Genomic DNA, 85,672 nt, shown 5'->3' on the forward strand with positions numbered 1-85,672 from the left:
GCTCCGGGGTGCCGGGGCCACTGGGTGTTTCTGTTGGGGTATTGCCGGTGGAACGGACCGCGAGCGGTGCGGTTTTTCGTAACCCGGACCCCCACAGACTCTCCGGGCGGTGTGACACCTGGAACGTCACACTTCCCATCGCACCGCCCGGAGCAAGAAGTCCGGATTACGAAAAACCGCACCGCTCGCGGTCCGTTCCACCGGCAATACCCCAACAGAAACACCCAGTGGCCCCGGCACCCCGGAGCCGCCGTCAGTACCGCAGAACCCCCGCAGTACCCGCAGTACACGCAGTGCACCTTCGCGTCGCCTCGGGCCGTCACCCCGGGTCGTGCAGCCAAACGGCGTTTCCCAAATCCCGCGTCTCCAATCTTTATGCGGGTGCCCCTTTGAACCTTGGGAGTTAGGCACCATGACCCAGTCGTCTGTGGAGCCCAAGACCACCGCGGAAGAGGCCGGCGACGGCTCTCGTACCCCCGCCGGGCGTTCTTGGCTCGACCGGTACTTTCACATCACCCACAGAGGATCCAGCGTCGGCAATGAAATTCGTGGCGGAGTCACGACCTTCATGGCCATGGCGTACATCCTCCTGCTCAACCCGCTGATCCTCTCCGGCAAGGACGTCGCCGGAGACACCATGAGCCAGAAGGCTCTCATCACCGCCACCGCGTTCGCCGCGGCCCTGACCACGCTGCTCATGGGCTTCGTCGGCAAGGTCCCGCTGGCGCTGGCCGCAGGCCTTTCCGTCTCCGGCGTGCTCTCGTCGCAGGTCGCCCCGCAGATGACCTGGCCGCAGGCCATGGGCATGTGCGTGATGTACGGCGTCGTGATCTGTCTCCTGGTCGTCACCGGCCTCCGCGAGATGATCATGAACGCGATCCCGCTCGCGCTGAAGCACGCGATCACCATGGGCATCGGCATGTTCGTCGCCCTGATCGGCCTCGTGAAGGCGGGCTTCGTCGGCAAGGGCTCCGAGTTCGGTCCCCCGGTCCAGCTCGGTTCGGTCGGCGAGCTCGCCGGCTGGCCCGTCCTGATCTTCTGCGTCACCCTGCTCACCATCTTCATGCTGCAGGCCCGCAAGGTGCCCGGCGCGATCCTGATCGGCATCGTCGGCGGCACCGTGCTCGCCGCGATCCTCAACGCCGTCGCGGACATCGACCCCAAGGCCTGGCGCAACGGTCCGCCGACCCTGGACGGCTCCGCGGTCTCGATGCCCGACTTCTCGCTCTTCGGCAAGGTCGAGTTCGGCGGCTGGGGCGACGTCGGCGTCATGACGGTCGGCATGATCGTCTTCACCCTGGTCCTGGCCGGCTTCTTCGACGCGATGGCCACCATCATCGGCGTCGGCACCGAGGCCAAGCTCGCCGACGACAAGGGCCGCATGCCGGGTCTGTCCAAGGCGCTGTTCATCGACGGTGCCGGCGGCGCCATCGGCGGCCTCACCGGCGGCTCCGGCCAGACCGTGTTCGTCGAGTCCGCGACCGGCGTCGGCGAGGGCGCCCGCACGGGCCTCGCCTCCGTCGTCACGGGCCTGTTCTTCGCCGCCTGCCTCTTCTTCACCCCGATCACGCAGATCGTCCCGGGTGAGGTCGCCTCCGCGGCCCTGGTCGTCATCGGCGCGATGATGATGCAGAACGCCCGACACGTGGACTGGGCCGACACCGCGACCGCCATCCCGGTCTTCCTGACCGTGGTGGTCATGCCCTTCACGTACTCGATCACCCCGGGTGTCGCCGCCGGTGTCATCTCCTACGTGGCCATCAAGATCGCGCAGGGCAAGGCCCGCGAGATCGGTGCCTTCATGTGGGTCCTGACCGGTGTCTTCCTGGTCTTCTTCGCCCTCCACCCGATCGAGGCGTGGCTCGGCGTGAAGTAAGGCCGGGCCACTGATCCGGCCCCGACCCTCCACGCATCCGATACTGGAACCGAACCCCTCCGAGGAGGCCGCAATGCTGGACATCGCCGACGAACTGAACCGGTGGGTCGAGCAGGGACGTGACTTCGCCGTGGCCACCGTGGTGGCGGTCGGCGGGAGCGCGCCCCGGCAGCCCGGAGCCGCGCTCGCCGTCGACAGCGAGGGCACGGCCATCGGATCGGTTTCCGGCGGATGTGTGGAGGGCGCGGTGTACGAGCTGTGCCGGCAGGCGCTGGAGGACGGCCAGACCGTCCTCGAGCGCTTCGGCTACAGCGACGACGATGCCTTCGCCGTGGGCCTGACCTGCGGCGGGATCATCGACATCCTCGTCACCCCGGTCCCCGTGGGATCCCCGGCGCGGGAGGTGTTCGCGGCCGCGCTGGCCGCGGCCGCCCGCGGGGAGGCCGCGGCGGTCGCCCGGATCGCGGAGGGGCCGGCCGGGCTGAGGGGCCGCGCCGTACTCGTCCGGGGCGAGGGCGGCCACGAGGGCGGTTTCGGGGGGCACCCCGAGCTGGACCGCACCGTCGCCGAGGAGGCCCGCGCCATGCTGGACGCGGGCCGGACCGGCGTGCTGGAGATCGGCGCCGACGGCCGGCTCTGCGGCGAGCCGCTCAAGGTGCTCGTCGAGTCCAGCGTCCCGCCGCCGCGGATGATCGTCTTCGGTGCGATCGACTTCGCGTCCGCCCTGGTGCGGATCGGCAAATTCCTCGGCTACCACGTGACCCTGTGCGACGCGCGGCCCGTATTCGCGACGAAGAACCGTTTCCCCGAGGCGGACGAGATCGTCGTCGAATGGCCGCACCGCTACCTCGAGGCCCAGTCCTCGGCGGGCTCGGTGGACGGCCGGACCGTCCTGTGCGTGCTCACCCACGATGCCAAGTTCGACGTTCCGCTCCTCGAGCTGGCCCTCAGGCTCCCCGTCGCGTACGTCGGCGCCATGGGCTCCCGCCGCACCCACGAGGACCGCAACAAGCGGCTCCGCGAGGTCGGCGTGACCGAGCTCGAGCTGGCCCGGCTGCGCTCCCCGATCGGCCTGGACCTCGGCGCCCGCTCCCCGGAGGAGACCGCGCTGTCCATCGCCGCCGAGATCGTCGCGAACCGCCGCGGCGGCTCCGGCGCGGCCCTCACCGGAGCGCACATACCGATCCACCCGGACACCTCGAACACGGTGATCGGCAGGATCGGCTCCGTCGCTTGAAGAACGTGAAGAAGAGCGCGTGAAGAAAAGGGCGTGACCCGAGGGTTGCGCCCTTTTGCCGTTCCGCCTATTTTACCGGCCGGTAACAGCGCCTTCCCGCAACGGAGTTGAGCGGATGTCCCGGACCGCACGCACCACCCGCAGCGCCCGTCCGCCCGTACGCATGCTCCTCGCCGGCTGTGTGCTGGCCGTGGCCTCGCTCGCGGCGGCCCCGGCATCGGCCTCAGCCCCGGCCGCCGGCCCGGTCTCGGGCCCGGCCTCCGCCCCGGCCGCCTCCGGCCCCGGCGTGCGAGAGGTGCTGTTCGTCGGCAACAACTGGGAGGGGACCGCCGATGTGCTCGCCTCCACCGGCGACCTCGCCAAGATCGGCCGGATCAACATGATCCCCGACAAGGAGGAGCGGCTCCGGGAGATCTACCTCAATCCCGTCAAGCTCGGCTTCTTCCTCGGCATCCGCAACACCGCGGGCGAGGGCCACGACCAGTTCGTGGACGACATGTACACCACCCCGGACGGCTCCGCCGTGGTCGCCTCCCGCCCCAGCTTCGCGGACGTCGTCTCGATCGACGTGCGGACGGGCCGGGTCAACTGGCGCTTCCCCGTCGCCGGCTACCGCTCCGACCACATGGCGGTCTCGCCGGACGGCACCCGGGTCGCCGTATCCGCCTCCACCGCCAACACCGTGCACGTCCTGGACATCGCCACCGGGCGGCAGGTCGGCTCCTTCTCCACCGGCGACAAGCCGCACGAGAACACCTTCACCCGTGACGGCCGCTACCTGTGGAACAGCTCCATCGGAGACGTGACCTCCGCCCTCGATGCGCCGTGGCTGGACTGGACGAAGGGCGACCGGAAGATCACCGTCGTCGACGCGCAGACCTTCCGCACCGTCCGCGTGATCGACATGCGCGAGCGGCTGGACGCCTTCGGCCGCCGGGACCTGTCCGACGCCGTCCGGCCGATGTCGTTCAGCCCCGACGAGTCCAAGCTCTACTTCCAGGTGTCCTTCTTCAACGGGATCGTCGAGTACGACGTGGCCGCCGACCGGATCACCCGGATCAAGGAGCTCCCCCGCAACCCCGCGACCAACCCGGACCGCACGACCTGGGTCAACGACTCCCGCCACCACGGCCTGTCCATGAGCCCGGACGGGGCCAAGCTCTGCATCGCGGGCACCATGGACGACTACGCCACCGTCGTGGACCGTGTCACCCTCACCGAAGGGCCGCTGGTGCAGGCCGACAAGCCGTACTGGGCCACCGTCGACGGGGACGGCACGGCCTGCGTGATCTCCGAGAGCGGCGCCGACCGGGTCACCGCCATCGACTTCGCCACCGGGGCCAAGCGGGTCTCCGTCCCCGTCGGCGACCACCCCCAGCGCGTCCGCCTCGGCCACGTCCCGACCGGCTGGACGGGCCCGCAGCCGCAGTAGGCGCAGACCCTGCCGAGGCGCTGCGGGTTTCCGGGGCGGCGGGGCGGGCGGACCGTCCCGCCGCCGGGCGGAAGAGGGGGTCAGGCGGGTAGCGAGATGCGGGCCGCCGACATGCCGAAGGAGGGGCTCCAGGGCCCGGGGGCCCGCCCGGCCGGCTTCGGGTACAGGTCCTCGTCGCGGTAACGGCGCACGCTCTGGTGCCAGTTGAGGACGGCGGCCATCCAGTCCTCCAGTTCCCGCACGTACGCGTCGAGCGAGGCGCGCGCCTGCCGGTCCAGGCCGTGGTCCTCGTACAGCACCGGCAGCTGGTTGTCCCGGATGTGCTCGAACTCCCGGGTGCGCTGCACCATCAGGTCGGCGACGATCGCGAACGCCTGCGGGTAGCCGATGTCGAAGAAGTTCTGGGTGACGAGGACATGGTTGTGGACCTCGCCCTCGACCTCGATCTCCTTCTGGTACGAGTGAAGGTCGTTGATGATGCATCCGACGTCCGCCGCCGCGGTCTCGAGCGAGCGCAGCACACCGTCCCGGTAGACCTCGGGCGGGACGCCGTCGTCCTCGTGGCCGAACTTGGCCAGGAACATCGTCAGGTACGTGCCGAACGTGAAGCGGCGCATCTCGGCGTAGTCGACCGGGTCGGGAATCCGGTTCACGGCGGCGTTGCCGATCTCCCAGACCCAGCTGTCCAGCATCCCGGTCACGTGCCCGCGGAACTCCGTGCGCATCGGGGCGCTCATCCCGGCGACGGTCCGGGCCCACAGCTCCTTCAGGCTCCGCTCCATCGCGGTGACGGGCTCCGGGGCCTCCGCCGGGTCGACCGGGATCATGGAGATCAGCCGGTCGGTCGCCGCCCGGGCCGCGCCGGGGGACTTCGACCCGGCGAAGACCTTGGGGTAGTAGTCGTCCGCGTAGGTGCCCCAGGCCAGCCACTGCGCGTTCAGGCTCAGCGCCTCGGGCGTGGCGTCGGGGTCGATGCCCGCCGAACACAGGGCGAAGTCCATGCCGACCAGCTTGGCCTCGTCCCAGATGTCGGATCCGGGGTCGCCGGGCCGCGGATGCAGCAGGCCCATCTTCCGGCACCAGACCACCAGTTCCCGGCGCGCCCGGTCCAGGTGCGGACTGAGGGTGAGCGTGAACGGCATGCGGAACTCGGGCAGCAGCGAAGGGCCCACCTTCTGGAACGGCACGTGCGTGAAGCTGCGCCGGCGCAGGTCCATGGAGCGGGGGGTGAACAGCGAGCGCAGGTCGAGGGCGGCGGTGCCCGGTCCGCTGGGCATGAAGGGCAGGGTGAGCGGGGCCGCCGTCCCCTTGGCCTCCTCGTTCATGTAGCGGCTGGAGACCATGTGCCATTCGTGGCCGCCGGACTGCCAGTCCTGCAGGCCCTTCGCGTACGCGAGGACGGACGCCAGCTCGACGGGGTCGAGGCCGTGCTGGGCGGCGAGCGCGGGGACCTCGGCGAGGGCGGTGTACTCGAACTGCTGGAGCCGAGAGGTCAGCAGGTCGTTCGACAGGTCGGCGGCCTCCTGGGTGGTGCACTTCAGGAAGGTCTCCAGGACCAGGACGGCGTTGGAGAGTTCGCCCTCCTGCTCCACCTCGCGCTGGTAGGAGAAGATGTCGTTGCGGATGTGCACCGCGTCGGAGAAGGCGTCGCGGAGCACCTCGAGCGGGCGCGCGTGCGCGACCCTTGCCGGCACCTCGGCGGACACGTACTCGATCAGCCCGGCGGACCAGGGCGCGCCGCCGACCTTGCGGCGCATCTCGATGTACTCGAGCGGATTGGCCACCCGGCCGATGTTGATGTTGTGGAGCTCCCACATCGACTCGTTGAGGAGGTTCCTCGTCGACTCGGAGAATCGTTCCCGCCAGTCCATCGACATCGCGGGCACGGTCCGCGACCACAGGTTTCTGAGGCCCGCCTCGACCGGGTTGGCCGGCTCGGGGAACCCGTCGGCGAGGTCCATCGGCATGAAGGCGGCCAGCCCGTCGAGGTACTTCTTCGCGCCCTCGCGGTCCTGGGTGCGCTTGTAGACCTCCAGGAAGTGGTCGTCGAAGAAGAACACCCACACGTACCAGTCGGTGACGAGGTTCAGCGCGTCGCCGTCGCAGTCGGGGTGGGTGTACGAGCACAGCAGCGCGTAGTCGTGCGAGTCGAGGTCCTTCTGCTCCCAGACGCCGGACCCCTCCAGCATCCCGAAGTCGCGGGCCCACCTTCTGGTGTGCGTTCTCGCGGCCTCCAGATGGGGGTTCAGTCGCGCCGGATACGGCACATAGAAATCCGGCAGTTGAAACGGCTGTGTCACGGCGGGATGGGCCTTTCCGTCCGAGGGTGCGGAGGCCTTTGGCTGCGGCCCCCCGCACGAGATCAGCAGGGCCTTACCCCTGTGGCCGTGGGGATATGGGGGAGTTCACTGCTTCAGGTGACGGCGGTGTCGTTCCGTGGCGGCGAGGCCCGGTGACGGCTAGAGGAGCCGTACGGGGCCGCGCGGGCGGGGTCTGGTGCGCGCGGTCGCAGGGCGTGGACGGGTCGGCGATCGAACGCCATATGACCGTTCCGCGTTCGCGGAACTCCGCCGGGGGTGGGCCGCTGCCGGGCGCGGTACGGGTGACGGGTCAATTCCAAGGGCGCCCGGTATAGCCGCCGTCACACGGCGTTCGAATTTATTCGAAGGGTGTGGAGGGGGTCCTTCCGAAGGTATTGCGCCGAAAACGGACGGCGTATGTATCCGGCCAGTGGTGGCCGGATGTGGCCAGAGTGAAAGCGAAACCATTGACTCTTTCCGTCACCTGCGTGTCTACTCGGTGCACCGGTCGGGCAATACGGCGGATGCACCTCCCGTGCATATCAACCGCCGTGACCGGTCGACCCATTGATGTGCGCAAGCACGCGAAAAGAGGGGGAATTACATGAACAAGATTCTTGCCGTCCTGCGCAGCGCCCCGATCTGCCGGGATCTCTCGTTCGTCAAGAAGAGCGAGCCGAGCCTGAAGCAGAGCGCCTGGTACTTCTGGTACTAAGCCGGAAAATCCAGCACCGGGCCCGTACCCGGCAGAGCCGGCCCCGACTCTCCGGTTCTGCCGTGTACGGGCCTTCCGCATTCCCCGGAGCCCTCATATGCCAGCCATGCCCCACACGGATTCGCGTACGCGCCGTGCCACCGTATTCGCCCCGCGACTCCAGGCGCTCATCGACGACCACCTCGGCAAGGACCTCGTCCGGCTGGAGCCCGACACCATCGGAATTGCGGGAGCGGAACTCTCCGACAGGATTCTCGCCGCGCGAAAGGCCACCGAGACCGAGCGGCCGACATTCAAGCCCCTGCACGGACGGTCCATTTCCAAGACCGAGGCCTCTTCGGTGATGCGCACCATCGGAAAAGACGTGCGCAAAGCCCTGGAAGGCCCGATACCAGCGGATACGGACCTGTCGGGACCGTGGCCCCTCACCGGTCACAAGTTCCTGCGCGATCTGATCCTGCGCGACGATCCCCGCCGGCTGCGGATCCTGATGTCCCGGACGCTGGAGATCGACCCGAAGCTGACCTGGTCCACCATCGTCGCCGGAGCCGCGCTCCCGCGCCGGCCCCGGCCAGGCCCGCACCTGACGCACATCGCCGGCCTGTTCGCCGAGGCCGAGGGCTACCACGACCGCCGGTACGCCATGGGCATGTACCGGCGCGCGGCCGCCCCGGTCTGCTTCACCGTCTCCACCCTCGTCGCCAACGCCCTGTGGCTCGGCGCCCCCTTCGACGACGGCGACTCGAACCGCAACATCCTTTACGAGGCGATGCGGCTGCTGCCGCCCTCCTGGAACCTGCTGCGCAACCGCAGCCCCGAGTACCCCGCCCTCGACTCCCGCATCGGGCCTGGCGACGACGTACTCGTACTGCCGCTGCTCACCCACCGCGACCCCGCCCTGTGGGACGCCCCGCTGGAGTTCCGGCCCGCCCGCTGGGACACCCTCGACCCGGACGCCACCCCCGGGTACATGCCGTTCGGCCACGCGAGCGAGCGCTGCTGGGGGCGCCACATGGTGATGCCGCTGGCGGAACTCCTGCTCGACCACATCCGCCGGACCGGACTCGTCGTCGCCCCCGGCCAGCGCACCGCCGATGTGCCGCTCGTCGGCCTCCTCGGGGTGAAGACCGTCCACATCGGCCACAAGAACCGGGTGCAGCATGCGTGACCGCAAGGCCCAACACCCCGAGATCGTGGAAGTCCTGGACGCCGACTGGCATGACCACGCGCACGAGATCTACGGGAACTGGCGGCGCGACGGAGGCATCCGGTACGCCCGCTACCCCGGCCCCGGGGCGGTCGAGGGCTGGGTCGTCACCGGACACGCGGAGGCCAAGGCCCTGCTGGCCGACCCCCGGCTGTCGAAGAACCGGGCCGCCCAGCGGTTCGGCCGGCGCATCGGGCTCACCGAGGGGCCGGGCGCGGCGATGTTCTCGCACATGCTCAACGCCGACCCGCCCGACCACACCCGGCTGCGCCGGCTCGTACAGAAGGCGTTCACCGCCCGCCGCACCGCGGGCCTGCGCCCCATGATCGAGCAGCTCGTCACGCAACTGCTCGACGCCCTCGAAGGCAAGGCCGAGGCGGAGCTGATCTGCGAGTTCGCCCTCCCGCTGCCGGTCGCCGTCGCCTTCGAGCTGTTCGGCGCCTCCGACGCGGACCACGAGATCCTCCAGGTCCGGGGCAACAGCCTCGGCGGCGGCCAGGGCGACGGCGAGGTCTCCGTCTTCACAGCGGAGAGCATGGTGGCCTACCTCCGCGCCCTCATCGCCCTCAAACGCGAGAACCCGGACGACGACGGGCTGCTGTCCGCCCTGCTCACCGCCCGCGACGAGGACGGCGACGCCCTCACCGAGGACGAGATCACCTCCATGTCCTTCCTCCTCGTCGTCGCCGGCCACCAGACCACGGTCAACCTCGTCGCGAACGGCATCCACGCCCTGCTCACCCACCCCGACCAGCTGGCCGCGCTGCGCGCCGACCCGGTACGGGTGCAGGGCGCGGTCGAGGAGGTCCTGCGCTACGAGTCCCCGTCCGGCCTCGCGTCCCTGCGCTACGCCACCGAACGCATCACCGTGGGCGGAGTGACCATCCAAAAGGGTGACTTCGTACAGATCTCGCTGCTCGGCGCCGACCGCGACCCGGCCGTCTTCACCGACCCCGACCGGTTCGACATCGGTCGGCCCGACGCGGGCCGGCACCTGGCCTTCGGACACGGCATCCACCACTGCCTCGGGGCGCCGCTCGCCCGCCTCCAGGGCGAGATCGCCCTCACCAGGATCATCGAACGCTTCCCCCGCCTGCGCCTCCACGAGGAGCACGAGGCGCGGTGGCAGTCCAACCCCCGCCACCGGGGCCTGCTCAGCCTGCCCGTACGGCTGGGCTGAGGGGGGCCGACAGCCGAGAAGCCGCCCTCCGCGCCCCGGCAGGGGACGGCGAGGAGGGCGGCTTCTTCGCTGCGGATGACGTGCCCGCGGACTACTCCGCCTCGCCCTCCAGATTGCCCTCCGTGTCCAGGTACACCTGGCGCAGGGACTCCAGGATCTGCGGGTCCGGCTTCTCCCACATGCCGCGGGACTCGGCCTCCAGCAGGCGCTCCGCGATGCCGTGCAGGGCCCAGGGGTTGGCCTCCTCCAGGAACGCGCGGTTCTCCGGGTCCAGGACGTACGTCTCGGTCAGCTTGTCGTACATCCAGTCCGCGACCACGCCCGTGGTGGCGTCGTAGCCGAAGAGGTAGTCCACCGTCGCCGCCAGCTCGAAGGCGCCCTTGTAGCCGTGGCGGCGCATCGCCTCGATCCACTTGGGGTTGACCACGCGGGCGCGGAAGACACGGGACGTCTCCTCGACCAGGGTGCGGGTCTTGACCGTCTCCGGGCGGGTGGAGTCGCCGATGTACGCCTCCGGGGCCGTGCCGCGCAGCGCGCGCACCGTGGCCACCATGCCGCCGTGGTACTGGAAGTAGTCGTCCGAGTCGGCGATGTCGTGCTCGCGGGTGTCCGTGTTCTTCGCGGCCACCGTGATCCGCTTGTAGGCGGTCTCCATCTCCGCGCGCGCCGCCCGGCCCTCCAGGCCGCGGCCGTACGCGTACCCGCCCCACACCGTGTAGACCTCCGCGAGGTCGGCGTCCGTACGCCAGTCGCGGGAGTCGATCAGCTGGAGGATGCCGGCGCCGTACGTGCCCGGGCGCGAACCGAAGATACGGGTCGTCGCGCGGCGCTCGTCACCGTGCTCGGCCAGGTCCGCCTGGGCGTGGGCCCGGATGAAGTTCTGGTCCGCCGGCTCGTCGAGCGAGGCCGCCAGCCGGACGGCGTCGTCCAGCAGGCCGATGACGTGCGGGAACGCGTCCCGGAAGAAGCCCGAGATGCGCAGCGTCACGTCGATGCGCGGGCGGCCCAGCTCGTCGAGCGGGATCGGCTCCAGGCCGGTGACACGGCGCGAGGCCTCGTCCCAGACCGGGCGGATGCCGAGCAGGGACAGCGCCTCGGCGACGTCGTCGCCCGAGGTGCGCATCGCGCTGGTGCCCCACAGGGACAGGCCGACGGAGGCGGGCCACTCGCCGTTGTCCGTGCGGTAGCGGTTCAGCAGGGACTCGGCCAGGGCCTGGCCGGTCTCCCACGCGAGGCGGGAGGGGACGGCCTTCGGGTCCACCGAGTAGAAGTTCCGGCCGGTCGGCAGCACGTTGACCAGGCCGCGCAGCGGCGAGCCGGACGGACCCGCCGGGACGAAGGAGCCGTCCAGGGCGCTGACCACGTGCGCGATCTCGTCGGTGGTGCCGGCCAGGCGCGGGACGACCTCCCGCGCCGCGAAGTCCAGTACGGCCGCCACGTCCGCCGAGTGTTCAGCCGCGACCGAAGCCACCGCCTCCGGGGCCCAGTTCGCGTCCTCCATCGCCTGCACCAGCGCGCGGGCCGCCTCCTCCGCCTCGTCGGCGGTGGTACGGGTGGCCGCGGACTCGTCCAGGCCGAGCGCCTCGCGCAGACCGGGCAGGGCCGTGGTACCGCCCCAGATCTGACGGGCGCGCAGGATCGCCAGGACCAGGTTGACCCGGGCCGCACCGGTCGGCGCACCGCCCAGGACGTGCAGGCCGTCGCGGATCTGGGCGTCCTTGACCTCGCACAGCCAGCCGTCGACGTGCAGCAGGAAGTCGTCGAAGCCGTCGTCGTCCGGGCGCTCCTCCAGACCCAGGTCGTGGTCGAGCTTCGCGGCCTGGATCAGCGTCCAGATCTGGGCGCGGATGGCCGGCAGCTTGGCCGGGTCCATCGCCGAGATCTGCGCGTACTCGTCCAGGTGCTGCTCCAGGCGCGCGATGTCCCCGTACGACTCCGCGCGCGCCATCGGCGGCACCAGGTGGTCGACCAGGGTGGCGTGCACGCGGCGCTTGGCCTGGGTGCCCTCGCCCGGGTCGTTGACCAGGAACGGGTAGATGAGGGGCAGGTCGCCCAGCGCGGCATCGGGCGCGCAGGCCGCGGACAGGCCGGCGTTCTTGCCCGGCAGCCACTCCAGGTTGCCGTGCTTGCCCAGGTGGATCATCGCGTCGGCGCCGAAGCCGCCGTCCTGCGCGCGCGCCTGGATCCAGCGGTACGCGGCCAGGTAGTGGTGCGAGGGCGGCAGGTCCGGGTCGTGGTAGATCGCGATCGGGTTCTCGCCGAAGCCGCGCGGCGGCTGGATGAGGACGAGGAGATTGCCGCGGCGCAGGGCCGCGAGGACGATGTCGCCCTGCGGGTTGGCCGAGCGGTCCACGAACATGTTGCCCGGGGCCTCGCCCCAGTGCTCCTCGACGCTTTCGCGCAGCTCGGCCGGGAGCTCGGCGAACCACCGCTTGTAGTCGGCGGCCGGGATCCGGACCGGGTTGCGGGCCAGCTGCTCCTCGGTCAGCCAGTCCTGGTCGTGGCCGCCGGCCTCGATCAGGGCGCGGATCAGCTCGTCGCCGTCGCCGGAGACCAGGCCGGGGATGTCCTCGACGGGGCCGAAGTCGTAGCCGCCCGCGATGAGGGTGCGCAGCAGCTCCACGGCGCTGGCCGGGGTGTCGAGGCCGACCGCGTTGCCGATGCGGGAGTGCTTGGTGGGGTACGCGGAGAGGACCAGCGCGATCTTCTTGTCGCGGCGCTCGATGTGCCGCAGCCGGGCGTGGCGGACGGCGATGCCGGCGACGCGGGCGGCGCGCTCGGGGTCGGCCACGTACGCGGGCAGGCCGTCCTCGTCGAGCTCCTTGAAGGAGAAGGGGACGGTGATCAGACGGCCGTCGAACTCGGGCACGGCGACCTGCGTCGCGGCGTCGAGCGGGGACAGGCCCTCGTCGCTCTCCTCCCAGGCGCTGCGCGAGCCGGTCAGGCAGAGGGCCTGGAGGATCGGGACGCCGAGCGCGGCCAGCGCGCCCGCGTCCCAGGACTCGTCGTCGCCGCCGGCGGAGGCGGTGGCGGGCTTGGTGCCGCCGGCGGCGAGGACGGTGGTGACGATCGCGTCCGCCGACTCGAGCGCGGCGATCAGCTCCGGCTCCGGGGCGCGCAGGGAGGACACGTACAGGGGTACGGGCGTGCCGCCGGTCTCCACGATCGCGTCGCACAGGGCGTGCACGAAGGCGGTGTTGCCGCTCATCTGGTGGGCGCGGTAGTACAGCACGGCGATGCGCGGACCGTACGGGCGTACCGGCGTGCGCTCCAGCGGGCCCCAGGTGGGCGCGGCGGCGGGCGGCTCGAAGCCGTGGCCGGTGAGCAGCACGGTGTCGGAGAGGAACCGGGCCAGCTGGTCCAGGTTGCCGGGGCCGCCGTGGGCGAGGTAGCCGTGCGCCTCGGCCGCGATGCCGATCGGGACCGTGGAGGCCTCCATCAGCTGGGCGTCCGGAGCCTGTTCGCCGGTGAGGACGACCACGGGGCGGGTCTGCTCGGGGGCCAGGAGCAGGTCGAGGCCGTCCTGCCAGGCGCGCAGGCCGCCGAGGAGGCGTACGACGACCAGGTCGATGCCGTCGAGCAGCCCGGGGAGGTCGTCGAGGGGAAGGCGGGAGGGGTTCGCGAACCGGTACGGCACGGGGCCGTCCGCGGCGCGGGCGCTGAGCAGATCGGTGTCGGACGTCGACAGCAGCAGGATCATGCGGCGGCAGGCCTTCCTCGGGGTTTCCGCGCCCCGGGCAGTGAGGACAGCGGGAGTTCCTGACTTACCCGGCGGATTGCTCCGCAGGGTTCACAGTGGCGGGACCGCGCCGGAATCGCACCGGGCTTCCTCCCATGTCGCCGTCCTCGGCGATGGCGGGGCCATCTGGCTCCGCCGGTGGTCATCTTAGGCGGCGTTCTCCCTGGCCGGGAGTGGGGGTGGCGGTGGGCCGGGCGCACGGCCGGCGCACTGCGCCCGCGTCGCGCGGGCGCGCGCCGACCCGCTGCACGGCGCGCGGATGCCCGCCCTGCGCCGCCGCCGGACCGGCCGCTGCGCGGGTGATACCCGGGCCTTGGGCCGCCTCGTCGCGCGGGGCGCCGGGCTGCTGTGATGCGGGCGTGGTCCCGAGGCTTGGGCCGCCTCGTCGCGCGGGTGATGCCCGGGCCTGGGCCGCCTCGTTGGGCGGGGTGCGACTTTACGCCCCGCGTCGTTTCGCTGCGCCGGCGCGTCGGCGCGTCGCCGAGGCTTGGGGCACCGGCAGGGCGTACTCGGCGGCGGGTGGTCAACTCACCGGCCGTGGCAGCCGGAGCAGGCGCGCGGGCCCCGTGCTGCCCCTGGGGCGGTGTCCGGCCAGGTCGGGCCCGAAGCGGCGGGGTGGTGACGGCCACAGGTCGGGGCGGGGCAATCGTGGGTATGCTCGCCGCCATGCCGCCCCAGCCCCCCTCCGCCGCATCGCGGGACGAACCCGTCATACGCGATCGCGGTGACGCCTGCCCCGGTGCGCTGCGGCTGCACGCTGCGGACGACGGGTTCCTGGCCCGGGTCCGGATACCCGGCGGGATGCTCGACGAGGGCGCGGCCCGGCTGCTGGCGGATGCCGCGGACCGGCTCGGCGACGGGCACATCGACCTCACCTCGCGCGGCAACGCGCAACTGCGCGGGCTCGGTGCGAGCTGCGGCGGCGAACTGCAGACCGTGCTCGTCCGCGCCGGACTGCTGCCCGCGCCCGCCCACGAGCGGGTCCGCAACATCGTCGCCTCGCCGCTGACCGGTCTGGACCGGCGCGGTCTGCCCGACGTGGCGCCCTGGGTCGCGGAGCTGGACCGGCTGCTGTGCGCGAGCGCGCCCGCGACCGGGCTGTCCGGACGCTTCCTGTTCGCCCTCGACGACGGCCGCGGCGACGTGACCTCGCTCGCCGCGGACGTGAACCTTGGCGCCCGGGACGCCGACCGGGCCGTGCTCTGGACGGCCGACCCGGCGGACGCCGTGCTCGTGGCCGCGGCCGACGCGCCCCGGGCCGCCCTCGAAGCCGCCGTGTACTTCCTCGACGCGGTACGGGAAGCCGGAACCCGGGCCTGGCGGGTTGCCGAGCTCCCCGCCGAACAGGCCCTGAACTCCGCCGAGTTGGCCGCACGGCTGGCCGCCGCCGGCATCGAGGCCTCCGTCGTACGGGAGAACGCCCCCCACTGCCCGGCCCCCGAGCCCGGCGTGGTCGAGGGCCCCGACGGCACCGCCGCGCTCAGCGTGCTCGCGCCGCTGGGCCGCCTGACCACCGCCCAGTGGCGCCGGCTCGCCGGCCTCACGGGCCGCATCCGCCTGACCCCCTGGCGCGGGATCGTCGTCCCCGGCCTGCCCGCGCTCGCCGCCGACGGCGCCCTCGCCGGCCTCGCGGACGCCGGACTGGTCACCGCCCCCGACGACCCGTGGCGGTCCGTCACCGCCTGCACCGGGCGCCCCGGTTGTGCCAAATCCCTCGCGGACGTACGCGCCGACGCGCGGGCCGTCGTCACGCAGGCGCCGACCGGCCCCTCCCCGAGCCCTTCGAGCAGGGGATGCCCCGTGCCCGTGCACTGGTCCGGGTGCGAACGCCGGTGCGGACACCCCCGCGGCACCGCGTGGGTGGACGTGGTCGCCACCCCGGCGGGGTACGACCTCTCCGTGGCGGGCCGTACCCCGCGCCGCGGTCTGCGGACCTCCGAACTTCCCGCGTCCCTCGCGGACGCACGCCGCACCACCTCCCACGACGCAGCGAAGAAATGAGCGAGTACACAGTGTTCGAGTACGAGAAGGACGGCGCGGCGATCTACCGCCAGTCCTTTGCCACGATCCGCGCCGAGGCGGACCTTTCCGGGCTGCCCGCCTCCGTCGCCCAGGTCGCGGTGCGCATGATTCACGCCTGCGGAATGACCGACCTGCCCCAGGACCTCGGCTACACCCCGGACGTCGTGCTGCGCGCGCGTGCCGCCCTGACCGCGGGCGCGCCGATCCTCTGCGACGTGCAGATGGTCGCCAGCGGCGTCACCCGCAAGCGGCTGCCCGCCGACAACGAGGTGATCTGCACGCTCTCCGACCCGGCCGTGCCGGCCCTCGCCGCGAAGATGGGCACCACGCGCAGCGCCGCCGCCCTCGAAGTCTGGCGCGACCGCGGCCTGCTGGAGGGCTCCGTGATCGCCGTCGGCAACGCGCCGACCGCGCTGTTCCGGCTGCTGGAGATGATCGAGGAGGGCGCCCCGCGCCCGGCCGCCGTCATCGGAGTCCCGGTCGGCTTCATCGGCGCCGCCGAGTCCAAGGACGCGCTCGCCGCCCACGCCTGCGGGCTCGACCACCTGATCGTGCGCGGCCGGCGCGGCGGCAGCGCCATCGCGGCCGCCGCCGTCAACGCGATCGCGAGCGAGGAAGAATGAGCACCGGAAAGCTGTACGGCGTCGGGCTCGGACCCGGCGACCCCTCCCTGATGACCCTGCGGGCCGTCGAGGTGATCGCCGAGGCGCACGTCGTCGCGTACCACAGCGCCCGCCACGGCCGCTCCATCGCCCGCTCGATCGCCGCCGGGCACCTGCGCGCGGACCACATCGAGGAGCCGCTGGTCTACCCGGTCACCACCGAGACCACCGACCACCCCGGCGGCTACCAGGGGGCGATGGAGGAGTTCTACGAGGCCTCCGCCGCCCGGCTGGCCGCGCACCTGGACGCCGGCCGGACCGTCGCCGTGCTCGCCGAGGGAGACCCGCTCTTCTACGGCTCGTACATGCACATGCACAAGCGGCTCGCCGACCGGTACGAGGCGGAGGTGATCCCCGGTGTGACCTCGGTGAGCGCCGCCGCCGCCCGGCTCGGCACCCCGCTCGTCGAGGGCGAGGAGGTGCTGACGATCCTGCCCGGCACCCTGCCGGAGGAGGAGCTCACCGCCCGCCTCGCCGCCACCGACTCGGCGGTCGTGATGAAGCTCGGCCGTACCTTCCCCGCCGTGCGGCGGGCGATGGAGGGCAGCGGCCGCCTCGCAGAGGCGCGTTACGTCGAGCGCGCGACGATGGAGGGCGAACGGACCGGCGTCCTGGCGGACACCGACCCCGAGAGCGTCCCGTACTTCGCCGTCGCCGTCGTGCCCAGCCGCATCGGCAACCCGGGCAGCGTGCCGTCCGGGCCCGGCGAGGTCGCCGTGGTCGGCACCGGGCCGGCCGGGCCGCTCTGGCTCACGCCCGAGACCCGGCGGGCGCTGGCCGACGCCGAGGTGCTCGTCGGGTACACCACGTACCTGGACCGCGTACCCGTGAAGCCGGGCCAGATCCGGCACGGCTCCGACAACAAGGTCGAGTCGGAGCGCGCCGAGTTCGCGCTCGACCTCGCCCGCCGCGGCAAGCGGGTGGCCGTGGTCTCCGGCGGCGACCCGGGCGTCTTCGCCATGGCCACCGCCGTCCTGGAGGTCGCCGGGCAGCCGGAGTACAAGGACGTGCCGGTACGGGTCCTGCCGGGGGTGACCGCCGCCAACGCGGCAGCCGCCGCGGCCGGGGCCCCGCTCGGCCACGACTACGCCACGATCTCCCTGTCGGACCGGCTCAAGCCCTGGGAGGTCATCGCGGAGCGGCTGCGTGCCGCCGCCGCGGCGGACCTGGTGCTCGCCCTGTACAACCCGGGCTCGCGCAGCCGGACCTGGCAGGTCGCCCAGGCCAAGGAACTGCTGCTGGAGCTGCGTTCACCGCAGACCCCGGTGGTCGTCGCGCGGGACGTGGGCGGTCCGGAGCAGTCGGTGCGCATCCTCCCGCTCGGCGAACTGGAGCCGTCCGAGGTGGACATGCGTACGATCCTGCTGATCGGGTCATCGCAGACCCAGGTCACGGAGCGGCCGGACGGCTCCCGGGTCACCTGGACCCCGCGCCGCTACGCGTGAGCACCGGCTGAGCGCGCGAACGCCGGGGTCCGGGACGGTCGTTGACCGTTCCGGGCCCCGGCGTCGTCATGCGCGTCCCGGCCGTGCGCCGGACGGGTCAGTCCGCGGCGCGGAGCCGGTCGAGGGCGGCCCGCACCGAACCCGCCTCCGGGACGCCTGCCGGGACCGGGGGCCGGCGGACGACCAGGACCGGGATGCCGGCCTCGCGGGCCGCGGTGAGTTTGGGGGCGGTGGCGGAGCCGCCGCTGTCCTTGGTCACCAGGACGTCGACCCGGTGCCGCGCGAGCAGCTCCCGCTCGTCGTCCAGGGTGAACGGGCCGCGGGCGAGCAGGACTTCGAGGCGCGGCGGCACCGGTGCGGCCGGAGGGTCCACCGAGCGCACCAGGAACCAGGTGTCGGCCAGGTGCGCGAACGCGTGCAGGCCCATCCGGCCGGTGGTCAGGAAGGCCCGGCCGCCGAGATCCGGCAGCAGCGCGGCCGCCTCGGCGAGGGAGCCGGCGAAACGCCAGTCGTCCCCGGGGCCGGGGCTCCACCCCGGGCGGCGCAGCGCGACCAGCGGGACGCCCGTCAGCGCGGCCGCCTCGGCCGCGTTGAAGCTCATCCGCTCCGCGAACGGGTGGGTGGCGTCGGCCAGGTGCGTGACCCGGTGGGCGGTGATCCAGGCCGCGAGGCCTTCGGGGCCGCCGAAGCCGCCGATCCGGGTCTCGCCCGGCGGGAGCACGGGCGCCGCGACCCGGCCGGCGAGGGACGTCGTCACCCGGTACGCGGGATCCCCGGCCAGCGCCTCCGCGAGGCGGCGGGCCTCCGTCGTGCCGCCCAGGATCAGGACATGGGGCCGAGCCCCGTCAGCAGACATGCCGGTCGCGCTCGGGCGAGTACAGGTGGCTGTCGCGGAACTGCTCGGCGCCGAGCGTACGGCCCACCACGATGACCGCGGTGCGGACCAGGCCCGCCCCCTTCACCTGGGCGGCGATGTCCGCCAGCGTGCCGCGCAGGATCAGCTCGTCGGGGCGGCTGGCCATCGCCACCACCGCCACCGGGCACTCGGCCCCGTAGTGCGGCAGCAGTTCACCGACGACCCGGTCCACGTAACGCGTGGCCAGGTGCAGGACCAGCAGCGCGCCGCTGCGGCCGAGCGTGGCCAGGTCCTCGCCGGGCGGCATCGGGGTGGCCTGCTGGGCGATCCGGGTCAGGATCACGGTCTGGCCGACGGTGGGGACCGTCAGCTCCCGCTTCAGCGCGGCCGCCGCCGCCGCGAACGCCGGGACGCCGGGCACCACCTCGTACGGGATGCCGGCCGCGTCGAGCCGGCGCATCTGCTCCGCGACCGCGCTGAAGATCGACGGGTCGCCAGAGTGGAGCCGCGCCACGTCCTCGCCCGCCGCGTGGGCCCGTACGCACTCGGCGATGATCTCGTCGAGGTTCAACTGCGAGGTGTCGACCAGGCGGGCGTCCGGCGGGCACTCGGCCAGCAGTTCGCGCGGGACCAGGCTGCCCGCGTACAGGCAGACCGGGGCGGCGGCCAGCGTCCGGGCACCGCGCACCGTGATCAGGTCGGCGGCGCCGGGGCCCGCACCGATGAAGTACACGGTCATGTCGTCTGATCCTTTTCGTTCTCTGCGGTCGCTTCGGTGAAGTCCTGTGTCCGCGGCCAGGGCTTGGTCACGGACCACTGGGTGACCGGCATCGCCTGCCGCCAGCCAGTGAAACCGCCGACCGGCACCGCGTGCGCGACGGCGAGCTTGACCAGGTCGCCGCCGTGGCGCCGGTAGCGCTCGGTGAGGACCGCCTCCGACTCCAGGGTCACGGTGTTGACCACCAGCCGGCCGCCCGGGGCCAGGGCCGCCCAGGCCGCGTCCAGCAGGCCCGGCGCGGTCAGCCCGCCGCCGATGAACACCGCGTCGGGGGCGGGGAGTCCGGCGAGGGCCTCGGGAGCGGCGCCGGTGACCACGCGCAGCCCCGGGACGCCGAGCGCCGCCGCGTTGCGGGTGATGCGGGCCGCCCGCTCGGGGATGCGCTCCACGGCCACCGCCCGGCACGAGGGGTGCGTCCGCATCCACTCGATGCCGATGGAGCCGGATCCGCCGCCGATGTCCCACAGCAGCTCGCCGGGGGCGGGGGCGAGGGCGCACAGGGTCGCGGCCCGGACGTGGCGCTTGGTGAGCTGGCCGTCGTGCTCGTACGCGGCGTCGGGCAGGCCGGGGGTCGCGCCGAGCCGCGGGACCTCGCTCTCCGCGTCCCGACGGCAGTCCACGGCCACCACGTTGAGGGGGTCGCCGGGCGCGTGGTCCCAGCCGTCGGCCCGTCCCTCGTACGTGTCCTCGCGCTCGGAGCCGAGCTGCTCCAGCACCCGCATCCGGCTCGGGCCGAAGCCCCGCTCTCGAAGCAGAGCGGCGATCTCGTCCGGGGTCTCCGCTCCGGCGCTGAGCACCAGCACCCGCCGCCCCTCGTACAGCGCGGCCGCGAGCCGGGCCACCGGGCGGCCGACCACCGTGACCACCTCGGTGTCCTCCACCGGCCAGCCCAGGCGGGCGCAGGCGTACGACACCGAGGAGGGGTGCGGGTGGACCCGCAGGGCCTCCGGCCCGAGCTCCTGCGCCAGGGCCCGGCCGATCCCGTAGAACATGGGGTCGCCGCTGGCGAGCACCGCGATCCGGCGGCCCGCGTGCTCGGCCATCAGCTTCGGCACGGCAGGCCGCAGCGGGCTCGGCCAGGCCACCCGCTCGCCGGCGCACTCACCGGACGGCAGCAGGTCCAGCTGCCGCGGTCCGCCGATCAGCACCTCGGCCCCGGTCAGCGCGGTGCGCGCGGCGGCGGTGAGCCCGGCCCAGCCGTCGGCGCCGAGGCCGACGACCGACACAGGTACGGGGGGCGGTGCGGAGCTCACGGCGCGGTACCTCGGGAACGGGAAGGGAAGCGGGCGGACCCGCAGCCTACTGGCCGGGGGACCGGCCCCCGGCTCCACCCCCGCGGAGGCCGAGGTCTACCCTCGGTAACCCCACCGAACCCACCGTGCAAACCCCACCGTGCCACCCCACCGTCGCGAGGGAGCTCACATGCCTGGCTGGAACGCCGAGAACATCCCCGACCAGAGCGGCCGGACCGCCGTCGTCACGGGCGCCAACAGCGGTATCGGCTACGTGGCCGCCCGGGAGCTCGCCCGGCGCGGCGCGGACGTGGTGCTGGCCTGCCGCAGCGCAGCGCGCGGCCGGGCCGCGGTGGTGCGGCTGCGCGCCGAAGTCCCGGGCGCCGAAGTGGAGTTCGAGCCGCTGGACCTGGCCGACCTGGGCTCCGTACGGGAGTTCGCGCAGGCGTACGGACGGCGCCGCCGGTCCCTCGACCTTCTGGTGAACAACGCGGGCGTGATGGCCCTGCCGTACGGGCGGACCGCCGACGGGTTCGAGACCCAGTTCGGGGTCAACCACCTCGGCCACTTCGCCCTGACCGGACTGCTTCTGCCGCGGCTGCTGGCCGCGGACCCGGGGGCCCGGATCGTGACCGTCTCCAGCGGCTTCCACGCGCTCGGCGACGTCGACCTCGACGACCTGAACGGCGAGCAACGCTACCGGCGCTGGATCGCTTACGGCCGTTCCAAGACCGCCAACCTCCTCTTCACCCACGAACTGGCCCGGCGGCTCGAGGCCGCCGGCTCCGGGATCGTCGCGGCGGCCGCGCACCCCGGCTACGCCTCGACCAACCTGCACGCCGGAGCGTCGCGGCAGGAGGGCCACCGGCCCATGTCCCGGCTGATGGGGCTCGGCGCCGCCGTCCTCGCCCAGTCCGCGGCCTCCGGGGCGCTGCCCACGCTGTACGCGGCCACCGCGCCGGGGGTGCGGCCCGATGCGTTCTTCGGGCCGCGGCTCGGCTGGCGCGGGGCGCCCGTCCACTCCCGGCGGGCGAAGTGGACCCTGGACGACACCTCCGGCGAACGGCTCTGGGCGGCCTCGGAGAAGCTCACCTCCGTCTCGTACGCACCCCTCGCGCGCTGAGCGGGTCCGGTCCGGGCGCCCCGCCCGTGAGCCCGTCCGCCCCCGGGTGCCTCAGGGCGCCCCGGGCGGGACCTGATCCGGGGCGCGTCCGCCGCGGGAGGCTCGGCGCCATGGACGACGACACGGACAACCACCCCGAAGCCCACGATCACGCGGTGGTCCTCGGCGCAGGCCTGGCGGGGCTGCTGGCGGCGCGGGCACTCGCCCAGCGGTTCGCGCGCGTGACCGTGGTGGAGCGGGACGAACTGCCGGACGCCGGACCGGCCTTCCGGCCCGGTGTGCCGCAGTCCCGGCACGTGCACGTGCTGTGGTCGCGGGGCCTGGAAGTGATGGAGGGGCTGCTGCCCGGCGTCACCCGGGAGCTGCTGGCGGGCGGGGCGGCCCTGATGGAGTCGCCGCGGGACTTCCTGTGGCTGAGCCCGGCCGACTGGTTCCACCAGGTTCCGGGCTCCCGGATCCTGGTGGGCAGCCGGGAGCTGATCGACTGGACGGTCCGCAGGGAAGTACTGCGGGACGAGCGCATCCGCATCCGCTCCGGATCGACGGCGACCGGGCTCGTCGCCGGACCGGACGGCCGCTCCGCCGCCGGCGTACGGCTGCGCGAGGGCGGGCCGCTGCCCGCCCGCTTCGTGGTCGACGCGACCGGGCGGACCTCCCGGGCCCCGGCCTGGCTCGCCGCCCTCGGCCACCCGGCCCCGGCGACCACCCGCTACGACTCCCGTCTCGGCTACTCCAGCCGCTACTACGAGATCCCGCCGGATCCGTCGCGCCGCTGGCAGGGCATGTACGTCCAGGGCCGCCCCGACAGCCCGCGCGGGGGAGTGCTGGTGCCCCTCGACGACGGCCGCTGGCTGGCGACCCTGATCGGCAACGGCGAACACGCCCCGCCGACCGGGGACGAGGAGTTCCTCGAGTACACCCGGAGCCTGCGCACCCCGGCCCTGTACGACGCCCTCCGCGACGCCAAGCCGCTCTCCTCGCCGACGGGCTTCCGGAGCACCGCGAACGAATGGCGCCACTACGAGCGGCTCGACCGCTGGCCGGCCGGATTCGTCGTCCTCGGCGACGCCGCCTGCCGGTTCAACCCCGTGTACGGGCGCGGGATGACGGTGGCCGCCCTCGCGGCGGACGCGCTCGCCGACGCCGTCCGGGGCCTCGCGCCCCGGGAGATCGCCGCGGCCGCCCGGCGGATCCAGCGGCGTACGGCCACCGCCGCCGACGTGGCCTGGCAGATCGCCACCAGCGAGGACATGCGGTACCCGGAGACCGAGGGGCCGCCGCCCGACCAGGCGACCAAGGTCCTGCAGGCCTACATGTCCCGGGTGATCGTGGGTGCCAACGCCGATCCGGAGATCTCCCGCTCCTTCTTCGGGGTGCTGTCGCTGTCGGCTTCGCCGAACACCCTGCTGAGCCCCGGCACGGTGATCCGGGTCCTGAGCAAGTGGCGCCTGCCGACCGCTCCGGACACCGCCGCCTACCCGCCCCACCACCACGCCCCGCCGGACTCCGGCTCGTAGGGGGCGGCGGGGGTCCGGCCCGGCCCCGGCGGGTCCGGCCCCCGGCCCCGGCGGGGTCCGGACCGGTCCGCCGGGTCCCGCGGGTCCGGCCCGGTCCGCCGGGTCAGCCCGGTCCAGCAGGGTCGAGCCGGGTCCCGCCGGCGGCCACGGCCCGCTCGTACACGCCGCGGATCGCCTCGCCGAACCGGCTGCTGTACGAGGTCTCCTCGTCCCCGCCCCCGTCGCGGCCGCCGACCACCCCGATCAGGGTGTGCGCGTCGGTCAGCACCGGACCACCGCTCGTGCCGTCGGGTACGTCCGCGCAATCCAGCCGCAGCTGCGCGGGCCCCGCGGCGCGGGCGGTGTTGAAGCACTCCACCGGGTGCTCGGTGTCGTTCGGATAGCCCACGACCCGGGCCGGTGCGGGCAGTTCGGGCCGGAACCGGATCGTCTGGGCCCCGGTGGCGTCCTCCAGCCGCTCGCCGGGACGGCCGGGCCGGCGCATCCGGAGGAAGGCCACGTCGTAGTCGGGGTCCTGGTCCTCGGCCCACCGGGGGTCCACGTCGATCCGGGTGGGCACCCAGATCCCGTACGGGGCCTCACCGTCCCGGTAGCCCGGGGCGAAGGCGAGGTTGGTGCGGAAGCCGAGGCTGCCGCGGTACACGCAGTGGGCGGCGGTGGCGATGAGGTCGCCGCCGGGGGAGTGGACCACGCTGGCCGAGCAGTGGTGGCCGGAGTCCCCGTCGTCGCCGGGTGAGAACAGCGCCCCGATCGCGGCCTCGGCCGCGGCGGGCCGCGCGACCAGCGGGTCGGAGGGCTGCCAGCCGCCCGACCGCCAGTGCACGCCGGCCGGGGGGCCGCCCGTGCCCTGCGCGGCCGGGCCCGGCGGGGCAGGTTCCGGCGCCGGGGCCTCCTGTACCGGAGCCTCCTGTACCGGAGCCTCCTGTACCGGAACCTCCTGTACCGGAACCCCCGGCGCCGGAGCCTCCCGCGCCAGGCCGTCGAGCACGGCCGCCGCCGCGCGGTCGGCCGGCTCGGGGTCCTGTACGTAGCTCCCCTCCGCGGGATCCCCGTCGGCCGCGTACGCCGCGATGCCGCGCAGTTCCCACAGGTACCCGGCACCCCCGACCAGCGCCGCACAGCACAGGCCGACGAGCAGGGGGACCCGTACGGCCCGCCCGTGAACCTTGGTGAACATGTGGCACTCCCGCCCGAAGATCCCGATCGGCTCCATGTTCGACGGACGGCATGACGACGACAGTTCCGGAATCGGAACGTGTCCGTCCTCACAGCAGGACGCCCGTCACCCGCCGTCCTTCCGCTTGTCACTCAACTCGCCTACCCTCCACGCGAGTTGAAATGTGGACCCATCGACAGGGCGGACAGGAGCCGAAAGCATGAGATTGCGGAACCGGATGGCGGGTGCGGTGACGGCGGGGCTGGCGGCCCTGGCCCTCGTACTGGGCACGGCCCCGGCGGGGGCCGCCGCGGACCTCCCCTACGCGGGATCGACCGGCGTCGGCGTGCACAACGCGTACGAGAAGGCCAAGTACCCGTACTTCGCGGACGCCCTCGACTCGGGCGCCGCGATGCTGGAACTCGACGTGTGGACCAACTTCTTCGGCAGCTCCTGGCGGGTCTCCCACGACAACCCCTTCGGCAGCGACAGCAACTGCGAGAACGCCACCAGCCCCGCCCAGCTGCGCACCAAGTCCCGCAACCAGAACCTCGCCGGCTGCCTCTCCGACATCCGCAGCTGGCACGACGCCCACCCCGGCCACCGCCCGATCGTCCTCAAGCTGGAGCTCAAGGACGGCTTCGCCGCCAACCTCGGGCGCGGCCCGGCCGACCTCGACGCGCTGCTGGCCTCGAAGCTCGGCGACGCCGTCTACCGCCCCGGCCAGCTCGCCGCCGGCCACCCCGACCTGGACGCCGCCGCCCGGGCCGGCGCCTGGCCGAGCCGCGCCGCGATGGCCGGGAAGTTCCTGGTGGAGCTGATCCCCGGCACGCTGGAGGAGGGAAACGCCGGCGACACCCTGTGGACCGACCGGGAGTACGCCCAGTACCTGCGCTCCCTCGCCGCCGCGGGCCGGCTCGGCCAGGCCGCCGCCTTCCCCGCCGTGCACCGGGCCGAGGCCGGCGATCCGCGCGCCCGGTACGCCGACGCCTCGCTGCGCCCCTGGTTCGTGGTCTTCGACGGGGACGCGAGCGCGTACGCGGACGGCTCCATCGACACCGCCTGGTACGACCGCAACCACTACCTGCTGATCGCCACCGACGCCCACAACGTGGCGCCCGCCATCGACGGAGTGCACCCGACCGAGGCCCAGGCCCGGGACCGGGTCGGCCTGATGGCCGCGCACCACGCGTCCATCGCGTCGGCCGACTGGTACCCGCTGCCGTCGGTGCTGGCGACGGTCGTCCCGCGCGGCCGGTAACCTTATTGCGAACTATTCGCAATAAGGGCGGGGTGTCGGTGTCGTGGTGGGGTCTCCGGTGGTGCTCGGCATCGAGTCGTCCTGCGACGAGACGGGCGCGGGCATCGTCCGGGGCGGCCGCCTCCTCGCGCACGTCGTCGCGTCGAGCATGGACGAGCACGCCCGCTTCGGCGGGGTCGTCCCCGAGATCGCGGCCCGCGCCCATCTGCACGCCTTCAACCCGGTGGTCCGCCAGGCCCTCGACCAGGCCGGACTGCGCGCCGACCAGCTCGACGCGGTCGCCGTCACCACCGGCCCCGGCCTCTCCGGCGCACTCCAGGTCGGACTGGCCGGGGCCAAGACCCTCGCGTACGCGCTGGGCGTACCGCTGTACGGGGTCCACCACCTGGCCGGGCACGTCGCCGCCGACACCCTGGAGCACGGGCCGCTGCCCGAGCCGTGCGTGGTGCTGGTCGTCTCCGGCGGGCACACCTCGCTGCTGCTCGTACGGGACCTCGTACGGGAGCCGATCCTGCACCTCGGGGACACCCTGGACGATGCGGCCGGGGAGTGCTTCGACAAGGTGGCCCGGGTGTTCGGCCTGCCGTACCCCGGCGGGCCGGCCATCGACCGCGCCGCGCGGGGCGGGAACCCGAAGGCCGTGCCGTTCCCGCGCCCGCTGAGCGGCGGGCCGCGCACGGAGGACCCGTACGCGTACTCCTTCTCCTTCTCCGGGCTGAAGACGGCCGCCGCCCGCTGGGCCGAGGGCCATCGGCAGCGCGGGGAGCAGCTGCCGGTGGCCGACGGCGCGGCCTCGCTCCAGGAGGCGGTGGCCGACGTGCTGACCCGCAAGGCGGTCGCGGCCTGCACGGCGTACGACGTGAAGACGCTGGTGGTGGTCGGCGGAGTGGCGGCCAACTCGCGCGTCCGGGCGCTGGCGGAGCGGCGCTGCGCCTCGGCGGGCATCGAACTGCGGGTGCCGCCCATGACGTTGTGCACGGACAACGGGGCGATGATCGCGGCGATCGGCGACCTGCTGGTCCGCTCGGGCGCGGAGCCCGCCCCGTACGAGCTCACGATCGACCCGTCCGCGCCGCTGGAGTACGCGGCGCTCCACCCGGCCGGCTGACGGACGGGTCACTCGGCCACCAGCACCCGCGCGGCCCGGTACCGCGCGGCCTGGCGGGTGGCGTTGCCGTAGCGCGATTACGCGGCCTCGGCAAGGATCCGCTCCACTGCCGGGGAGCGAGGCCGGAAGACGTCGAGGAGGCCGATGGTGCGCAGGGCGGGAGCGAGTTCCCGCATCTGCGCGACGAGGGCTGCGTACTCGGGAGTGCCCTCGGTGAGGTCGTCCAGTCGTAGGGCGTTGGCGACGAATGCGGCCACCGACCCCTTGCGGACGGTCAGCCCGTTGATCGCGGTCGAGTCGACGCCCTCGGGCAGGACATCTTCCGGGCGCACGGCGGGCTGGTGCTGGTGCGAAGGCGAATGCGACATGACTATCCTTTGCGTGCCTGATGTACGTGCTTTCTGCACGCAGATTACGGTAGCAGGACTCCGTGCTCTTTGCACGTACTATCGAGGGGTGAGTGAAACGACACGTGACAGCACGTCCGCCGCCCGCGTGGCCGCAGCCATCGGGGCGCTGACCCTGCGCGCCACCCGTGCCGGGCTCTACGGCCGGTTGACCTCCGGGGTGGAGGGCGTGGACGCCACGACCTACCCAGTGCTGTCCGGGCTCGCCCGCGTGGGGCCCGTCACCGCCACCAAGCTCGCCGAGGCGATCGGGATGGACCGCACCGTCACCACCCGCTACGCGACCAGGTTGCAGGAGGCCGGGCTGGTCGCCCGCCGTCCCGACCCTGCTGACGCCCGTGCGACCAGGCTGGTCCTCACCGTTGAGGGCGAGAGGACGGTCACGGCGTTGCGCGGGGCAATGGAATCCTTCGTGGCGCAGGAGATGGCGACGTGGCCGTCGGGTGAGGCCGCCGCCTTCGCCATGCGCCTGGAACGCCTGACGCAGTCGCTCGCTCAGGGCGAGGCGGACCGTTCGCGCTGATGCGGGCTCCGCGGCGTCGAGGGCGACCTCGACCCGCTCGGCCTCTCCCCGCACCCGGGCCACCTCTTCCCGGACCTTCTTCCCATGTGAAGCAAGCCGCGGTAGTGGCGCAAGAAGGCCGGTTGTAGGGGGCAGCGCGCCGATACCGTCGCCTCCGTGGTCGATGGCTTTCGTGAGGCAACCGGTATCGGCCCACGCCTTGGTCACGCGAGGGTTGGCGGTGGTAATGCGGGAGAGTGGACGGGCGCCGCCGGCGTTGTCGGAGATGCTCGCCTGGCAGGGCCGGCCAGACGCAACTTCTTCGCGTTAGGCTGTCCCCATGAGTGCCCGTGCGACCACACGCCCCGGCGGGCGCAGCGCCCGCGTCCAGCAGTCCGTGCACCAGGCCGTCCGCGATCTGGAGGCGGAGGTGGGGCGGGATGCGCTGACCGTGCCCCTGGTCGCGGCCCGAGCGGGGGTCACACCGTCCACCGTCTACCGGCGCTGGGGGGACCTGCGGGAGCTGCTGTCCGACGTGGCCGTCGAGCGGCTGCGCCCGGACGCCCCGCCGGCCGATCGAGGCAGCCTGCAGGCGGACCTGGAGGCGTGGGCCGTGCAGTTCGCCGAGGAGATGTCCTCGACGGCCGGGCGCACGTACATCCGTGACGCCCTGCTCGGCGACCCCGAGCAGGGCAACGCGGCACGCTGCTCCGACTACGCCGCCGAGCAGCTGAAGGCCATCGGCGTGCGCGCGGCCGGGCGCGGGGAGGCCGTGCCGGACGTGGAGACGCTGCTGGACGTCGTTGTCGCCCCGCTGATGTATCGGATCCTGTTCCGCCCCTCGGACCTGTCCGAGGCGTACGCCGGCCGCCTGGTGGCGGCGCTCGGTCGCACCGCGTCCCCTCCCGGCGCGTAAAAGCTAAATATTTGCGTTCCAGTGACGCGCGGGCCTAGGCTGCTTAATGCAAAGCATTCGCCTTAAGGCTCGGAGGTGCTTCCATGTCCAGCGTCACAGCCCTGCCGTCCCACCGCCGCCTGCCCGTACTGGGCCACCGCGGCGCCTTCCGGCTCCACGCCTCGACCCTGGTCGGTGTGCCGGCCGCCTCCAGCGCACCGAAAGGGACCCACCGATGAGCACCGCCACCCCTCGTCAGGCCCGATGGAGCCTCGGCGACATCGCCGTACGCCGCGTCGACGAGATCGAACTGCCGCGGCCGACCGGGCCCTGGTTGCTGCCGGACGCCACCAAGGAGGTGCTGGACGAGGCGTCGTGGCTGCGGCCCGACTTCGCCGACGCCGACGTCCCGCGCCTGGCGAGCCACAGTTTCGCGGTGGAGGCGGGCGGGCTGCGGATCGTCGTGGACACCGGTATCGGCAACGGCAAGAGCCGCGCCAACCCGGCCTGGAACGGTCTCGACACTGATTTCCTGGAGCGGCTGGCGGCGGCCGGCTTCCCGCCCGAGTCCGTGGACCTGGTGATCACCACGCACCTGCACACCGACCACGTCGGCTGGAACACCCGCCCCGTCGGCGAGGACTGGGTCCCCACCTTCCCGGGCGCCCGCTACCTCACCAGCCGCACCGAATGGGACCACTGGGCCGCCACCGACCTGGACGAGGCCCGACGCCAGATGTTCCGCGACTCCGTCACTCCCGTCCGCGACGCCGGACAGTACGACCTCGTGGACGTGCCCGAACAGGGGCGCGAGGTGGCGCCGGGCGTCCTCCTGGTCCCTGCCCCGGGCCACACCCCGGGGCAGGTCGCCGTGGAACTGCGCGGCAGCGACCGCCGGGCGCTGATCACCGGCGACAGCATCCACCATCCCGTGCAGCTGTCCCACCCCCACGTGAACAGCTGCGTCGACATCGACCCCGCCCAGGCGGTCCGCACACGCCGCCGACTGCTCGACGCCCTGGCGGACACCGACGCGCTGCTCCTGGGCACCCACTTCCCGCAGCCCACGGCCGGCACCGTCCGCCGGGAGAACGGCCGCTACCGGCTGCTCGCCGAGCACGGCAGCGAGATCCCGGCCACCGCGGCCTGACCACGCGACCGGCCCCGCTCAGCCGCCCCGCACGGGCCGCCGAGCAGCCCTGGCGTGTGCAGTACATAAAGCGAATTCTTGGCCTTTAGTGCCTCGGCTACCACCGCTCCAGCCTTGACCGAGAGGGAGAACATCCATGTCCGCCGTCGAACTCACACCTCCGGAGGCCGCCCGCTGGGCCGCCCGCGCCGGACTGGTGCTGCCCGCCGAGCGCCACGCCGCGGTCGCCGCGGTCGCCAACCACATCCACAGCGTCGTCGCGGTCCTGCGCGAGCTGGACTTCGCGGACGTCCCGCCCGCCGCCGCCTACCGCGCCGGAGAGGAGAAGCACGATGCAGCCGTATGAGCTGTCCCTCGCCGCCGCCGCGGACGCGATACGTGCCCGGCGACTGTCCCCCGTCGAACTGGTCGACTCCGTCCTCGACCGCCTCGAGAAGGTGGAGCCGCACCTCGGCGCCTACGTCAGGGTCGCCGCGGAGCAGGCGCGCCGGGCGGCGGGCGAAGCCGAACACGAAGCGGCGCAGGGCCGTTACCGGGGGCCCCTGCACGGCATCCCGATGGGGCTCAAGGACCTGATCGATGTCAGCGGGATGGCCACCACGGCCAGCTCGCGGGTCCGCGCCGGCCATCGCGCGACAGCGGACAGCACGGTCGCCGCGCGTCTGAGCGCAGCCGGCGCGGTCCTGCTCGGCAAGACGCACACCCACGAATTCGCCTTCGGCCTGACCACCCCGCAGACCCGCAACGCCTGGGACCGCGGCCGGGTCGCCGGTGGCTCCAGCGGTGGCTCCGCGGTCGCCGTCGCGTCGGGCACCGCGACCTTCGCCCTGGGTACCGACACCGGCGGGTCGATCCGGGTGCCCGCCGCGCTCAACGGGGTCGTCGGCCTCAAGCCGACCTACGGTCTCGTCCCCCGTCACGGCGTCACCTCCCTGTCCTGGTCGCTGGACCACGTCGGTCCGGTCACCCGCACCGTCGAGGACGCGGCCCTGGTCCTGACCGCGCTGGCCGGACACGATCCGCGCGACCCCGCCTCGCTGTCCGTGCCCGCCTCGGACTACCGGCCCGGTGCCGGCACGGACCTGACGGGGCTGCGCATCGGCCTGCCGCGCACCTACTACTTCGACAACGTCCACCCGCAGGTGGCGACCGCCGTCCGGCACGCCATCGGGCAGCTGGAAGCCCTGGGCGCACAGCTCGTCGAGGTCGACATCCCGATGACCCGCTACATCCAGGCCACCCAGTGGGGCCTGATGGTCCCGGAGGCCGGCGCCTACCACGAAGGCAGCCTGCGCACGGTCCCCGAGCTGTACCAGGAGGACGTCCGCATCCTCCTGGAGGCAAGCGAGTTGATGAGCGCCGGTGACTACATGCGCGCTCAGCGCTCCCGCACGCTCATGCGCGCCGAGTGGGCCCGGATGCTGGAGGAGGTCGACCTGATCGCCGCCCCGAGCGTCCCGATGCCCGCGGTCGGGGCCGACGAGGAGACGGTCACCTGGCCCGACGGCACGACCGAGAGCGTCTCCGACGCGTACGTGCGCCTCTCCGCCCCCGCCAACATCACCGGAGTGCCCGCCCTGACCGTTCCGGTCGGCCATGACGCGGCGGGCATGCCCATCGGCATGCAGCTGCTCGGCCGGCCCCTCGGTGAGCCCACGCTCCTGCGGGTCGGCCACGCCTACGAGCAGACGCAGCCCGCCCGGGCACTCGCCACAGCGGCCTGAAAGAGCGTTCGCCGATCGGGTCCTGCACGCCCACGGCCTGCAGCGGGGTGCTGCTCGGGGGAGCGGCCTGGCGATCCGGGAGTTCAACGCGCACGTGCGCGCCGACGAGCGGGTCGAGCCGGTGATGCTCCCGGTCGCGGACGGCCTCACGCTCGCGCGCAAGCGCTGACGCCCGCTGGGGCATCCTGGGGTGACAACCGCACCCCGAGGAGCCCCAGTTGACCGCCCCGCACGCCGACCCGCACACGCACCGCCGCCACATCGGCTTCGAGCGCCTGCACAACTTCCGCGACCTGGGCGGCTACCGCTCCGCCGACGGCCGCTCCGTCGCCTGGGGCACGCTCTACCGCTCCGATTCCCTCGGCAAGCTCGCGGGCGCAGACTGGGACCGCTTCCTCGGGCTGGGCATACGGACCGTCATCGACTTGCGCTACCCCTGGGAGATCGAGGCCAAGGGCCGGATCCCGCAGGCCGAGCGGTTCACGTACGCCAACCTGAGCATCGAGCACCGACCGTACGACCAGGCCGCGATCGACCCCGACATCGACCCCTGGCGGTACCTGGCCGACCGGTTCGCCGAGGTGACCGAGGACGGCGTCCTGGAGATCCGTCAGGCCATCGAGCTCATCGCCGCCGATGCCGGACCGACGGTGTTCCACTGCACCTCGGGCAAGGACCGCACCGGCCTGATCGCCGCATTCGTCCTGACCCTGCTCGATGTGTCCGAGGAGGAGATCCTGGCCGATTTCGCGCTCACCGAGCTGGCCACCGCCCGCCTCACGGCCGACTGGCACGCGGCCAACCCGGGCCGCACGATGCGCTGGCCCGCGTACGGCCGCGCCCCGGCGACGATCCTGTCCCTCGTCTTCGCCGACCTGACCACGCGCTATGGCTCCGTGGCCGACTATCTGGCCACCCGCGTCGAGATCACGCCCGCGACGGCGGCGCGGCTGCGGGAGCGCCTGCTGCGCTGATCATGGCCGGAAGGTGGCGTCCGTCAACCAGGCTTGCGGGCTTGCCAGTTGAGGCGGGTATCTCAACAATGCGCATGACAACCGGAGGATCTTCGGTTGCATCGTCACCAGAGGGGAACCCCCACATGAACAAGCCTCTCGCCGGCGCCCTGCTCTCGCTGCTCCTGATAGGAGCGGCGGCAGCTCCGGCCGTCGCCTCCGTACCCCAGGACAAGGCCGCGGCGGCCGTCACCGTGAACTTCGCGGGGACGGTCGCACTCAGCAACTGCTCCGGCTCCGTCGTCCGCGCCCCCGGCTCCCAGCCGACCGACCCCGCGCTCGTCCTCTCCAACGGGCACTGCGTGGAGACCGGCTTCCCGGCACCCGGCGAGGTCGTCAAGGACCAGCCGTCCAACCGCTCGTTCAGCCTGCTGGGTGCGTCGGGCTCGCGCGTCGCGACGCTGCGGGCCAGCAAGATCGCGTACGCGACGATGACCGACACGGACATCTCGATCTACCAGCTCACCAAGACCTACGCGCAGATCCAGAGCCAGTACGGCATCAGCGCGCTCACCCTCAACGACGCCCGTCCGGTGCAGGGCTCGGAGATCAAGGTCGTGTCGGGGTACTGGAAGCGGACCTACAGCTGCAACGTGGACGGGTTCGCGTACCGCCTCAAGGAAGGTGAGTGGACCTGGAAGGACTCGGTCCGCTACACCTCGTCCTGCAACACCATCGGCGGCACCTCGGGCTCCCCGGTGATCGACACGACGACGGGCAAGGTCGTCGCCGTCAACAACACGGGCAACGAGGACGGCGAGCGCTGCACGGACAACAACCCGTGTGAGGTGGACGAGAGCGGCAACGTCACCGTCCGTCAGGGCATCAACTACGCCCAGGAGACGTACATCATCGTCCCCTGCATCGGCGCGGGCAGCAAGATCGACCTGAACCGCCCGGGCTGCGTCCTGCCGAAGCCGTAGGCACGGGTGGCCGCCCGCCCCGCGGGGCCGGCGGCCACCACCCACGCGACCGGGGAAGACCGGCCCCACCACAGTCGGCCGCAGCCCCGATCCGGACCCGGCCGGCGACCGGGGCGAGGAGAGCGGCCCGAGCGCGGCCGAGGTCCTCGTGCAGCGGGGACGGCCGGGATCCGGCGGGTCGATGGCCCCGGCCGCCCGGGCCGTGTGCCAGCGTGGACCCGATGCAACCGGTCCACGGTGTCCTCACGCCCTTCCTGCACAACGACATCCCCTACCTGGAGAAGGCGCTCCGCACCATCGCGGTGTACGCGCTGATCCTCGTGCTGCTCCGGATCGTCGGCAAGCGCCAGCTGGCGCAGCTCAGCACCTTCGACCTGGTCGTCATGCTGCTGCTGGCCAACGTCGTGCAGAACGCCGTGATCGGCCCGGACGACTCGGTCGTCGGAGCGGCCTTCGGGGCCGCCGTACTGCTCGCGGTGAACACCGTGGTGGTCCGGGCGGCGGCCCGCTACGAACGGCTGGGCCGCCTGCTGGAGGGCTCCCCCACCCTCCTGGCCCGTGACGGCCACTGGCTCACCCGCGTGATCCGCCACTACGGCCTGCGCCGCGCCGACCTCGACGCGGCGGTCCGCCACCAGGGCGGCGACGACGTCACGGAAACCACGGAGGTCACCCTCGAACCGGGCGGCACCCTGGTGGTTCAACTGGCCGAGCCGGAACAGTCGGCGGACAAGGCGGACATCGCCGCACTGAAGGCCGCCATCGCCACCCTGGAACGCAAACTCGACGCCCTGGCGGCTCGCAACCCCTGACCCGCCGGCTCACCCGCCCCGGACGGCCACGGCGAGATACCGGAACTCTCCCCGCAGCCCTTCCTGCTCGGAGTAGTCCTCCCAGCCGAGGTCGTAGCTGATCCCGACCTCCCGACGGCCCGCCTCCACCGATGCGCGGGCCTCCCACTATGGCGCCAACGCAACGCCCGCACCAGCGCCCTGCGCGACCCCGCCCGTCCCCGCGGCGGCCGTGGCGCCGCGTTGAGGTGTTACCTTGTATTGCATGGTACCTGGTGAGACAAGCTCGGACGGCGCGGAAGGCGCGGACGGCCCCGTGGCGAGCCAGTTGCGCAGGGGGGTGCTGGAGTACTGCGTCCTCGCGCTGCTCCGCGACGGCCCGCGCTACGGAGTGGAACTGCTCCAACAGCTCGCCGAGGTCCAGGTGATGGCGACCAGCCAGGGCACGATCTACCCCCTGCTGTCCCGCCTTCGCCGCACCGGCCTCGCCGCCACCTACCTCCAGGAATCGGCGAGCGGCCCCTCGCGCAGGTACTACACGCTCACCGACGCCGGCCGCCGCGCCCTGGACGAATTCGCCGCGCTCTGGCCCGACTTCCGCATGGCCGTCGACCACTTCCTCAACCCTGGAGAGCAGCCGTGAACGTTGACCATGACCAGCCGCTGGTACGCGCCTACCTTGCTGCCGTCGCCCAGCGCACCGCCGCGCTCCCGGAGGCCACCCGCGGCGAACTGCTCGCCGACCTGCGCGAGCACATCGACGTGGCCCTGGCGCAGAGCGACGCCGCGGATCAGGAGGCGGTAGTACGGCAGATCCTGGACCGGCTCGGACGGCCGGAGACGGTGGCCGACGCCGCGCTCGCCGAGGAAGGCACCCCCCGCCCCGAGGCGGAGAGCCCCGCCCGCACCGCCGTCACCCTCGGCCTCGTCGCCCTGTCCTGGCCGCTGACCCTGGTCCCGGCGGTGGGCCCCGTCCTGGCCCTGGCCGCCGCGGTCTTCGCCCTGGTGCGGGTGTGGAAGTCGGCCCAGTGGATCCGCAAGGAGAAGCGCCGGGCAACACTGCTGCTGCTCTCGCCCGTGCTGGCCACCCCCGCCGTCGCCGCCGTCCTCTCCCTCGCGACCGGCGGCCTGACCCCCCTCACGGTGCTCACCGCGTACGCGGCGGCGTTCTGCCTCCCCGCGGCAGCAGCGCTGCGCCTCGCCCGCGCGGCCGCCCGCATCCGCAACACCACAGCCCTGGCCGGGGCATAGCACCGACAGCGACGGCGGTGGACGCCTTGGATCACTGGAGGGAGCATGGCGGTGCACATCGTGCCCTGGGTACACGTCGTTCCGGAGCAAGGGGCCCTGCCTGTCGATGTGCTGCTTCCCGTCACCGGCAGGAGGTACGTGGCGCGGCTCGACGGCAGGAACCGCCCTGTGGCCCTTGTGTTCGTTCGGCCGGGTGTGGCTCACTCGGCGCCGGCGGGCCGGCGGGTGTCGAGGTCCGGGAAGAGGGTCGCGGCCACGTGCTGGGTGTCGGCGTATTCGATGACGGAGGCGATCTTTCCGTGGCGGACGGTGTAGATGCCGATGCAGCGGTTGTCGTAGGTGCCGCCGTGGACGGTCTTGGCCCTGGAGGTCCATTCGGCGACCACGCGGTCGCCTTCGGCGATCGTGCTGACCAGTTCGACCTCCAAGCTGCCGGGGACGAGGATCGGTCCCATGCCGCCGAGGAAGTCGTTGATGATCGCGTCGCGGTCGTGCCACACCTTGGAGATGGGCAGGTCGCCCGGGTAGTGCCAGGTCGCGTCCTCAGCGAAGCTGTCGTGGATGACGTCGGCGTCGCCGTCGCGGACGGCCTCGACGTAGCGGATGACGACGGTCCTGGGGTCGGTGCCGGTCATGGTCGTGCTCCTTCGGTGGTTGTTGTTTCCCGGTCGTTCGGATGTGATTCAGGACAGGGTGAGGACGGCCTTGCCGCGGATGCGGCGCTCGCGCAGGTCAGTGAGAGTGGTCGCGGTGTCGGCCCAGCCCGCGACACGGCCGATCTCCGGGTGCAGGCGGCCTTCCGCGGTCAGCCGGACGAGCGCCGCCAGGTCCTCGTCGAGGCGGGTGCCGGCGTCGAGGTAGTGGAAGTGGCGGATGACGGCCGACTCGGGACCGGTGAAGAAGTCGAAGAAATCGAGCGTCGCGGGGGTACGGCTGGCCTGCCCGAACCAGATGAGCGTGCCGCGCTTGGCGAGCCGCGCCAGAGCGAGGGGGAGGGCCGGGCCGCCGGTCGACTCCAGCACGATGTCGTAGGGGCCGCGGGCGTCGGCGACGTCGTGGACGATGTCGGCAGCGCCGAGTTCGGCGAGCCGGGTGCCGCGTTCGGTGTTCCGGGTCACGGCGGTGACCTCGCCCCCGGCGGCGGCCGCGAGCTCGGTGACGTAGTGGCCCACGCCTCCGGACGCACCGGTCAGCAGGACGCGCCGTCCCAGCACCGGCCCCGCGGCCCGCAGCAGCCGCAACGCGGTGAGCCCGGCCAGCGGCAGCGCCGCGCCTGCGCGTGCGCAGACGGCGTCCGGCAGCACCGCGAGCGCGTCGGTCGGCACCGCCACGTACTCCGCCCAGCCGCCCGCCATGGGGTGGCCGACGACCCGCGTGATCCCGGCCGGTCCGCTGCCGTCGGCGGCCGGCTGCACCACCAGCCCCGCGATGTCCTTGCCGGGGCGCTCACCAGGGGCGGGTCTTTCCAGCTTGAACGTCTCACCCCGGTTGACCGAGAACGCCTCGACCTTCACCAGCGCCTCGTTGGGACGCGGTGTCGGCTCGGGGACGTCGGCGAACACGACCGGCTCGGCGGGATCCCCGGTCGGTATGAGGGCTTTCATCGTTGTCATCTCCTCGGCGGGCTTCTGGGGTCACGCCCTGGTGTGGCGTCTGGGACCATCTGACCGGGCGGGGTGGTGGCGCGGCCAACAACGAATCCGCCTGGCCGACAACGGGCGGTTGTCGCATAGGGTCAGCGGCATGGATCTCGACCTCGCCCTGGTCCGCGCGTTCGCCACGACCGCCGGGACGCTGCACTTCGGGCGGGCCGCCGAAGAGCTGAACACCAGCCAGCAGGCGTTGTCCAAGCGCATCGCGCGGCTGGAGGAGCTGCTGGCCGTCCGCCTGTTCGAGCGCGAGGGCGGCACCCGGCTGACCGAAGCGGGCGACCGGTTCCTGCCGGCCGCGCGTGAGGCGCTTGCCGCGGGCGAGCGCGCGATCGCGGCGGTCACCGGCGCCGGGCCGGTCGTACGCATCGACACGTGGGGGCACCTGTACGCGCCGTTGCGCACGGTCGCCCAGGCGGTGCAGGCGCTCGGACCGGTGCGGCTGGAGCCCGGCCCAGGACGTGACTGGCCCACAGTCGCGCAGGCACTGCTGCGCGGCGACACCGACCTGGGCTTCGGCCGGGTGCATCCGCTGCCGGGCGGCCGCGACACGGAACTCACCCAGCGGCTCGTGCGGCTGGAGCCCGTCGACGCGGTGGTCGGCCCGTCTCACCCGCTGGCCGACGCCGACGCACTGCGCCCGGCGGACCTGCGCGACAGCACCCTGTGGTGCCCGGCCGAACTGACCCGCCTGGACTTCCTCCGCCGCTTCGCCGACGAATTCCGGATCACTCGGCGACAGGACGGCCCCAACCTGGGCCTGGACCACCTGGCCGAGCACATCCGTACCGACGCCACGTGCTTCACCCTCTTTCCCGCCGACGCGCCGCTGCCCGACCACGCCGGTCTGCGCTCCATCCCACTCGTCGAGCCGACCCCGCTGTACGCGTGGTCGCTGGCCTGGCGCGAGTCCTACCGTCACCCGCTGCTCGACACCTTGCTGCGCGGCTTCACCGAAGCCGGCCGCACCCGGCGCTGGCTGGACTACACACCGCAGCGCGACTGGCTCCCCGACACCGACCACGCGAAACTGGCGGTTCGCACCGGGCCGGGGCTCGGCGTGGTTCACAACGGCTGACAGGATGGCTCGATTGCGGGCAGGAGCTTCAGCTCCTGGGGCCTCCTTCCCCTCACGTGTTCCGGCGGCCGGGGGAGCCTCTGGCGGCCCACCCGCGGCCCACCCGCGGCCTTCTCGGTCCCGGAACTAGTGGGCGGCCGCCATCGGGACGGCATCGGCCTTTTCTTCCGCCGCCTTGCCGTCGGGCCCCGTACCGCCGTTCTGCTCCCTGGCGTTGATGAGCAGGAAGGCGGCGGCCGCGGCCACGACGAGGATGCCGACGGCCCACCAGATCGCGCTGGCATAGCCGTGCACGGCTGCCATGTTGGCCAGCCTGGCCCGGTCGACGCCGGAACGAGCGTGCGTGGAGAGCCAGTTCGAGGTCGCGCCTGCCGCGACGGTGTTCAGCAGGGCGGTGCCGATGGAGCCGCCGACCTGCTGGGACGCGCTGATCAAGGCGGAGGCCACGCCGGCGTCCTGCGGCTGCACGCTGCGGGTGGCCAGACTCATCGCGGGCATGAACGCCGTACCCATTCCCAGGCCGAGGAGCACCTGCGCGGGCAGAATCAGGCCGGCGTACGAACTGTCGACCTTGATCTGGGTGAGCAGCGCGATGCCGAGAGCCGAGGTCAGGAAGCCCGGACCCATCAGCAGCCGCGGCGGCAGGCGGGTCATCAGCCGGGTGCCGATCTGCGTCGACCCGATCACCATACCGACGATCATGGGCAGGAAGGCGAAGCCGGTGAGGACCGGCGTGTACCCCTTCACGACCTGCAAGTAGTAGGTCAGGAAGAGGAAGAGCCCGAACATGCCGATGACGGCCAGCCCCAGGGAGAGGTAGATACCGCCCCGGTTGCGTTCGGTCACCACCCGCAGCGGCAGCAGGGGGCTCGATACCTTGCTCTCGACCAGGACGAACGCGCCGAGCAGACCAGCCGAGGCAATGAAGAGGGCGACGGTGACGGGAGCGGTCCAGCCGTCGGACTCGGCGCGGGTGAACCCGTACACGAGTGACAGCAGGCCGGCGGTGGCGAGGACGACGCCGGGGAGGTCCAGACGGGCGCCGTTGCGGGCACCCGCCGGCTCGCGGATCACGGTGACGGCGCCGAACACGGCCGTGACGGCGAACGGGATGTTGACGAACAGCGCCCAGCGCCAGTTCAGGTACTCGGTCAGCGCACCGCCCATGATCAGGCCGAAGGCGCCGCCGGCACCGGAGATCGCGCTGTAGATCCCGAACGCTTTCGCCCGCTCCCTGGGTTCGGTGAAGGTGACCGCGAGCAGCGACAGGGCGGCCGGGGCGAGCAGCGCGCCGAACACGCCTTGCAGGGCGCGGGCGCCGAGCAGCATCCCGGGGTTGACCGCGAGGCCGCCCAGCGCGGACGCACCCGCGAAGCCGAGCAGGCCGACGATGAACGCGCGTCTGCGGCCGGTGAGGTCGGCGATGCGGCCGCCGAAGAGCAGCAGGCTGCCGAATGCCAGCGAGTAGGCGGTGATCACCCATTGCCGGTTGCCGTCGGAGATGCCGAGGTCGTGCTGGGCCGAGGGCAGGGCGATGTTCACGATGGTCGTGTCGAGCACGACCATCAACTGGGCGAGGCCGATGAATATCAGCGCTTTCCAGCGATGTAAGTGCGACTGGGGGGTTGCGTGCATGACGTCTCTCGGTTGACCGGGCGTTCGGGGCGGACAGGGCTGCTCAGGGTGCCTGTTCCAGGGAGGGCTGCAGGGTGGGCAGCAGGGTGGGCAGCAGTTCGGCGAATACGTCGACCGCGGCGCCCATCGCTTCATCGCTGCCGGGTCCGCCCATGGCGGTCCGGGCGAGTATCCCCTCGCGGGAGGCGAGCAGGAACGTGGCGAGGCTCTGCGCGTTGATGCGTGTGCCGTTGCGGTCGAGCAGGAGCGCTACGGCCTCGGTCACGGCTTTGTCGTGTTCGTGCAGCCGTGCGCTGAGTTCCGGGCTGCGGGCGGCGTCGAGCCGGAACTCCAGGAAGAGCAGGATCCAGTTCCGCTCGCCGGGATCGACCGCCAGGAGCAGTTCCCCGATCCGGCGGGCCGCCCCTGGCGCCGGATCGTGGAGCAGGCGCTCCAACTGGTCGAGCCGGTGGCCGGAGTGGCGGTCGAACAGCGCGAGGACGAGGTCCTGCTTGCTCTCGAAACTGGAGTAGAAGGCCCCCCGGGTATACCCGGCCGCCGCGCACATGTGCTCGATGGTGGTCTTCGTGTACCCCCGCTCGACCAGCACCCTCTCGGCGGCGTCGAGCAGCCGTTCACGGGTGTGCGCGCGCCGACGAGGCGGTCGGCCGGAATCGGTGGAAGCAGGGTTCGATGAAGCCACGCGGAAACGATACAACATGTATTTAATACAGTGTGTATCGAACCGCCGTACGGTCGAAGCCCATTGGGACGCCGCACCCTCTGTACCCCTCCGTGGAAGCCGGCCGAAAGGCAGTGGGACGAAGCAGTCGGAGTGAGACGCATCGGGTGAATCTCGCTGGTGGGACGGGGAACGTCCCCGTTAGCATCCGACGATGACGACGCCGGCAGACAAGCCCTTCCGCGATGCGGTGCGTCGAGCTGACGTCGGCTGGCTGGCCGGCCATCTTGACGCGCAGCTCTGCCCGCCGGCCGTCTTCGAACGCCTCATCCGGCACGACGATCCCCGCCTGCGGTACCTGGGGTTGGTCCTTCTGGCCGAGCGCGTCACGTCGGGCCGGACGGGCGACGAGCTTGAGATGGCCGAGCTCGCGGAGCTGCTGCCGGTATCAGTGGAGGGACCGCCGGAGGCGGTGCTCGTCCTGGCGCGGCTCCATGAACGACTGGGGTCGCATCTCCAGGGGCTCCGCCGGCCTTCGTGGCGCACGGCTGAGCTGCCGGCACGGGTACAGATCGCTTGGCTGCGCGCTGAGCTTCTCAACGAGCCGACGGTGATCCGGAAGGAGCCTCCGGGCGAACTGCTGTACCAGGCCGTGCGGGAAATGACCGTCACCTGCGCGCACCGGCCTGGGCCGCTCGTGAACGAGCTGGTGGGCAGCGGGGACCCGGTGTTGCAGGCCGCGGCGCTGCAACTGGCCCGGCAGGGGCTGCACGCCGGTCTGCTGGCTCCCGCGCTGGTTCGCGAGTACGCGATCAGCCTGCTCGGTGTCGACAGCGCAGACGTCGTCGCCGCCGCACTGGGCGAACTCACCGAGCCGTGGGCGGCGTTGGATTCCCTGCCGCCGGGACGCCTGTCTCCCTTTCTCGCTGCCGATTCGGTGATCACACGGCCCGAGGTGGCCGATGCCGCGATCGCGGCTGCCGCCCATCATGGGCACCGTGCCCTGCTGCGGCAGGTCATTGACGATGAGGATCTGCCGCCGGGTCTTCGCCGGCGCGGGATGGAACTGCTCGGTGACCTGGCGGACCGCGGTGACATCGGCGCATTGTTGGCCATCGCCGCACGGGACCCCTTGCTGTTCGGCGGGCCGGCGGTGACATGCCTGCGCGGACTCCACCGGCGCGGGCACTTCCCGGACGGTCCACACGTCCCGTCCGTCATCGGCCTGGCGCTGGCCGATCACTCGATTCCGCCCCACGAGGTCGCGACGATCCTGTTCACCTGCCGGCAGGTGATGTTCCGTGTACTGGTGGATGCGGCGGCCGACGATCCGAGCTGGCCGCGGCGGCTCACGCTGCTGGTCGCCCTGGCCGGACAGGGGGCGGGGGAGCTGCCGATCGGGGACGCGATCACACGGGTTCTTCCCTCGGCTCCCGTGCCAGAGCTGTTTCTCGACGCGATCCGCGCAGTGCGCCATGCGGATGCCGAAGACGCCGTGATCGCTCTCCTGCCGTCCGCTCCCGCCGCGGCCCTGGATGCTCTGGAGGCCATCGGCGGGCACCGGACGGTGACAGCGTTGAGGGAAGGGCTCGGTCTCGCCACGGCGGAGACCGTGGGCGTGATCGCGCCGCATCTCCGCGCGGTGCGGAACCGCGCCCTTGAGACGCTGTGGCATCTGACCCGCGATCCGTCACAGCGACGTGCCATCCTCGTCCGTCTCGATCCCGCCGATCTGCCGACTCGCATCGCGACGGATCTCGGTGGCCCGGACGAGCAGGAACTGGCTCTCCTGAGTTCCCATCTGGACCCGGACGAACCGGTGGCGGCACTGTGCAGACTGGCCGCCCACGGCGGCGCCGGCACGCTGCCGGTCATCGCGGACCTGCTCCTGCGTATCGTGGCCGGGCTGGCGGCGTCCTGGGAACCGAGCGGAGCCGCCCCGAGACGCGAAAGCGGACAGCCGGCCGGGGAGCCCGTGGTACCCCAGGAGATCCTGGATGCCGTACACGGCCTGGGCCGTCGTCTCCACGAGCGGGGACGGATCAGGCCGGCCTGCATGCTCGACGCGGCGACTGCACGCGAGGCCGGACACGCACTCGTCGCGACCATGGGTCTGGATCTGCTGGACCGGCCGGGACTGTCGAGCGGCGAGCAGGCGATCCTGCTCGAACTCCTGCTCCGAGCCCCCTACGCGCGCACCCGTGCGCGGGTGCACCGCCTGCTGCGGCACCGCGACCGGCACGTGCGCAAGCACGTGATCGCATTGCTCGCCCGCGACGCCACCGGGGACGATGCGGAGGCATTGTCGGCGACCTTGATCGCGCTGACCGCAGCCCAGGACATCCAGACCGTCCGGCAGGCGCTGCTCGCCCTCGGTCACGCGCGGGCCCGCTGGGCCTCCACCGCGATCGCCGCATGTCTCGGCCATCCGAACATGAACATCAAGAAGACCGCCGCCGGGGTTCTGGTCCGCGCGGGCACGCCCATGGCGGTACCGGCACTGCTCTTCTGGCTCGGGCGTCACGACAATCCAGGCCTGCGCGGTTCGCTCATCGAGGCGCTGCGCGCCATCCTCGGCGACGCATACCTGGCGACCGTCCTCGCCGCCGCCGAACAGAGCGAAGACGGCCGCGCCCGCGAACTGCTGCTGGCAGGCCTCGACCGCACACTGTCGGCGCGCTCGGTCCTTGCACTGGACGACCAGGCATCACGGGTCGCACCGACCCTGCTTGCCCTGGTGGCGACCGGCCGGGTCGGCCTCGCTTCCGGGACGGTCGAGGAGCTGTCGACGGCCATGGCCAAACACGGGATCACCCCGCCCGCCGCGCCGCGGTCGGCGGCGGACACCGGAGCGGACCTCGACGTCAGGTCGCTGATGGCCGAGGGCTGGAATCCGTCGGTCGCGCTGCGCATTGCCGCACGGCATGAGCAGCCGCACCCCACGCAGCTGCGGGTGCTGCGGCCCATGCTGCCGGACTGGCTCCGCCTGGCCGGCTCGGAACCCGCTGTCCGAAGTCGCGTACTGCGGCTCACCCTCCGGCTCTGCCCTGCGCCGTGGACGACCGGGGAACTGACGGCCTTCGCCCGGTTCACCAGGGTCCTGCTCGACGGGCTCGCCGAGGCCTCGGCCGGAGACCGGCACGACCTCATCACGGTGCTCGAAGCGGTCGCGCCGACTCTGCCGGAGGCTCTGAAGCCGGCTGTCGCCGATGCTGTACGCGCGCTGCCCTCTGCACCCGGGAGCCGGTCCGTACTGACGCTGCTCCGCGGCCTCGGCGCGGTGCTGGTCCGCGCCGACCTCGAGCAGGCACTTGCTTCGGCCCGGCTGGGCGCCAATCCCTGGCAGGCCGAGACCGCTGTGCTGCGGGACGCGTTCGCCGCCCCGCAGTCCCCTGCAGCCACCTCGCCGGCCGAGGCCGAGGAGTGGCGAGCCGCGCTGGATGCCGCAGTGCGCACGCCGGGCGCCCTGGAGCAAATCCGCCGACTCCGTCGACTCCGCCGGCAGCACGACGGCATCCCGGGCTCCCGGGACCGCCTGAGCGCACTGATCGATGTCTACCCCTCTGCGGGCCCCGAGACCCGCGCCGCCCTCATCGACTGGATGACGGACATCCAGCCGCTCGACGCACCACCCTGGACCATCGCCGAGACCACCCACGCGCCGGCGCCGCGACCGCGGACCGTGCACCTCGACGACCTCGACCAGCCCCGTTCGACCGCACTGCGGGAGCGCCTGCTGGCCATGCTGCAGGGATCCGCTCCGGATCACCGGCACACTGCGGCCCTGGCGCTCTTGGAGTGGCCCGAGCCCGAGGCCAGGCTTCCCGTGCTCCGAGCATTTCTGCAAGGCCGCATCGACGTACCCGTCGGTGTCGACCTGGCCCGCACACTGAACACCATCGGCGAGACGGAACTCCGCGCGGATGGCATCCTGCACGACAGGGTCGCTCTCGCGGCAAGCCGGCTCGACCCGTGGGACCTGGAACCGCTGGTCCCGCTACTGCTGGAATGGTGGGAGCACGACCCGCCGTCCAGCAGCTCCGCAGCCGGGCGGGCGCTGCGCCGGGTCCCCGCCGACGTGCTGGCAGAGCGCCTCGGTGGCCGGCTCGACGCCGGCGCCTGGGGGTTCCTCGACCTGCTCTGCGGGCGTTCCCTGCTGCGCACCCCTGTGCTGACGCGGACCTGTCGGCGGCTGCGCGCCGAAGGCCGCGACGACCTCGCGGACAGGCTGCTCCTCGTCGAGGGTCCGCTGCGCCGCCCGGACGCTGTACGGCAGGACGCCGCCGCGCTGGCAGAGCTCCGCGACCGCGCCCCGGCCGCGTCGTCGGGAGCGGCACAACCCCCGTCCCAGCAGAAGCTGTTGGACCTGGCCAGGGCCGGCGACCTGGTGCAGATACGCCAAGCACTCGCGCGGCTGGCCGAGGGACACAGCGGCCCGGAGCCAGATCAGGACCCCCGTCTGCGGGACCTGATCGGTGGGTTGCTGCATCATCCCCAGCCCAAGGTCCGCCTGCACGCCCACCGGACCTCAAGGGCAATGCTGGACTGGCAGACCTACCTGCACCACACGTCGATCTTGCTGGACGACCCCCGGCCAGATCTGGTGCGCACGGCGATCCGGATTCTCTGCCACGCGAACTGGGCACCCGCGATACCCGCCCTGACCGGAATGCTGGAGCACTCCCATCCCGTCGTCCGTAAGGCTGCGGCCAAGGGGCTCATCGAAATGGGCACACCGGCGATCCCCGCCCTCAGACATGCCGCCGTCCACGTCCGTCCCGACAGGCGGTCCCTTTACACAGTGGTTCTCGAACAGATCACGGCCGCATCTGCGGCTGCCCCGGGTGGTCGGCTGAGACGCGGGTGGTCTGCCGAGAGCTGAGCGGGACCAGCCGCGCCGGGTCGGCAGCAGGGCCCGGACCGCGCGTCGCGGTCCGGGCCCTGCCCGTGCGGTGCCGCCCTGCTGCGGCGGTGCGTCAGCGCTGGGCGGTGTCGTCGCTGGCCTGCCCGGCGGCGGCCTCGGCTGCGCGGGCCTTCTCGCGCATCTTGCGCACCAGCTCCGCCTTCTTGTCGGCGGCACCCTGGCGGTCGTGGTTGCGGTGCGGACCGTTGTTCTGCCGTTCGGCGCGGGACAGCTTCTTGCGCTGGCCGCCGCCCTGGCCCACGGGGTTGTTGATGTTCTTGCTGTCGGTCACGGGTTCTCCCGGTGATGATGTGAAGTGATCTACGGATTCATCGGTGGGGGACGGGCGCGGCGACGTCGAAGGACGTCAGCAGGGGCCCGTCACGCTCTCACTCGTAAATCGGCGTCTGGAAGAACATGACAAAGACGTTACCCGCTTCCGGCGGCCCCGCACGCCAAGCTTTTCGCCACCCCGGCGCCGGCCGGGCCTCCGGCGAGCGCCCGGGGTCAGCTTGCGCCCAGCTGTTCGGGACGACCTTTAGCCATGGGGTCGGACGGCGGTGGTCTGCGGTGAAGATCCACGGCCATTGGACACTGTCGACTTGTAGCCGTCCTGCGGGACAGCACAGGCCTGGCGCCGACGAACGGGTGGCACAGCACGGCGGCGTTTGCGCTGGTGAGGCGGTGGCCTGGTGTGGCTACGCACCGTTTCGGGGGTCTCGGGCGAGGGCGGGGCGTCAAGGCAGGTGCTGCTCGGCCCAGCGGTCGGCGAACCGGCCGGGGCGGGAGCCGGGATGTGTGAAGTGGCTCGTCGAGTCGCCGCGTTGGCACAGGCGGGTGTGCTGAGCCAGGTGCTCCTCGGCGAACGGTCGGGAATTCGCCGGCGCGGAACAGTCGAGTGGCCGAGGACCGGCTGCAGAGACACGGCGGAGGCACGATTCTGGGCGAGCTGAGCACCAGCTGTTCTCCGTGCGATCACCTCGGGGCGCCGGCGTCGCGACCTTGCAGGGTTCGGGCTGGTGACACTGCGTGGCTCTCGTCCTTGACCGGTTGTGCGCTGTCGTGCCAACTCCTGGGCGCAGGAGGTCAACGCGGTCGGTCGGGTCGCTCGTAGCTTGAAAGAAGTGCCGGGCCGCGGAAGCGGCGGGCACGCTGCCGATTGCTTCGAAAGGACCCCTCATGTTCGACATCAACAAGGTGAAGGCTGCCCCCAGCGCGGACCTTCTCACGCCCGACAACGCGGTCATGCTCTTCGTCGACCACCAGCCGCAGATGTTCTTCGGCACCGGCAGCGGCGATCGCGGCGCCATCATCAACAGCACCGTGGGTCTCGCCAAGGCGGCCAAGGCGTTCGATGTTCCGGCCGTCCTGACCACGGTCGCCGCCGAGTCGTTCTCCGGGCCCCTGCTGCCGCAGCTCGCCGAGGTGTTCCCCAAGAACGAGATCATCGACCGCACCACCATGAACGCCTGGGAGGACGAGGCGCTCGTGGCGGCGGTCAAGGCGACCGGCCGCAAGAAGATCATCCTGGCCGGTCTGTGGACCGAGGTCTGCCTGGTGCTGCCCGCGCTCTCGGCGCTGGAGCAGGGGTACGAGGTGTACGTCGTGACCGACGCCTCGGGGGGCGTCAGCCCGGCCGCCCACGAGCACGCGCTGCAGCGGATGATCGCCGCCGGCGCGGTCCCGGTGACCTGGGTCCAGGTCCTCCTGGAGCTGCAGCGCGACTGGGCGCGTCAGGAGACGTACGGCGCGGTCATGGAGATCGTCAAGGCCCACGCGGGTGCGTACGGCCTCGGTGTCGTGTACGCGCAGAGCGTCATCGGCGCGCACGCGGCGGGCTGACCCCTGTGGACACCGGCATTCTGATCCTGCGTCTGCTGGTGGGACTGCTCGTCGCCGGCCACGGTGTGCAGAAGGTCAGCTCGCACCTGGGCGGCAAGGGACTCGAGGGCGGTACCGAGGAGTTCCGCACCGACGGCTTCCGCGGCGGTGCCCTCACCGCCCTGGCGGCGGGCGGCGGTCAGATCGGATCGGGCCTGCTGCTCGCCGTCGGCCTCCTGACCCCGCTCGCCGCGACCGGGGCCATCGGGGTCATGACGGTCGCGCTCACCGTGAAATGGCGCCACGGGCTCTGGGTGCAGAACGACGGATACGAGTACCCACTCGTCCTCATCGGCACCGCCGCCGCCCTCGCCGCCACCGGCCCCGGCGCCTGGTCCCTCGACGCGGCCCTCGGCCTCACGCCTTACCCGCTGTGGTGGGCCGCCCTCGCGCTCGTGGCCGGCCTGGGCAGCGGACTCCTCACCCGGCTCGTCCTGCACCGGCCGGCCCCGGCGGCGCCGCACGCCGCCGCCCCCGGCAGGCGCTCAGCGCGAGCCGCGCAGACCGGGTCCGGCCGCCCGCGTACCCCCGACCGGGCGGCCGGGCCCTTCCCACTCTCTCTCCCGAGCAGGAGCACCCGATGGACACACTCACGACCCCGCACGGCGGCGGCCAGCCGCTTCTGCACCAGAAGGGCGCCGAGACCCAGGCGTTCGGCACGCTCAAGCAGTTGCCGATCGGCCTCGGCCACGACACGCGCATGTACGGCTGCCAGCGGCTGAACCGCGTCCTCGCCGACACGCAGATCCTGTACTTCCTCTACAAGAAGCACCACTGGCTCATGCGCGGGGCGACCTTCTACTCGCTCCACCTGATGCTGGACAAGCACGCCGAGGCCCAACTGGCCATCGTGGACGCGCTGGCCGAGCGAGTCCAGAGCCTCGGCGGCGTCGCCGTCGGGGACCCCCGCCACGTCGCGGAGCTGACCGCGATCCCCCGGCCGCCGGACGGCGTCGAGCCGGTGCCCGTCATGCTGTCGAGGCTCCTCGACGCGCACGAGCGGATCCTGATCGACGCCCGGGACGCCGCCGCCCGGCTCTCCGGGGAGGGCGACGAGGGCAGCGCCGACCTCCTCGTCTCGGATGTCATCCGTACCGGCGAGGCGCAGGTGTGGTTCCTGGCCGAGCACCTCGTGGACACCCCTCTGGTGCACGGCTGATGGACACGTACGACGTCGTCGTGGTCGGCGGCGGTCCGGCCGGCGAGGTCGTCGCCGGCCGGACCGTGCGGTCGGGGCTGACCGCCGTCGTCGTCGAGGCCGAGGCGGTCGGCGGCGAGTGCTCCTACCGTGCCTGCGTGCCGAGCAAGGCCCTGCTGCGACCCGGCGCCGCCCGAGCGGCGGCCCGCTCGGTGGACGGTGCCCGGCAGGCGGTCACGGCGGCACTCGACCCGGCGCGCGTCCTGGCCCGCCGTGACCGCTTCACCGGGCTCGGCGACGACACCGGCCAGGCCGACTGGCTCGACGGTGCGGGCATCGCGCTCGTACGGGGGCACGGACGGCTCGCCGGCGAGCGCCGGGTGGAGGTGACCGGGGCCGACGGCACGGTCCGTACCCTGCGCGCCCGGCGCGCGGTCGTGGTCTGCACCGGCACGGAACCCGCCCTTCCGCCGGTCGAAGGGCTCGACCGGATCGGTGTGTGGACCAGCCGGCAGGCCACCACGGCCGACGCGCTGCCTGAGCGGCTTGTCGTCATCGGTGGGGGAGTGGTGGCCTGCGAGATGGCCACCGCGTGGCGCTCGCTCGGTTCCTCCGTCACTCTGCTGGTCCGCAACCAGGCCCTGCTGACCGGGTGGGAGCCGTGTGCCGGCGAAGAGGTCACCCGGGGGCTGAGCGATCTGGGCGTCACGATCCGTTTCGGGGTGTCGGCCGTCCGGGTCGCCCGTGGCGCCGACACCCGCACGGTGACCGTGAACACCGACGACGGCACCGCCCTCGTCTGCGACGAGGTCCTCGCCGCAGTAGGCAGGCGCCCGCGCACGGCGGACCTCGGCCTGGACTCCGTCGGACTGCCCGCAGGCGACTGGCTCCCGGTCGACGACACCTGCCGGGTCACCGCGGTCGGGGGCGAATGGCTCTATGCCGTCGGCGACGTGAATCACCGTGCGCCGCTGACCCATATGGCCAAGTACCAGGCCCGCGCCTGCGCGGCGGCGATCGCCGAGCGAGCCGCGGGGCGCCCGGCCGTCACCGGCGGCCGGCAGCCATGGAGCGCGGAGGCCGACCACGTCGCCGTCCCGCAGGCCGTCTTCACCCGTCCCGAAGTCGCGAGCGTCGGTCTCACGGAACGCGCGGCGCGCGAAGCGGGTCTCGCGGTACGCACGGTGGAGTACCGCATCGACGACGTCGCAGGGGCCGCGCTCTACGCGGACGACTACCGCGGCCTCGCCAAGCTCGTCGTCGACGAGACCCGACGGGTCGTCGTCGGCTGCACACTCACCGGCCCGATGGCGACCGAACTCGTCCACACGGCCACCGTGGCCATCGTGGGACGACTTCGTCATGCTGAACGCGCTGCGCGAGACGCGGGCCGCGGAGCTCGCCCTCGGTCTCGCCACCGACACCCTGCGCAAGGCCCTCGCATGACCGGGCCGTCGACGAGCATGCCGGTGGCGGGCCTCGTCCCCGCCCCGCGGAGGGAACACGAGCACGCCGACCTCCTCGTCCGCAACGCCAAGGTGTTCACCGGCGACCCCGCCCGCCCCGAGGCCCGTGCCGTCGCCATCCGCGACGGCCGGGTCGCGGCCCTCGGTGACGACCACGACCTCGCCCACCTCGTCGGGCCGGGAACGAGGGTCGTCGACGCCCTGGGCCGCCGGGTGATCCCCGGCCTGAACGACTCGCACCTGCATGTCATCCGGGGCGGCCTGAACTACGTCCTGGAGCTGCGCTGGGACGGCGTACGAAGCCTCCGACACGCCCTGGCGATGCTGCGCGAGCAGGCCGGCCGCACCCCCAAGGGGCAGTGGATCCGGGTGGTGGGCGGCTGGACCGCCGAGCAGTTCGCCGAGCGCAGGATGCCGACCGTCGCCGAGCTGAACGCCGCCGCCCCCGACACCCCCGTCTTCGTCCTGCACCTGTACCAGTCGGCCCTGATGAACCGGGCCGCGGTGCAGGCAGCCGGATTCACCCGTGACACCCCGGATCCCCGCGGCGGGCAGATCGTACGGGGCCGGGACGGCGAACCCAACGGCGTTCTCCTCGCCGCGCCGAGCGCTCTCGTCCTGTACTCGACCCTGGCCAAGGCACCGGCTCTCGACGAGGACGACAAGCGGACATCGACCCGTCACTTCCTGCGCGAACTGAACCGCTTCGGACTGACGTCCGCGGTCGACGCCGCCGGCGGGTTCCAGAACTTCCCCGACAACTACGCCACGGTCGCCGACCTCGCCAGGTCGGGGGAGCTGACCCTCCGGATCGCCTACCACCTCTTCCCGCAGACGGCCGGGCAGGAACTCGCCGACCTGAAGCGCTGGACCGAGATGGTCAAGCCCGGGGACGGGGACGAGTGGCTCCGGCTGAACGGCGCGGGCGAGAACCTGACCTGGGCGGCCGCTGACTTCGAGAACTTCTCCGAGCCCCGGCCCGAGCTCGCCGCGGGCTACGAGAGCGAATTCGAGAGCGCCGTCCGGCTCCTCCTCGAGAACGGCTGGGGCTTTAGGCTCCACGCGACCTACGACGAGGCCATCCGCCGCGACCTGGCCGTCTTCGAGAAACTCGCCGCGGAGGGACTGTTCCCCGGCGGCAACCGCTGGCTCTTCGACCACGCGGAGACCGTCTCGGCCGGCAGCCTCGAGCGGATCGCCGCCCTCGGCGGCGCCGTCTCGGTCCAGAACCGGATGTCCTTCCAGGGCGCCGCGTTCCTCGACCGCTACGGCGCCGAGGCCGCCGCCCACACCCCTCCGGTCCGGGCCATGCTCGACCGCGGCCTGACCGTCGCGGCCGGAACCGACGCCACCCGCGTCTCCTCGTACAACCCGTGGGTCGCACTGCACTGGCTCGTGACCGGGCGCACCGTCGGAGGCACCGCGCTCTATCCGGCCGGGAACCTGCTCGACCGCGAGACCGCCCTCGACCTCTATACCCGCGGGGGTGCCCGGCTCACCGGCGAGCAGGACGTCAAGGGAACCCTGCGAGAAGGCTCGTACGGCGACCTCGCCATCCTCTCCGACGACTTCCTCACCGTGCCCGAGGACGTCATTCCCGACATCGAGTCCGTCCTCACCGTCGTCGGCGGCCGGTCCTGGATGGTGACGTGGTCCCCGAACGCCTCATACACCTTGAAGTGCAGTTCCATCCCGCGCTGTCCGATCCGGCAGCCGCCGGGCCACGGCAGCCGGGCACTGCGCCGTAAGGCGAGGAGGGCGGGCACCAGATAGTACGAAGCCCGGATGGCCGAGGCGCGGCTCGGGTCGGGAACGGCGGGCGGGTGCTGGGGCGCCATGACGAGCAGGCTGTCCGGCCGTCCGACTGCTTGCGCCACGTGCCAGCCGGTTCCCTGGAGGAGGGCCGCCATCGCCTGGACATCGGCGCTGGCCGGAACGTTCTCCAGCTGGACGTTCCGGCGTACGGCCGCCGCGGTCGCCAGCATGGGAAGGGCGGCGTTCTTGGAGCCGTCGACGGTGACGGATCCTGCGAGCGGGTTGCCGGGGCGTACGGCGATCACTTCGGCGTTCGAGGCCGAAACCCGGGTGGGTGCCACGATCAACTCCTTCAGTCGAGAGGTTGGGGGAAGGCGGAAGTTGTGGGGTGGGCCGGGTGGGCGGCGACGTCGAATTCGGCCCAGCAGGTCTTGCCCGAGGAGCCCTGTTCGGCGCCGTGGTCGTCGGCGAGGGCTGCAATGATCAACAGACCCCGGCCGTGCTCGGCGTCCGGGTGGACGGCGTGATTCCGGGGGACGGCCGAGCTCTGGTCGCGGACCTCGAAACGCAGCCGGTCGCCGCGCAGGCGAGCTGTGATGGATGCGGTCCCGGCGCCTGCGTGCCGGACGGCGTTGGCCAGCAGCTCGCCCGCCACGCTCTCCGCTCCGTGCAGGTCGTCGGTGACTGCGTCCCGGCGCCAGCCGTGGACCTCGTCCATCACCGTGCGTCGGGCGCGGGCAGCGCCTTCCGGTGTGCCTGTGACCGGCAGGGTGACTTCGTGCACTTCCATGGGCGGCCTCCTGGAGGGGTGCGGTTCCACCAGGCAAGCGGGCCGAGGGTGCCGCCCGCGACGCAGCACGCAGGTCGTGCATCGTTCATGCAGCTTCTCCATGGCGGGCAATTTCCCTACCGATAGGCTCGGTTGAGCAGGCAGGATCGGTCTCGGCAGAAGGGGCCGTGGCGCAGACGGCCGACACACAGGGCGAGGCACACCGCATCGGTGCGCTGATCCGCCGGGCAAGGGTCTTACAGAGCCGCTCACAAGCGGACGTGGCCGCCGAACTGGGTTACCACCAGTCGAAGATCAGCCGCCTGGAGGGCGGCCGCGGAACCGACGACATCCGGGTCCTCCGCGAAATCGCCCAGGTTCTGCGGATCCCGCCGGCCCACCTCGGGCTCGCTGAGGCCGCAAGGGAAGCCGAGTCCCCCGATCCGGAGACAGACGACATGCGCCGCCGTACCTTCCTCGCCGCCGGCGTCACCGCGCTGGCCGCCCCCGTGCCCTCTGCGCACCCGGCGCTGGTCCAGGCCCTCCTGCCCGGCGTGCTCGCAGACCCGACAACGGAGCCGGCCTCCACGGACCGGCTCCGCCTACGTGCCACCGCCATCCGCAGGCTGCTGACCACGTGCGACTACGCGGAGCTGGAGCGCACGCTTCCCGGCCTGATCACGGATCTTCGCCATGCCCTCGGCAGTTCGTCGCGGCCCGAGGAAGTGTCCCGCTTCCTCGCCACGGCCTACCAGACCTCGGCCAGCCTCTTCCTCAAGCAGGGAGACGCGGGAACGGCCTGGCTGGCCGTCGGCCGCGCCATGGCGGAGGCCGAACGCTTCGGCGACCCCCTCGTCCTCGCCGCCAGTGTCCGGCTCCACGCGCACGTCCTCGTCCGCGAGAAGCACCCCGGCCAGGCAGTCACGCTGATCCGGCACACCGCTTCCCAGCTCACCGGCTCGTACGACCGTCGCTCCCCGCACCACCTCGCCGTCCTCGGGCTGCTCCTGCTGCGCGGAGCCACGGCCGCGAGCCGTGCGGACGACCGTGCCGCCACCGGGGAGTTCCTCACCGAAGCGGAGGAGGTGGCCCGGTACGTCGCCCTGGACCGGCCGGACGCCTGGGCCAACTTCAGCCCGACGAACGTCACCCTGCACCGGATCAGCGCGGCGGTCTCCTTCGGCGACGCGGCATCGCCCTCGACGCGGCCCGCCCGCTCATGCACCGCCACATCCCGGTCCCCGAGCGCCGTGCCGCACTCTGGATCGAAGCCGCCCGCGCCTACACCCAGCAGGGCCGCCTGGCCGACGGCTACCAGGCCCTGCGGATCGCCGAGACCTGCGCCGCCCAGGACGTACGACGTCCCGCCGTCCGCGAGCTGGTCGCCGACATGGCCGCTCGGGACCGCCGTCGTACGCTGCCGGAGCTCCACCACTTCAGCCGCCGACTGGGAGTACCCGCGTGACCGAGCCGCAGTCCAAGCCCTTCCTGTACGTCGTCGTGTGCGCTGCCGGGATCGCCGGAGACGTCGGCAGACTGATCACCACAGCGCATGAACGGGGCTGGGACGTCGGGGTCATCGCCACTCCACAGGGTCTCGAGTTCCTCGACACCCGGGCGATCGAGGAGCAGACCGGCTACCCGGTCAGGTCCGCCTGGCGCTCACCCGGCGAGGCACGGACGTACCCGCGGGCCGACGCCATCGCGGTCGCGCCGGCCACGTTCAACACGGTCAACAAGTGGGCCGCGGGCTTCGCCGACAACCTGGCCCTCGGCATCCTCTGCGAAGCCCCCGGCATGGGCGTCCCCACGGTCCTGCTGCCCTACGTGAACACCGCGCTCACCGCCCACCGGGCCTACCGGCGCAGCATCGACGAGCTCCGGGAGATGGGCGTTCTGATCGGCAGCTACGAGCCCCACCGTCCGAAGTCCGGCGGTGGGGCCGATCGCTTCCCTTGGGAGGAAGCGGTCGATCTGCTCGCGCCGCTCCTCCATGCTGGGGCCGAGCCGCAGTGAACGTGTCGCCATCGCCGCTCGGGGCAGCCGGCCCACCCGACCTGGAGGAGCAACATGGAGCAGCAGAACGCTGAGGGTCGACCGGCTATCGCAGCGGCCGTCGTGGTGTACGAAGGCCGCGTGCTGATCGTGCGGCGCTGGGTCAGCGAAGGGCGGCTCTCCTGGCAGTTCCCCACTGGTGCGGTCGAGCCGGGCGAAGCCCGGGAGGAGGCTGCCGTACGCGAGACCCTGGAGGAGACCGGCCTCACCGTGAAGGTGCTGAAGCTGCTGGGGGAACGGGTTCACGCTGGCACCGGCCGCTTGATGTCGTACACCGCCTGCGAGGTGGCCGGCGGCCACGCGCATGTCGTGGACACCGACGAGCTGGCCGAACTCGCGTGGGTGGCCCACATCGAGATCGAGGCCCTGGGGCGGTCCCGAACCCGACCGGGAGAAGGGCTCTTTCCCGCTGGTCCTGACCACGACCTACGGCAACGCGATCCGCGCCAACATCTTCAACGACGAGGTGTGGAAGCCTGCCCTCGCGAAGGCCGACGTGATTCCCGTGCGGGAGAAGGGCCAGCGCTGGTAGGCGTCCCGTAAGGACGGCTTCCACGTCCTCCGGCACACCTACGCCTCCGTGATCCTCGAGGCGGGCGAGTCCGTGGTCACCCTCGCCCGGTGGCTCGGTCACTCCAGCCCGACCATCACCCTCGACCACTACGCCCACTTCATGCCCGAGGCCGGAGGCAAGGGGCGTGCGGCAGTCGACGCGCTGCTCGGAGTGGCCCCTCAGTACGTCCCGGAAGACCTTGCCCTTGCCTGAGAACGGGTGGCACAGCACATGCTGTGCCACCCGTTCTCGTTGGCGGGTCACGCGCTGAGTCTCATGCCGCTCGACGCCAGGGCAGGCGGGAGCGGCGCGCGGGCAGTCCGAGCAGTTCGTGCAGGGCCTTGCCCTTGTGGGCCCATTGGTCGAGTCGATCTCGGTCGATCCAGTGGACTCCGTGGCGGTCGCCCCAGGCCATGGCGTCGCGCGTGAAGGAGCCGTTGGTGACGACGACAGCGTGGTCCGCCCTGTGCGCGGGCCCTGCCGTGCCCTTCACCTCGTACATCACCGACGAGCCGACCTTGCCTCCGACGCGGGTGTACTTCGCCTGCACCACTATCCGTCCGAGGGGGATCAGGACGCCGATCACGTCCGCGGCCTGGTCCCCTCCCCGGCCCACCTTCGTGGCCGCCCAGCCGTCGCGGACGAGGAGGTCGCGCAGCGCGTACTCGAACTGCTGATCGTCCATCGCGTCCAGCTCGGACAAGGTGATGCGCAGACGGGCCAGCCTCTCGCTGTCCGCGCGATGTCGGCGGGAGGCCCGTATCCGGAGGCAGGCCAAGCCGACGGCGAGGGCGAGACCGATCAGGACGAGCACCGGCCAGGCCGCAGCGGCCCTCGTGAGGAGGCGCGATGCGGCCTGTGCCAGGGCGACCGTGAGTGCGAGGGCAACGGCGGCCGCACCCAGTAGGTCTGCGGTACTGCGTGGTCGCCACTGCATGCTTCGCCGCCGCCGGGCCGTCACTGCCCGCCCGCTGGCGAGGAGACGGCGGGCTTCGGCGCAGGCTGCTGTTCGGTGGTGCTGTCGCCGAACCCGAAGACCTGGCCCCAGAGCCACACCACCGCGCACAGGCCGGCCACGGCCCAGACGCTCAGGCCCTTGGCCTTCCTAGGACCTGGCTTGCGGCGGATGTAGCTGCTCACGCGCACGTATCCGTCCGGAACCTTCGGCATGCTGATTCCCTCCCCATCGGTCCGCGTCGTGCGGACCTCCAGATCGGTTGTAGCGGCGACCACCGACAGAACCTGATGCACCGTCATGATCGGGCAAGCGGCAAGGGTGCAAGTCGGCCATGTCTTCGCGAGTATCTGGTTGACTGCATGGCCCGCTGGCCTGCGCGCAGGCTTTCCGGCCGTGTGTCACGTAGTGGAAATGCAGGGCGGACCGAATGGCCAGTTCCTGCGGAGCGCGGCAGGCGACGACTGCGCCGGGCGCCGCCCCGTTGAGGCGGCGATGCTGAGCGTGGTCGACCCTCTGCTGCGCATTCTCCCCAGATTCTCCCCACGGGGCCTCTGAGGGTTTGATTCATGGTTCGCTTCCGCTAAGTCGATCAGGCATGCGAGGTGCGTCGTTACAGCCAGTCGCGCTTCTTGAAGATGACGTACAGGCTTGTGCACACCACTGCCATCAGCAGGATCGCGAAGGGGTAGCCCGCCGCCCAGTGGAGTTCGGGCATGGTCTCGAAGTTCATTCCGTAGATCGTTCCCACCAACGTGGGTGCAAACAGGATGGCGGCCCACGAGGAGATCTTCTTGATCTCCTCGTTCTGTTCGAAGCCGGCTTCGGCCAGGGCGCGCATTTCGGCGTTCTGTTGTTGGGAGACCAGGGTGGCGTTCACCGTCAGGATTTCGGTCAGGGCCTGGCGGAAGCCGTCCACGCGTTCGCTGGTGTGGGTGACGTGGTCGGCCACGTCGCGGAGGTAGCGCTGGAGTTCCTCGTCCGTGCCGTACTTCGCGAAGCCGGCCATCAGGCCGTGGAGCATGCCGACCAGGGGGCGGGTGGCGCGCTGGAACTCGACCATTTCGCGGGAGAGTTCGTAGATGCGGCGGGAGACCTCCGGGTCGCCGCGGAAGACCTCCGTCTCGATCTCGTCCATGTCGTTCTGGACGCCCGCCACGACCGGGGCGTAGCCGTCGACCACCGCGTCGAGGATCGCGTACAGGGCGGCCTCGGGGCCGAGGGAGAGGAGCTCCGGGGTCTCCTCCATGCGGCGGCGGACCGCGGAGAGGTCCGGGGCGGCGCCGTGGCGGACCGTGATCAGGAAGTCCGGGCCGACGAAGATGTGCAGCTCGCCGAACTCGACCTCCTCCGGGGCGTCGAGGTACCGCGCCGCGCGCAGGACGACGAAGAGGGTGTCGCCGTAACGCTCCAGCTTGGGGCGCTGGTGGGCCTCCAGGGCGTCCTCGACGGCGAGCTCGTGGAGGTTGAACTCGGCGGCCAGGGAGTGGAGCTCGGGCTCGGTGGGGCGGTGCAGGCCGATCCAGGCCATGCCGTCGGGCTCGTCGCGCAGCCGGCGGAAGGTCTCCGCGAGGGTTGCGGGGGAGGCGATGCGCCGGCCGTCGCGGTAGACGGCGGAATCGATCACGCTGCGGTGGTTCGGCGGAGTGGCGGGCGCCGGTGCGGGCTGCTGGCCGGCCGGCGGGGAGGCGGGGGGCGTGGCGGGCGGGGGCGTGGGGCGGCGCCATCCCGTGCGCTTTCCGGATGGCGAGGGGCGGCGGTCTGGGCGCTCCGACATCGCAGGTCAGCTCCCGGTCGAACGTGTGTTTTCGGGCAAGAGGCAGGATATATGGAGGAAGATGCGCGAAGGGCTGTGCAGGGGTGCGGCCACCGGATTGCGGACAGGAGCTGTCCGCAAGGGGGGATAGCTTGCTGTCATGGCCTCCAGGACGACGCATCCCGATCCCGTACTCGATACCCGTTCGCTGAACCGTGCCACGCTCGCCCGCCAGCTGCTCCTGAGCCGCGCCGCAATGTCCGCGCAGGACGCAGTGGCGCACCTGCTCGGACTGCAGGCGCAGAACGTGAAGCCGCCCTACTTCCAGCTGCACGCCCGGCTCGCCGGATTCCGGCCCGCCGAGCTCGCGGAGCTGATGGAGTCCCGGCAGGTGGTCCGGATGGTCACCATGCGGTCCACCATCCACACCCACACCGCGCACGACGCGCTGACCCTGCGGCCGCTGGTCCAGGGCGCCCGGGACCGGGAGGTCACCTCCTTCCGCAAGGGCCTCGTCGGGGTGGATCTGGAGCTGCTCGGCGAGCGCGCCCGGGCGTTCGTGGAGGCCGAGCCCCGCACGATGGGCGAGATCCGCGAGGAACTGCTCACGCACTGGCCGGACGCCGATCCGCAGGCCCTGTCCGTCGCCGCGCGGTGCCGGCTCCCGCTCGTCCAGGTCACGCCGCGCGGGGTGTGGGGGCGCAGCGGGCAGGTACGGCTCACCACCGTGGAGCAATGGCTCGGCAGGCCCGCGGGGCAGAGGCCGCAGGCCCGGAGCGTGGACGACGTCGTACTGGGCTACCTCGGCTCCTTCGGGCCCGCCTCCGTCAAGGACATGCAGGTCTGGGCCGGGCTGACCCGCCTGCGGGAGGCCTTCGAGCGGCTGCGCCCGCAGCTGGCCGTCTTCCGCGACGAGAACGGCGTCGAGCTGTTCGACCTGCCCGACGCGCCCCGGCCCGACGCCGGCACCCCGGCCCCGCCCCGCTTCCTCCCGGAGTTCGACAACCTGCTGCTCTCCCACGCCGACCGGACCCGCGTGGTCGCCCCCGAGATCAAGGGGCGCACCTGGGCGGGGAACCAGGCCCACCGCACCCTCCTCGTGGACGGTTTCGTCGCCGGGCTGTGGCGGCTCGACGCCGGCCTGCTCACCGTCGAGCTCTTCGAAAGGGCATCGAGGGCGCAACGGGACGAAATCGTCGCCGAGGGGGAGCGGTTGATCGCGGAGATGGCGACCCCGGAAGGCCGTGGCTCCGTGCGCTTCGGGTCAATCCGCGGCTGACGCCGCTCTGGTGGGCCGTACGGCCGGCACGGCACGATGCCTCCCATGACGCACAACACCGCCGAGAACGCCGAGAACGCCGAGAACGGCTTCACCCACAACGGCGCCACCGCCCAGTTCCTGGCCGCACGCGACTTCCTGCTCGAACGCCGCGGGGACTACGAAGCCGCCCACGCCGGATTCGCCTGGCCGCGGCCCGAGCGCTTCAACTGGGCCCTGGACTGGTTCGACCACATCGCCACCGGCAACAGCGCCGACGCCCTGCGCATCGTCGAGGAGGACGGCACCAGCCGGTCCGTCTCCTTCGGGGAGCTGTCCGTACGGTCGGACTCCGCCGCCAACTGGCTGCGCGACCAGGGCGTCGCGGCCGGCGACCGGGTCCTGGTCATGCTCGGCAACCAGCGCGAGCTGTGGGAGGTCATGCTCGGCGCGATGAAGCTGCGCGCCGTCGTCATCCCCGCCACCCCGCTGCTCGGCGCGGCGGACCTGCGCGACCGGATCGAGCGCGGTCACGTACGGCACGTCGTCGTGCGCACCGAGGACACCGGCAAGTTCGACGAGGTCCCCGGGACCTACACCCGGATCGCCGCCGGCCCCGACGTACCCACCGGATGGCGCCGGCTCGAGGACATGTACGCGGCCGACTGCCATTTCAGCCCGGACGGCGAGACCCGCGCCACCGACCCGCTGATGCTGTACTTCACCTCCGGGACCACCGCCCGCCCCAAACTCGTCGAGCACACGCACGCCTCGTACCCGATCGGGCACCTCTCCACCATGTACTGGCTCGGGCTGCGCCCCGGCGACGTCCACCTGAACATCGCCTCGCCCGGCTGGGCCAAGCACGCCTGGTCCAACCTCTTCGCCCCGTGGAACGCCGGCGCCACCGTCTTCGTGCACAACTACACCCGCTTCGACGCCGAGCGGCTGATGGCGGAGATGGACCGGCACGGCGTGACCACCTTCTGCGCCCCGCCCACCGTGTGGCGGATGCTGATCCAGTCCGACCTCACCAAGCTCCGCACCCCTCCGCGCGAGGCCGTCGCCGCGGGCGAGCCGCTCAACCCCGAGGTCATCGAGAAGGTCCGCGAAGCCTGGGGCGTCACCATCCGCGACGGCTTCGGCCAGACCGAGACCACCCTCCAGGTCGGCAATTTCCCGGGGGTCCCCGTCAAGCCCGGCTCGATGGGGCGTCCGGCGCCCGGGTACGAGATCGTGCTCCTCGACCCCGTCAGCGGCAAGGAGTCCCCCGACGAGGGTGAACTCTGCGTGGACCTGCGCGTCCGGCCCGCCGGGGTGATGACCGGCTACCGGGACGACCCGGAGCGCACCGCCGAGGCCATGGCGGACGGGCTGTACCGCACCGGCGACATCGCCTCGCGTGACGAGGCCGGGTACCTCACCTACGTCGGGCGTTCCGACGACGTCTTCAAGGCCTCCGACTACAAGATCAGCCCGTTCGAGCTGGAGAGCGCCCTGCTGGAGCACGAGGCCGTCGCCGAAGCCGCCGTGGTCCCGGCCCCCGACCCGCTGCGCCTCGCCGTGCCGAAGGCGTACATCGCGCTCGCCGCCGGCTGGGAGCCCGGGCCGGAGACCGCCCGGGCGCTGTTCACGCACTCCCGCGCGGTGCTGTCCCCGTACAAGCGGATCCGCCGCATCGAGTTCGCGGAGCTCCCGAAGACCGTGTCCGGCAAGATCCGCCGGGTGGAGCTGCGGGAACTCACCGCGGCCGGCTCGGGGGCGGAGTACGACGAAGCCGAGCTCGGCTGAGGCGCCGGGCGGCTGAGCCGGGTCCCGGTCCCGGTACTGCCGAGGCGGGCCGACCGTGCGGTCGGTCCGCCTCCGTGCGGCCGGCCCCGCGCGTCGGCCAAGGGGTGTCCGTCATCCCCGGTGGATCAGCGCGCGGCGTCGGATGCGGTGCATCGCAAGGCGGAGGGGCGCCCCCATGCCGGGCGTATTCGGGACCGGGCGTATGCGGGCACCCCGACAACGCCGGGGGCATCTCCCCGTGGTGGCTCGGGGACGAGGTGCCGTGGCCGGCGTCGTGCGCCCGCCGGGGATTGCGGGACAGGACAGCCCTTAGGCCGCCCTTAGGCCGGCAGCTGCGCCTCGATCGCGGCGATGACCTCGGGGGACTCGGGCTCGGTGCGCGGACGGAAGCGCGCCACAACCTCGCCGGCGGGGGAGATCAGGAACTTCTCGAAGTTCCACTGGATGTCGCCCGCCTCGCCGTCGGCGTCCGCGGTCTTCACCAGCTCCCGGTACAGCGGGTGCCGGTTCTCGCCGTTGACCTCGGTCTTCTCCAGCATCGGGAAGGTCACGCCGAAGCCGGCCGCGCAGAAGGTCTGGATGTCCTCGGCGTTGCCGGGCTCCTGCTCGCCGAACTGGTTGCAGGGCACGCCGATGACGGTGAAGCCCTTCTCCTCGTACGCGAACTGCAGCCGGGCCAGTCCTGAGTACTGCGGGGTGAGACCGCACTGCGAGGCGGTGTTCACCAGCAGGATCGCCTTGCCCTTGTGGGCCGCCAGGCTGGTGGGCTCGTCGGACAGGGTGGTCAGCGGGATGTCGTACAGGCTCATCGGGCTCTCCTCGGCAGGGAAGGGCAGGCAGGCACACAAGCACGCAGGCAGGCAAGCAGCCAACGGATACGGATATGCGTTCCGAGCCTACGTCCTGCCCCGAAGCGTGATCGACCAGGCCGACCCGCCCCCACGCGCCGCGCCCTACGCCCCCGCGCCCACCAGCTGGTCCGCCGGGTCGTTGACCGGCTGCGGCATGCCCGTCAGGTCCATGACGAAGAGCGGTATTCCGAGGTCGTCCGCGCGGGAGCGGGCGTCCTCCGTATATCCGGCGAGCGAGAAGTACACGCTGGTCGCGGAGGCCGTCAGTCCGTTCAGCCAGACGCATTCCACGGCCCGCAGCCCGGCCGGCGCGGTGGTCGGGTCCACCTGGGCCACCAGCCCGGGGGCCCGCAGGTCCACGGCCGCCGAGGGGATGGGCCGCCCGTCGGGCTGCCGGACGTCCTGGAAGCCGAGCCACCGCAGGTACAGCGCGGCCGTGGCCACCGCGTCCCGGGCGGTACGGATGGTCACCGGGCGGAACGCCGGGCGCGGCACCGGCGCCGCCGAAGGCTGTACGTGGGCCGGCCCTGCTGCCCCGGTCGCACCGGCTGCCCCGGGCGCCCCTGCTGCCCAGGGCGCCCCGCCCGGGCCCGGCGCTCCGGGCCGCCGGGGATCCGCCGCCCGCGCCTGCCCGCGTACGTCGGGACGCGGCGGCAGGCCGTCCCGTACGCCGGTACCGGGCTCGGGCTCCACCGGGTGCACCGGAATCCGCACCACCGTCCCGCACGAGGCGCAGCCCAGCTCGGGGTACGGCCACTCGCTCACCCGCCCGCAGGTCGTGCACCGCACCGCCACCCAGGTCTCCGACCAGGTGCGGTGCGTCAGCGGCAGGGGTGGCGCCGCGAGGTCCAGGGGCGGGGTGACCGGGCTTCCGCAGGCGCACGGGAAGACCGGGGCGGCGTAGCCGTTCTCGCGCAGGCATGCCGGGCAGCGCACCGGTACCGCTTCCGCCATGAGTCCTGGGCCCCCTCCGTCGCTGTGCGTCGGTCCATGCTCCACCACCTGCCACCACGGGGCGAGCGTGCCCTCGACTTTTCGCTGATATTCGGCCGGGTCCCGGTCGTTCGTACAAGTCGCTTGCGTGAGACGCGGCTTTTGGTGTGTTCCGGGGTGCTGAAGCTCCTTGACGTGCCGGGACTCGCCGCTTAGCTTGTTCCGTATAGCAGAACAAAACTTCCGGATTGTGGAAACGCCCCGGGAAGCAGTCTGACCGCCAGACCCGCAGGAGAACTCGATGCCTCGTATGACAGCCGCCGCCGCTGCAGTGGAGATCCTCAAGCGCGAGGGTGTGTCGCAAGCGTTCGGCGTGCCCGGCGCTGCGATCAACCCGTTCTACCGCGAGCTCAAGAACGTCGGTGGCATCAACCACACCCTCGCCCGCCACGTCGAGGGCGCCTCGCACATGGCCGAGGGCTACACCCGCACCAACCCGGGCAACATCGGTGTCTGCATCGGTACCTCCGGCCCCGCCGGCACCGACATGATCACCGGCCTGTACTCGGCCATCGCGGACTCCATCCCGATCCTGTGCATCACCGGTCAGGCTCCGGTCGCGAAGCTCCACAAGGAGGACTTCCAGGCCGTCGACATCGCCTCGATCGCCAAGCCGGTCACCAAGGCCGCGACCACGGTCCTCGAGGCCGCGCAGGTCCCCGGCGTCTTCCAGCAGGCGTTCTACCTGATGCGCTCCGGCCGTCCGGGCCCGGTCCTGATCGACCTCCCGATCGACGTCCAGCTGACCGAGATCGAGTTCGACCCGGACCTGTACGAGCCGCTGGCCGTCCACAAGCCGGCCGCGACGCGCAAGCAGGCCGAGAAGGCCATCCAGTTCCTGCTGGAGTCCGAGCGTCCGCTGATCGTCGCCGGTGGCGGCATCATCAACGCCGACGCCTGCGACCTGCTGGTCGAGTTCGCCGAGCTGACCGGTGTCCCGGTCATCTCCACCCTCATGGGCTGGGGCAGCATCCCCGACGACCACGAGCTCGCCGCCGGCATGGTCGGTGTCCAGACCTCGCACCGCTACGGCAACGCGACGTTCCTCGAGTCGGACTTCGTCCTCGGGATCGGCAACCGCTGGGCCAACCGTCACACCGGGTACAACCTGGACGCGTACCTCGGCGACCGCAAGTTCGTCCACGTCGATATCGAGCCCACCCAGCTCGGCAAGATCTTCGCCCCGGACCTCGGCATCGCCTCCGACGCCAAGGCCGCGCTGGAGATCTTCATCGAGGTCGCCAAGGAGCTCAAGGCCGAGGGCAAGCTGCCCGACTTCAGCGCCTGGGTCGCCTCGCACCTGGAGCGCAAGGCCACGCTGCAGCGCCGCACGCACTTCGACAACATCCCCATGAAGCCGCAGCGCGTCTACGAGGAGATGAACAAGGCCTTCGGTCCGCAGACGCGCTACGTCACCACCATCGGCCTGTCCCAGATCGCCGGCGCGCAGATGCTGCACGTCTTCAAGCCGCGCCACTGGATCAACTGCGGCCAGGCCGGCCCGCTCGGCTGGACCATCCCGGCCGCGCTGGGTGTCGCCACCGCCGACCCGGAGACCCAGGTCGTCGCCCTCTCCGGCGACTACGACTTCCAGTTCATGCTGGAGGAGCTGGCGGTCGGTGCGCAGCACAAGATCCCGTACGTCCACGTCCTGGTGAACAACGCCTACCTCGGCCTGATCCGTCAGGCGCAGGGCGGTCTCGGCATCAACTTCGAGGTCAACCTGGAGTTCGAGAACATCAACGCCCCGGAGCTGGGTGTCTACGGCGTCGACCACGTCAAGGTCGTCGAGGGTCTCGGCTGCAAGGCGATCCGCGTCACCGACCCGAACGAGCTGGGCGCCGCCTTCGAGGAGGCCAAGAAGCTCGCCGCCGAGTACAGCGTCCCGGTGGTCGTCGAGGCCATCCTGGAGCGCGTCACCAACATCTCGATGAGCAAGACGGTCGACATGAGCGACGTCACCGAGTTCGAGGAGCTCGCGACCGAGCCGGGCCACGCCCCGACCGCGATCCGCCCGCTGTCGGTCTGACGGCCAGGACGGCAGTACCGGCCACCGGTTCACGGCCTCCGTCCCTCCCTCGGGAGGAGCGGGGGCCGTTCTGCATGCCCTACGGGGCCAGCCCGCCGATCAGCACCTCGATGCCGAGGGCGAGCCGGGCCGCGGCGGGACCGGCCGCCAACTCGGCGGCGCTCGCGGCGAGATGCGGATGCCGCTGCGGATCCAGCCCGGCGAGCCGGTCCTCGATGGAGACTTCGGCGTGGCGGGCCTCCAGGGCGTCCTGCAGGGCGTCCGGACCGTCACCGGCCGGCGGGTGCGCGACGGAGACCTCGTAGGACACCGCGCCGATGTGCAGGGCGATCAGGTCGCAGCCCCAAGCGGCGCGTTGGCGGTCGACCCCGCCGGCCAGCAGGAGGCCGAGGATCCGGTCGAAGAGGTCGAGCCAGGCGGGGGAGGCCGGGATGGAGCCGAGCGAGACCCGGCCGATGCCGGGGTGGGCGTTGAGGGCGTGGACCACATCGGTGATCAGCGCTGCCAGCCGGTCGCGCCAGTCCCCGGGGGCCGCCGCCGGCAGCTCGGGCAGCGGCACCGTCGCGATCACCGCGTCGAGCATCAGGCGCAGCAGTTCGTCGCGTTGGGCGACGTAGACGTACAGCGACGCGGGCCCGGTGTCCAGTTCGGCGGCCACCTTCCGCATGGTCACCGCGTCCAGGCCCTCGCGGCGCAGCACGCGAAGGCCGGCGTCGATCACGGCCCGCTCGCTGAGCGGGGGCTTGGCCGGGCGGGACCGGGTGCTCTGGCCCTGGGCATCGCCCTTTCCGCGGGCCCGGCGGGTGCGCTCGCGCGGCGGCACGGCCGGGTGGTGATCCAGTGCGGAATCGTCCTGACCGCCCTGGGGCTCGGCCTGCTCGCCGCCTTGACCGACGGCGCGACGGACGGCTGGCAGCTGGTGCCGGGCACCCTCGCCGCCGGGCTCGGCATGGGCCTGGTGATCCCACCGCTGTTCGACGTGATCCTGGCGGGCGTGTCCGAACCGGAGGTGGGCTCCGCGTCCGGTGTACTCAACGCCGTGCAGCAACTGGCCAACGCGGTCGGCGTGGCCCTGCTGGTCACGCTCTGGTCGGCCTTCACGGACCACGGCCGCACCCCGTCGGAGGCCCTGCCCGCGACAGCCCTCGTGACGGTGGCCCTCCTGACGGCCGCCCTCGCCCTCTCGGTACGCCTTCCCCGGCACGCCCGGGCATGATGGCGGGAACGGCCGGGTCGGCATACTGCTCCGATGGACAGATCAATGGCCTCGTGGCGCAATACGACGCACGACTGGGCACGTTCCGTGGACGTGGACCACTTGGCCCACATCCGTGAGAACCGGGCCGTCTTCGCCCCCGGTGGCCTGCCCCACCTGCTCCTCGAAGTCGTCGCCTACGCTGCCGACGAGGCGGAGTGCGTGGGCGGGGGGCGTTGCACCGTCACGCTGCACGCCGATGGGTCGGTGTCCGTGGCGGACGAGGGCCGAGGCACCGACACCCGCTTCGACGATCACGGTCGGCCGGTGAAGAAGCCGGTCATGGCGACGAAGGACCTCCGGTTCTTCGACCACCCCGACGCGCAGATCCTTCCCGACGGCCACCCGCGTCGCGGCATGTCCGTCGTCGCGGCGCTCAGCGAGTGGCTCGTCCACACCAACCGCCGCGCGGGCGGAGCGTGGGTCCAGCGCTACGAACACGGGGTCCCGGCGACCGGCCTGACACCGGTCGCCGACGACGGCACGACCGGTACGACCGTCCGCTTCAGCCCCGCCGAGCCGCTGGCCGCGGCGGGCGGACCCACGCCCGACGCACTGGCCGCGTTCACCGCGTGCTGGCCGTACCTGTCCATCGGGATCGACGACCAGCGCGCCGCCCGCTGATCACGCAAAAGCCAAAGCGCCGAGTCACGGGACCGTCCGTGACTCGGCGCTTTGAGTGTGACCGCCCGACGGTGCGAGGCTGGCGCGACAGGACGTTCGCACCGCCGGGCGGAGTTTTCAGTGGCGCCGGGTGGAACCCGGCGGCCGGAGGCCGACGCAGCCGGCCCGATGCCCGCGGAGCGGTGCGAGGACGGCGTCCAGAAGGGGACGTTCGCACCGCTTCGCACCGCCGGGCGGAGTGTGTGGGGAGGTTGTCCTTGTATACAGGGGACCCTGTGCGTGGCCCCTGCGTACGAGGTTTGGCTGGGACCGCGGCGGGCGGCGACGGGAACTTCGGCTTCGTCTCCCTCAGGTCAAGAGACGGGCCTCGGAACCCATTACCACCGCACTGGCTCGCACGCCCGCCACGGTCCTCGTCCTGCCCTCGCCGCGTACCACCCCTCATCCGGGTCCGCGGTTCGGGCTCGGCACCCGGGACCTGACCTCCCGCCAGGTCCCCGGTGCAGCTTTTGGGCTCAGGCGTCGCGCAGGGCGCGAACGGCCTCCTCGACGCGCTTGCCGTAGTCGGCGTCCGCGGCGTGGAAGTGAGCCAGGTTCTTCTCGATGACGTCCTCGAGGGTGACCTGGGACAGGCCGCCGGCGATGTTCGCCACCAGACGCTGCTTCTCGGCCTCCGACATCAGGCGGTAGAGCTCACCGGCCTGGAAGAAGTCGTCGTCCTTGGTGTGGGCCGGTGCCGCGTGGGTGCCCGTGTAGCCGGAGACGGCCTTCGGGGCGCCGAGCGCGAGGCCGGTCTCGGCCGGGCCCTGGTACGAGTTGGGCTCGTAGTTCTTGTCGTGGCGCGAGCCGTTGCGCAGCGCCATGACGCCGTCGCGGCCGTAGTTGTCGGCCTTCGTCGCCTTCGGGGCGTTGACCGGCAGCACGGTGTGGTTCACACCGAGGCGGTAGCGCTGGGCGTCGGCGTACGCGAAGAGGCGGCCCTGGAGCATCTTGTCCGGCGAGGCGGTGATGCCCGGGACGAAGTTGTTCGGGGAGAAGGCGGACTGCTCGACCTCGGCGAAGACGTTGTCCGGGTTGCGGTCGAGGACCAGGCGGCCCACGCGCTGCAGCGGGTAGTCGCTGTGCGGCCACACCTTGGTGAGGTCGAACGGGTTGAAGCGGTAGTCCGCGGCCTCGGCGGCCGGCATGATCTGGACGTACAGGGTCCAGCTCGGGTTCACACCGCGCTCGATCGCCTGGAGCAGGTCGGTCTGGTGCGAGTTCGCGTCCTTGCCGACGAGCTCGGCGGCCTGCTCGCCCGAGAGGCAGCGGATGCCCTGGTTCGTCTTGAAGTGGTACTTGACGAAGAAGGCCTCGCCCTGCTCGTTCGTCCACTGGTACGTGTGGGAGCCGTAGCCGTTCATGTGGCGGTACGACGCGGGGATGCCGCGGTCACCCATCAGCCAGGTGATCTGGTGCGTCGCCTCGGGGGCGTGCGCCCAGAAGTCCCAGACGTTGTCCGGCTCCTGCTTGCCCGTGAAGGGGTCGCGCTTCTGGGAGTGGATGAAGTCGGGGAACTTGATCGGGTCCTTGATGAAGAACACCGGGGTGTTGTTGCCGACGAGGTCGTAGTTGCCCTCTTCGGTGTAGAACTTCAGGGCGAAGCCGCGCGGGTCGCGGACCGCGTCCGCGCCACCCAGCGAGTCGGCCACGGTGGAGAACCGCAGGAAGGTCTCGGTCTTCTTGCCGACCGTGTTCAGGAACGCGGCGCTGGTGTACGCGGTGACGTCGTCGGTCACCTCGAAGTGGCCGTACGCGGCCGAGCCGCGGGCGTGCACCACGCGCTCCGGGATGCGCTCACGGTTGAAGCGGGCAAGCTTCTCAAGGAGCTGCTGGTCCTGGATCAGCAGCGGGCCACCGACGCCGGCGGTGGCGGAGTTCTGATTGTCGGCGACCGGGGCGCCGGACTCGGTCGTCAGCGTGCGCTTCGACATGGTGACCTTCCGTACGGGAACTTGCTGACGGAAAGCGTCTTCCGTCATGCGGAACAGCCTAATTTCAGGCGGAACGCAGCGTCAACAGTTTGTTGAACAAAGATGGAGAGAGGTGATCCGGACGGTGCCGGCGCTTGGGCGCGACAGGACAGGTGTCAGCACCGGCACCATCCGGAAACTCAAGGCCCCCGAAGGGGGGAGGGGCGGCCCGGCGAGCGGGCCGCGGGCTCAGATCTGGGCGCCGGAGAGGCGCTCGACCGCGCGGAGCAGAGCCGAGTGGTCCAGGCCGCCGTCACCCTGGGCGCGCAGCGAGGCGACCAGCTGGGCGACGACCGCGCCGACCGGGAGGGCCGCACCGACGTTGCGGGCGGCGTCGGTGACGATGCCCATGTCCTTGTGGTGCAGGTCGATCCGGAAACCGGGCTTGAAGTCGCGGTTCAGGAAGTTGTCCTTCTTGCGGGTCAGGACCGTGGAGCCGGCCAGACCGCCGTTGAGGACGTCCAGGGCGGCCTGGAGGTTCACGCCCGACTTCTCGAGGAAGACGACGGCCTCGGCGCACGCCTGGATGTTCACCGCGACGATGAGCTGGTTGGCGGCCTTCACCGTCTGGCCGGAGCCGTGCGGACCGCAGAGGACGATGACCTTGCCGAGCGTCTCGAGGATCGGCAGGGCCGCGTCGAAGTCGGCCTGCTCGCCACCCACCATGATCGACAGGACGGCCTCGATGGCGCCGGCCTCGCCGCCGGACACCGGGGCGTCGATGACGCGGATGCCCTTCTCGGCGGCGCTCGATGCGAGGTCGACCGAGGTCTGCGGGGTGATCGACGACATGTCGATGATCAGCGCGCCGGACTTCGCGTTCTCGAGGATGCCGTTCTCGCCGTAGGAGATGGCCTCGACCTGCGGGGAGGCGGGCACCATCGTGATGATGACGTCGGCGTCCTTGACCGCCTCGGCGATCGAGCCGGCAGCGGTGCCGCCGGCGGCGGCCAGGCGGTCCAGCTTGTCCTGCTCCAGCGTGAAGCCGGTGACCGGGTAGCCGGCCTTCAGGAGGTTCTCGGCCATGGGGGAGCCCATGATTCCGAGGCCGATCCAGGCAATCTTGGGGAGGTTGCTCATGATGAGGGTCCTTCTCTTAATGCTTTGTACGAAAAGTGCGTGGCATGCCTGGCTGATCGCCTGGACTTTGTCCGCCTACTGGGCGGCGCGGGCCTCGGCCGGCAACCACTCGAAGGAGGCGGCGGCGTCGGCGGCCTTGTACTCCAGGCCTACGTAGCCCGCGTATCCGGCCTTCTTCAGCTGGTCGAGCAGCTCCGCGAGGGGCAGTTCGCCGGTACCGGGGGCACCGCGTCCGGGCTTGTCCGCGATCTGGACGTGCCCGGTCTTGGCGGCGTACTTTTCGATGACCTCGGAGAGGTCCTCATCGTTCATCGCCAGGTGGTACAGGTCGAGCAGGAACTTGGCGTTTCCGAGGCCGGTGGCCTCGTTCACCTTGTCCACCACTTCGATGCCGGCCGGGGCGCTCACCAGCGGGTAGAGCGGCGACTCGGGCTTGTTGAGGGTCTCGATCAGGAGGATCGCACCCACGCGGTCGGCGGCCTGAGCGGCCACGACCAGGTTCTTCAGGGCCAGCTCGTCCTGGACGGCCGGGTCCACCCCTTCGACGCGGTTGCCGTAGAGGGCGTTCAGCGCCTTGCAGCCGACCGAGGCGGCGAAGTCCGCGGCCACGTTGATGTTGGCGTTGAAGCGGTCCGACTCCTCACCGGGTACCGAGACCGCACCGCGGTCCGGGCCCGGCAGCCGGCCGGCGTAGAAGTTCAGGCCCACCAGCTGGGTTCCGGCGTCCTCAAGAGCCTTCTTGAGGGCGTCGAGCTCCTCCTGAGCGGGGGTGGGGGTCTCGATCCAGGGCCACCACAGCTCGACCGCCGTGAAGCCCGCCGCGGCGGCAGCCGCGGGACGCTCCAGAAGCGGGAGTTCCGTGAAGAGGATCGAAAGGTTCACATCGAAGCGCTGGTCCGTGTATCCCATGAGGGGTATGCGCTCCTTCCGTATTGCGGAAGTTAGTTTCTGCTTGATGGAAGACTGCATCGGGCTTGTCGTGGATGTCAAGCCCGGACTGCCGAAACGACCTGCCCGCCCGTCGCCCGGCCGCCCACCCCTCAAGGAGGTGCTGTCGCGCCGCCGCATCCCGGCCGGGTAGCTTGACCAGGGTGCGATTGAGAGTGGAGTTCACGACCGAGCCCTTCGATCTCGAAGAGGCCCCCGCCCATGCCGTGGCCGCTCGCGAGGTCATCCAGAAGGCCCAGCTGGACGCGGTGGACGTAGGCCCGTTCGGCAATACCGCCGAGGGTGACGCCGACGAGGTGCTGACCGCGGTGGCCGCGCTGCTGCGCGGCTCCCTGGAGTCCGGGGCCACGCGCGTCTCGCTCCAGGTCAACGTGATCGGGGGGGATGCCCGATGACCGAGCCCCGGGATCACCCGTTCATCGCCGCGGTCAAGCCGCTGGTGGACGCGATGGGCGGCGAGCTGATGGATCCCGCCCTGGCGCAGCCCGACGACGTCGTGCTCAGCTGGGAGGGTCAGGACCTGCTGGCCGTGCGCCTGCCCCAGCTGTCCGACTCGCTGGAGCGCATCCTGGCGGCGCTGGAGCGCCGGCACGGCGTACCGTTGTCGCAGCTCGACCGGAAGGCCAAGCAGGACGTCGTGCGGATACTGGAGGCGCGGGGTGCCTTCTCCGTGCGGCACGGCGTGGAGACGGTCGCGGGCGCCCTGGGCGTAAGCCGTTTCACGGTCTACAACTACTTGAACAGGGAAAACCCCAACAAAAACAACCAAGCGTGAAGCCTGTCTGACCCGCTGTGACGAGCCGCCGCCCAATTCATCCGGGCGGCGGCTTTTGTGTACGGGAAGTTTCAACAAAGTGTTGACGCCGTGTTGTCGAGGGCGTTAGCTATGCCCAGCCCGTCAAAGCAACAACAGGCCACGGAGGCCTACCGTGACTTCGAGTCCGACCCCGGGTCTCACCCGGTTCAACGCCTTGGACGACAGCGCGGCCACGGCCGAGCTGCACGAGGTGTGCGCCAGTTCGGCATGGGGGAGCAAGCTGCTCGCCCAGCGCCCCTTCGCCACCGCCGACTCCCTGTTCTCCGCGAACGAGACCGCCATGGGCGAGCTCACCGCCGAGGACCTGGCCGAAGCGATGGCAGGCCACGCGCCGATCGGCCGGCCGAAGCCGGGAGACCCGACCTCCGCCCGCGAACAGCGCGGTATGGCCGGCGCCTCGGAGGAGCTCAGGAACGAACTCCTCGAACTGAACCTGGCGTACCAGGAGAAGTTCGGCCACGTCTTCCTCATCTGCGCCACCGGCGCGACCGGTGAGTTCATGCGGGACGCGGTCAAGGTCCGGATCGAGAATTCGCCGGAGCAGGAGCGGGAGATCGCCCGCGGCGAGCTCGTGAAGATCAACCGGATCCGCCTGACCCGCCTCGTCGAACTCGCAGAAGAAGGAGAGTGAGCATGAGCACCGAGACCACCGCGTCGGTGTCCACGCACATCCTGGACACCAGCATCGGCCGCCCCGCCGAGGGCGTCGCCATCACGTTGAGTGCCGGTCGGCCCGCCCGTCCGGGATTCGCCGGTGAGTGGACGGCCCTGGGCGGCTCCGCCACCGATGCGGACGGGCGGTGCAAGGACCTGCCGGCGCTGCCGGAGGGCACCACTCACGTACGTCTCGACTTCGAGACCGAGACGTACTTCTTGAACAAGAACAGTGCAAAGAAGCAAGCCGAGGCGCAGCAGGACGCCCCCCGCGTAAGGGACAGCGGTGCGTTCTTCCCCGAGGTCACCATCACCTTTGCGGTGAACCCGGGCGAGCACTACCACGTACCGCTGCTGCTCAACCCGTTCGGCTACTCCGTTTACCGAGGGAGCTAGCATGGCCACGATTCTGGGCCAGAACCAGTACGGCAAAGCAGAGAACCGCGTCGTCAAGATCACGCGGGACGGCGACACGCACCACATCAAGGACCTGAACGTCTCGGTCGCCCTCTCCGGCGACATGGACGACGTCCACTACTCCGGCTCGAACGCCAACGTCCTTCCGACGGACACCACCAAGAACACGGTGTACGCGTTCGCCAAGGAGTACGGCATCGAGTCCGCCGAGCAGTTCGGCATCCACCTGGCCCGCTGGTTCGTGAACAGCCAGGAGCCGATCCAGCGTGCGCGCATCCGGATCGAGGAGTACGCCTGGGACCGGATCGCCACCTCGGACGCCAACTCCAAGTTCATCGGCTCCGACGAGGTGAACCACTCCTTCGTCCGCCAGGGCGTGGAGACCCGGGTCACCCAGATCACGTACGACGGCACGAACTGGGAGGTCATCTCCGGCCTCAAGGACCTCGTCGTCATGAACTCCACGAACTCCGAGTTCTGGGGTTACGTGAAGGACAAGTACACGACCCTGAAGGAGGCGTACGACCGCATCCTGGCCACCCAGGTGTCGGCCCGCTGGCGCTTCAACTGGTCGGACGACGAGCAGCGGATGCCCAACTGGGAGAAGTCCTACGCCGAGACCAAGAAGCACATGCTCCAGGCCTTCGCGGAGACCTACTCCCTGTCGCTGCAGCAGACCCTGTACCAGATGGGTTCGCGCATCATCAACCACCGTTCGGAGATCGACGAGGTCCGCTTCTCGCTCCCGAACAAGCACCACTTCCTCGTGGACCTCGAGCCGTTCGGCCTCAAGAACGACAACGAGGTCTACTTCGCCGCGGACCGCCCGTACGGCCTGATCGAGGCCACGGTCCTGCGGGACGGCGTTGACGCCCGCATCCCCGTGGACATGACCAATCTCTGATGCGGCAGGCGCGTCCCGGGGCCCCGCAGTGGCCCCGGGACGGCGCGACACGCTCCAACTTCCTGAATCGGCACCCGGACGCAACGCACGGGACAGCAGTACTGTCAGCTGTCAGGTCCCCGGCTCCGGCACTCAAATCCCCTGGGTTCTGCCGTGCCCGCACCGCCACTGAAAGCACGAGGAAGTCCCATGGCAGCATCGGCAGCCCATGACAGCGCCGTCGAGCGCATCGTCATCGAGAACTGTGCGATCGCGACCGTCGACGCGAACGACACCGAGTACGCCTCGGGCTACGTGGTCGTCGCCGGCAACAAGATCGAGTCGCTCGGTGCGGGCAAGGCCCCCGAGAACCTCGAGAACGTGGTCCGCCGCATCGACGGCACGGGTCACCTCGTCACCCCGGGTCTCGTCAACACCCACCACCACTTCTACCAGTGGATCACCCGTGGTCTGGCCACCGACCACAACCTCTTCAACTGGCTCGTCGCCCTGTACCCGACGTGGGCGCGCATCGACGAGCAGATGGCCTACACGGCCGCCCAGGGTTCCCTGGCGATGATGGCCAAGGGCGGCGTCACCACCGCCATGGACCACCACTACGTCTACCCCAAGGGCTCCGGCGACCTCTCCGGCGCGATCATCCGCGCCGCGTCCGAGATGGGCGTCCGCTTCACCCTCGCCCGCGGTTCCATGGACCGCAGCAAGAAGGACGGCGGCCTGCCCCCGGACCACGCCGTCGAGACCCTCGAAGGTGCGCTCGCCGACACCGAGGCGACGGTCAAGAAGCACCACGACCACTCCTTCGACGCGATGACCCAGGTCGCCGTCGCCCCCTGTTCCCCCTTCTCGGTCTCCACCGAGCTGCTGAAGCAGGGTGCCGAGCTGGCCCGCCGCCTCGGCGTGCGCATGCACACCCACGGCAGCGAGACCGTCGAGGAAGAGCAGTTCTGCAAGGAACTGTTCGGCATGGGCCCGACCGACTACTTCGAGTCGACCGGCTGGCTCGGCGAGGACGTGTGGATGGCGCACAGCGTCCACATGAACGACTCCGACATCGCCGCGTTCGCCCGCACCAAGACCGGTGTCGCGCACTGCCCGTCCTCCAACGCCCGTCTGGCCGCCGGCATCGCCCGCGTCCCGGACATGCTCGCCGCCGGTGTACCGGTCGGCCTCGGCGTGGACGGCACCGCCTCCAACGAGTCCGGCGAGCTGCACACCGAGCTGCGCAACGCGCTGCTGATCAACCGTCTGAACCCGGTCCACCGCGAGGCAGCCCTCAACGCGCGCCAGGCCCTGCGCCTCGGTACGTACGGCGGCGCCCAGGTGCTCGGCCGCGCCGACAACATCGGCTCGCTCGAGGCCGGCAAGTGCGCCGACCTGGTGATGTGGAACCTGAGCACCCTGGCCCACTCCTCCATCGCCGACCCGGTCACCGCGCTGGTGTTCGGTGCGGCCGCCCCGGTCACCCTCTCCCTGGTCAACGGCAAGCAGATCGTCGAGAACAACCGACTGCTCTTCGCCGACGAGGACGCCATCGCGGTGTCCACCCGGGAAGAGGCCCAGCGCCTCGCGCGCATCTCCGCTCAGGGCTGATCCTCCCCCGGCCAAGGGGGTGTCCGCGGCCATGATCCGCCGGACACCCCCTGGCGCTGGGAGGTGCCCCCAGGACTCCGGCCGGGGGGGACGGCCCCCGGCCGGCGGTCGCGGACCCGAGCGGGGTCCGCGGCAGCCGTTCCCGGGAAGCGCCCGAGGTTTTCCGAGGGCGCCCCGGGGGCGGTGACTCGTGCCACCGACGCACCACGCTCCGCGTTGCGGAGCAACCGCCGCAGGACGGTTTGGGCGAATCGTTTCTGCGCCCCTCGGGGCAAGCGTTCGCACCACCCACAACTCCATAACGGCTCGACTCGCACCGCTTTCGCACCACCTCCAAGACACCACGTCCCTGCCGGCGTGTTCAACCGAACGGAGGAAGCCGTGGCCCAGGCGCCCAGGTTTCGCAAAGATGCAGTCGCAATACCGGAGGAGCGGCACCCGGTCGACGAGACCCTGCCTCCGCTGAAAATGTTCACGAGCGGCCTCCAGCACGTGGCCGCCATGTACGCGGGTGTCGTCGCCCCGCCCATGATCGTCGGCCCTGCCGTCGGACTCTCCGCCACGGAGACCGCGTTCCTGATGGGCGCCTCGCTCTTCACCGCGGGCCTCGCCACGCTCCTCCAGACCCTCGGCTTCTGGAAGATCGGCGCCAAACTCCCCTTCGTCAACGGCGTCTCGTTCGCCGGTGTGACCCCGATGATCGCCATCGGCAAGGGTGAGGGCGCGGACGCCATCCCCGTCATCTTCGGCGCGATCATCGTCGCCGGGCTTCTCGGCTTCTTCGCCGCCCCCTACTTCGGCAGGCTCGTCCGGTTCTTCCCGCCGGTCGTCACGGGCACGGTCATCACCCTGATCGGCGTCTCGCTCCTGCCGGTCGCCTTCAACTGGTCGCAGGGCGGCGTCCGCACCGCCACCGACTACGGCTCGATGAAGAACATCGGCATGGCCGCCGTCACCCTCGTGGTCGTCCTGCTCCTGCGCAAGTTCCTGCGCGGCTTCCTCCAGCAGATCTCCATCCTGCTCGGCCTGGTCGCGGGCACGCTGATCGCCCTCCCGCTCGGCATGACCAGCTTCGACGCCGTCAAGAACGCCTCCCTGGTGGGCTTCCCGACCCCGTTCCACTTCGGCGCCCCGCAGTTCCAGGCCGCCGCCATCGTCTCCATGTGCATCGTCATGCTGGTCTGCATGACCGAGTCGACCGCCGACATCCTGGCCCTCGGCAAGATCGTCGGCCGTCCGGCGGACGCCAAGACCATCGAGGGCGGACTGCGCGCCGACACGCTCGGCAGTGCGCTCAGCCCGCTGTTCAACGGCTTCATGTGCAGTGCCTTCGCGCAGAACATCGGGCTCGTGGCGATGACCAAGGTGCGCAGCCGGTTCGTCGTCGCCGCGGGCGGCGGCATCCTGATCCTGCTGGGCCTGTGCCCGATCGCCGCCTCCGTCATCGCAGTGGTCCCGCTGCCGGTCCTCGGCGGCGCCGGCATCGTGCTGTTCGGCTCGGTCGCGGCCAGCGGGATCCAGACCCTGGCGGGCGCGGCCATGGAGAAGGGCGAGAACGCCCTGATCGTCGCCGCCTCGGTGGGTATCGGCCTGATCCCGATCGCGGCGCCGAACTTCTACCACGCGTTCCCGAAGGACCTGCTGGTCGTCCTGGACTCCGGCATCAGCACGGGCTGCGTGGTGGCCATCGTGCTCAACCTGGCCTTCAACCACTTCGGCGCCCAGCGGGCCGCGGCGGCCGAGGGGGCCGGGGAACCGCTGCCCGCGCACTGAGTTCCGTACGGCCGCAGGACGGTGCGGCGGTGCGTACGCCACCCACTGCGGGTGTGGCGTACGCACCGCCGTACCGTCCTGCGGCCGTACGCGGGACTGCTGCCGGGGTTCGGCTGCGGGGCTCTCGGGCCGGGATTTGCGGCGCCCGGACACCCCTATGCGGACGCCCGGGACTTCGAGGGGTTCCGGGGGGAGGACATCCGGTCCACCATCCGCACGACCGTGCGGCGGCTCGCGAGTCGTCCGCCGAAGGCCATGACCCGGTTCATGCCTCCGGAGATCACGCTCGGCGGCGGGTTCCTCCGGTCCAGTGCCTTCAACGCGGTGCGCACGACCACCTCGGAGCTCTGCATCCGGGTGCCGCCGGCGGCGTCCTCCGTGCCGACCACGTCGAAGAACTCCGTCTTCGTCGCGCCGGGCGACAGCGCCATGACACGCAGCCCGGTGCCCCGGGACTCCTGCCAGAGGGCCTCGGTGAAACTGAGTACGAAGGCCTTGCCGGCGCCGTAGACGGCCATGTTCGGGACGGGCTGGTAGCCGGCCACGCTGGCGACGTTGACCAGTACGCCCTCGCCGCGGCTGCGCAGCGGGCCGATGAAGGCGCGGCTGATGTCGACCACCGCCATCACGTCGAGGCCCACTTCCTGGCGCAGCCGCTGCGGATCCTCCTCGTGGAAGCGCCCGTAGGTGCCGAAGCCGGCGTTGTTGATGACGCTGGAGACCGTGATCCCGCGCCGCTCGACCTCGGCGGCCAGCAGTTCACCGCACCCGTCGACGGCCAGGTCCATGGTGATCGGCTCGACCTTGACGCCGTGCGCCGCCGACAGCTGCCCGGCGAGCGCCTTCAGGCGGTCCCCGCGACGGGCCACGAGCGCGAGGTCGGATCCTCGCGCGGCGAGCCGGCGGGCGAACTCGGCGCCCAGGCCCGAGCTGGCGCCGGTGATCAGGGTGGTCCGGCCTCGGTAGTCGACCGCGTTCACAGTGGCTCCTGCCATGGGATGACATCGTCTGGCATCACTCTATGCCCAATTGGCAGTGACTGCCAAGCGGGCAGTGAAGGCCAGGTGGGCGGCCCGCCTATATGCTGGCCGGATGGGGACCACCGCAACGCAGCCGAGCCTGTGGGACCGCTCCCGGCAGGCCGTGGTCGCGAGCATTTTCGACACGGCCATGCGGCTCTTCGCCGAGCAGGGTTACGAGGCCACCACGATCGCGCAGATCGCGAAGGAGGCCGGCATCTCCCAGCGGTCGCTGTTCCGGTACTTCGGTACCAAGGAGGACATCGTCTGCGGCGAGCAGGAAGAGCTCGGGGAGCTGCTGCGCGCGACGGTGGAGGCCCAGCCCGCCGCCGCCACTGCGTGGGAAGCCCTGCGCGCCGGTTTCACCGTGCTCCTGGAGGCGCACGGCGACCCCGAGCAGCTGCTGGAGATCACGGCGCTGATCTTCGACACCCCGTCGCTGCGCGCCCGCTACACCCAGAAGCGGCTGCGCTGGCAGGAACTGGTCCAGCCCGCCGTCGCGGCCCGCATGGCCGCGGGGGAGGGCCTGGTCGCCGAGGTCCGCGCCGCGGCAGTCGTCGCGACCGTCTTCGCCTGTGTGGACGCCGCCACCGAGGCCTGGGCCCGCAGCGACGGCCACGCCGACCTGGCGGCCCTGTATGACGAGGCGCTGGCCGCCGTACGGGGCTGATCCCGGAAAAGGGCGCCCGCGGAGGTCTCCCCGCAGACGCCCTTGACCCGGAACGGAACGTACGACTCAGGCGGCGGGCGTCAGGAACATGCCCGTCTGGTCCGCTCCGGCGGTGTTCTTGCAACTCGAGGCGGAGTTCGCCGGCTGGGCGACGGCCAGGGCCAGGCAGCGGCCGACGGCGAGCTGGCCGAAGTAGTTCGGGTGCATGGACTCCTGGACCAGCCCCTGCGTCTCGCTGCTGTCGATCCAGCGTGCCCACTCGCTCGTCTTCGCCGAGGCCGCCGCCGTGGAGGTCACCTGCTTGCTGGCCGTGGAGCACACCTCGCGCCCCTGCATCATGTCCCGCAGGTCCAGGAACTGCACGCCCTTGGCCGCGGCAACGCCCTTGAGGCGATCGGCGATCTGCGGCACCAGCGAGTCCCTGGCCCAGTCGGAGTCCCGGTTCCAGAAGGGGCACCCGCCGCTGTTGAGCCGGCTCCAGTCGCTCTGCGTGTACCGGTTCTCCGCGCCGCGCGGGATCGGCGACGGGTAGGACTGGAGCACGATCCGGTAGGAGGAGTCGCCGTATCCGGCGGCCCGCATCACGGCGCGGATCTCGTCCACGGACTTGCCGACGTCCGCCATGACGCCGTCGATCTTCTCGTCGACCCCGTACTGCTGGTCGTCGTAGCAGTACGAGTTCCAGAGGGCGAAGTCGAGAGCGCAGTCCTTGATGATGTCGGCGAAGCCGAGGTCGTTGCCGCCGATGGACAGCGCGATGACCTTGACGTTGTCGGCGGCGGCCACCGCGGCCAGCTGATCGGCCTGCGGGGCCTCGCCCTTGAAGGACACGCCGCCGTTGGAGGCGCGGAACACGTTCTCGGAAGTCGCCCCGGAGCAGGCCAGGTTCACGGCGACGTCGGCGACCGCCCCGGCGCTCTTGACCTCGGCGGAGTCGGAGCGGTGGCAGCCCCCGGCGGTGCTCCCGTATACCTTCGCGGGGTCGTAGGTGCTCCCGCTGACCCAGGCCCGGTCGGTGCCGTTGCGGCTGCCGCTGTTGGTGAGGCTGTTGCCCTTCCAGCGGCCGGCTTCGCCGGAGATGTAGCTGTCGCCCATGGACACCACGGCGGTGGGCCCGGTCCCGGGACTGGCCACGGAGGTCCCGGCGGAACCGCCGATCAGAGCGCTGACGGCGAGCGGCAGTACCATCCCGGCCCCGGCGAGTCGGCGCACTCGACTGCGGGCTCTGTCCTTGCTGGCGGTGCGGAATCCGATCACTGCGGAACTCCTGCGGTCGGCCATGGCGAACGCCGGAGAGGACTCCGGTGCATGGCTGGGGAAGTGGGGGTACCGCCGGCCGGTGGCATCGGAAAGGTGACACGGCGCACGTTGTTACCGCTAGGTACAGGAAAGTTACGATGGAGTAACAACCGATCGATCGGTCGGCCCCGCCAACCCGCCCTGCCGGTGCGGGCGGTGGCACGGAAAAGGCTCCGCCCCCGGTGCCTGGTGGCAGCGGGGGCGGAGCCGGGGTTCGACTGCTGTGCGATTCAGCCGAAGTCGGGGTGTCAGCCGGCGAGCTGGTCGTACGCGGGGAGGGTGAGGAAGTCCGCGTAGTCCGCGTCCAGGGAGACCTGGAGGAGGAGGTCGTGGGCCTGCTGCCACTTCCCGGCCGCGAAGGCCTCCTCGCCGATCTCGGCGCGGATGGCGGCCAGTTCCTCGGCGGCGATCTTGCGGGTCAGTTCGGCGGTGGCCGTCTCGCCGTTCTCGAACACGACGCCGGCGTTGATCCACTGCCAGATCTGCGAGCGGGAGATCTCGGCGGTGGCCGCGTCCTCCATCAGGCCGAAGATGCCGACGGCGCCCAGGCCGCGGAGCCAGGCCTCGATGTAGCGGGTGCCGACCTGGACGGCGTTGCGCAGGCCCTCGTACGTGGGCTTCGCGTCCAGCGAGTCGATCGCGATGAGCTCGCCCGGGGCCACCGAGACGTCCTCGCGGAGCCGGTCCTTCTGGTTCGGCTTCTCGCCGAGGACCGCGTCGAAGGAGGCCATTGCGATCGGGACCAGGTCGGGGTGGGCGACCCACGAGCCGTCGAAGCCGTCGCCCGCCTCGCGGTCCTTGTCGGCCTTGACCTTCTCGAACGCGACCCGGTTGACCTCGGCGTCCTTGCGGGACGGGATGAAGGCCGCCATGCCGCCGATGGCGTGTGCGCCGCGCTTGTGGCAGGTGCGGACCAGGAGCTCGGTGTACGCCCGCATGAACGGGGCCGTCATCGTCACCGCGTTGCGGTCCGGGAGGACGAACTTCTCGCCGCCGTCGCGGAAGTTCTTCACGATGGAGAAGAGGTAGTCCCAGCGGCCCGCGTTCAGGCCCGCCGCGTGGTCGCGCAGCTCGTAGAGGATCTCTTCCATCTCGTAGGCGGCCGTGATGGTCTCGATCAGAACCGTCGCGCGGATGCTGCCCTGCGGGATGCCGACGTAGTCCTGAGAGAAGACGAAGATCTCGTTCCAGAGGCGCGCCTCGAGGTGCGACTCGGTCTTCGGCAGGTAGAAGTACGGGCCCTTGCCGAGCGCGATGAGGCGCTTGGCGTTGTGGAAGAAGTAGAGGCCGAAGTCGACCAGGGCGCCGGGGACCGGACGGCCGTCGATCTGCAGGTGGCGCTCCTGCAGGTGCCAGCCGCGCGGGCGCATCACGACGGTGGCCAGCTGCTCGGCGGGCTTCAGGGCGTACGACTTGCCCGTGCGCGGGTCCGTGAAGTCGATGCGGCGCTCGTAGGCGTCGATGAGGTTGAGCTGGCCGAGGACGACGTTCTCCCAGGTGGGGGCGGAGGCGTCCTCGAAGTCGGCGAGCCAGACCTTGGCGCCCGAGTTCAGGGCGTTGATGGTCATCTTGCGGTCGGTCGGACCGGTGATCTCCACACGGCGGTCGTTCAGCGCGGCCGGTGCCGGCGCGACCTTCCAGTCGCCCTCGCGGATCTGTGCGGTGTCCGGGAGGAAGTCGAGGTGGGAGGTGCGGGCGATTTCGGCGCGGCGCTCGGCGCGGCGGGCGAGGAGCTCGTTGCGGCGGGGCGTGAACCGCCGGTGGAGCTCGGCCACGAAGGCGAGGGCCGCCTCGGTCAGGACTTCGTCCTGCCGGGGCAGGGGCTCGGCGTCGACGATGGCCAGCGATGACGGCGCTGGTGCGGACATATCTGTCACTCCTTCAGCGGCGGTGCCTGGCGGCCGCGGGGAATGCTCGCGCAAGACGGCACGCAGTGCCGTCGCGTGTGGAGAGTTCCGGGATACGGTCGCGGGCGCCGTCTGGGGGTTCAGGGCGCTTCTGACCAGTGGATAGTAATTTCCTTATGGTGGAAGTTCAATGGTTTGTTGATATCGAGATTCTCTGAGTCGACAGACCCGAGCGCCCGGTGGCCCTCAGTGCCACCTTCGTCACTGCCCGCTCAGGCCCCGCTCGACCGCCGCTCAAGCCAGTCGTGCCAGGTCGGGCGGGGTGTCGATGTCGAAGGCCTCGGCGATGTCCCCGCACTCCACCAGGGTGAGCTCGTCTCCGTGTTCTGTCAGGTGCACCCGCGCGCCCTTGTCCCCCGTCGCCGTCGCCGCGATGTCCGCCCAGCGGTCCGCGCCGAAGAGCACCGGATGGCCGCGCTCCCCGCCGTACGCCGCCGCCACCAGGCTCGCGGGGGAGCGGTACGCCTCCCGGACCCGGGCCACCGCCGCGGGCCCGATGCCCGGCTGGTCCACCAGGGAGACGAGGGCCGCCGAGGCGCCCGTACCGGCGAGCGAGGCGAGGCCGACGCGCAGGGAGGAACCCATGCCCTCCGCCCAGTCGGGGTTGTCCACGACCACGCAGCCGGTCAGTTCCGCCCGCTCGCGGACCTCGGCCGCGGAGGCGCCGAGCACCACGTGCAGCGGACCGCAGCCCGCCTCGCGCAGGACCCGTACCGCGTTCTCGACGAGCGGGCGGCCGCGGTAGGGGAGCAGGGCCTTCGGGCGCCCGCCCAGGCGCCGGCCGCCGCCGGCCGCGAGGAGCAGGCCCGCGATCACGGGGACAGGGGACTGGGGGGTTGCGTTGGCTGACATGACAGCGATTCTCGCCGCTTTGTGCGGGCGGGTGGCCGCCGCGCCAGGAGGCGCCGTACGGCCGCCAGCCCTGCCCCGAGGCGCAGCGGCTCGGAGATCCGGTTCTCGGCCGCGGCCGCCAGGGCGCGTTCTCTGCGGTCGGTCAGCGGGGTCGACATGGCGGTCTCCTTGCCAATCGGGGGCCAATACCGCGAGTCTGGACCCTGGATTGGCCTGGTCGGCAGAGCCAATCAGGGGAGGTTGGCATGGCAAACGGGCGAGTCGTCCAGACGGCGGACAGAACCATCGGCAGTCGCCAGCTCGCGGCCCTGCTGCCCTCCGAGGTGCTGGCCCGCCCCGGCTACCGGTCCCTCGCCGACGCCGTGCGGACCCTGATCCTCGACGGCCGGATCGCCCTGCACGTACGGCTGCCCGCCGAGCGGGAGCTCGCCGAGGCGCTCGGCGCCAGCCGGGCCACCGTCACCGGGGCCTACGACCTGCTGCGCGAGAGCGGCTACGTCCGCAGCCGGCGCGGCTCCGGCACCTGGACCGAACTCCCCGAGGGCCACGGCCCGGTCGGCGCGCACCTGCTGGTCGGATCCGGGGGCTACATCGCCGACGGCGATCCGGGGATCGACCTGGCCATCGCCGCCCTGGGCGCCCCGGAGGACGCCCTCACCGAGGCCCTCGCCTGGGCCGCGCCCCGGCTGCCGGGCCTCGCCCGGAGCCCCGGCTACAACCCCTTCGGGCTGCCCGACCTGCGCAGCGCCGTCGCCGCGCGGTTCACCCGGCGCGGGCTGGCGACCCGCCCCGAGCAGATCCTGGTCACGGCCGGTGCGCAGCAGGCGTTCACGCTGGTCGTCAGCCTGCTGTGCCGGCCCGGGGACCGGGTGGTGACCGAGAACCCCACCTACGCGAACGCCCTCGACGCCCTGCGGCACGCGCGGCTGCGCACCGGGTCGATCGCCGTCTCCGACGCGGGCTGGGACATGGAGATCGCCGAGTCGACGCTGCGGCAGACCGTGCCGAGGCTGGCGTACGTGATTCCGGACTTCCACAACCCGACGGGCTTGCTGATGCCGCAGGAGCAGCGGCTGCGGCTGCTGTCGGCGACGCGGCGGACCGGGACCTGGCTGGTGGCCGACGAGACCATCGCCGACATCGCCCTGGACGCGCCGCCGCCGGCGCCGCTGGCCTCGCTGGCGCCGAAGGGCGGGGCGGACCACGTGGTGACGATCGGCTCGCTCAGCAAAACGCACTGGGGCGGGCTGCGCGTGGGGTGGGTACGGGCCACCGCGAAGATGATCACGGAGCTGACGGCGGTGAAGGTGGCCGCCGACATGACGGGCTCGGTGCTGGACCAGCTGGTGGCGCTGCCGCTGCTGGAAGGCCTGGAGCGGACCCTGCCGGCCCGCCTCGCGCAGCTGCGGGACCAGCGGGAGGCGCTCGTGCGCGCGCTGGAGCGGCACACCCCGCAGTGGTCGTGGCAGCTGCCGCCGGGCGGGCTCTCGCTCTGGGTGGACCTGGGGGAGCCGGTGAGCTCGGCGCTGGCGGAGCGGGCGGCGGCCGACGGGGTGCACATCGGGCGCGGCGCCCGCTTCGGCGTGGACCCCGGCACCTTCGAACACCGGCTCCGGATCCCGTACACCCTGTCGGCGGACCGCCTGGAGGAGGCCGTCCGCCGCCTGGCGGCCGCCTTCCACGACGGCGTCCCCCTGCCCCCGTCGGTGGAACGGCCGCACTGGGTGGCGTAGCGCCGGTGGCCGACTGCGGCCGGCCCCGGGGGCTTGTCCCCGATCCGCCCTTCGCCCGTTCCCCGGGGCTCCGCCCCGGACCCTTCCTCAGCCACCGCTGGGGGTACCCCACGCTTCGGACGCGGACGCGGACGGGGGCCCGGCCGGACCGGCCCGGCGAGGCCGGGCCGGCTACGGGGTGCGGATCAGGCGGCGGGTGGTGGCCGTGGCCACCGCCGAGGTGCGGGAGTCGACGCCGAGCTTCGCGTAGATGTGGACCAGGTGGGATTTGACCGTGGCCTGGCTCAGGAAGAGCTTCTTCGAGATCTGCTGGTTCGACAGGCCGTCCGCGACCAGCTGGAGCACCTCGAGCTCCCGCTTCGTCAGCGCCTCCGCGGGCGTGCGCATGCGGTCCATCAGGCGCAGTGCCACCGCCGGGGCCAGTGCCGACTGGCCCGCCGCGGCGGTGCGGACCGCCGCCGCCAGCTCCTCCGGCGGGGCGTCCTTCAGCAGGTAGCCCGACGCGCCCGCCTCGACCGCCGCCAGGATGTCCGCGTCCGTGTCGTACGTGGTCAGGACCAGGACGCGGGGGGCCCCGGGCCGGGCGGTGATCGCCGCCGTCGCCGCCGAGCCGTGCATGCCCGCGCCGAACTGGAGGTCCATCAGGACCACGTCCACCGGCTCGGAGGCGGCCAGTTCCACCGCCCGCTCGGCGGTGGCGGCCTCCGCGACCACCGCGAAGTCCGGCTCGGTGTCCAGGACCGCGCGCAGCCCCGCCCGGACCACCGGGTGGTCGTCGGCCAGCAGCAGGCGGATCGTCATCAGGATGCCTCCAGGGGCAGCGGCAGGGTGACGGCCACGGCGGTGCCCTGGCCCGGCGCGGACTCCACGGTGAACAGCCCGCCCAGCGTCTCGGCCCGCGACCGCATCGCCGGGAGGCCGAACCCGCCCTCCCCCGAGGGGGCCGAGGAAGGATCGAAGCCGCTCCCGTCGTCCACGATGTCCAGGGTGACCGAGGCGTCCATGAAGGTCAGGGTGATCTCGGCGCGCCCGGCCCTCGCGTGCCGCACCACATTGGCCAGCGCCGACTGCGCTATCCGCAGCAGGGCCACCTCGTACGGCGTGGGCAGGACCCGGGGCGCACCGCTCAGGCAGAACCGGACGCGCGGCCCCGGAGCGGCCGTGCACAGCCGCTCCAGCGCGGCGGCGAGGGACCCGTGCTCGAGGTCCGGCGGGGTGAGCGCCCGTACGAAACGACGCGCCTCGGCGAGGTTCTCCTGCGCGGCCTCCCGGGCCCGGCCGATGTGCGCCAGCGCTGCCGCGCGTGGGTCGGCCGGGGCCGGAGCGGCCGAGCCGGACGCGGAGGCGGGACCGCAGCACGGGGAGCCGGGGCGCCGGGCAGTTCCTGTCCGGATTCTTCCCGATCATGATGTTCGCGCTGCCGGCGGCGGCGCTGGC

At 71.8% G+C, this 85,672-nt stretch carries 70 protein-coding genes, 8 pseudogenes and 1 riboswitch; of the genes and pseudogenes, 49 read left to right on the forward strand and 29 right to left on the reverse strand.

What is annotated here, in order from left to right; all coding sequences use genetic code 11:
• Positions 1–412 precede the first annotated feature (412 nt).
• The 3 genes from AB0I68_RS26190 (at position 413) to AB0I68_RS26200 (ending at position 4,545) form a co-directional block, all read left to right on the forward strand.
• The gene (locus AB0I68_RS26190; RefSeq protein WP_363179810.1) at positions 413–1,876 is read left to right on the forward strand and encodes an NCS2 family permease; all 1,464 of its coding nucleotides are present in this window, start codon (positions 413–415) and stop codon (positions 1,874–1,876) included.
• Positions 1,877–1,949: 73 nt separating this feature from the next.
• A complete protein-coding gene (locus tag AB0I68_RS26195; RefSeq protein WP_363179811.1) occupies positions 1,950–3,113 on the forward strand; it encodes an XdhC/CoxI family protein in 1,164 nt (387 codons plus the stop codon).
• A 163-nt stretch (positions 3,114–3,276) separates the two neighbouring features.
• Positions 3,277–4,545 (forward strand): YncE family protein, encoded by a 1,269-nt coding sequence (locus tag AB0I68_RS26200; protein WP_363179875.1) that lies wholly within the window; start codon positions 3,277–3,279, stop codon positions 4,543–4,545.
• 80 nt (positions 4,546–4,625) lie between these two features.
• Here the strand turns inward: AB0I68_RS26200 and AB0I68_RS26205 are convergent, their stop codons facing one another.
• The gene (locus AB0I68_RS26205; RefSeq protein WP_363179812.1) at positions 4,626–6,845 is read right to left on the reverse strand and encodes a germacradienol/geosmin synthase; all 2,220 of its coding nucleotides are present in this window, start codon (positions 6,843–6,845) and stop codon (positions 4,626–4,628) included.
• 821 nt (positions 6,846–7,666) lie between these two features.
• Between AB0I68_RS26205 and AB0I68_RS26210 the strand changes: the two genes are divergently transcribed.
• The gene (locus AB0I68_RS26210; protein WP_363179813.1) at positions 7,667–8,728 is read left to right on the forward strand and encodes a cytochrome P450; all 1,062 of its coding nucleotides are present in this window, start codon (positions 7,667–7,669) and stop codon (positions 8,726–8,728) included.
• Entirely contained in the window at positions 8,721–9,947 is a 1,227-nt protein-coding gene (locus AB0I68_RS26215) for a cytochrome P450 (protein WP_363179814.1), read from the forward strand. Before AB0I68_RS26210 ends, AB0I68_RS26215 begins: the two co-directional genes overlap by 8 nt.
• 91 nt (positions 9,948–10,038) lie before the next feature.
• Here the strand turns inward: AB0I68_RS26215 and cobN are convergent, their stop codons facing one another.
• Positions 10,039–13,647 carry a cobaltochelatase subunit CobN gene (gene cobN / locus AB0I68_RS26220; protein ID WP_363179815.1) on the reverse strand — a complete coding sequence of 1,203 codons (3,609 nt, stop codon included), beginning with the start codon at positions 13,645–13,647 and terminating at the stop codon, positions 10,039–10,041.
• Between the two features lie 53 nt (positions 13,648–13,700).
• Positions 13,701–13,779, reverse strand: a riboswitch (cobalamin riboswitch).
• 573 nt (positions 13,780–14,352) lie between these two features.
• Here cobN and cobG point away from each other — a divergent pair.
• The 3 genes from cobG to AB0I68_RS26235 are packed head-to-tail and all read left to right on the forward strand — an operon-like array spanning position 14,353 to position 17,815.
• Complete coding sequence (gene cobG, locus AB0I68_RS26225; RefSeq protein WP_363179816.1) at positions 14,353–15,687, forward strand: precorrin-3B synthase; 1,335 nt, start codon at positions 14,353–14,355, stop codon at positions 15,685–15,687.
• Positions 15,684–16,331: a precorrin-8X methylmutase gene (locus AB0I68_RS26230; protein ID WP_363179817.1), complete on the forward strand. Its 648-nt coding sequence runs from the start codon at positions 15,684–15,686 to the stop codon at positions 16,329–16,331. The genes cobG and AB0I68_RS26230 overlap by 4 nt, the downstream gene beginning before the upstream one ends.
• The gene (locus AB0I68_RS26235) at positions 16,328–17,815 is read left to right on the forward strand and encodes a precorrin-2 C(20)-methyltransferase (RefSeq protein WP_363179818.1); all 1,488 of its coding nucleotides are present in this window, start codon (positions 16,328–16,330) and stop codon (positions 17,813–17,815) included. Before AB0I68_RS26230 ends, AB0I68_RS26235 begins: the two co-directional genes overlap by 4 nt.
• Before the next feature lie 97 nt (positions 17,816–17,912).
• On the opposite strand, the gene AB0I68_RS26240 is transcribed toward AB0I68_RS26235, so the two are convergent.
• Genes AB0I68_RS26240 through cbiE form a run of 3 tightly spaced genes read right to left on the reverse strand, consistent with a single transcriptional unit; the run spans position 17,913 to position 20,702 of the window.
• Positions 17,913–18,671 carry a cobalt-precorrin-6A reductase gene (locus tag AB0I68_RS26240; RefSeq protein ID WP_363179819.1) on the reverse strand — a complete coding sequence of 253 codons (759 nt, stop codon included), beginning with the start codon at positions 18,669–18,671 and terminating at the stop codon, positions 17,913–17,915.
• Positions 18,661–19,410, reverse strand: a complete 750-nt coding sequence (gene cobM, locus AB0I68_RS26245; RefSeq protein WP_363179820.1) for a precorrin-4 C(11)-methyltransferase — start codon at positions 19,408–19,410, stop codon at positions 18,661–18,663. The genes AB0I68_RS26240 and cobM overlap by 11 nt, the downstream gene beginning before the upstream one ends.
• Complete coding sequence (cbiE, locus tag AB0I68_RS26250) at positions 19,407–20,702, reverse strand: precorrin-6y C5,15-methyltransferase (decarboxylating) subunit CbiE (RefSeq protein WP_363179821.1); 1,296 nt, start codon at positions 20,700–20,702, stop codon at positions 19,407–19,409. The genes cobM and cbiE overlap by 4 nt, the downstream gene beginning before the upstream one ends.
• Before the next feature lie 169 nt (positions 20,703–20,871).
• On the opposite strand from cbiE, the gene AB0I68_RS26255 reads away from it, so the two are divergent.
• Positions 20,872–21,804: an oxidoreductase gene (locus tag AB0I68_RS26255; protein ID WP_363179822.1), complete on the forward strand. Its 933-nt coding sequence runs from the start codon at positions 20,872–20,874 to the stop codon at positions 21,802–21,804.
• 110 nt (positions 21,805–21,914) lie between these two features.
• Positions 21,915–23,321 (forward strand): FAD-dependent monooxygenase, encoded by a 1,407-nt coding sequence (locus AB0I68_RS26260; protein ID WP_363179823.1) that lies wholly within the window; start codon positions 21,915–21,917, stop codon positions 23,319–23,321.
• Positions 23,322–23,424: 103 nt separating this feature from the next.
• Here AB0I68_RS26260 and AB0I68_RS26265 read toward each other — a convergent pair whose 3' ends face one another.
• Positions 23,425–24,498, reverse strand: a complete 1,074-nt coding sequence (locus tag AB0I68_RS26265; protein ID WP_363179824.1) for a trypsin-like peptidase domain-containing protein — start codon at positions 24,496–24,498, stop codon at positions 23,425–23,427.
• Between the two features lie 199 nt (positions 24,499–24,697).
• Here AB0I68_RS26265 and AB0I68_RS26270 point away from each other — a divergent pair, with 199 nt between their 5' ends.
• On the forward strand, positions 24,698–25,738 hold the full coding sequence (locus AB0I68_RS26270; protein ID WP_363179825.1) for a phosphatidylinositol-specific phospholipase C domain-containing protein: 1,041 nt from the start codon (positions 24,698–24,700) through the stop codon (positions 25,736–25,738).
• A 46-nt stretch (positions 25,739–25,784) separates the two neighbouring features.
• On the forward strand, positions 25,785–26,846 hold the full coding sequence (tsaD, locus tag AB0I68_RS26275) for a tRNA (adenosine(37)-N6)-threonylcarbamoyltransferase complex transferase subunit TsaD (protein ID WP_363179876.1): 1,062 nt from the start codon (positions 25,785–25,787) through the stop codon (positions 26,844–26,846).
• Positions 26,847–26,923: 77 nt separating this feature from the next.
• Here tsaD and AB0I68_RS26280 read toward each other — a convergent pair whose 3' ends face one another.
• Complete coding sequence (locus AB0I68_RS26280; protein WP_363179826.1) at positions 26,924–27,214, reverse strand: hypothetical protein; 291 nt, start codon at positions 27,212–27,214, stop codon at positions 26,924–26,926.
• Positions 27,215–27,302: 88 nt separating this feature from the next.
• Here AB0I68_RS26280 and AB0I68_RS26285 point away from each other — a divergent pair, with 88 nt between their 5' ends.
• From AB0I68_RS26285 to AB0I68_RS26340, 12 genes and pseudogenes are all read left to right on the forward strand, one after another.
• A complete protein-coding gene (locus AB0I68_RS26285; RefSeq protein ID WP_363179827.1) occupies positions 27,303–27,776 on the forward strand; it encodes a MarR family transcriptional regulator in 474 nt (157 codons plus the stop codon).
• 319 nt (positions 27,777–28,095) lie between these two features.
• Positions 28,096–28,671 carry a TetR/AcrR family transcriptional regulator gene (locus AB0I68_RS26290; RefSeq protein ID WP_363179828.1) on the forward strand — a complete coding sequence of 192 codons (576 nt, stop codon included), beginning with the start codon at positions 28,096–28,098 and terminating at the stop codon, positions 28,669–28,671.
• Positions 28,672–28,754: 83 nt separating this feature from the next.
• Positions 28,755–28,889 carry a hypothetical protein gene (locus AB0I68_RS26295; RefSeq protein WP_363179829.1) on the forward strand — a complete coding sequence of 45 codons (135 nt, stop codon included), beginning with the start codon at positions 28,755–28,757 and terminating at the stop codon, positions 28,887–28,889.
• On the forward strand, positions 28,886–29,800 hold the full coding sequence (locus AB0I68_RS26300) for an MBL fold metallo-hydrolase (protein ID WP_363179830.1): 915 nt from the start codon (positions 28,886–28,888) through the stop codon (positions 29,798–29,800). The genes AB0I68_RS26295 and AB0I68_RS26300 overlap by 4 nt, the downstream gene beginning before the upstream one ends.
• Before the next feature lie 136 nt (positions 29,801–29,936).
• Entirely contained in the window at positions 29,937–30,146 is a 210-nt protein-coding gene (locus AB0I68_RS26305) for a hypothetical protein (protein ID WP_053923779.1), read from the forward strand.
• Positions 30,133–31,524, forward strand: a complete 1,392-nt coding sequence (locus tag AB0I68_RS26310; protein ID WP_363179831.1) for an amidase — start codon at positions 30,133–30,135, stop codon at positions 31,522–31,524. Before AB0I68_RS26305 ends, AB0I68_RS26310 begins: the two co-directional genes overlap by 14 nt.
• A gap of 70 nt (positions 31,525–31,594) precedes the next feature.
• Positions 31,595–31,693, forward strand: a pseudogene (locus AB0I68_RS26315) (SAM-dependent methyltransferase); the annotation flags it as partial.
• Between the two features lie 49 nt (positions 31,694–31,742).
• Positions 31,743–32,498, forward strand: coding sequence for a tyrosine-protein phosphatase (locus tag AB0I68_RS26320; RefSeq protein WP_363179832.1), 756 nt, complete (start codon positions 31,743–31,745; stop codon positions 32,496–32,498).
• Positions 32,499–32,623: 125 nt separating this feature from the next.
• Complete coding sequence (locus AB0I68_RS26325; RefSeq protein ID WP_363179833.1) at positions 32,624–33,460, forward strand: serine protease; 837 nt, start codon at positions 32,624–32,626, stop codon at positions 33,458–33,460.
• Between the two features lie 221 nt (positions 33,461–33,681).
• A complete protein-coding gene (locus AB0I68_RS26330; protein WP_363179834.1) occupies positions 33,682–34,272 on the forward strand; it encodes a YetF domain-containing protein in 591 nt (196 codons plus the stop codon).
• 244 nt (positions 34,273–34,516) lie between these two features.
• Complete coding sequence (locus tag AB0I68_RS26335; RefSeq protein ID WP_363179835.1) at positions 34,517–34,894, forward strand: PadR family transcriptional regulator; 378 nt, start codon at positions 34,517–34,519, stop codon at positions 34,892–34,894.
• Entirely contained in the window at positions 34,891–35,502 is a 612-nt protein-coding gene (locus AB0I68_RS26340; RefSeq protein ID WP_363179836.1) for a hypothetical protein, read from the forward strand. Before AB0I68_RS26335 ends, AB0I68_RS26340 begins: the two co-directional genes overlap by 4 nt.
• 200 nt (positions 35,503–35,702) lie before the next feature.
• Here the strand turns inward: AB0I68_RS26340 and AB0I68_RS26345 are convergent, their stop codons facing one another.
• Both AB0I68_RS26345 and AB0I68_RS26350 read right to left on the reverse strand, forming a co-directional pair.
• The gene (locus tag AB0I68_RS26345) at positions 35,703–36,137 is read right to left on the reverse strand and encodes a nuclear transport factor 2 family protein (RefSeq protein ID WP_363179837.1); all 435 of its coding nucleotides are present in this window, start codon (positions 36,135–36,137) and stop codon (positions 35,703–35,705) included.
• A 48-nt stretch (positions 36,138–36,185) separates the two neighbouring features.
• The gene (locus AB0I68_RS26350) at positions 36,186–37,106 is read right to left on the reverse strand and encodes a zinc-binding dehydrogenase (RefSeq protein ID WP_363179838.1); all 921 of its coding nucleotides are present in this window, start codon (positions 37,104–37,106) and stop codon (positions 36,186–36,188) included.
• Positions 37,107–37,245: 139 nt separating this feature from the next.
• On the opposite strand from AB0I68_RS26350, the gene AB0I68_RS26355 reads away from it, so the two are divergent.
• Positions 37,246–38,229, forward strand: coding sequence for a LysR family transcriptional regulator (locus AB0I68_RS26355; RefSeq protein ID WP_363179839.1), 984 nt, complete (start codon positions 37,246–37,248; stop codon positions 38,227–38,229).
• A 126-nt stretch (positions 38,230–38,355) separates the two neighbouring features.
• Here AB0I68_RS26355 and AB0I68_RS26360 read toward each other — a convergent pair whose 3' ends face one another.
• On the reverse strand, positions 38,356–39,864 hold the full coding sequence (locus AB0I68_RS26360; protein ID WP_363179840.1) for an MFS transporter: 1,509 nt from the start codon (positions 39,862–39,864) through the stop codon (positions 38,356–38,358).
• 43 nt (positions 39,865–39,907) lie between these two features.
• Positions 39,908–40,546, reverse strand: a complete 639-nt coding sequence (locus AB0I68_RS26365; protein ID WP_363179841.1) for a TetR/AcrR family transcriptional regulator — start codon at positions 40,544–40,546, stop codon at positions 39,908–39,910.
• Between the two features lie 193 nt (positions 40,547–40,739).
• Here AB0I68_RS26365 and AB0I68_RS26370 point away from each other — a divergent pair, with 193 nt between their 5' ends.
• Positions 40,740–45,407 (forward strand): HEAT repeat domain-containing protein, encoded by a 4,668-nt coding sequence (locus tag AB0I68_RS26370; protein WP_363179842.1) that lies wholly within the window; start codon positions 40,740–40,742, stop codon positions 45,405–45,407.
• 94 nt (positions 45,408–45,501) lie between these two features.
• Here AB0I68_RS26370 and AB0I68_RS26375 read toward each other — a convergent pair whose 3' ends face one another.
• The gene (locus AB0I68_RS26375; protein WP_363179843.1) at positions 45,502–45,720 is read right to left on the reverse strand and encodes a DUF6243 family protein; all 219 of its coding nucleotides are present in this window, start codon (positions 45,718–45,720) and stop codon (positions 45,502–45,504) included.
• A gap of 887 nt (positions 45,721–46,607) precedes the next feature.
• Here AB0I68_RS26375 and AB0I68_RS26380 point away from each other — a divergent pair.
• The 5 genes and pseudogenes from AB0I68_RS26380 to AB0I68_RS26400 form a co-directional block, all read left to right on the forward strand.
• On the forward strand, positions 46,608–47,270 hold the full coding sequence (locus AB0I68_RS26380) for a hydrolase (protein ID WP_363179844.1): 663 nt from the start codon (positions 46,608–46,610) through the stop codon (positions 47,268–47,270).
• A gap of 5 nt (positions 47,271–47,275) precedes the next feature.
• A pseudogene (locus tag AB0I68_RS26385) lies at positions 47,276–47,761 on the forward strand (DoxX family protein); the annotation flags it as partial.
• A gap of 128 nt (positions 47,762–47,889) precedes the next feature.
• Positions 47,890–48,468 carry a DNA starvation/stationary phase protection protein gene (locus tag AB0I68_RS26390; protein ID WP_363179845.1) on the forward strand — a complete coding sequence of 193 codons (579 nt, stop codon included), beginning with the start codon at positions 47,890–47,892 and terminating at the stop codon, positions 48,466–48,468.
• A pseudogene (locus AB0I68_RS26395) lies at positions 48,468–49,754 on the forward strand (NAD(P)/FAD-dependent oxidoreductase); the annotation flags it as partial. The gene AB0I68_RS26390 and the pseudogene AB0I68_RS26395, both read left to right, overlap by 1 nt.
• A gap of 135 nt (positions 49,755–49,889) precedes the next feature.
• Positions 49,890–51,548, forward strand: a pseudogene (locus AB0I68_RS26400) (amidohydrolase); the annotation flags it as partial.
• On the opposite strand, the pseudogene AB0I68_RS26405 reads toward AB0I68_RS26400, so the two are convergent.
• A pseudogene (locus AB0I68_RS26405) lies at positions 51,545–51,973 on the reverse strand (UDP-N-acetylglucosamine 1-carboxyvinyltransferase); the annotation flags it as partial. The pseudogenes AB0I68_RS26400 and AB0I68_RS26405 sit on opposite strands and share 4 nt — an antisense overlap.
• Positions 51,974–52,020: 47 nt before the next feature.
• The gene (locus tag AB0I68_RS26410) at positions 52,021–52,458 is read right to left on the reverse strand and encodes an ATP-binding protein (protein WP_363179846.1); all 438 of its coding nucleotides are present in this window, start codon (positions 52,456–52,458) and stop codon (positions 52,021–52,023) included.
• A 167-nt stretch (positions 52,459–52,625) separates the two neighbouring features.
• Here AB0I68_RS26410 and AB0I68_RS26415 point away from each other — a divergent pair.
• The 4 genes and pseudogenes from AB0I68_RS26415 (at position 52,626) to AB0I68_RS26430 (ending at position 55,258) form a co-directional block, all read left to right on the forward strand.
• A pseudogene (locus AB0I68_RS26415) lies at positions 52,626–53,902 on the forward strand (helix-turn-helix transcriptional regulator).
• Positions 53,899–54,453, forward strand: coding sequence for a flavoprotein (locus tag AB0I68_RS26420; RefSeq protein WP_363179847.1), 555 nt, complete (start codon positions 53,899–53,901; stop codon positions 54,451–54,453). Before AB0I68_RS26415 ends, AB0I68_RS26420 begins: the two are co-directional and overlap by 4 nt.
• Before the next feature lie 54 nt (positions 54,454–54,507).
• Positions 54,508–54,852: pseudogene (locus tag AB0I68_RS26425) on the forward strand (NUDIX hydrolase); the annotation flags it as partial.
• A 220-nt stretch (positions 54,853–55,072) separates the two neighbouring features.
• Positions 55,073–55,258, forward strand: coding sequence for an integrase (locus tag AB0I68_RS26430; RefSeq protein WP_363179848.1), 186 nt, complete (start codon positions 55,073–55,075; stop codon positions 55,256–55,258).
• 61 nt (positions 55,259–55,319) lie between these two features.
• Here the strand turns inward: AB0I68_RS26430 and AB0I68_RS26435 are convergent, their stop codons facing one another.
• The 3 genes from AB0I68_RS26435 to AB0I68_RS26445 all read right to left on the reverse strand — a co-directional run bounded on the left by AB0I68_RS26435 (position 55,320) and on the right by AB0I68_RS26445 (position 57,777).
• Positions 55,320–55,982, reverse strand: coding sequence for a restriction endonuclease (locus AB0I68_RS26435; RefSeq protein ID WP_363179849.1), 663 nt, complete (start codon positions 55,980–55,982; stop codon positions 55,320–55,322).
• 20 nt (positions 55,983–56,002) lie between these two features.
• Complete coding sequence (locus AB0I68_RS26440; protein ID WP_363179850.1) at positions 56,003–56,215, reverse strand: hypothetical protein; 213 nt, start codon at positions 56,213–56,215, stop codon at positions 56,003–56,005.
• Positions 56,216–56,613: 398 nt separating this feature from the next.
• Positions 56,614–57,777: a magnesium and cobalt transport protein CorA gene (locus AB0I68_RS26445; RefSeq protein WP_363179851.1), complete on the reverse strand. Its 1,164-nt coding sequence runs from the start codon at positions 57,775–57,777 to the stop codon at positions 56,614–56,616.
• Positions 57,778–57,916: 139 nt separating this feature from the next.
• Here AB0I68_RS26445 and AB0I68_RS26450 point away from each other — a divergent pair, with 139 nt between their 5' ends.
• The gene (locus tag AB0I68_RS26450) at positions 57,917–59,035 is read left to right on the forward strand and encodes a winged helix DNA-binding domain-containing protein (RefSeq protein WP_363179852.1); all 1,119 of its coding nucleotides are present in this window, start codon (positions 57,917–57,919) and stop codon (positions 59,033–59,035) included.
• 45 nt (positions 59,036–59,080) lie between these two features.
• On the forward strand, positions 59,081–60,805 hold the full coding sequence (locus AB0I68_RS26455; protein WP_363179853.1) for an AMP-binding protein: 1,725 nt from the start codon (positions 59,081–59,083) through the stop codon (positions 60,803–60,805).
• Positions 60,806–61,125: 320 nt separating this feature from the next.
• On the opposite strand, the gene AB0I68_RS26460 is transcribed toward AB0I68_RS26455, so the two are convergent.
• Positions 61,126–61,614: a glutathione peroxidase gene (locus AB0I68_RS26460; RefSeq protein WP_363179854.1), complete on the reverse strand. Its 489-nt coding sequence runs from the start codon at positions 61,612–61,614 to the stop codon at positions 61,126–61,128.
• A gap of 144 nt (positions 61,615–61,758) precedes the next feature.
• Complete coding sequence (locus AB0I68_RS26465; RefSeq protein WP_363179855.1) at positions 61,759–62,610, reverse strand: hypothetical protein; 852 nt, start codon at positions 62,608–62,610, stop codon at positions 61,759–61,761.
• Positions 62,611–62,899: 289 nt separating this feature from the next.
• On the opposite strand from AB0I68_RS26465, the gene gcl reads away from it, so the two are divergent.
• The gene (gene gcl, locus AB0I68_RS26470; RefSeq protein ID WP_363179877.1) at positions 62,900–64,678 is read left to right on the forward strand and encodes a glyoxylate carboligase; all 1,779 of its coding nucleotides are present in this window, start codon (positions 62,900–62,902) and stop codon (positions 64,676–64,678) included.
• A 79-nt stretch (positions 64,679–64,757) separates the two neighbouring features.
• Here gcl and AB0I68_RS26475 read toward each other — a convergent pair whose 3' ends face one another.
• Positions 64,758–65,501 carry a TetR/AcrR family transcriptional regulator gene (locus tag AB0I68_RS26475; protein ID WP_363179856.1) on the reverse strand — a complete coding sequence of 248 codons (744 nt, stop codon included), beginning with the start codon at positions 65,499–65,501 and terminating at the stop codon, positions 64,758–64,760.
• 9 nt (positions 65,502–65,510) lie between these two features.
• Here AB0I68_RS26475 and AB0I68_RS26480 point away from each other — a divergent pair, with 9 nt between their 5' ends.
• Together AB0I68_RS26480 and AB0I68_RS26485 are read left to right on the forward strand one after the other, a co-directional pair.
• Positions 65,511–65,894, forward strand: coding sequence for a hypothetical protein (locus AB0I68_RS26480; RefSeq protein WP_363179857.1), 384 nt, complete (start codon positions 65,511–65,513; stop codon positions 65,892–65,894).
• A 33-nt stretch (positions 65,895–65,927) separates the two neighbouring features.
• Positions 65,928–66,557: an ATP-binding protein gene (locus tag AB0I68_RS26485; RefSeq protein ID WP_363179859.1), complete on the forward strand. Its 630-nt coding sequence runs from the start codon at positions 65,928–65,930 to the stop codon at positions 66,555–66,557.
• A gap of 515 nt (positions 66,558–67,072) precedes the next feature.
• Here AB0I68_RS26485 and AB0I68_RS26490 read toward each other — a convergent pair.
• From AB0I68_RS26490 to AB0I68_RS26500, 3 genes are all read right to left on the reverse strand, one after another.
• Entirely contained in the window at positions 67,073–68,530 is a 1,458-nt protein-coding gene (locus tag AB0I68_RS26490; protein WP_363179878.1) for a catalase, read from the reverse strand.
• Positions 68,531–68,758: 228 nt separating this feature from the next.
• Positions 68,759–69,649: a 2-hydroxy-3-oxopropionate reductase gene (locus tag AB0I68_RS26495; protein ID WP_363179860.1), complete on the reverse strand. Its 891-nt coding sequence runs from the start codon at positions 69,647–69,649 to the stop codon at positions 68,759–68,761.
• Positions 69,650–69,724: 75 nt separating this feature from the next.
• On the reverse strand, positions 69,725–70,558 hold the full coding sequence (locus tag AB0I68_RS26500) for a TIM barrel protein (protein ID WP_363179861.1): 834 nt from the start codon (positions 70,556–70,558) through the stop codon (positions 69,725–69,727).
• A 182-nt stretch (positions 70,559–70,740) separates the two neighbouring features.
• Here AB0I68_RS26500 and AB0I68_RS26505 point away from each other — a divergent pair, with 182 nt between their 5' ends.
• From AB0I68_RS26505 to AB0I68_RS26535, 7 genes are all read left to right on the forward strand, one after another.
• On the forward strand, positions 70,741–70,992 hold the full coding sequence (locus tag AB0I68_RS26505) for a thiamine-binding protein (protein WP_363179862.1): 252 nt from the start codon (positions 70,741–70,743) through the stop codon (positions 70,990–70,992).
• Entirely contained in the window at positions 70,989–71,372 is a 384-nt protein-coding gene (locus tag AB0I68_RS26510; RefSeq protein WP_363179863.1) for a helix-turn-helix domain-containing protein, read from the forward strand. Before AB0I68_RS26505 ends, AB0I68_RS26510 begins: the two co-directional genes overlap by 4 nt.
• Positions 71,373–71,526: 154 nt before the next feature.
• Complete coding sequence (uraD, locus tag AB0I68_RS26515) at positions 71,527–72,045, forward strand: 2-oxo-4-hydroxy-4-carboxy-5-ureidoimidazoline decarboxylase (protein ID WP_363179864.1); 519 nt, start codon at positions 71,527–71,529, stop codon at positions 72,043–72,045.
• 2 nt (positions 72,046–72,047) lie between these two features.
• Positions 72,048–72,464: a hydroxyisourate hydrolase gene (uraH, locus tag AB0I68_RS26520; protein WP_363179865.1), complete on the forward strand. Its 417-nt coding sequence runs from the start codon at positions 72,048–72,050 to the stop codon at positions 72,462–72,464.
• A 1-nt stretch (position 72,465) separates the two neighbouring features.
• Positions 72,466–73,389 carry a factor-independent urate hydroxylase gene (pucL, locus tag AB0I68_RS26525; protein ID WP_363179866.1) on the forward strand — a complete coding sequence of 308 codons (924 nt, stop codon included), beginning with the start codon at positions 72,466–72,468 and terminating at the stop codon, positions 73,387–73,389.
• Positions 73,390–73,578: 189 nt separating this feature from the next.
• Positions 73,579–74,982, forward strand: coding sequence for an 8-oxoguanine deaminase (locus AB0I68_RS26530; RefSeq protein ID WP_363179867.1), 1,404 nt, complete (start codon positions 73,579–73,581; stop codon positions 74,980–74,982).
• Between the two features lie 381 nt (positions 74,983–75,363).
• Positions 75,364–76,755 (forward strand): nucleobase:cation symporter-2 family protein, encoded by a 1,392-nt coding sequence (locus AB0I68_RS26535; RefSeq protein ID WP_363179879.1) that lies wholly within the window; start codon positions 75,364–75,366, stop codon positions 76,753–76,755.
• Between the two features lie 155 nt (positions 76,756–76,910).
• Here the strand turns inward: AB0I68_RS26535 and AB0I68_RS26540 are convergent, their stop codons facing one another.
• Positions 76,911–77,750 (reverse strand): SDR family oxidoreductase, encoded by an 840-nt coding sequence (locus AB0I68_RS26540; RefSeq protein WP_363179868.1) that lies wholly within the window; start codon positions 77,748–77,750, stop codon positions 76,911–76,913.
• 97 nt (positions 77,751–77,847) lie between these two features.
• Here AB0I68_RS26540 and AB0I68_RS26545 point away from each other — a divergent pair, with 97 nt between their 5' ends.
• Entirely contained in the window at positions 77,848–78,444 is a 597-nt protein-coding gene (locus tag AB0I68_RS26545) for a helix-turn-helix domain-containing protein (protein WP_363179869.1), read from the forward strand.
• Positions 78,445–78,510: 66 nt separating this feature from the next.
• Here AB0I68_RS26545 and AB0I68_RS26550 read toward each other — a convergent pair whose 3' ends face one another.
• From AB0I68_RS26550 to AB0I68_RS26560, 3 genes are all read right to left on the reverse strand, one after another.
• The gene (locus AB0I68_RS26550) at positions 78,511–79,701 is read right to left on the reverse strand and encodes a GDSL-type esterase/lipase family protein (RefSeq protein ID WP_363179870.1); all 1,191 of its coding nucleotides are present in this window, start codon (positions 79,699–79,701) and stop codon (positions 78,511–78,513) included.
• 290 nt (positions 79,702–79,991) lie between these two features.
• The gene (gene aceB / locus AB0I68_RS26555) at positions 79,992–81,611 is read right to left on the reverse strand and encodes a malate synthase A (RefSeq protein ID WP_363179871.1); all 1,620 of its coding nucleotides are present in this window, start codon (positions 81,609–81,611) and stop codon (positions 79,992–79,994) included.
• A gap of 273 nt (positions 81,612–81,884) precedes the next feature.
• A complete protein-coding gene (locus AB0I68_RS26560) occupies positions 81,885–82,502 on the reverse strand; it encodes a nucleotidyltransferase family protein (RefSeq protein WP_363179872.1) in 618 nt (205 codons plus the stop codon).
• A gap of 245 nt (positions 82,503–82,747) precedes the next feature.
• Between AB0I68_RS26560 and AB0I68_RS26565 the strand changes: the two genes are divergently transcribed.
• Positions 82,748–84,235, forward strand: coding sequence for a PLP-dependent aminotransferase family protein (locus tag AB0I68_RS26565; protein ID WP_363179873.1), 1,488 nt, complete (start codon positions 82,748–82,750; stop codon positions 84,233–84,235).
• 171 nt (positions 84,236–84,406) lie between these two features.
• On the opposite strand, the gene AB0I68_RS26570 is transcribed toward AB0I68_RS26565, so the two are convergent.
• Both AB0I68_RS26570 and AB0I68_RS26575 read right to left on the reverse strand, forming a co-directional pair.
• Positions 84,407–85,036, reverse strand: a complete 630-nt coding sequence (locus AB0I68_RS26570; RefSeq protein ID WP_363179874.1) for a response regulator transcription factor — start codon at positions 85,034–85,036, stop codon at positions 84,407–84,409.
• Positions 85,036–85,536: pseudogene (locus tag AB0I68_RS26575) on the reverse strand (ATP-binding protein); the annotation flags it as partial. The gene AB0I68_RS26570 and the pseudogene AB0I68_RS26575, both read right to left, overlap by 1 nt.
• Positions 85,537–85,672: the final 136 nt, after the last annotated feature.

This window comes from Streptomyces sp. NPDC050448, from assembly GCF_040655295.1.
Classification (GTDB): Bacteria; Actinomycetota; Actinomycetes; order Streptomycetales; family Streptomycetaceae; genus Streptomyces.

What these genes read in the sequence shown, in the direction of transcription:
- AB0I68_RS26345 (WP_363179837.1), bottom strand. Translation starts at nt 36,137, where the DNA reads ATGACCGGCACCGACCCCAGGACCGTCGTCATCCGCTACGTCGAGGCC.
- AB0I68_RS26310 (WP_363179831.1), top strand. Translation starts at nt 30,133, where the DNA reads ATGCAGCCGTATGAGCTGTCCCTCGCCGCCGCCGCGGACGCGATACGT.
- AB0I68_RS26290 (WP_363179828.1), top strand. Translation starts at nt 28,096, where the DNA reads ATGAGTGCCCGTGCGACCACACGCCCCGGCGGGCGCAGCGCCCGCGTC.
- AB0I68_RS26260 (WP_363179823.1), top strand. Translation starts at nt 21,915, where the DNA reads ATGGACGACGACACGGACAACCACCCCGAAGCCCACGATCACGCGGTG.
- AB0I68_RS26255 (WP_363179822.1), top strand. Translation starts at nt 20,872, where the DNA reads ATGCCTGGCTGGAACGCCGAGAACATCCCCGACCAGAGCGGCCGGACC.
- AB0I68_RS26560 (WP_363179872.1), bottom strand. Translation starts at nt 82,502, where the DNA reads ATGTCAGCCAACGCAACCCCCCAGTCCCCTGTCCCCGTGATCGCGGGC.
- AB0I68_RS26295 (WP_363179829.1), top strand. Translation starts at nt 28,755, where the DNA reads ATGTCCAGCGTCACAGCCCTGCCGTCCCACCGCCGCCTGCCCGTACTG.
- AB0I68_RS26370 (WP_363179842.1), top strand. Translation starts at nt 40,740, where the DNA reads ATGACGACGCCGGCAGACAAGCCCTTCCGCGATGCGGTGCGTCGAGCT.
- AB0I68_RS26440 (WP_363179850.1), bottom strand. Translation starts at nt 56,215, where the DNA reads ATGCCGAAGGTTCCGGACGGATACGTGCGCGTGAGCAGCTACATCCGC.
- AB0I68_RS26465 (WP_363179855.1), bottom strand. Translation starts at nt 62,610, where the DNA reads ATGGCGGAAGCGGTACCGGTGCGCTGCCCGGCATGCCTGCGCGAGAAC.
- AB0I68_RS26265 (WP_363179824.1), bottom strand. Translation starts at nt 24,498, where the DNA reads ATGTTCACCAAGGTTCACGGGCGGGCCGTACGGGTCCCCCTGCTCGTC.
- AB0I68_RS26235 (WP_363179818.1), top strand. Translation starts at nt 16,328, where the DNA reads ATGAGCACCGGAAAGCTGTACGGCGTCGGGCTCGGACCCGGCGACCCC.
- AB0I68_RS26335 (WP_363179835.1), top strand. Translation starts at nt 34,517, where the DNA reads ATGGTACCTGGTGAGACAAGCTCGGACGGCGCGGAAGGCGCGGACGGC.
- AB0I68_RS26325 (WP_363179833.1), top strand. Translation starts at nt 32,624, where the DNA reads ATGAACAAGCCTCTCGCCGGCGCCCTGCTCTCGCTGCTCCTGATAGGA.
- AB0I68_RS26350 (WP_363179838.1), bottom strand. Translation starts at nt 37,106, where the DNA reads ATGAAAGCCCTCATACCGACCGGGGATCCCGCCGAGCCGGTCGTGTTC.
- AB0I68_RS26190 (WP_363179810.1), top strand. Translation starts at nt 413, where the DNA reads ATGACCCAGTCGTCTGTGGAGCCCAAGACCACCGCGGAAGAGGCCGGC.
- AB0I68_RS26530 (WP_363179867.1), top strand. Translation starts at nt 73,579, where the DNA reads ATGGCAGCATCGGCAGCCCATGACAGCGCCGTCGAGCGCATCGTCATC.
- AB0I68_RS26300 (WP_363179830.1), top strand. Translation starts at nt 28,886, where the DNA reads ATGAGCACCGCCACCCCTCGTCAGGCCCGATGGAGCCTCGGCGACATC.
- AB0I68_RS26510 (WP_363179863.1), top strand. Translation starts at nt 70,989, where the DNA reads ATGACCGAGCCCCGGGATCACCCGTTCATCGCCGCGGTCAAGCCGCTG.
- AB0I68_RS26195 (WP_363179811.1), top strand. Translation starts at nt 1,950, where the DNA reads ATGCTGGACATCGCCGACGAACTGAACCGGTGGGTCGAGCAGGGACGT.
- AB0I68_RS26215 (WP_363179814.1), top strand. Translation starts at nt 8,721, where the DNA reads ATGCGTGACCGCAAGGCCCAACACCCCGAGATCGTGGAAGTCCTGGAC.
- AB0I68_RS26210 (WP_363179813.1), top strand. Translation starts at nt 7,667, where the DNA reads ATGCCCCACACGGATTCGCGTACGCGCCGTGCCACCGTATTCGCCCCG.
- AB0I68_RS26270 (WP_363179825.1), top strand. Translation starts at nt 24,698, where the DNA reads ATGAGATTGCGGAACCGGATGGCGGGTGCGGTGACGGCGGGGCTGGCG.
- AB0I68_RS26545 (WP_363179869.1), top strand. Translation starts at nt 77,848, where the DNA reads ATGGGGACCACCGCAACGCAGCCGAGCCTGTGGGACCGCTCCCGGCAG.
- AB0I68_RS26455 (WP_363179853.1), top strand. Translation starts at nt 59,081, where the DNA reads ATGACGCACAACACCGCCGAGAACGCCGAGAACGCCGAGAACGGCTTC.
- uraH (WP_363179865.1), top strand. Translation starts at nt 72,048, where the DNA reads ATGAGCACCGAGACCACCGCGTCGGTGTCCACGCACATCCTGGACACC.
- AB0I68_RS26490 (WP_363179878.1), bottom strand. Translation starts at nt 68,530, where the DNA reads ATGTCGAAGCGCACGCTGACGACCGAGTCCGGCGCCCCGGTCGCCGAC.
- cobN (WP_363179815.1), bottom strand. Translation starts at nt 13,647, where the DNA reads ATGATCCTGCTGCTGTCGACGTCCGACACCGATCTGCTCAGCGCCCGC.
- AB0I68_RS26445 (WP_363179851.1), bottom strand. Translation starts at nt 57,777, where the DNA reads ATGTCGGAGCGCCCAGACCGCCGCCCCTCGCCATCCGGAAAGCGCACG.
- AB0I68_RS26280 (WP_363179826.1), bottom strand. Translation starts at nt 27,214, where the DNA reads ATGTCGCATTCGCCTTCGCACCAGCACCAGCCCGCCGTGCGCCCGGAA.
- AB0I68_RS26435 (WP_363179849.1), bottom strand. Translation starts at nt 55,982, where the DNA reads ATGCAGTGGCGACCACGCAGTACCGCAGACCTACTGGGTGCGGCCGCC.
- AB0I68_RS26450 (WP_363179852.1), top strand. Translation starts at nt 57,917, where the DNA reads ATGGCCTCCAGGACGACGCATCCCGATCCCGTACTCGATACCCGTTCG.
- AB0I68_RS26500 (WP_363179861.1), bottom strand. Translation starts at nt 70,558, where the DNA reads ATGGGATACACGGACCAGCGCTTCGATGTGAACCTTTCGATCCTCTTC.
- AB0I68_RS26410 (WP_363179846.1), bottom strand. Translation starts at nt 52,458, where the DNA reads ATGGAAGTGCACGAAGTCACCCTGCCGGTCACAGGCACACCGGAAGGC.
- cobG (WP_363179816.1), top strand. Translation starts at nt 14,353, where the DNA reads ATGCCGCCCCAGCCCCCCTCCGCCGCATCGCGGGACGAACCCGTCATA.
- AB0I68_RS26230 (WP_363179817.1), top strand. Translation starts at nt 15,684, where the DNA reads ATGAGCGAGTACACAGTGTTCGAGTACGAGAAGGACGGCGCGGCGATC.
- AB0I68_RS26380 (WP_363179844.1), top strand. Translation starts at nt 46,608, where the DNA reads ATGTTCGACATCAACAAGGTGAAGGCTGCCCCCAGCGCGGACCTTCTC.
- AB0I68_RS26485 (WP_363179859.1), top strand. Translation starts at nt 65,928, where the DNA reads ATGGACAGATCAATGGCCTCGTGGCGCAATACGACGCACGACTGGGCA.
- AB0I68_RS26355 (WP_363179839.1), top strand. Translation starts at nt 37,246, where the DNA reads ATGGATCTCGACCTCGCCCTGGTCCGCGCGTTCGCCACGACCGCCGGG.
- AB0I68_RS26540 (WP_363179868.1), bottom strand. Translation starts at nt 77,750, where the DNA reads ATGGCAGGAGCCACTGTGAACGCGGTCGACTACCGAGGCCGGACCACC.
- AB0I68_RS26200 (WP_363179875.1), top strand. Translation starts at nt 3,277, where the DNA reads ATGCTCCTCGCCGGCTGTGTGCTGGCCGTGGCCTCGCTCGCGGCGGCC.
- AB0I68_RS26565 (WP_363179873.1), top strand. Translation starts at nt 82,748, where the DNA reads ATGGCAAACGGGCGAGTCGTCCAGACGGCGGACAGAACCATCGGCAGT.
- aceB (WP_363179871.1), bottom strand. Translation starts at nt 81,611, where the DNA reads ATGTCCGCACCAGCGCCGTCATCGCTGGCCATCGTCGACGCCGAGCCC.
- AB0I68_RS26460 (WP_363179854.1), bottom strand. Translation starts at nt 61,614, where the DNA reads ATGAGCCTGTACGACATCCCGCTGACCACCCTGTCCGACGAGCCCACC.
- gcl (WP_363179877.1), top strand. Translation starts at nt 62,900, where the DNA reads ATGACAGCCGCCGCCGCTGCAGTGGAGATCCTCAAGCGCGAGGGTGTG.
- AB0I68_RS26390 (WP_363179845.1), top strand. Translation starts at nt 47,890, where the DNA reads ATGGACACACTCACGACCCCGCACGGCGGCGGCCAGCCGCTTCTGCAC.
- pucL (WP_363179866.1), top strand. Translation starts at nt 72,466, where the DNA reads ATGGCCACGATTCTGGGCCAGAACCAGTACGGCAAAGCAGAGAACCGC.
- AB0I68_RS26360 (WP_363179840.1), bottom strand. Translation starts at nt 39,864, where the DNA reads ATGCACGCAACCCCCCAGTCGCACTTACATCGCTGGAAAGCGCTGATA.
- AB0I68_RS26570 (WP_363179874.1), bottom strand. Translation starts at nt 85,036, where the DNA reads ATGACGATCCGCCTGCTGCTGGCCGACGACCACCCGGTGGTCCGGGCG.
- AB0I68_RS26330 (WP_363179834.1), top strand. Translation starts at nt 33,682, where the DNA reads ATGCAACCGGTCCACGGTGTCCTCACGCCCTTCCTGCACAACGACATC.
- AB0I68_RS26305 (WP_053923779.1), top strand. Translation starts at nt 29,937, where the DNA reads ATGTCCGCCGTCGAACTCACACCTCCGGAGGCCGCCCGCTGGGCCGCC.
- AB0I68_RS26495 (WP_363179860.1), bottom strand. Translation starts at nt 69,649, where the DNA reads ATGAGCAACCTCCCCAAGATTGCCTGGATCGGCCTCGGAATCATGGGC.
- AB0I68_RS26240 (WP_363179819.1), bottom strand. Translation starts at nt 18,671, where the DNA reads ATGTCTGCTGACGGGGCTCGGCCCCATGTCCTGATCCTGGGCGGCACG.
- cobM (WP_363179820.1), bottom strand. Translation starts at nt 19,410, where the DNA reads ATGACCGTGTACTTCATCGGTGCGGGCCCCGGCGCCGCCGACCTGATC.